The organism is Motiliproteus sp. SC1-56 (assembly GCF_017309075.1).
Lineage (GTDB): Bacteria > Pseudomonadota > Gammaproteobacteria > Pseudomonadales > Balneatricaceae > Motiliproteus.
The window spans coordinates 167,631-280,288 of sequence record NZ_JAEMGS010000003.1; the positions used below are offsets into that span (position 1 = coordinate 167,631).

Annotated in this window: 110 protein-coding genes (1 of these 110 only partly in view); 42 read left to right on the forward strand and 68 right to left on the reverse strand. The window is 62.4% G+C overall.

What is annotated here, in order from left to right; translation table 11 throughout:
* Positions 1-41: 41 nt before the first annotated feature.
* From JGZ97_RS04435 to JGZ97_RS04470, 8 genes are all read right to left on the reverse strand, one after another.
* Entirely contained in the window at positions 42-1,043 is a 1,002-nt protein-coding gene (locus JGZ97_RS04435) for a formate dehydrogenase subunit gamma (protein ID WP_207061401.1), read from the reverse strand.
* Positions 1,044-1,123: 80 nt separating this feature from the next.
* The gene (fdh3B, locus tag JGZ97_RS04440) at positions 1,124-1,723 is read right to left on the reverse strand and encodes a formate dehydrogenase FDH3 subunit beta (protein WP_207061402.1); all 600 of its coding nucleotides are present in this window, start codon (positions 1,721-1,723) and stop codon (positions 1,124-1,126) included.
* Positions 1,724-1,744: 21 nt separating this feature from the next.
* Entirely contained in the window at positions 1,745-4,624 is a 2,880-nt protein-coding gene (locus JGZ97_RS04445; protein WP_207061403.1) for a formate dehydrogenase subunit alpha, read from the reverse strand.
* Between the two features lie 54 nt (positions 4,625-4,678).
* Positions 4,679-4,879 (reverse strand): twin-arginine translocation signal domain-containing protein, encoded by a 201-nt coding sequence (locus JGZ97_RS04450; protein WP_207061404.1) that lies wholly within the window; start codon positions 4,877-4,879, stop codon positions 4,679-4,681.
* 38 nt (positions 4,880-4,917) lie between these two features.
* Positions 4,918-5,526 (reverse strand): molecular chaperone, encoded by a 609-nt coding sequence (locus JGZ97_RS04455; RefSeq protein WP_242521535.1) that lies wholly within the window; start codon positions 5,524-5,526, stop codon positions 4,918-4,920.
* Entirely contained in the window at positions 5,523-7,226 is a 1,704-nt protein-coding gene (locus tag JGZ97_RS04460) for a 4Fe-4S binding protein (RefSeq protein ID WP_207061405.1), read from the reverse strand. The genes JGZ97_RS04455 and JGZ97_RS04460 overlap by 4 nt, the downstream gene beginning before the upstream one ends.
* Positions 7,227-7,452: 226 nt before the next feature.
* A complete protein-coding gene (locus JGZ97_RS04465) occupies positions 7,453-8,004 on the reverse strand; it encodes a DUF3306 domain-containing protein (RefSeq protein ID WP_207061406.1) in 552 nt (183 codons plus the stop codon).
* A complete protein-coding gene (locus JGZ97_RS04470) occupies positions 7,997-8,524 on the reverse strand; it encodes a DUF3305 domain-containing protein (RefSeq protein WP_207061407.1) in 528 nt (175 codons plus the stop codon). The genes JGZ97_RS04465 and JGZ97_RS04470 overlap by 8 nt, the downstream gene beginning before the upstream one ends.
* Before the next feature lie 317 nt (positions 8,525-8,841).
* Here JGZ97_RS04470 and JGZ97_RS04475 point away from each other — a divergent pair, with 317 nt between their 5' ends.
* The 3 genes from JGZ97_RS04475 to JGZ97_RS04485 all read left to right on the forward strand — a co-directional run bounded on the left by JGZ97_RS04475 (position 8,842) and on the right by JGZ97_RS04485 (position 11,703).
* Positions 8,842-9,711, forward strand: a complete 870-nt coding sequence (locus JGZ97_RS04475; protein ID WP_207061408.1) for a formate dehydrogenase accessory sulfurtransferase FdhD — start codon at positions 8,842-8,844, stop codon at positions 9,709-9,711.
* Positions 9,712-9,713: 2 nt separating this feature from the next.
* Positions 9,714-10,625, forward strand: coding sequence for a helix-turn-helix transcriptional regulator (locus JGZ97_RS04480; RefSeq protein WP_207061409.1), 912 nt, complete (start codon positions 9,714-9,716; stop codon positions 10,623-10,625).
* Positions 10,626-10,854: 229 nt separating this feature from the next.
* Positions 10,855-11,703: an alpha/beta fold hydrolase gene (locus JGZ97_RS04485; RefSeq protein ID WP_207061410.1), complete on the forward strand. Its 849-nt coding sequence runs from the start codon at positions 10,855-10,857 to the stop codon at positions 11,701-11,703.
* A gap of 149 nt (positions 11,704-11,852) precedes the next feature.
* On the opposite strand, the gene JGZ97_RS04490 is transcribed toward JGZ97_RS04485, so the two are convergent.
* From JGZ97_RS04490 to ectA, 4 genes are all read right to left on the reverse strand, one after another.
* Complete coding sequence (locus JGZ97_RS04490) at positions 11,853-13,295, reverse strand: aspartate kinase (protein ID WP_207061411.1); 1,443 nt, start codon at positions 13,293-13,295, stop codon at positions 11,853-11,855.
* Positions 13,296-13,627: 332 nt separating this feature from the next.
* Entirely contained in the window at positions 13,628-14,032 is a 405-nt protein-coding gene (locus JGZ97_RS04495; RefSeq protein ID WP_207061412.1) for an ectoine synthase, read from the reverse strand.
* Positions 14,033-14,116: 84 nt separating this feature from the next.
* Entirely contained in the window at positions 14,117-15,415 is a 1,299-nt protein-coding gene (ectB, locus tag JGZ97_RS04500) for a diaminobutyrate--2-oxoglutarate transaminase (protein ID WP_207061413.1), read from the reverse strand.
* A gap of 75 nt (positions 15,416-15,490) precedes the next feature.
* On the reverse strand, positions 15,491-15,979 hold the full coding sequence (gene ectA, locus JGZ97_RS04505; RefSeq protein WP_207061414.1) for a diaminobutyrate acetyltransferase: 489 nt from the start codon (positions 15,977-15,979) through the stop codon (positions 15,491-15,493).
* A 223-nt stretch (positions 15,980-16,202) separates the two neighbouring features.
* Between ectA and JGZ97_RS04510 the strand changes: the two genes are divergently transcribed.
* The 3 genes from JGZ97_RS04510 (at position 16,203) to JGZ97_RS04520 (ending at position 20,364) form a co-directional block, all read left to right on the forward strand.
* Complete coding sequence (locus JGZ97_RS04510; RefSeq protein ID WP_207061415.1) at positions 16,203-16,661, forward strand: chemotaxis protein CheW; 459 nt, start codon at positions 16,203-16,205, stop codon at positions 16,659-16,661.
* Between the two features lie 197 nt (positions 16,662-16,858).
* The gene (gene lon / locus JGZ97_RS04515; protein WP_207061416.1) at positions 16,859-19,273 is read left to right on the forward strand and encodes an endopeptidase La; all 2,415 of its coding nucleotides are present in this window, start codon (positions 16,859-16,861) and stop codon (positions 19,271-19,273) included.
* A 77-nt stretch (positions 19,274-19,350) separates the two neighbouring features.
* On the forward strand, positions 19,351-20,364 hold the full coding sequence (locus JGZ97_RS04520) for a class I fructose-bisphosphate aldolase (protein ID WP_207061417.1): 1,014 nt from the start codon (positions 19,351-19,353) through the stop codon (positions 20,362-20,364).
* A 3-nt stretch (positions 20,365-20,367) separates the two neighbouring features.
* Here the strand turns inward: JGZ97_RS04520 and JGZ97_RS04525 are convergent, their stop codons facing one another.
* The gene (locus tag JGZ97_RS04525; protein WP_207061418.1) at positions 20,368-21,018 is read right to left on the reverse strand and encodes a hypothetical protein; all 651 of its coding nucleotides are present in this window, start codon (positions 21,016-21,018) and stop codon (positions 20,368-20,370) included.
* A gap of 233 nt (positions 21,019-21,251) precedes the next feature.
* On the opposite strand from JGZ97_RS04525, the gene JGZ97_RS04530 reads away from it, so the two are divergent.
* Positions 21,252-21,488 (forward strand): thioredoxin family protein, encoded by a 237-nt coding sequence (locus tag JGZ97_RS04530; protein ID WP_207061419.1) that lies wholly within the window; start codon positions 21,252-21,254, stop codon positions 21,486-21,488.
* Positions 21,489-21,505: 17 nt separating this feature from the next.
* Here the strand turns inward: JGZ97_RS04530 and JGZ97_RS04535 are convergent, their stop codons facing one another.
* From JGZ97_RS04535 to JGZ97_RS04565, 7 genes are all read right to left on the reverse strand, one after another.
* Positions 21,506-21,904, reverse strand: a complete 399-nt coding sequence (locus JGZ97_RS04535; RefSeq protein WP_370584001.1) for a YajD family HNH nuclease — start codon at positions 21,902-21,904, stop codon at positions 21,506-21,508.
* A complete protein-coding gene (locus JGZ97_RS04540) occupies positions 21,891-22,082 on the reverse strand; it encodes a hypothetical protein (protein ID WP_207061421.1) in 192 nt (63 codons plus the stop codon). Before JGZ97_RS04540 ends, JGZ97_RS04535 begins: the two co-directional genes overlap by 14 nt.
* Before the next feature lie 66 nt (positions 22,083-22,148).
* Positions 22,149-23,042 (reverse strand): agmatinase, encoded by an 894-nt coding sequence (speB, locus tag JGZ97_RS04545; protein ID WP_207061422.1) that lies wholly within the window; start codon positions 23,040-23,042, stop codon positions 22,149-22,151.
* Positions 23,043-23,056: 14 nt separating this feature from the next.
* On the reverse strand, positions 23,057-24,241 hold the full coding sequence (nspC, locus tag JGZ97_RS04550; RefSeq protein WP_242521538.1) for a carboxynorspermidine decarboxylase: 1,185 nt from the start codon (positions 24,239-24,241) through the stop codon (positions 23,057-23,059).
* 60 nt (positions 24,242-24,301) lie between these two features.
* On the reverse strand, positions 24,302-25,501 hold the full coding sequence (locus JGZ97_RS04555) for a saccharopine dehydrogenase family protein (protein ID WP_207061423.1): 1,200 nt from the start codon (positions 25,499-25,501) through the stop codon (positions 24,302-24,304).
* 74 nt (positions 25,502-25,575) lie between these two features.
* Positions 25,576-27,492 (reverse strand): biosynthetic arginine decarboxylase, encoded by a 1,917-nt coding sequence (gene speA / locus JGZ97_RS04560; protein ID WP_207061424.1) that lies wholly within the window; start codon positions 27,490-27,492, stop codon positions 25,576-25,578.
* 201 nt (positions 27,493-27,693) lie between these two features.
* The gene (locus tag JGZ97_RS04565) at positions 27,694-28,218 is read right to left on the reverse strand and encodes an SPOR domain-containing protein (protein WP_207061425.1); all 525 of its coding nucleotides are present in this window, start codon (positions 28,216-28,218) and stop codon (positions 27,694-27,696) included.
* A 568-nt stretch (positions 28,219-28,786) separates the two neighbouring features.
* On the opposite strand from JGZ97_RS04565, the gene JGZ97_RS04570 reads away from it, so the two are divergent.
* Positions 28,787-30,379, forward strand: a complete 1,593-nt coding sequence (locus JGZ97_RS04570; RefSeq protein WP_207061426.1) for an arylsulfatase — start codon at positions 28,787-28,789, stop codon at positions 30,377-30,379.
* A gap of 255 nt (positions 30,380-30,634) precedes the next feature.
* Positions 30,635-31,591, forward strand: coding sequence for a cytochrome c (locus tag JGZ97_RS04575; protein ID WP_207061427.1), 957 nt, complete (start codon positions 30,635-30,637; stop codon positions 31,589-31,591).
* Between the two features lie 248 nt (positions 31,592-31,839).
* On the opposite strand, the gene guaA is transcribed toward JGZ97_RS04575, so the two are convergent.
* From guaA to trmJ, 12 genes are all read right to left on the reverse strand, one after another.
* Entirely contained in the window at positions 31,840-33,417 is a 1,578-nt protein-coding gene (gene guaA / locus JGZ97_RS04580) for a glutamine-hydrolyzing GMP synthase (RefSeq protein ID WP_207061428.1), read from the reverse strand.
* Between the two features lie 201 nt (positions 33,418-33,618).
* Positions 33,619-35,088, reverse strand: coding sequence for an IMP dehydrogenase (gene guaB / locus JGZ97_RS04585; RefSeq protein ID WP_207061429.1), 1,470 nt, complete (start codon positions 35,086-35,088; stop codon positions 33,619-33,621).
* 170 nt (positions 35,089-35,258) lie between these two features.
* Positions 35,259-35,459: a Fe-S cluster assembly protein IscX gene (gene iscX / locus JGZ97_RS04590; RefSeq protein WP_207061430.1), complete on the reverse strand. Its 201-nt coding sequence runs from the start codon at positions 35,457-35,459 to the stop codon at positions 35,259-35,261.
* 10 nt (positions 35,460-35,469) lie between these two features.
* Entirely contained in the window at positions 35,470-35,808 is a 339-nt protein-coding gene (fdx, locus tag JGZ97_RS04595) for an ISC system 2Fe-2S type ferredoxin (protein ID WP_207061431.1), read from the reverse strand.
* A 9-nt stretch (positions 35,809-35,817) separates the two neighbouring features.
* Complete coding sequence (gene hscA / locus JGZ97_RS04600; protein WP_207061432.1) at positions 35,818-37,680, reverse strand: Fe-S protein assembly chaperone HscA; 1,863 nt, start codon at positions 37,678-37,680, stop codon at positions 35,818-35,820.
* 6 nt (positions 37,681-37,686) lie between these two features.
* Positions 37,687-38,217 (reverse strand): co-chaperone HscB, encoded by a 531-nt coding sequence (gene hscB, locus JGZ97_RS04605; RefSeq protein ID WP_207061433.1) that lies wholly within the window; start codon positions 38,215-38,217, stop codon positions 37,687-37,689.
* Between the two features lie 7 nt (positions 38,218-38,224).
* Entirely contained in the window at positions 38,225-38,548 is a 324-nt protein-coding gene (iscA, locus tag JGZ97_RS04610) for an iron-sulfur cluster assembly protein IscA (RefSeq protein WP_207061434.1), read from the reverse strand.
* A 62-nt stretch (positions 38,549-38,610) separates the two neighbouring features.
* Positions 38,611-38,991, reverse strand: a complete 381-nt coding sequence (iscU, locus tag JGZ97_RS04615) for a Fe-S cluster assembly scaffold IscU (protein WP_207061435.1) — start codon at positions 38,989-38,991, stop codon at positions 38,611-38,613.
* A 20-nt stretch (positions 38,992-39,011) separates the two neighbouring features.
* The gene (locus JGZ97_RS04620) at positions 39,012-40,226 is read right to left on the reverse strand and encodes an IscS subfamily cysteine desulfurase (RefSeq protein ID WP_207061436.1); all 1,215 of its coding nucleotides are present in this window, start codon (positions 40,224-40,226) and stop codon (positions 39,012-39,014) included.
* A 28-nt stretch (positions 40,227-40,254) separates the two neighbouring features.
* Positions 40,255-40,734, reverse strand: coding sequence for a Fe-S cluster assembly transcriptional regulator IscR (gene iscR, locus JGZ97_RS04625; protein WP_207061437.1), 480 nt, complete (start codon positions 40,732-40,734; stop codon positions 40,255-40,257).
* A 181-nt stretch (positions 40,735-40,915) separates the two neighbouring features.
* Positions 40,916-41,743: a serine O-acetyltransferase gene (gene cysE, locus JGZ97_RS04630; RefSeq protein WP_207061438.1), complete on the reverse strand. Its 828-nt coding sequence runs from the start codon at positions 41,741-41,743 to the stop codon at positions 40,916-40,918.
* A 6-nt stretch (positions 41,744-41,749) separates the two neighbouring features.
* A complete protein-coding gene (trmJ, locus tag JGZ97_RS04635) occupies positions 41,750-42,496 on the reverse strand; it encodes a tRNA (cytosine(32)/uridine(32)-2'-O)-methyltransferase TrmJ (protein WP_207061439.1) in 747 nt (248 codons plus the stop codon).
* 154 nt (positions 42,497-42,650) lie between these two features.
* Between trmJ and JGZ97_RS04640 the strand changes: the two genes are divergently transcribed.
* Positions 42,651-43,451: an inositol monophosphatase family protein gene (locus tag JGZ97_RS04640; RefSeq protein WP_207061440.1), complete on the forward strand. Its 801-nt coding sequence runs from the start codon at positions 42,651-42,653 to the stop codon at positions 43,449-43,451.
* Between the two features lie 135 nt (positions 43,452-43,586).
* Here the strand turns inward: JGZ97_RS04640 and JGZ97_RS04645 are convergent, their stop codons facing one another.
* Positions 43,587-44,537 (reverse strand): AEC family transporter, encoded by a 951-nt coding sequence (locus tag JGZ97_RS04645; RefSeq protein WP_207061441.1) that lies wholly within the window; start codon positions 44,535-44,537, stop codon positions 43,587-43,589.
* Positions 44,538-44,827: 290 nt separating this feature from the next.
* Here JGZ97_RS04645 and pap point away from each other — a divergent pair, with 290 nt between their 5' ends.
* The 6 genes from pap (at position 44,828) to JGZ97_RS04675 (ending at position 53,670) form a co-directional block, all read left to right on the forward strand.
* Positions 44,828-46,453, forward strand: a complete 1,626-nt coding sequence (gene pap, locus JGZ97_RS04650) for a polyphosphate:AMP phosphotransferase (protein ID WP_207061442.1) — start codon at positions 44,828-44,830, stop codon at positions 46,451-46,453.
* 105 nt (positions 46,454-46,558) lie between these two features.
* A complete protein-coding gene (locus JGZ97_RS04655; protein ID WP_207061443.1) occupies positions 46,559-47,404 on the forward strand; it encodes an N-formylglutamate amidohydrolase in 846 nt (281 codons plus the stop codon).
* A gap of 20 nt (positions 47,405-47,424) precedes the next feature.
* Positions 47,425-48,552 carry a carboxylate-amine ligase gene (locus JGZ97_RS04660; RefSeq protein WP_207061444.1) on the forward strand — a complete coding sequence of 376 codons (1,128 nt, stop codon included), beginning with the start codon at positions 47,425-47,427 and terminating at the stop codon, positions 48,550-48,552.
* Between the two features lie 229 nt (positions 48,553-48,781).
* Positions 48,782-50,704: a PrkA family serine protein kinase gene (locus JGZ97_RS04665; RefSeq protein WP_207061445.1), complete on the forward strand. Its 1,923-nt coding sequence runs from the start codon at positions 48,782-48,784 to the stop codon at positions 50,702-50,704.
* Positions 50,705-50,739: 35 nt separating this feature from the next.
* Complete coding sequence (locus tag JGZ97_RS04670; RefSeq protein WP_207061446.1) at positions 50,740-52,023, forward strand: YeaH/YhbH family protein; 1,284 nt, start codon at positions 50,740-50,742, stop codon at positions 52,021-52,023.
* Between the two features lie 126 nt (positions 52,024-52,149).
* On the forward strand, positions 52,150-53,670 hold the full coding sequence (locus JGZ97_RS04675; RefSeq protein ID WP_207061447.1) for a SpoVR family protein: 1,521 nt from the start codon (positions 52,150-52,152) through the stop codon (positions 53,668-53,670).
* A 101-nt stretch (positions 53,671-53,771) separates the two neighbouring features.
* Here the strand turns inward: JGZ97_RS04675 and JGZ97_RS04680 are convergent, their stop codons facing one another.
* Both JGZ97_RS04680 and JGZ97_RS04685 read right to left on the reverse strand, forming a co-directional pair.
* Positions 53,772-54,041, reverse strand: coding sequence for a DUF6482 family protein (locus JGZ97_RS04680; RefSeq protein ID WP_207061448.1), 270 nt, complete (start codon positions 54,039-54,041; stop codon positions 53,772-53,774).
* A gap of 71 nt (positions 54,042-54,112) precedes the next feature.
* Entirely contained in the window at positions 54,113-54,814 is a 702-nt protein-coding gene (locus JGZ97_RS04685) for a tRNA/rRNA methyltransferase (protein WP_207061449.1), read from the reverse strand.
* Positions 54,815-54,994: 180 nt separating this feature from the next.
* Between JGZ97_RS04685 and coxB the strand changes: the two genes are divergently transcribed.
* From coxB to JGZ97_RS04705, 4 genes are read left to right on the forward strand one after another with little or no spacing between them, the layout of a single operon-like run.
* The gene (gene coxB / locus JGZ97_RS04690; RefSeq protein WP_207061450.1) at positions 54,995-56,116 is read left to right on the forward strand and encodes a cytochrome c oxidase subunit II; all 1,122 of its coding nucleotides are present in this window, start codon (positions 54,995-54,997) and stop codon (positions 56,114-56,116) included.
* Positions 56,117-56,119: 3 nt separating this feature from the next.
* Positions 56,120-57,706 carry a cytochrome c oxidase subunit I gene (gene ctaD / locus JGZ97_RS04695; protein ID WP_207061451.1) on the forward strand — a complete coding sequence of 529 codons (1,587 nt, stop codon included), beginning with the start codon at positions 56,120-56,122 and terminating at the stop codon, positions 57,704-57,706.
* A gap of 3 nt (positions 57,707-57,709) precedes the next feature.
* Positions 57,710-58,249 carry a cytochrome c oxidase assembly protein gene (locus JGZ97_RS04700; protein WP_207061452.1) on the forward strand — a complete coding sequence of 180 codons (540 nt, stop codon included), beginning with the start codon at positions 57,710-57,712 and terminating at the stop codon, positions 58,247-58,249.
* Complete coding sequence (locus JGZ97_RS04705) at positions 58,246-59,127, forward strand: cytochrome c oxidase subunit 3 (protein WP_207061453.1); 882 nt, start codon at positions 58,246-58,248, stop codon at positions 59,125-59,127. The genes JGZ97_RS04700 and JGZ97_RS04705 overlap by 4 nt, the downstream gene beginning before the upstream one ends.
* On the opposite strand, the gene JGZ97_RS04710 is transcribed toward JGZ97_RS04705, so the two are convergent.
* On the reverse strand, positions 59,124-59,336 hold the full coding sequence (locus tag JGZ97_RS04710) for a DUF2909 family protein (RefSeq protein ID WP_207061454.1): 213 nt from the start codon (positions 59,334-59,336) through the stop codon (positions 59,124-59,126). The two genes, JGZ97_RS04705 and JGZ97_RS04710, sit on opposite strands and share 4 nt — an antisense overlap.
* Between JGZ97_RS04710 and JGZ97_RS04715 the strand changes: the two genes are divergently transcribed.
* The 3 genes from JGZ97_RS04715 (at position 59,335) to rarD (ending at position 61,549) form a co-directional block, all read left to right on the forward strand.
* Complete coding sequence (locus tag JGZ97_RS04715) at positions 59,335-60,066, forward strand: SURF1 family protein (protein ID WP_207061455.1); 732 nt, start codon at positions 59,335-59,337, stop codon at positions 60,064-60,066. The two genes, JGZ97_RS04710 and JGZ97_RS04715, sit on opposite strands and share 2 nt — an antisense overlap.
* Positions 60,053-60,568 carry a hypothetical protein gene (locus JGZ97_RS04720; protein WP_207061456.1) on the forward strand — a complete coding sequence of 172 codons (516 nt, stop codon included), beginning with the start codon at positions 60,053-60,055 and terminating at the stop codon, positions 60,566-60,568. Before JGZ97_RS04715 ends, JGZ97_RS04720 begins: the two co-directional genes overlap by 14 nt.
* 87 nt (positions 60,569-60,655) lie before the next feature.
* Positions 60,656-61,549, forward strand: coding sequence for an EamA family transporter RarD (gene rarD, locus JGZ97_RS04725; RefSeq protein ID WP_242521539.1), 894 nt, complete (start codon positions 60,656-60,658; stop codon positions 61,547-61,549).
* On the opposite strand, the gene JGZ97_RS04730 is transcribed toward rarD, so the two are convergent.
* Together JGZ97_RS04730 and JGZ97_RS04735 are read right to left on the reverse strand one after the other, a co-directional pair.
* Entirely contained in the window at positions 61,546-61,806 is a 261-nt protein-coding gene (locus JGZ97_RS04730) for a hypothetical protein (protein ID WP_207061457.1), read from the reverse strand. The two genes, rarD and JGZ97_RS04730, sit on opposite strands and share 4 nt — an antisense overlap.
* 102 nt (positions 61,807-61,908) lie before the next feature.
* The gene (locus JGZ97_RS04735; RefSeq protein WP_207061458.1) at positions 61,909-62,817 is read right to left on the reverse strand and encodes a DMT family transporter; all 909 of its coding nucleotides are present in this window, start codon (positions 62,815-62,817) and stop codon (positions 61,909-61,911) included.
* Between the two features lie 91 nt (positions 62,818-62,908).
* Between JGZ97_RS04735 and JGZ97_RS04740 the strand changes: the two genes are divergently transcribed.
* The 5 genes from JGZ97_RS04740 to JGZ97_RS04760 all read left to right on the forward strand — a co-directional run bounded on the left by JGZ97_RS04740 (position 62,909) and on the right by JGZ97_RS04760 (position 65,983).
* Positions 62,909-63,148 (forward strand): hypothetical protein, encoded by a 240-nt coding sequence (locus tag JGZ97_RS04740; RefSeq protein WP_207061459.1) that lies wholly within the window; start codon positions 62,909-62,911, stop codon positions 63,146-63,148.
* 60 nt (positions 63,149-63,208) lie between these two features.
* A complete protein-coding gene (locus tag JGZ97_RS04745) occupies positions 63,209-64,222 on the forward strand; it encodes a hypothetical protein (RefSeq protein ID WP_242521540.1) in 1,014 nt (337 codons plus the stop codon).
* Positions 64,223-64,351: 129 nt separating this feature from the next.
* Positions 64,352-64,885, forward strand: a complete 534-nt coding sequence (locus JGZ97_RS04750; RefSeq protein ID WP_207061460.1) for a DUF2058 domain-containing protein — start codon at positions 64,352-64,354, stop codon at positions 64,883-64,885.
* A 13-nt stretch (positions 64,886-64,898) separates the two neighbouring features.
* Positions 64,899-65,222 (forward strand): DUF3301 domain-containing protein, encoded by a 324-nt coding sequence (locus JGZ97_RS04755; RefSeq protein WP_207061461.1) that lies wholly within the window; start codon positions 64,899-64,901, stop codon positions 65,220-65,222.
* A 245-nt stretch (positions 65,223-65,467) separates the two neighbouring features.
* Positions 65,468-65,983 carry a GNAT family N-acetyltransferase gene (locus JGZ97_RS04760; protein WP_207061462.1) on the forward strand — a complete coding sequence of 172 codons (516 nt, stop codon included), beginning with the start codon at positions 65,468-65,470 and terminating at the stop codon, positions 65,981-65,983.
* Positions 65,984-66,067: 84 nt separating this feature from the next.
* On the opposite strand, the gene JGZ97_RS04765 is transcribed toward JGZ97_RS04760, so the two are convergent.
* Entirely contained in the window at positions 66,068-66,547 is a 480-nt protein-coding gene (locus JGZ97_RS04765) for a peptidylprolyl isomerase (RefSeq protein ID WP_207061463.1), read from the reverse strand.
* A 107-nt stretch (positions 66,548-66,654) separates the two neighbouring features.
* Positions 66,655-67,158 carry a DUF3750 domain-containing protein gene (locus JGZ97_RS04770; RefSeq protein ID WP_370584003.1) on the reverse strand — a complete coding sequence of 168 codons (504 nt, stop codon included), beginning with the start codon at positions 67,156-67,158 and terminating at the stop codon, positions 66,655-66,657.
* 117 nt (positions 67,159-67,275) lie between these two features.
* On the opposite strand from JGZ97_RS04770, the gene JGZ97_RS04775 reads away from it, so the two are divergent.
* Positions 67,276-67,935 (forward strand): protein-L-isoaspartate(D-aspartate) O-methyltransferase, encoded by a 660-nt coding sequence (locus JGZ97_RS04775; protein ID WP_370584004.1) that lies wholly within the window; start codon positions 67,276-67,278, stop codon positions 67,933-67,935.
* A 73-nt stretch (positions 67,936-68,008) separates the two neighbouring features.
* Positions 68,009-68,899 carry an alpha/beta fold hydrolase gene (locus tag JGZ97_RS04780; protein WP_207061465.1) on the forward strand — a complete coding sequence of 297 codons (891 nt, stop codon included), beginning with the start codon at positions 68,009-68,011 and terminating at the stop codon, positions 68,897-68,899.
* A gap of 84 nt (positions 68,900-68,983) precedes the next feature.
* Here JGZ97_RS04780 and JGZ97_RS04785 read toward each other — a convergent pair whose 3' ends face one another.
* Complete coding sequence (locus tag JGZ97_RS04785) at positions 68,984-69,565, reverse strand: DUF4136 domain-containing protein (protein ID WP_207061466.1); 582 nt, start codon at positions 69,563-69,565, stop codon at positions 68,984-68,986.
* Between the two features lie 296 nt (positions 69,566-69,861).
* Here JGZ97_RS04785 and JGZ97_RS04790 point away from each other — a divergent pair, with 296 nt between their 5' ends.
* Both JGZ97_RS04790 and JGZ97_RS04795 read left to right on the forward strand, forming a co-directional pair.
* Positions 69,862-71,067: an alginate export family protein gene (locus tag JGZ97_RS04790; RefSeq protein WP_207061467.1), complete on the forward strand. Its 1,206-nt coding sequence runs from the start codon at positions 69,862-69,864 to the stop codon at positions 71,065-71,067.
* Between the two features lie 393 nt (positions 71,068-71,460).
* Positions 71,461-72,657 carry a GGDEF domain-containing protein gene (locus tag JGZ97_RS04795; protein WP_207061468.1) on the forward strand — a complete coding sequence of 399 codons (1,197 nt, stop codon included), beginning with the start codon at positions 71,461-71,463 and terminating at the stop codon, positions 72,655-72,657.
* A gap of 27 nt (positions 72,658-72,684) precedes the next feature.
* Here JGZ97_RS04795 and JGZ97_RS04800 read toward each other — a convergent pair whose 3' ends face one another.
* Positions 72,685-73,284 carry a DNA-J related domain-containing protein gene (locus JGZ97_RS04800; RefSeq protein ID WP_207061469.1) on the reverse strand — a complete coding sequence of 200 codons (600 nt, stop codon included), beginning with the start codon at positions 73,282-73,284 and terminating at the stop codon, positions 72,685-72,687.
* Positions 73,285-73,467: 183 nt separating this feature from the next.
* On the opposite strand from JGZ97_RS04800, the gene JGZ97_RS04805 reads away from it, so the two are divergent.
* Both JGZ97_RS04805 and JGZ97_RS04810 read left to right on the forward strand, forming a co-directional pair.
* Positions 73,468-73,626, forward strand: a complete 159-nt coding sequence (locus JGZ97_RS04805; protein WP_207061470.1) for a YqaE/Pmp3 family membrane protein — start codon at positions 73,468-73,470, stop codon at positions 73,624-73,626.
* 34 nt (positions 73,627-73,660) lie between these two features.
* Positions 73,661-74,131 (forward strand): DUF4112 domain-containing protein, encoded by a 471-nt coding sequence (locus JGZ97_RS04810; protein ID WP_207061471.1) that lies wholly within the window; start codon positions 73,661-73,663, stop codon positions 74,129-74,131.
* Positions 74,132-74,157: 26 nt separating this feature from the next.
* On the opposite strand, the gene gap is transcribed toward JGZ97_RS04810, so the two are convergent.
* From gap to JGZ97_RS04840, 6 genes are all read right to left on the reverse strand, one after another.
* On the reverse strand, positions 74,158-75,159 hold the full coding sequence (gene gap, locus JGZ97_RS04815) for a type I glyceraldehyde-3-phosphate dehydrogenase (RefSeq protein ID WP_207061472.1): 1,002 nt from the start codon (positions 75,157-75,159) through the stop codon (positions 74,158-74,160).
* A gap of 106 nt (positions 75,160-75,265) precedes the next feature.
* Positions 75,266-75,553, reverse strand: a complete 288-nt coding sequence (locus tag JGZ97_RS04820; protein WP_207061473.1) for a hypothetical protein — start codon at positions 75,551-75,553, stop codon at positions 75,266-75,268.
* Positions 75,554-75,681: 128 nt separating this feature from the next.
* Positions 75,682-76,047, reverse strand: coding sequence for a phasin family protein (locus tag JGZ97_RS04825; protein ID WP_207061474.1), 366 nt, complete (start codon positions 76,045-76,047; stop codon positions 75,682-75,684).
* A 150-nt stretch (positions 76,048-76,197) separates the two neighbouring features.
* A complete protein-coding gene (locus JGZ97_RS04830) occupies positions 76,198-76,560 on the reverse strand; it encodes a phasin family protein (protein WP_207061475.1) in 363 nt (120 codons plus the stop codon).
* Between the two features lie 189 nt (positions 76,561-76,749).
* Complete coding sequence (locus JGZ97_RS04835) at positions 76,750-77,610, reverse strand: radical SAM protein (RefSeq protein ID WP_207061476.1); 861 nt, start codon at positions 77,608-77,610, stop codon at positions 76,750-76,752.
* A gap of 3 nt (positions 77,611-77,613) precedes the next feature.
* Positions 77,614-78,369 (reverse strand): pyridoxine 5'-phosphate synthase, encoded by a 756-nt coding sequence (locus JGZ97_RS04840; RefSeq protein WP_207061477.1) that lies wholly within the window; start codon positions 78,367-78,369, stop codon positions 77,614-77,616.
* A 219-nt stretch (positions 78,370-78,588) separates the two neighbouring features.
* On the opposite strand from JGZ97_RS04840, the gene JGZ97_RS04845 reads away from it, so the two are divergent.
* Positions 78,589-79,755 carry an isovaleryl-CoA dehydrogenase gene (locus JGZ97_RS04845; protein WP_207061478.1) on the forward strand — a complete coding sequence of 389 codons (1,167 nt, stop codon included), beginning with the start codon at positions 78,589-78,591 and terminating at the stop codon, positions 79,753-79,755.
* A gap of 71 nt (positions 79,756-79,826) precedes the next feature.
* On the opposite strand, the gene pyk is transcribed toward JGZ97_RS04845, so the two are convergent.
* From pyk to JGZ97_RS04865, 4 genes are all read right to left on the reverse strand, one after another.
* Positions 79,827-81,260, reverse strand: coding sequence for a pyruvate kinase (pyk, locus tag JGZ97_RS04850; protein ID WP_207061479.1), 1,434 nt, complete (start codon positions 81,258-81,260; stop codon positions 79,827-79,829).
* 151 nt (positions 81,261-81,411) lie between these two features.
* Complete coding sequence (locus JGZ97_RS04855; protein WP_207061480.1) at positions 81,412-82,449, reverse strand: adenylate/guanylate cyclase domain-containing protein; 1,038 nt, start codon at positions 82,447-82,449, stop codon at positions 81,412-81,414.
* Positions 82,450-82,457: 8 nt separating this feature from the next.
* Positions 82,458-82,820, reverse strand: a complete 363-nt coding sequence (locus JGZ97_RS04860; protein WP_207061481.1) for a group 1 truncated hemoglobin — start codon at positions 82,818-82,820, stop codon at positions 82,458-82,460.
* Between the two features lie 203 nt (positions 82,821-83,023).
* On the reverse strand, positions 83,024-83,581 hold the full coding sequence (locus tag JGZ97_RS04865; RefSeq protein ID WP_207061482.1) for a TetR/AcrR family transcriptional regulator: 558 nt from the start codon (positions 83,579-83,581) through the stop codon (positions 83,024-83,026).
* 160 nt (positions 83,582-83,741) lie between these two features.
* On the opposite strand from JGZ97_RS04865, the gene JGZ97_RS04870 reads away from it, so the two are divergent.
* Together JGZ97_RS04870 and JGZ97_RS04875 are read left to right on the forward strand one after the other, a co-directional pair.
* Positions 83,742-85,688 carry an acetoacetate--CoA ligase gene (locus JGZ97_RS04870; protein ID WP_207061483.1) on the forward strand — a complete coding sequence of 649 codons (1,947 nt, stop codon included), beginning with the start codon at positions 83,742-83,744 and terminating at the stop codon, positions 85,686-85,688.
* Positions 85,689-85,692: 4 nt separating this feature from the next.
* Positions 85,693-86,337 (forward strand): response regulator transcription factor, encoded by a 645-nt coding sequence (locus JGZ97_RS04875; RefSeq protein ID WP_207061484.1) that lies wholly within the window; start codon positions 85,693-85,695, stop codon positions 86,335-86,337.
* Here JGZ97_RS04875 and JGZ97_RS04880 read toward each other — a convergent pair.
* The 7 genes from JGZ97_RS04880 to JGZ97_RS04910 form a co-directional block, all read right to left on the reverse strand.
* Positions 86,334-86,807, reverse strand: a complete 474-nt coding sequence (locus tag JGZ97_RS04880; protein ID WP_207061485.1) for a thioesterase family protein — start codon at positions 86,805-86,807, stop codon at positions 86,334-86,336. The genes JGZ97_RS04875 and JGZ97_RS04880 overlap by 4 nt on opposite strands.
* A 214-nt stretch (positions 86,808-87,021) precedes the next feature.
* The gene (locus JGZ97_RS04885; protein WP_207061486.1) at positions 87,022-87,894 is read right to left on the reverse strand and encodes a DUF3014 domain-containing protein; all 873 of its coding nucleotides are present in this window, start codon (positions 87,892-87,894) and stop codon (positions 87,022-87,024) included.
* A 131-nt stretch (positions 87,895-88,025) separates the two neighbouring features.
* The gene (locus tag JGZ97_RS04890; RefSeq protein WP_207061487.1) at positions 88,026-88,874 is read right to left on the reverse strand and encodes a pirin family protein; all 849 of its coding nucleotides are present in this window, start codon (positions 88,872-88,874) and stop codon (positions 88,026-88,028) included.
* 94 nt (positions 88,875-88,968) lie between these two features.
* On the reverse strand, positions 88,969-90,816 hold the full coding sequence (locus JGZ97_RS04895) for a protein kinase (protein ID WP_207061488.1): 1,848 nt from the start codon (positions 90,814-90,816) through the stop codon (positions 88,969-88,971).
* A 54-nt stretch (positions 90,817-90,870) separates the two neighbouring features.
* Positions 90,871-92,475, reverse strand: a complete 1,605-nt coding sequence (locus JGZ97_RS04900) for a dihydrolipoyllysine-residue acetyltransferase (protein ID WP_242521542.1) — start codon at positions 92,473-92,475, stop codon at positions 90,871-90,873.
* 12 nt (positions 92,476-92,487) lie between these two features.
* Positions 92,488-93,465, reverse strand: coding sequence for an alpha-ketoacid dehydrogenase subunit beta (locus tag JGZ97_RS04905; protein ID WP_207061489.1), 978 nt, complete (start codon positions 93,463-93,465; stop codon positions 92,488-92,490).
* Positions 93,458-94,642, reverse strand: coding sequence for a thiamine pyrophosphate-dependent dehydrogenase E1 component subunit alpha (locus JGZ97_RS04910; protein ID WP_207061490.1), 1,185 nt, complete (start codon positions 94,640-94,642; stop codon positions 93,458-93,460). Before JGZ97_RS04910 ends, JGZ97_RS04905 begins: the two co-directional genes overlap by 8 nt.
* 320 nt (positions 94,643-94,962) lie before the next feature.
* Here JGZ97_RS04910 and ppx point away from each other — a divergent pair, with 320 nt between their 5' ends.
* A complete protein-coding gene (gene ppx, locus JGZ97_RS04915) occupies positions 94,963-96,471 on the forward strand; it encodes an exopolyphosphatase (RefSeq protein WP_207061491.1) in 1,509 nt (502 codons plus the stop codon).
* Positions 96,472-96,572: 101 nt separating this feature from the next.
* Here the strand turns inward: ppx and JGZ97_RS04920 are convergent, their stop codons facing one another.
* The 5 genes from JGZ97_RS04920 to JGZ97_RS04940 form a co-directional block, all read right to left on the reverse strand.
* The gene (locus tag JGZ97_RS04920; protein WP_207061492.1) at positions 96,573-97,181 is read right to left on the reverse strand and encodes a GNAT family N-acetyltransferase; all 609 of its coding nucleotides are present in this window, start codon (positions 97,179-97,181) and stop codon (positions 96,573-96,575) included.
* Positions 97,182-97,574: 393 nt separating this feature from the next.
* Entirely contained in the window at positions 97,575-98,927 is a 1,353-nt protein-coding gene (locus JGZ97_RS04925) for a sigma 54-interacting transcriptional regulator (protein WP_207061493.1), read from the reverse strand.
* Complete coding sequence (locus JGZ97_RS04930) at positions 98,920-99,492, reverse strand: hypothetical protein (RefSeq protein WP_207061494.1); 573 nt, start codon at positions 99,490-99,492, stop codon at positions 98,920-98,922. Before JGZ97_RS04930 ends, JGZ97_RS04925 begins: the two co-directional genes overlap by 8 nt.
* On the reverse strand, positions 99,489-100,916 hold the full coding sequence (locus JGZ97_RS04935; protein ID WP_207061495.1) for a cell wall metabolism sensor histidine kinase WalK: 1,428 nt from the start codon (positions 100,914-100,916) through the stop codon (positions 99,489-99,491). The genes JGZ97_RS04930 and JGZ97_RS04935 overlap by 4 nt, the downstream gene beginning before the upstream one ends.
* Before the next feature lie 92 nt (positions 100,917-101,008).
* Positions 101,009-101,500, reverse strand: coding sequence for a class I SAM-dependent methyltransferase (locus JGZ97_RS04940; protein ID WP_207061496.1), 492 nt, complete (start codon positions 101,498-101,500; stop codon positions 101,009-101,011).
* Between the two features lie 213 nt (positions 101,501-101,713).
* Here JGZ97_RS04940 and yidD point away from each other — a divergent pair, with 213 nt between their 5' ends.
* Positions 101,714-102,001, forward strand: a complete 288-nt coding sequence (yidD, locus tag JGZ97_RS04945; RefSeq protein WP_207061497.1) for a membrane protein insertion efficiency factor YidD — start codon at positions 101,714-101,716, stop codon at positions 101,999-102,001.
* Positions 102,002-102,047: 46 nt separating this feature from the next.
* Positions 102,048-104,249, forward strand: a complete 2,202-nt coding sequence (locus JGZ97_RS04950) for a sodium:solute symporter family protein (protein WP_207061498.1) — start codon at positions 102,048-102,050, stop codon at positions 104,247-104,249.
* Between the two features lie 26 nt (positions 104,250-104,275).
* Here JGZ97_RS04950 and JGZ97_RS04955 read toward each other — a convergent pair whose 3' ends face one another.
* Together JGZ97_RS04955 and JGZ97_RS04960 are read right to left on the reverse strand one after the other, a co-directional pair.
* The gene (locus JGZ97_RS04955) at positions 104,276-104,518 is read right to left on the reverse strand and encodes a CDGSH iron-sulfur domain-containing protein (RefSeq protein WP_207061499.1); all 243 of its coding nucleotides are present in this window, start codon (positions 104,516-104,518) and stop codon (positions 104,276-104,278) included.
* A 225-nt stretch (positions 104,519-104,743) separates the two neighbouring features.
* Positions 104,744-105,457, reverse strand: coding sequence for a M48 family metallopeptidase (locus JGZ97_RS04960; protein WP_207061500.1), 714 nt, complete (start codon positions 105,455-105,457; stop codon positions 104,744-104,746).
* 145 nt (positions 105,458-105,602) lie between these two features.
* On the opposite strand from JGZ97_RS04960, the gene cysK reads away from it, so the two are divergent.
* Both cysK and JGZ97_RS04970 read left to right on the forward strand, forming a co-directional pair.
* On the forward strand, positions 105,603-106,571 hold the full coding sequence (gene cysK / locus JGZ97_RS04965; RefSeq protein WP_207061501.1) for a cysteine synthase A: 969 nt from the start codon (positions 105,603-105,605) through the stop codon (positions 106,569-106,571).
* A 151-nt stretch (positions 106,572-106,722) separates the two neighbouring features.
* Complete coding sequence (locus JGZ97_RS04970) at positions 106,723-108,636, forward strand: bifunctional diguanylate cyclase/phosphodiesterase (protein ID WP_207061502.1); 1,914 nt, start codon at positions 106,723-106,725, stop codon at positions 108,634-108,636.
* A gap of 411 nt (positions 108,637-109,047) precedes the next feature.
* Here the strand turns inward: JGZ97_RS04970 and aceF are convergent, their stop codons facing one another.
* Positions 109,048-110,943, reverse strand: coding sequence for a dihydrolipoyllysine-residue acetyltransferase (aceF, locus tag JGZ97_RS04975; RefSeq protein WP_207061503.1), 1,896 nt, complete (start codon positions 110,941-110,943; stop codon positions 109,048-109,050).
* A 43-nt stretch (positions 110,944-110,986) separates the two neighbouring features.
* Positions 110,987-112,658, reverse strand: the 3' portion of a protein-coding gene (gene aceE / locus JGZ97_RS04980; protein WP_207061504.1) for a pyruvate dehydrogenase (acetyl-transferring), homodimeric type. It continues 1,007 nt past the right edge of the window; the window shows 1,672 of its 2,679 coding nt (coding positions 1,008-2,679); the start codon falls outside the window, past its right edge; its stop codon occupies positions 110,987-110,989.

Genomic DNA, 112,658 nt, shown 5'->3' on the forward strand with positions numbered 1-112,658 from the left:
CCGATGCCGGCGCCGCACGCGGGCAGCGCCAACCCAACCGCTTATTTCTGCCCGGCCTGCTTGGCTTTCACTTCCTCGTACCAGAGTTCGTGATGCTGCTTGGCCCAGCTCTCGTCCACCTGGCCGGTCACCATCCCCTCCAGCGCACCTTCCACCGCCACGGTGCCCATGTAGGCATGCCCAAAGGCGCCGCAGATCAGTGCGAGGGAACCGATGGCGTGCACCAGGTTGGCAAGCTGCAAGTCCTCGCGCAGCCCCAGGTAGGCGGGAAAATCCAACGCCAGGCCCGAAGCCGACACCGCCAGTCCCCCGAGCGCGAGGAACCAGAACCAGAGCTTCTCGCCGCCGTTACTATAGCCGGCTTTAGGATGCTCACGGGTGAACAGACCGCCCCCCGACACCAGCCATTTCAGGTCGACGAGGGTGAACCTGTTACGAAGGGCCCACTTGAGCACCATCAGCAGCAGGCAAACCAAGAACAGAGGGCCCAGGTAGTTATGGACCAGTTTTCCCCCCTGCATCCAGGTGGCGAAGACCGTCTCGCCCATCACGTCGGGCAGAAAATGGCGCCCGTATAAAATACTGAGACCGGTCACCGCCAGCACGATAAACATGCCGGCAACCGACCAGTGCAACCAGCGGTCCAGCCGTTTCCAGCGTTCCAGCGTACGCCCGGTGCGCGGTTCACGCAGCCGGCTGCGCCCCAGCAACAGGAACGCGCTGGCCAGCACCAGCAGGGTCAGGCTCAGCGCCCAGGCGCCCGACGGCTTGACCTTGTCGTTGCGGACCTGGCGCCAGCCTTCGCCGCTCCTGTTGATCAGGACCCCTGCCTCGAGGTCTTTGACCGTACTGTACCCGGACACGCCCTGGGTGACGTCCCGCCAGTAGTCGGCGCCCTGGTAACCGTTACCGTCGGCAGAGGGTTCGTTCCCCGCCTGAGCACCGGACACCATCAGCATCAGCCCGACCAGCAGCACGGCCAGGGCCTGGCCCACGGCAGCCACGACCCCACCGTGGCCTTTCTTATTACTTATTCTCATCATCGCTACCACTTGTTGGGTACCGCCCCTCGGGGCGGCCGCGGTGAAGGGCCCCGACGGGGCCCCTGAAAAGCAAAAACCGGTTAGTTTTTGCGTCCCGCCGCGTTGTACGCCAAGTTCTGCCCCCAGGCGCCCTTGTTAGAGCCCCGGGCTACAATACGCTCGCGGTAGATGTCGGATACCTCGTTGGCATCCCCCGCCAGCAGCGCCTTGGTAGAGCACATCTCGGCACACAACGGCAATTTACCCTCGGCGATGCGGTTGGCGCCGTACTTGGCGCGCTCCTCCGCGGAGTGGTCCTCCTCGGGGCCACCGGCGCAGAAGGTGCACTTGTCCATCTTGCCGCGCTGACCAAAGGCGCCCTCCTGCGGGAACTGCGGTGCGCCGAACGGGCAGGCGAACAGGCAGTAGCCGCAGCCGATGCAGGTGTCCTTATCGTGCAGGACAATTCCTTCGTCGGTCTGGTAGAAGCAATCCACCGGGCAAACGGCCATGCAAGGCGCGTCGGTACAGTGCATGCAGGCGACCGAGATGCTCACCTCGTTGGGCTCGCCATCGTTAATGGTCACGACGCGGCGGCGATTGACACCCCACTCCACCTCGTTCTCGTTTTTACAGGCCGTGACGCAGCCGTTGCACTCGATGCAGCGCTCGGAGTCACAGAGAAACTTCATTCTGGCCATGGTTATTTATCCTCTATCCGATTAAGCCACGCTGATTTTGCACATGGAGGCCTTGCTCTCCTGCATCTGGGTCACGGAGTCATAGCCATAGGTCATCACCGTATTGGCCGACTCGCCCAGAATGTAGGGGTCAGAGCCTTCGGGGTATTTGCCACGCAGGTCTTCACCCTGGAAGACACCGGCGAAGTGGAACGGCAGGAACGCCACGCCCGGCTGCACCCGTCGGGTCACCATCGCCTTGACGCGAATCTTGCCGCCTTCGGGGGTATGCACCCAGACATCGGCGCCGTCACGCACGCCGTTGTTGTTGGCGTCCACCGGGTTGAGCTCCACGAACATCTCCTGCTGCAGTTCAGCCAGCCAGGGGTTTGAACGGGTCTCGTCGCCGCCGCCTTCATACTCCACCAGACGCCCGGAGGTGAGCACGATGGGGTACTCCTTGGAGAAGTCCTGCTCCTGAATAGAAGCGTACTGGGTCGGCAGCCGGTAATGGGACTTGCGATCCTCGTAGGTGGGGTAATCGGGCACCAGGTCACGGCGTGTGGTGTAGAGGGGCTCACGGTGCAGGGGCACGCGGTCGGGGAAGGTCCAGACAATGGCCCGCGCCTTGGCGTTGCCGAAGGGGGCACAGCCATGCTTGATCGCAACCCGCTGAATACCGCCCGAAAGGTCGGTCTTCCAGTTCTTGCCTTCAGCCGCCTGCTTCTCTTCGGCCGTCAGGTCGTCCCACCAGCCGAGCTTTTTAAGCAACTGATCGCTGAACTCGGGATGCCCGTCCTTGAGCTCATTGCCCTCCGGATAGGAACCCTCGGCCAGCAGTGACTTGCCCTCGAACTCTACCCCAAAGCGGGCGCGGAAATTGAGCCCCCCCTCGGCGACCGGCTTGCTGGGATCGTAGAGGATATGGGTACCGGGGTGCTTCATCTCCGGGGTTCCCCAGCACGGCCAGGGCAAACCGTAGGTGTCCCCGTTGGCAGGCCCCCCCTCGGCTTTAAGACTGGTGTAGTCGAAGGTATGCCAGTTCTGCTGGTGCAGCTTCATCCGCTCGGGGCTCTGGCCGGTATAACCGATGGTCCACATGCCCTTGTTAAACTCGCGGGTGATGTCTTCGATCAGCGGCTCGTCGTTGTTGACCTGGATGTGCTTGGTCAGCTCGTTGGCAAAGCCCAGCTTGGTCGCCAGCTTGTACATGATGGTGTGATCAGGCAGCGATTCGAACAGGGGCTCGATCACCTTGTCACGCCACTGCAGGGAACGGTTGGAAGCGGTCACCGAGCCGTAGGTCTCGAACTGGGTGGTCGCCGGCAGCAGGTACATGCCGTCCTTGCGATCCGGCAGTACCGCCGTTGCGGTGGGATAGGGGTCGATGATGACCACCATATCGAGCTTTTCCATCGCCTTCTTCTGGTCCTGACCGCGGGTCTGGGAGTTGGGGGCATGTCCCCAGAAGACCATGGCGCGCAGGTTGTCTTTCTGGGCGATATTGGCCTTGTCCTCCAGCACCCCGTCGACCCAGCGCGAAACCGGGATCCCGTTGGTGTTCATCGGCTTGAGCGGCTTGCCTTTGGATTGCTCGTAGCTGCCCTGGTCGAAGCGCGCCGCGATCCAGTCGTAGTCCAGATCCCAGACCCGGCTCCAGTGCTTCCAGGCGCCGCCGGAGAGGCCGTAGTAGCCCGGCAGTGAGTGGGACAGAACGCAGAAATCGGTGGCGCCCTGTACGTTGTCGTGACCACGGAAGATATTGGCGCCGCCGCCGCTCTTGCCGATGTTGCCCAGCGCCAGCATCAACGCGCAGTAGGCGCGGGTGTTGTTGTTGCCGGTGGTGTGCTGGGTTCCCCCCATGCACCAGACCACGGTGCCGGGCTTGTTAGTGGCCAGGGTCTTGGCCGCGGTGAACATCTGCTCTTCGCTGAGGCCGGTGACCCGCTCGACTTCGGCCGGGTTCCACTTCTTGACCTCTTCTCTGACCTCATCCATGCCGAAGACGCGCTGGTTGATGTACTCCTGGTCTTCCCAGCCGTTCTCAAACACGTGCCAGAGCAGACCCCAGACCATCGCCACGTCGCTGCCGGGACGCAGGGGCAGGTGCTGGTCAGCCTTGGCGGCGGTACGGGAGAAGCGCGGGTCGGCCACGATCAGCTTCGCCTTATTGCGCTCCTTGGCATAAAGAATGTGCTGCATCGACACCGGGTGCGCTTCGGCGGGGTTAGAGCCGATCAGGATCGCCGCCTTGGTATTGTGGATGTCGTTGAAGCTGTTGGTCATCGCCCCGTAGCCCCAGGTGTTGGCAACACCCGCGACGGTGGTGGAGTGACAGATACGCGCCTGGTGGTCGACGTTGTTGGTCCCCCAGAGGGCGGCAAACTTGCGGAACAGGTAGGCCTGCTCGTTGTTGTACTTGGCCGAGCCCAGCCAGTAGACCGAATCGGGGCCCGACTCCTCGCGGATCTTGAGCATGCCGTCGCCGATCTCGTTGATGGCGTCGTCCCAGCTCATCTTCTGCCACTTGCCGTCCACCAGCTTCATGGGGTATTTCAGCCGCCGCTCGCCATGGCCGTGCTCACGCAGGGCTGCGCCCTTGGCACAGTGGGCACCGCGGTTGAAGGGGTGGTCAAAAGCCGGCTCCTGTCCGGTCCAGACGCCATTTTGCACTTCGGCGTAAACCCCGCAGCCCACTGAACAGTGGGTGCAGATGGTGCGCTTGACGTCGGTCTTGGCGCCGGTGGTGGCGACGTTTTTCGCCTTGGCCTTGCGTATCATCGGGGGCGCCAGGAAGGTGCTGGCGGCAATGCCGCCCGCTGCGATACCGCTGTTCCCCAGGAAGCTGCGCCGGCTTAGCCCGGTCTTGGGCTGGGCGCCACCGTTCTCCTCGGTGGTGGTCTGCTTGGGAGTCAGTTTCATGATTGGTCCTCACCTACTCCAGGTTATTCTTTGATCTGTGCGAGCATGCCGGGATCAGATCCGGGCACTCTGGTAATACGCCCGCACATGGTCGGTTTCCCGATACCCCTTGGTTTCGACCTTGGTGTCAGGCCCCTCTGATTCAGTCTGCGCCGCCACCTCACCGCTGGCGGCGATAACCGCCGCCGCGCCGCCTGCGGCGCCCAGCGTTTTTATGAAGGTGCGTCGGCCTTGATCGGCTTTCTGGTTCTTCATCCCCATCTCCTATGCCCTCTTCTATCTTTTCATTCGCTTCAGTCATTAAGCAGAAGCGTTTCCTGTGCAGCAAAAAGCTCCCCGAAGCGGCCGACCGCGCTGTAAAAATGCGCCGCCGATGCCGCCTGCAGGTCGGTAAAAAACTGTTGTGTCCACCCTTGCAGGTGCTGTTTGAAAAAGCCTGCCGCCGCCGCGCTCTCGCCGCTTTCCACCAGCAGCGCCATCACCTGGCAAAGAGCCCCCACGTGGTCCTCCGGCTCCTTGACCGCTGGATCGCGTTCAATGCCCAGGGCCGCCAGGTCTTGGCGCAGCGCTACCAAAGGCTTTTCCATCAAGAATCCGGTCAGGTACCAGGAGCCGAACGGCACCAACTCCCCCCGCCCGATCCCGATAAACAGGTTCTGATACTCCTCGGCCACCTGAGCCTCTTCAGCGCGTTGCGCCGCAAGCTGCAGCACGCTCCAGGCCTCGTGCATGGGGGTATCGCACTGTTCGTCCAACTCCACCTGCTGCAGCCAGTTGAGCAGGTCGGCGCTGGGTGCCTGCGCCAGGAGAGACCCCAGCAGGGCATAGGCGTCGGCGCGGAAGCGGGTTACGTGGTCCAGGCTGGGGGGCGGCGTCGTCGTCATGGTCAACATCTCGTTCATTGCTCGGCCTCCTGCGCGGTTTTTGCGGCAACACCGCCGCGGGCGTAATCGAATAGGTCGCCCCCGGGATCGGCCTGCATCATATCCACCACGCGACAGTCAGCACACATTTTCAACCGCCTGAGCCCTGCCTCGTCGAACATGCTGTGACCGGCCAGCTTTTCAAGCACCCGCTCGATCGCGCTGGCCGTGGCGAAGGGTTTATCGCAACGAATGCAGCAGAAGGGCTGCTCTTCCTTAAGAACCTGAGGCGCTCGACTACGGGAAGCGTCAAACAGGTAACGCGGCTGCAGCTGCAGTACCTGTTCCGGGCAAGCCTGCACACACAGGCCGCACTGCACACAGTCGGCTTCGGTAAAGCTGAGGCGCGGCTGATCGCCATAGCTTTTCAGCGCGGCGGTCGGGCAGATGCCGGCGCAAGCGCCGCACAGGGTACAGCCGCTTTGGTCCAGCAGCACTCCGCCGAATGGAGCCCCGGCAGGTAATGCCAGCGGGGCGGGAACCACCTGGGCCTGCTGTTGCAGATGCTCGAGCGCTGCCAGCACCTGGCTGCGTTTATCTCCCTTTGCGTCCAGCTGCGCCATCGGTGCCAACGAAGTGCGCTTCGGCGCCTCACTTGGCACCCACTGCTCCAGGCTGTCGATCAGACGCACCGGCGTTGACAATCCGAGAGCCTCCACCAGGGCATTGGCCAGCCCCGATTGCTCCTCGAGGGTGGCGCGAATACTGGCGGGCACCGAGGCCGGGGTCAGCAGCGCCACTTCTCCGACACCCAGCGCCAGCGCCGACAGCCAGACCTCAAGGCCGGCGCTGCCCGCTTCCTCCACCTCGAGCGGCAGCCAGTGCCCCGCCAGGGAACCCAGGACCGCCGCCACCTGCTCGCGCCCCTGGGCCGCATCATGGATCAGCAAACAGGGATCGACCCCGCCCGCCGCGCGGTACTGTTCAATCAACCCCTGCAGGCGCTCCAGCAGCAACTGCGGCTGCGGGTAGCCATAACGGATGGCCCCGGTGGGACAGGCGGTGGCGCAACCGCCGGCACCGTGGCACAGGTGATTGTCGACCTCAATCCGACCGTCCCGGCTGCGGATCGCATCGGCAGGGCACAGGTCCAGGCAGCGGGTACAACCGGTCAGTTCGCTGCCGCTGTGGGCACACAGGTCAGTCTGTACCTGGAAGTAGCGCGGCTTCTCAAAGCCCCCCTTGAGCGCCGGGATCTCTGCCAGCGCTGTCTGGTAAGCCGCTTCACTCTCAGGGGCGAAATAGCCGGCGGGCTTGAGAATCATCGGCAGCGCAGGCGTGGCGCCTAGGTCCAGCACCGTATCGAAGTAATCGCTGTCAAAGGCGAGCCTGGCCAAAGGCGCAACCTGTTCTTTTACCTGCACCTGTACCTGAAAGCGCCCCAGGTAGCCTTCGATGTTCAGCAAAGGGAGCCGATACAGGTCCAGCTCAGGCACCAGTTCGGCCGCGGCCTCCATCTCCGGGAGCAGGGTTTCGGGCATTGCCTCGGTAATCAGCCCGACTTTCTCACGAACCGAATCCAGGCTGGCGCACGCCAAACGCACCCGGTGTTCCGGCCCCATGACCAAAAGACGGCCGGCAGATTGAAAGGAAACTGAGGGCGCAGCCAGGTTCAGCGCCGGGCTGACACGGGACAGGGCCAGGCTTCGCGCCCGCTGATTGGTCACGGCTTGAGACAAACTTGTGTCGGTTTTAGAGGTTGCGGTATCGATCGGTTTATCCTCCCGGCAGCGCTTGCACGGCCGCACCGGGGCAAGTCACTTGCTCCGGGTTATCCAGCAATCACTGCACCAAACTTCAATGAAATAAAAACACTCATAAGGCAAAGGGATACAAAGCCCAGGCGCCTCGATTCAGCCAATGGCGCCAAAATGACCCACACGCCACCAAGGTCTTAGGTCATTGTTAACCATCGGCTTCTCCCAGCTCATCGTCCTCGGGATCGGGCGAAAGGGCGGTCTGCGGTTGCGCTGCCCGGGAGGCCTGCCCATCGTTCTCGTTATCCGGCTCCTCGTCGGCCAGCGCGTTTTGAAAGTCCTGCTTCTGACGCTCCAGCCACTGCTTCATCTGGTAGGTCACGGTGTCTCCCAGTGGCTCGAACTGGGTGAAGTCGTCGTCATACTCGTTAAGACCGTCCCGGAGATTGAATTCGGGCAGATGGAAGAGCTTTTTCAGCGCCTTACGGCGCAGCCCCTCAGAAACCCCCTGGGACAGAAAGCCGCTGAAGTCGGAATCCTGATCCAGGGCTTCAAGATCCGGCATGTCCTCATCGGTCAACACTTTGACCGATGAGGCGACCGGCTCGACGCCGACTTCAGAAACAGCGCCCTCCCCGGGAACAGCGTCAACCCGGGCCTGCTCCGGCGTAGATGGCTCCTGCACCTCTTCGGGCAGGGGCTCGCCACGCTTCAGCCGCGACCAACGACCGATAAAGCCCACATCGCTTGGTTTATCCATCGGCGCCCACTCCGGCGTCCTCGCGACGCCTGGCATGGTGACGACGCTTGCTCTTGCCCACCGCCAGTTCGGGCTCCCCGTGGCGGGCAATAAAGGCCTCGATCCAGCACTGCACCGCCGCAGGCATCGAAATCGAAAACACATCTTCTTCGCCACCATCCATGTAGGACGCCGCATCATCCTGGCAGGCGGTGACCAAGTAAGGCTCCATCACCCCCTCGTCTTCGCTGCAGATCACGAACAAGCGGGGATCCCCCGAGCTGAGGTTGAAGCGGTAAGCCGCCCGCTCATCCCGGAACAGCTCCAGGGCGAGGCCTCGCCAGCGGTACTCACAGCCCTCATCCGCAAGCGGCGTCTGCTCGACGCTTAAGCACGCCTGCGCACTGCCACGATCACTCTCGCAACCGACCAATGACCACTGGTCGGCCTCCCAACGTCCTCGGCTGACGCGCTTGCGGCGCAGGGTTACCTGGACCGGCCAGTATCGGACCTCCTCCTGCTGCTCTGTTTCTTGCTGCACTTTCAGTGACCTCCGCAAAAATCCACCCTCTGATAACGCAATTTGTGTTCCAACCCGCTAAATCACGGCGCGCTTGCGGTTTAGCAGCCGTTACCCGGAACACACCTGGCAGGCGCGATGGGACTGCCGGGCAACATGCGGACAAAAGGTCCCGCCCGCTCACCGGCAACGGTTCATTTTGTCCCTTCCAGGGCAGGGGGCTTTCACAGGGTCGGGCTTCAGGGGCAGGCATGGAACTTGCTGAGCCGAACATCACCGTATGCGAACTGCGGCCGGGGCCATTCAACTGGCCCGACCAGCCTTCAAAGGAGACGCTCATGAATGCGCAACCACCCCGCCCCCTGCTGAGTCAGGCGGGGCTTGAGAACATTCACCGGGTCGAGGCCTTCGATGAGCAAGGGGCGCGCCAGGAGGTTTTCATTGCCGGCGAGTCTCCCCTGACCATCTACCTGGACAAACGGGAGGTGGTGACTCTGATGACCCTGGGGGTGCGCCCCGAATTGCTGACGCTGGGGTATCTTCACAATCAAGGCTTTATCGAGCGCATCGACCAAGTCCGCAGCATTCAGGTGGACTGGGAAGTGGAGGCGGTGGCGGTAGTGACCGAAAACGGCGTCTCGGGGCTGGATGAGAAGCTGGCCCACCGCACAGTCACCACCGGCTGCGGACAGGGAACGGTGTTTGGCGGGCTGATGGAGAAGATCGAAGCGACCACGCTTACGCCGCAACCGGTTCCCCAGAGCCAGATCTACGGCCTGCTTGAAAACCTGCGCCTTGAAAACGAGGTCTACAAGCGCGCCGGCGGCGTTCACGGCTGCGCGCTCTGCGAAGGCACCCGGGTACTGAGCTTTGTTGAGGACGTGGGACGCCACAACGCCGTCGACACGTTGGCCGGCGAAATGCTGCTTGAGGGCTGGTCAGGGGCCGACAAGGTGTTCTACACCACCGGCCGTCTGACCTCGGAGATGGTGATCAAGGTGGCGCAGATGGGCATCTCCACCTTGATCTCCCGCTCCGGGGTGACCCGCATGGGCATGGCGGTTGCAAGCCAGGTCGGCATCACCCTCATCGGCCGGGCCAAGGGGCGGCATTTTCTGGTCTTCAACGGCCATGACCAGGTACGCTACGACCAGGTCCCGGCGCCCATGGCCAAATCGCAAAAACAGTCGCAGCCACAGAGAGCCTGAGCATGGAAGCCGATCTGGTTCAGCCCCACCCCCGCTTTATGAACATTCGTCAGGTCGCCGAGTACCTGCACCTGAACGAAAAGAAAGTCTACACCCTGGCCAGCGAAGGCCAGATTCCGGCCACCAAGGTGACCGGAAAGTGGCTCTTTCCCCGCGACCTAGTTGACCAGTGGCTGCTGGAGTCGAGCCATGGCGGCGTCATGAGTGACCGCCTGATCATTGCCGGCAGCGACGACCCGCTGCTGCACCGGGCCATCAGCCAAGTCGCTAAAACCATGCAGACCCGGGCACTGGTAAGCTATACCTCCACCGGCACCCGCCTGGGACTTTCCCTGCTGGCGCGGCAGCGCGCCGATGTCTGCGCCCTGCACTGGGGCCCCTGCGAAGAGAGCCATTTCCGCCACCCCGCCCTGCTCAGCCGCCACCGCCAGCACCGCAAGTGGGTGCTGGTTCACGCCTTCAAGCGGGACCAGGGCATCATCCTGAGCCCCGGCTCCCGCCTCAGGTACGACAGCGTCCCCAAGGTCCTGCAGGGAGACCTGCGCTGGAGCCTGCGCCAGGACGGGGCCGGCGCCATGCGTTTCCTGGAGGAGACCCTGGGACACTGCGGTTACCGAATCGAGCAATTGAACCAGGTGGAACAGGGGCTGACCGAACGGGAAGTCGCCTCTCAGGTCGCCATGGGGCTGGCCGACGCCGGTCCCGGGGCACGCAGCACCGCCAGAGAGTTCGGGCTCGAGTTCGTCTCCATGGGCTGGGAAAGCTTTGATCTGGCCCTCTACCGCGGCGTCTTCTTCCGCCACCTTTTCCGCGAACTGATGCAACAGCTCGACAGCGGCGACTGCCGCAACCAGGCCGAGCGCCTCGGGGGCTACGACTTCAGCGAAACCGGCAAAGTGGTTTGGTCCTCCTGACCCAGCGCCTTCCGCGCCCGCTGGATATTCTTCCCCCGGTCGATATTCACTGCCGGCGCTGAACACGCGCCTTTGCCTCCATGACCTCACCAGCGTCGGCCGTTGATTTTCTCTTCGCGGTTACGCAAGATAGGCAGAACATACGCTACCGTATTCAAACCATTATCAGGTCATCACCACGCCCGTGGAAGCGTGTTTGTCCACCAACCCGTCACGAAGAGGCCCGCCTATGCCGCCCCCTGACGACGCCACTGTCCGCACCCGGGATATGTATATTGAACATCCCCATGGACGCCTGTTTGCCCGAATCTGGGAGCCCCGGGAGACGCCCGCTGCCGCGACCAGGGCGCCCATCATCCTGTTCCACGATTCGCTGGGCTGCGTCGCGCTGTGGCGCTCCTTTCCGGCCCGGCTCAGCACCGCCACCGGGCGCCGGGTGGTTGCCTATGACCGGCTGGGGTTCGGACGCTCGGATGCCCGCGAAGACAAGCCGACGCTGGACTTTGTCGCCGACGAGGCCAGGACCTACTTTCCGGCAGTTTTAGAGCAGCTTGGGGGCGGGCCTTTTATCGCCCTTGGCCACAGTGTCGGGGGCGGAATGGCGATCCACTGCGCAGCGGCCTATGCCGACCAGTGTCTGGCGCTGATCACCGAAGCGGCCCAGGTGTTTGCCGAGGATCTGACCCTTGAGAGCATTGCCGCGGCCAAGGTCCAGTTCCGTGAGCCCGGCCAGGTTGAACGGCTCCAGCGCTACCACGGGGACAAGGCCCAATGGGTGTTGGACGCCTGGACCGATACCTGGCTGCACCCGGAGTTCCGCCACTGGACGCTGACGCCGGTACTACCCAGGGTTCGTTGCCCGGTGCTGGCCATTCACGGCGCTCACGACGAGTACGGTTCGCGCCGCCACCCCGAGATGATCGCTGAGCTCAGCGCGGGGCCGTCACGCTGCGAGATACTCCCCGGGACCTACCACGTCCCTCACCGCGAAGATGAAGCAGCCATCGCCTCCCGGGTCTGCGAATTTATTGACTCGATCAACGCAAGGCCGCTCGAAAACCGGCTCGCCGTACCCTGAATCCAAGCCCGCCCCGCGCCCCGGAGCGTGGCTGCGAGATAAAGACCTAGGAGACTGAGGGGAAGTGCTCGGGGGCGATGCCGGAGGAAGGGAAAGAGGAAGGAGAAGACAGAGAAACGACCGGGGCCTTAACGGCCCCGGTCCGGGTTTCAGGAGGCCAGGCAGATGGCCTCACCGTGATCGTGCACTTCCACCAGGTGGCTGTGCAGGGCCTTGATGGCCGTGTCGTAGTCCTCTTCGTTGACCACAAACTGCATATCGACCTGGCGCATGGACTGATGCATGGCCATCACACTCACCTTATGCTCAGCCAGTGCCTGCACCGTCTTAGCCAGAAGGCCCGATATCTTCATATCGCTGCCAATCGCCGAGACGATCGCCACCTTCTGCTGGTTGACTTCCGACTCCTCGAACAGCTCCTCAAGGGCGCCGCGAATCCGCTTCACCGTTTTCAGGCTGGTCGCCAGGTAATGAGTAATGGTGTTGGCGTTGATATCCTTTGAGACGATGTGGCCGCTGAAACGGCGGATCACCGCCAGGATCTCGGTATCGTACTTGTTGATGTTGCCCGCCATGTTCTGATCGAACACTTCGATGGCGTAGACCCCCTTGCACCCGGCGATGATCTCCGCACAGGGGGTGTCGCTGACATAATCTCCGGTGATCAGGGTACCGGCATGCTCGGGCTCAAAGGTGTTCTTGACCCGCAGGGGGATATCGCTCTGACGCAGGCCCTTGGCGGCCCGGGGGTGAATGGCCTCCATCCCGAGGTTGGCCAACTGGTCGGCCACGTCGTAGTTGGTACGGCCGATCGGCACCGCATTCGCCTCACCCACCAGCCGCGGATCGGCGCTGCTGAGGTGAAACTCCTTGTGGATCACCGCTTCGCGGGCGCCGGTCAGCACCGCGATGCGGCTGAAGGTCATTTCGCTGTAACCACGATCGAAGGTCCCCATCAGTCCCTCTTCGCTGTGGGCGTAGCCGGTGGCGATGGGCAGCTCGGAGCCCAAATCCAGCCCGTGGAAGGCCTCGCGGATGCGCTGATCAAGGGGGATATGGCGTTCGGATTTCCAGCCGGTCAGGTCCACGAAGCGGGCGTTTACCCCGTCGCGTTGCAGCAGCCGCGCGGTATTCCAGGCACTGTGCGCCTCACCGATGCTGGCCAGCATTTCGCGTACCGTTTCCAGGTGGTCGTCCAGGGAGAAGTGGCCGTGAAGGCAAAGGCTGTGCAGGTCATCCAGACACTGACGGGCGCTTTCCAGGCGCTCGCCGATGAAACGGTCAGCCTCTTTCCGCAGGTTTTCCTCCGGAAAGAGGGTGGCGTTTATCTCCAGCAGCTGTTTCTGCAAAGCTTCCAGGGCCTCGCGCCAGCTTTCGTCCTGGATACTGCCTGAAAACAGGCCGAAGACACCGGGCTGGCCGCTCTTCTTGTGCTCAAGCAACTTGTCGGTCACGCCACCGTACGCGGATACGACAAAAATACGGTTGTAGAGGCTGTCGCCCTCGGCGGGCTTGAGAACAATGTTGTCTCTGACCGCGGCATAATCGCTCATCGACGTGCCGCCAATCTTCTCTACACTGTGGGTACTCACGAATTCATTCTCCTTAGCTTGCAGCACACAAGGCGCAACCGGTGTTACAGCGCTGCCCCCGTCCTGATGTGCCCAGGCGGTGGGCAAAGCCTCTCCTCCGCGGTTGCTTAAGGCACACGGCCGTGCCCTGGTGCTCGGTAATACGTTGACGCGATGAGGAGGCTGACCCTGCTATTGCAGCTCGGGCCACCCTGTCGTCGCTCTGTTCCCTGTGCCTGCCCGGTGCTGGCGAAAAAGAACGCCCCCTGCGCCGGACCTGTTCACTCGAGTGTCTCTTCGTATCGCATATGGCCTGGCGCGAGAAGCTTCCCCCGGCGCCGGGCCGCGGACGGTTAGCCGCCGATGCTCTCAGCTTCCAGCTCGTAAGCGCCGTCCTTGTTATGAACCTCTTTACCGTGCAACGGCGGGTTGAACACGCAAGCCATGGTCATCTCTTTGGTGGCCCGCAGCATGTGCTTGTCATGCTTGTCCAGGATGTAGATGGTACCGGGGCTAATGGGATACTTTTTACCGTCAGCCAGGGTCTCCACTTCCCCTTCGCCGGAGATGCAGTAAACCGATTCCAGGTGATTCTGGTAATGCAGCATAAAGTCGGCGCCAGCGTAGATCGTGGTGATATGGAAGCTGAAGCCCATCTCGTCGTTGCGAAGCAGCAGGCGGGTGCTTTCCCAGTTGCCGTCCGGGGAGACGATGCGACGACCTTCTTTAGCTGCTTCGGCGAGGGTTCTTACGATCATGAAAATATCCTTTCAGTAAAACGTGTAAAGCGTGGTTTACGGAGCCGGCAGAACCGGCCCCGCCTTGGGTCGCGAGGCCTCGGATCAGGAAGCCTGGTCGAAGTAGATCTTCTCTTCCGGAATGGAGTCTTCCTTGGCGCAGACCTCCTTGATCGCCTGCTCAACGATGTCCAGGCCGCGCTTGAGGTTCTCGTCGCTGATCACCAGCGGGCACAGGAACTTGACCACCTGGTCGTCGGCACCGCTGGTCTCGATGATCAGCTGCTGGGCAAAGGCCTTGCGGGTAATCTGTGCAGCCAGGTCGCCGTTGACGCAGTTGATGCCCTGGAACATGCCGCGACCGCGGGTGGTGAAGTTGCCCTCACCGTACTGTTCCACAATGCTCTCCAGGCGCTTGGAGACGTACTCGCCCTTGCGCTTGATCTCCTTGGAGAACGCATCGTCACTCCAGAACGCGTCGATGGCGGCCTTGGCGGTAACGAAGGCGAAGTTGTTGCCGCGGAAGGTGCCGTTGTGCTCGCCGGGCTTCCACTGGTCCAGCTCGGGCCTGATCAGCACCACCGCGAACGGAAGGCCGTAGCCGCTCAGAGACTTGGACAGGGTGACGATATCGGGGTAGATGCCAGCCTCTTCAAAACTGAAGTAAGTTCCGGTGCGCCCGCAGCCGGCCTGAATGTCATCGACGATCAGCAGCACATCGTGCTTCTTGCAGACCTTGTCGAGGTTGCGCAGCCACTCGAGGCTTGCAGCATTGATGCCGCCCTCGCCCTGCACGGTCTCGACGATGACCGCCGCCGGCAGGTCGACGCCGCTGCTGGAATCAGACAGCACCTTGTCCAGGTACTCGGTGGTATCGATGCCGTCTCCCAGGTAGCCATCGTAGGGCATGCGGGTGGTGCCGCTCAGGCTGACGCCGGCTACGCCGCGGTGATGCGAGTTACCGGTGGCCGCCAGGGCACCCAGGCTGACACCGTGAAAGCCGTTGGTGAAGGTGATGATGTTCTCCCGGCCCTTGACGTTCCGGGCCAGCTTCATCGCCGCTTCCACGGCGTTGGTGCCGGTGGGGCCGGTAAACTGCATCACATACTCAAGACCACGGGGCTTGAGTATTTTCTCGTTGAAGGCCTCGAGGAACTCACCCTTGGCCTTAGTGTGCAGATCCAGGCCATGGGTGATGCCGTCCGAGTGAATGTATTCCAGCAGCTTCTCTTTGAAGACCGGGTGATTGTGCCCGTAGTTCAGGGTCCCGGCGCCAGCCAGAAAATCGAGGTACTCGGTGCCCTCTTCGTCGTACAGGTACTCTCCTTGGGCGCGGTTGAAAATGCGGGGAAAGCTACGCGCATAACACTGAACTTCGGATTCGATCTCGTCAAAGATTTTCATTGATAGTTTCTCCTGTATTCCTCACGGGGAATACGCAATGCATTGAAAGGGGAAAAGGGTTAGACGGTCGGCAGATCAGAAGGGGCCGATCCGCAAAAGCATTTCCGAGTCATGCTCGCCGCCGAAGTGCCGGTCGCGATCAAACTGGATCGTCTTCTGAGTGGGTGCGCCCCGCCGTTCGGCGAAACGGGTAAAAAGTGCCCAGGATGCCTGGTTGGCTTCGGTGATTGTGGTTTCCATGTAAGCCACCTGCCGACACGCCGGGCGCTCCAGAAGGTGGGCCAGCATCCGGGTCGCCAGCCCCTCGCCGCGGGCCTTGTCGCCCACCGCCACCTGCCAGATAAAAAGGGTATCGGGGCGCTCCGGGATCAGGTATCCCGAGATGGAGCCCACCAGCTCACCGTCCAGCATGGCCACCACCGAGGTACCGGCGAAGTGGCTGCACTGCAGCAGGTTGCAGTACATCGAGTTGGTGTCCAGCGGCGGACAGTTCGCCACCAGTTTATGCACCGAAAAGCCCTGCGTGGCCTCAGGCCGGCAAAGCTCGATTGTCTGAGAACTCAAGCTGTCATCCTCTTGTCAATTTGAGTATCCATCCAGCAAAACCATTACAGCTCAAATATAAAGCCTACCCAAAGTCCGGTTATACAAAGGCATCAACCCCAGATAGAACGGTCACTAAGGTTGGCTTGAACGGTATCGGCTTGAAATTGCTTAGATGTCTAATCAATTGTACACTAAACATTCTTTTTGTCCACACTCAGGAGCCTCAGGAGACCAGGACGCAGTGCACAGCGCCGCCGCAGCAGAACGATGGATCAGTTTCAACGTAGGAAGGGAGACCTACGCCCAGCCGATTTCAGCGGTCAAGGAAGTGATCCCCTACACCGAGACGGTGCCGGTGCCCGGCGCCCCTTCCTGCGTCGACGGCATCCTCAATGTTCGCGGCGAAGTGATCACCGTGCTCTGCGGGGCCGCCCTCTTCAGCCCTGAGGACCGTGGCCCCGAGGCAAACTGGCGCATCGTTATCCTGGATACAGCTCACGGCCATGTCGGGGTCAGCGTGGATGCCGTCAGCGAGATCGTGAATCTGGAGCGGGAGCAGATCCAGCCCGTCGAGCACGGCCAGAATCAGGAGCTGGTGGTCGGCACCGCGCCCCACGGCGACCAATTACTGGTCCTGGTCGATCTGCATGGATACTGCGAGCGGGCCGGCGCTGAAAAGTCAGGCGTCGCCGCCGGCTGATACGCATCATCCGATCCTTCGGCCCCTAACCTTTTCTCTCTGCCCGGCCGCCGGGCGTACCGTGCCCGCACGGGCTTTGCCTTGGCCGTGATCCTTCCCGGCTGAACCTGTCCAAGCTGAACTATAGTGGTAGCGAACGACGGGGCCGATGCGTGCCGGCCCAGACTGAAGGCATTGCAACGACAGGTACCAGGCCCATGGGCCAGCACACCGACCAGGACCCCGCGCAGGATCCAGACCTCATTACCGTGGCGGAAGGAGAACGGAGCACCGGCCTGATGCTCCCCGACCGGGACCTGCCCTCACGCCTCTATTTACTTCCCATTACCAACCGCCCCTTCTTTCCCGGCCAGGTCCATCCCCTGGCGGTCTCCCGAACCCCTTGGCAGGAGACGCTGACGTGGGTGTCCAACACCCCTCACCAGACCCTGGGGCTCATCTACGTAGGGCCCAAGGATTTAAGCCAGCTGACCCGCGATGACTTCCCCTCCATCGGCTGCGCGGCGAAGATCCATCGGCCCAGTGAGCACGGGGAGCAACTTCAGTTCGTCGCCCAGGGGGTGAAACGGTTTCGCATCCGCCGCTGGCTGTCCACCGAGCCGCCCTTCCTGGTCGAGGTGGATTACCCCGAGCGGGAGGACACCCGAACCCCCGAGATCAAGGCCTACACCCAAGCGCTGATCCACGCCATCAAGGCGCTCCTGCCCCACAACCCGCTCTACGGCGAGGAACTCAAGTACTACCTGGACCGCTACAGTCCACATGATCCCGGCCCCCTGGCGGACTTCGGCGCCAACATCACCTCTGCCGAAGGGCCCGAACTGCAGGAGGTGCTCGCGACCCTGCCGGTGCTAAAACGGATGGAACGCAGCCTGCTGCTGTTGCGCAAAGAAGAAGAGATGCTGCGACTGCAGAGCGAAATCCGCCAGCAGGTGGATGAAAAGATGAGCCACCAGCAGCGCGAGTTCTTCCTGCGCGAGCAGCTGAAAATCATCCAGCGGGAGCTGGGCATCTCCAAGGACGACCGCACCGCCGACGCGGAGCTGTTCCGCGACCGCCTGGCGCAGCTGGACCCGCCGCCGGCGGTGTTGCAGCGTATCGAGCAAGAGCTGCAGAAACTATCCATCCTGGAAACGGGCTCGCCGGAGTACGGGGTCAGTCGCAACTATCTCGACTGGATCACCTCGATCCCCTGGGGCGTGCTGGGCAAAGACCGGCTGGACCTGGTCTACGCCCGGGAGGTGCTGGACCGGGATCACGCCGGGCTCGAGGATGTGAAAGAGCGCATCCTTGAGTTCCTGGCCCTGGGGGTCTGGCGGGGCGAGGTCTCAGGCTCCATCCTGCTGCTGGTGGGGCCTCCGGGGGTCGGCAAAACCTCGATTGGCCGCTCCGTGGCCGAAGCCCTTGACCGCCCCCTCTACCGCTTCAGCCTGGGCGGCATGCGCGACGAGGCCGAGATCAAGGGCCACCGGCGCACCTACATCGGTGCCATGCCGGGCAAGCTGGTCCAGGCCCTGCGGGAGGTTGAGGTGGCCAACCCCGTCATCATGCTCGATGAGATCGACAAGCTGGGAGCCTCCTTCCAGGGCGATCCTGCCTCCGCCCTGCTGGAAGTACTGGATCCGGAGCAGAACAGCGAATTTCTCGATCACTTTCTCGATGTCCGCCTGGACCTCTCCAAGGTTTTGTTTATCTGCACCGCCAACCAGTTGGACAGTATTCCCAGCGCGCTGCTGGACCGAATGGAGGCCGTGCGTCTGGCCGGCTACCTCAGCGACGAGAAAGTGGCTATCGCCCAACAGCACCTCTGGCCCCGGCTGCTCAAGCGCGCCCGGGTCAAAGGCGCTCAACTGCAGATCACCAAGCCCGCCCTGCGCCAGCTCATCGACGGCTACGCCCGGGAAGCCGGTGTCCGCCACCTGGAAAAGCTGCTGCAGAAACTGGTGCGCAAGGGCGTGGTGCAACTGCTCGAGGACCCCGACCTTCGGCTCCGTATCGGCGCCCGCAAACTCGAGAGCTACCTGGGCCCACCCTACTACCGGCGTAAACCGGCGCTCAGCGGGGTCGGCATCGTCACCGGCATGGCCTGGACTGCCCTCGGCGGCACCACCCTTGCCGTCGAAGCCACGGAAGTCCATCGCCTCAACCGGGGCCTGAAGCTGACCGGCAGACTGGGAGAGGTCATGCGGGAATCCGCGGCGATCGCCTACAGCTACATGAGCGCCCACGCCGCCCGCTTCGGCGGCGACCCTGCTGTACTGGAGAAGGGCTGGATACACCTGCATGTCCCGGAGGGCGCCACCCCCAAGGACGGCCCCAGCGCCGGCATCACGCTGGCGACCGCCCTGCTCTCCCTGGCCCGGCGCGAGCCCATTCGCCGCCCCCTGGCCATGACCGGAGAACTGACCCTGACCGGCCGCGTACTGTCGGTGGGCGGCATCCGGGAAAAGGTGGTGGCGGCCAAGCGCAACCGGATCGGTGAGCTGGTGCTTCCCGAGGACAACAGGCGCGACTTCGAGGAGCTTCCAGAGCACGTCCGGGAAGGGCTGCAGGTGCACTTCGTCAGCCGCTTCCGGCAGCTACCCGGTATCGTTTTTGACCCGACGGAGTAAGGCGTGGGCTATGGATGAGCCGTGGCCTATGCAATAGGTTGTTATTCAAGGAACCGCGAGAGAAAGGGAGTCTGACCATGCGCACCAGCCAAGCGATGCAAGACTGTATTCAGGACCTGGTGGATGATACGCGGGGCATTCTGGCCGCGGACGAAAGCAGCGGCACCATCGCCAAACGGTTCGCCGACATTCAGGTGGAGTCCACCGAGGAAAACCGCCGCGGCTATCGCGACGCCCTCTTGTCCGCTTCCGGGCTCGGCGAATACATCAGCGGCGTCATCCTGTTTGAAGAGACCCTGGGCCAACACAACGCCGAGGGCGCCCCCCTGCCGGAGGTCGCCTGGAAACAGGGCATCGTGCCGGGCATCAAGGTCGACAAGGGGCTCGGGGATCTGCCGGGAGCGCCCGGAGATCGGATCACCTTCGGCCTGGACGGGCTGGCCGAGCGCCTGGAGGGCTACAAGGCGCAGGGGGCGCGCTTTGCCAAATGGCGGGAGGTGTATCCCATCACCGCCCACAACCCCACCGCCCTGGGGCTGAGCGCCAACGCCGAAATGCTGGCCCGCTACGCTGCCCAGTGCCAGGCGCTGGGAGTGGTGCCGATCGTCGAGCCCGAGGTGCTGATGGACGGTGACCACCACCTGGCGCGCTGCGCCGAAGTCACCGAGGCGGTCTTGCAGAGCGTGTTCGCTGCCCTGCGCCAGCACGGCGTGGTCCTTGAGTTGATGCTGCTCAAACCCAACATGGTGCTGCCCGGAAAGAGCTGCCCGGTGCAGGCCGGGGCCGAAGAGGTGGCCGAGCAGACCCTGCGGGTGCTGCGCCGAAGCGTACCGGCGGCGGTACCCAGCATCAACTTTCTCTCAGGCGGCATGGGGCCGGAGGAGGCAACGCTCAACCTCAACGCCCTCAACCAACAGCCGGCTCCCTGGCAGCTCAGCCTCTCCTACGGCCGGGCCCTGCAGCAGCCGGCCCTGCATGCTTGGCGCGGACAGCCCGAGAACGTCGACGCCTGCCAGCAGGCGTTGTTGAAGCGCGCCCGACTCAACAGCCTAGCGCGACAAGGCAAGTACCGTCCCGAGCTTGAGGAATGAAGATCAGCCCTTCTCTTTAAAGCTGACCGGCCGGCCCAGACTGTCTTTGCCGCGGGCCTGCCAGGTCCCGTCTTCGACTGTCCACACGCCCTCAACCCACAGACGACCGCCGCAATAGCGCGTCCACTGTCCCTCTGTGGGCGCCTCGCCCCGACTCCGCCAATAGCCTTGACAGCCTTCTCCCAGGCCGCCCTCAAGCACCATCCAGCTCTGCGGGCTGCCCCTGAATGGACGACTCCAGAGGCGGGCGCTGCCGAGTTCGGTCCCCGCCCAGCGCAGGGAAACCGGACGTTCACTGTTTTCCCGGTTGCGTTTAATGGTTGCCGCCACGTCCTTTTTGATGGCGGTAAAGGCGCCCTTGCAGCCCCGGGTCGAGCCGGAGAGTGCTTGAATCAGCTCGCCGCCGGCGCCGCTTTCGCTCATTTTACCCCGCAGCACCAGGTCGCCACTCATGGCATGCTCGCCCGGCCGGCTGAAAGCGTCCCCGAGGGGCTGGCGCAGCAGGAGGTTGCCCTGGGCGTCGACGCGGCCCCCGTCAGGTCCGCGGCGCAGGGTTCCCACGCGCCCCGCATTAACAAACAGCAGCTCGAAGGTTTTGCGCGGCCGGCAATTAAACCCCGCCTGGTAGCGTTCGGTGATCCCGCTGAAAGCCACCAGGTTCCGTCATAGCGGCCGGTAAGGTCAGGCTCGCCCGGCTTGACATAGTTTCCCGCACACCCGGCCAACCCGACACAAGCCGCCAAAACGACACTACGAATCATGAAAAATCCTTTTTTATCATATGTTTTCCGGAGCATACCGGCGCTAAGAAGAGGCTCAAGGGGGTATCGACCAAAGCCGCAGGGCCTATACTTTAAGCACTGCAACCCAAACCGGGAGGTCCGGCCATGCATGTTCAGCTTCTGGTGACCAAAACCGACTTCAACCTGCCCAACCTGGAGCAGGAGATGCAGGACCTGGGAATCGACTACGAAGTGGCTTTTGTGGAGGAGAACCCGGAAGTGGTGCGGGCCTATAACATTCGTCACTCGCCCAATATCCTGGTGGACGGCGAGCTGGCCTTTCAGCGCCAGCCCTCCGAGCGTGAGCTGAAAGCGTACTTCAGGACGCTCCAAGCCCATTAGAATAGGGGGCTACCGGACTAAGGCTTGTCCTTGTCCAAACCCTCGCCATCCAACAGCGCCTTGAGGTCGGCGAAAGGGCGACTGGTGGCCGGCGCCGGGCCCTGGCCCCCATGGTTGTCGCCGCTGTAGCGGGCGGTATCCTCGTAGCGACTGTGCTCGTTATCGTGACAGTACAGGCACAGCAGCTCCCAGTTGCTGCCATCGGCGGGGTTGTTGTCGTGGTTGTGGTCGCGGTGGTGGACCGTCAGCTCGCTGAGGTTGAGCCGATTGAATTCCCGCCCGCAACGCCCGCAGATCCAAGGGTAGAGTTTAAGCGCCCGGGCCCGGTAGCCGGCTTCCCGGTCATTGCGGGCGCTCACCGCGGCCTCGGTAATGCGCTTGAGTCGGGCCGGGTCCGGCCGCTTAGGAGCAGTCACGCTGTCTCTCCTGTGCCCGGGGCTCATTGAGCCGGCGGTAGCATTCGGCGATCACGGCCCGGGCGCCCCGTTCCATCTCGCCTTTATACCGTACCGCCGCCACGACCCCGTGGGCCTTGACCTTATCGAGCAGCACAATCTGGCGATCCAGTAGCCGCCGAAATTCCCGATCGTTCAATCCCCTTACTCCTGGCAGTACCGCGTTTTTGCTGAGCGTAACAGATATGACCGCTCCTGCCCCGGGTTAACGGTTGCGCTGCACGATCCCCATCAGCTTGTAAACCAGCAGGGCGGCGCTGAAGTCATACGCGTGAAAGCCAGTCATCGGGGCATGCTCCATCACATCAAAGCCGATGATCTTGCGTTGGCGCGCCACCGACTCGAACAGGGAGAGGGTCTGGTACCAGCCCAACCCCCCCGGGACAGGGGTGCCTGTGGAGGGAAACACGCTGGGATCCAGGCCGTCCACATCGACGGTGAAAAACACCTGCTCCGGAAAGTCATCGGGCAGCTCAAGCGCGTTGACGTTGCCCGGCACCAGGTCATCGGCGTCGCGATAATGGATCTGGCCCTGGTGTTGCGCCCGGATCTGCGCCTCTTCGTGACAGTAGGCCCGAATGCCCAGCTGATACAGCGGCACGCCGCGGTCGACGATGCGTTTCATGACGCTGGCATGACTCAGCGGGTTTCCCTGGTAAGCTTCCCGCAGGTCGGCGTGGGCGTCGATCTGAACCACGCCAAAATCGCGGATCCCGGCGGCGCGCAGCCCCTCAATCACCCCATAGGTGACGGTATGCTCGCCCCCCAGGGCGACGGGCATGGCCCCGGCCTCGACGGCGCGGCGCGTTGCGGCGGCGATATTGTCAATCACTTGCTGCCCCGGGCCGTCCACGACCACCGGCGGCTGGGTATGGATACCCAGTTCCGCGGGCGTGCTCTTACCGTCCCAGGTTTCCAACTGCCAGGAGGCCTTGAGTATCGCCCGCGGCGCATCTCCGGTGCCGCCGCCGTAAGAGACGCTCTCCTCGTAGGGGACCGGAATCACGTGAAAGGCCGCCTCGTTGGGGGCCGCCTGTTGAATCTCCGAGCCCAGGAATACCGGGTACTCCGGGGCTGCCCATTGATCAAATTCGTCCATATGCTCCGCTCCGGCTATGACAGCCGCTGCTTGAAATCGTCGTAGCCAAACTGCTTTACCACCCTGAGCGCATCGGTCTCGGAGTTCCAGAGCGCGATGGCGGGCAGGCCGATACCGTTGAAGGTGGTGGTCTTGACCATGGTGTAGTGAGCCATGTCATCAAAGACCAGCCGCTGACCGGGCTCCAGGGGCGCATCAAAGCTGTAGTCACCGATCACATCCCCGGCCAGGCAGGTCATGCCACCCAGCCGGTAGGTATACGGCTTCTCCCCCGCCTCGCCGGCGCCGAGCACGTCCGCCCGGTAGGGCATCTCCAGGGTATCGGGCATGTGACAGGTGGCGGAGGTATCCAGGATGGCCTGCTCTCGGTCGGTGCGCGTCACGTCGAGCACCTCGGCCACCAGCACGCCGGTGTGAATCGCCACCGCCTCGCCCGGCTCAAGGTAGACCTGCACATCGTACTTAGCGCTGAATTCGCGAATGCGGGCGACCAGCCCTTCAACGTCGTAGTCCGGGTGGCTGATCCAGTGGCCGCCGCCGAAGTTGACCCACTCCAGCTTCGCCAGCAAGTCGCCGAATTTCGCCTCCACCACATCCAGCGTGCGCGCCAGGGGCGCGAACTGGTGCTCACAGAGGGTATGAAAGTGCAGGCCGCTGATCCCCTCCAGACTCTCAGCTTCGAACTGGCCAAGAGGGATACCAAGTCGCGAGCCCGGGGCGCAGGGGTCGTAGATTGCGACCTCGCCTTCGGAGTGCTCGGGATTGATCCGCAGCCCGAAGGAAAGCTCCGGCCGCGCCGCCTTGGCCGCTTGCAGCAACGGCTGGAACCGGCGCCACTGGCTGAAGGAGTTGAACACCACGTGGTGGGCGATCTTCAGAATCTCTTCCAGATCCGCCTGGGAGTAGGCCGCGGAAAAAACGTGGACCTCTTTCCCCTCGTCACCGCCGTAGTAGTCGTGCCCCAGGCGCGCCTCGTGCAGCCCGCTGGCGCAGGTGCCCGACAGGTAGCGCGCGGTTAACGGGCCCAGCGCCCAGCAGGAGAAAGCCTTGAGCGCCGCCAGCACCTTGGCGCCGCTCTCCTGCTGAACGCGGTTGAGAATCTTCAGGTTCTGCTCCACAGCGTGCTCGTCTACCACGTAACAGGGGGAGGGAACGCGTCGGGGGTCAAATCGCTCGAAACTGTGACACTTGATGGACAATGCCAGGGTCCTCTAAACAAAGAAGCCCCTCCCCCGCCGGGGAGGGGCGTAACTGCATCGTCAGGGCAGCAGGTCGAAGTCAGGCTCTTCGATCACCTTCCAGGGCAGGCCGTAACGGTTGAGGTCCTCCATGAAGGGATCCGGGTCCATCTGTTCCATGTTCCAGACACCGGGCTGCATCCACTTGCCTTCGAGCATCATCTTGGCGCCGATCATGGCGGGCACGCCCGTGGTGTAGGAGATGGCCTGGGACTTGACCTCCTGGTAGCAGGCCTGGTGGTCGCAGACGTTATAGACGTAGACCGTCTTCTCCTTGCCGTCCTTGAGTCCCTTGACCACGCAGCCGATGCAGGTCTTGCCCTTGGTGCGCGGCCCCAGGCTGGCCGGATCCGGCAGCAGCGCCTTGAGGAACTGGATCGGCACGATCTGCTGGCCCTGGAACTCCACCGGCTCGATGCCGGTCATGCCGACGTTGCCCAGCACCTCCAGGTGCTTGAGGTAACTGTCGCCGAAACTCATCCAGAACTGCGCCTTCTTCAGGGTTGGGAAGTGCTTGGTCAGCGACTCCAGCTCCTCGTGGTACATGCGGTAGATGTTGTAGGTGCCCACGCCGTCCGGACAGGTAAAGGACTGCTTCAGGGACATGGCCGGGGTGGCGACAAATTCACCGTTCTCCCAGTGACGGCACTCTGCGGTCACCTCACGGATATTGATTTCCGGGTTGAAGTTAGTGGCAAAGGGGTAACCGTGATCGCCGCCGTTGACGTCGATGATGTCCAGGGTATGGATCTCGTCGAAGTAGTGCTTGGCGATGTAGGTGGTGAACACGTTGGTGGCGCCGGGATCAAAGCCCGAACCCAGCAGCGCCATCAGCCCTGCCTGCTTGAACTTCTCCTGGTAGGCCCACTGCCACTTGTACTCGAACTTGGCGGTATCCTCGGGTTCGTAGTTGGCGGTGTCCAGGTAGTGCACCCCGGTCTCCAGGCACGCATCCATGATGGTCAGGTCCTGGTACGGCAGGGCCACGTTGATCACCAGATCCGGCTTGAACCGGTTGATCAGGGCGACCAGCTCGGGCACGTTGTCGGCGTCCACCTGGGCGGTCTCGATGGGCCGGTCCAGCTGGGCGGCGATGGCCTTGCACTTGGCCTCGGTACGGCTGGCCAAGACGATCTCGGAAAACACCTCGGGCAACTGGGCGCACTTGTGGGTGACCACGCCGCTGACCCCACCGGCCCCGATGATCAGGACTTTAGACATGTCGATTTTTCTCCACCCCCCCGCGGGGGAAATACGTCAATACAGAAACCGGGCCCGCCTACCGGGCCGACTCATCAATGCTCGTAGTAGGTGTAGCCGTGCAGGCTGGCATAAAAGCTCTGCACCACTTCGCGCCGCTCCGCGGCGCTGATTTTCCCGGCCCGCACCGCCTGCTCTGCGGTGGAGCGGAATTTCTCCAGCAGGGACTGGGGCGAGTACTCCACGTAGCTGAGCACGTCGGCGATGCTGTCCCCGTCCAGCTCCTTCATCACATCGAAACTGCCGTCTGGGTTGATACGCACACTGGCCACCGCGGTGTCCCCCAGCAGGTTGTGAAGATCCCCCAGGGTCTCCTGGTAGGCCCCCACCAGGAAGACGCCGATAATGTAATCTTCGTTCTCCCGCAGCGGGTGCAGCGGCAACGTGTTGCGCACCTCGTGGGTATCGATGAAGCGGTCGATTTTGCCGTCGCAATCGCAGGTAATGTCCGCCAGGATCGCTTCCCGGGTCGGCTCCTCGCCGTGCCGGTGAATCGGCATCACCGGAAACACCTGGTCGATCGCCCAGATGTCCGGCAGGGACTGAAAGACGCTGAAGTTGCCGTAGTAGATATCCGCCAGGTACTCGCGCAGCCCTTCAAGCTCCACCGGCATCCGCTCTTCCTGCTCGGCCTGGGCGGCGATCCGCTGCATCGCCTCCAGGAAGAGGTTTTCCGAGAGAGAGCGATCGCGCAGGTTGATCTGCCCCCGCTTGAACAGCTCGCCGATCTCGTCCCGGTAATAGATGGCGTCGTTATAACACTCCTGCAGGTTGTTGGGGGTAATGCCCTCCAGCACCTCCTTGAGGTTATGAATCAGGTCGTGGGTCTGATCGGGAAGCGCCTCGGGCAACTCTGCCGGCTCGAAGTGGGTCACATCGAGAATGTTGAACAGCAGAATCGACGAATAGGCGACAGTGGCCCGCCCGGACTCGGTAACCACCGTGGGATGCGGGATTTCATGCACGTCCAGGGTACTCATCACCACTTCGATGATGTCGGCGCAGTATTCCCCCAGGCTGTAGTTTTTGGAATGCTCCTGGTTGATGCTGGCGCCGGTGTAATCCACCGCCAGACCACCGCCGAGATCCAGGTAGCCCATGGCGGCGCCCTCTTTCACCAGGTCGACGTAGTAACGGCACGCCTCCATCACCCCGTTGCGGATATCCCGAATGTTGGGAATCTGGGAGCCCAGGTGGTAATGCAGCAGCTGCAGGCAGTCGAGCATGTCGTTGCTCTTCAGGGTATCGAGTACGGCCACCAGCTGGTTGGTGGTGAGTCCGAAGATACTGCGATCGCCGCTGGTCTTGTTCCACAGCCCGCTGACCTTGGAGCTGAGTTTGACCCGCACCCCGATCATGGGGCGAATCCCCAGCGTCTGGCTGCGCTCGATCAGAATCGGCAGTTCCGTAGGGGTCTCGATCACGAAGACACACCGGTAGCCCAGGCGCTGCGCACGCAGCCCCAGGTCGATAAACTCCTCGTCCTTGTAGCCGTTGCAGATAATCAGCCGCCCGTCGGGCTTGAGGGTGGAAAGTGCGATGATCAGCTCTGCCTTGCTCCCCGCCTCCAGTCCGTGCCGATAACGGGCGCCGAACTGGGCCACCTCCTCCACCACCTGCGCCTGCTGATTGACCTTGATGGGAAATACGCCCCGGTATTCACCCTGGTACCCCAGCGACTCGATGGCGCTATTAAAGGCTTCGTTCAGTCGAACGATCTGGGCATCCAGCAGGTTTTCGATACGCAGGATCGCCGGCAGCGGCAGCCCACGCTGGCGAATGCCCGAGACGATCTCCATCAGGGATACGGTGATATCGCCCTCGGCGCCCGGTGCACTCACCGTCACCTCGCCATCGGCGTTGAGGGAAAAGTAACCCGCCCCCCACTCCTTGATGCCGTAGAGGTCGGCTGACTGTTCTGGGGACCAGGGGTCTAACAGCTGGTTATTCAAGGCGGCATGCCTCCGGGGAAAGTAACAAACAGGCTTCTACCGGCGACCTGCATGGCGCCGGTCGCCGGATGATTCAGGGAAATTTACCATCTGCCGGGCGGCAGAAAAAACAGCGCGCAAATCTCTCACATTTAAGGGCTCGACGATAGCTCTTTTTTGCTACGTTGAGCCAGTCTAGCAGCCTTTGCGCAAACGGCTAGTTCAGTACTTAACCTGCCGACGGCGAATGGACTCAATACTGCGCACCCAGGGCTTTTCACTCAGCTGATAACGGGACATCAACTCCGCCGCCGCCGCCTTGGCGGTGGCCGTGGAGGAAAACTCGCCGGCGACCAAAAGCTGCCAGAGCTTGCCCTTGTCCTTGATATAGAGGGTACGGCTGCCAGGAATCTTCAGCTGATCGCTGGCCTTTTCCAGGCAGGCCATGGACTGGCAGGCATAGAGCTGCAGTGTATAGCGCGGGACGCCCTCGCCCAGCTGTTCTCCCGCCAGCGACGGCACCGCGTCCAGTCCGGGACTCGACGGGGTCGGCGCCGGGGCGTCGATAAACTTCACCTCGGAGAGATACCGCTCGGAGCGGAAGACCTCCATCCTCCCTTCACGCCAGGCCGCACAGAGCCAGACCTCGCCGTCCGCACGACAGGAAACCAAGCTGGCCACTTCCACGGCCATCGCCGGTGTCACCGTGCCCAGCAGGATCCAAAAACCCAACACCCGTTTAAACATCGTCTGCTTCTCTTACGCCTAAGCTACTGAAATTGCAGAGTATATGATCAGCACCCAAGTTTCAAAAGCGCTTAAAACCGCCCTCATGAAAACTCTCGGTTCCGTCGCGTTTTCGCCCCTCCCCAGGCCCCTCCCCAGGCCTCACCCCAACCACACACACCGCTTCCGCCCACCGCTCCCGCACAGCGCCCCACACACCTCTGAGCGCTCAAACGGATAGCTATCCATCCACTAACGCGGTGTGCATCATTGTGGGCCAAAACACCCGGGCTTTGCGCCAACCTACTGTAACAAGCGCCCCCTTAGCTTGTATTGACTACACTTTTATGACCCGCCGCCCGCGCATTCCGGCGCCTATCACGGAGTCACCTAGCCTGGACCAGGCCAAACTTGGCTGAGCTAGACAAAGCGCTCCTGCTGTCTACGCCGGGCACCGGTGGGCAACAGCCACGAAACCGCGCCCAGGAGCCCTTGGCGTCCTGATACGCGTTTTCACATTGACTCGTCGCCGTTGCCCCGCGTTCGCTCAGGTCAACGGGTCGGGCCATCTTCAGGAGGAAGAGAGCCAATGAGCACGATCTGTAAACGCATCGCGAGCGGATTCATCGCCTGCCTTTTCGCCGTTCTAGGCAACATGGCCGCTGCGCAGGAAAGCAAACCCAATATCCTGGTGATCTGGGGCGACGATATCGGGTGGTCAAACCTCAGTGCCTACGAGGGCGGGGTGATGGGATACCGGACCCCCAACATCGATCGCATCGGTAACGAGGGCGCCATCTTCAGCGACCACTACGCGCAGCCCAGCTGCACCGCGGGCAGGGCCGCCTTCGTGACCGGCCAGTACCCCATCCGCTCCGGCATGACCACCGTGGGACAGCCCGGCGACGCGCTCGGCCTGATGGCCGAATCGCCGTCTATCGCGGAAGTGATGAAAGACATGGGATACCGTACCGGCCAGTTCGGCAAGAACCACCTTGGCGACCGCAACTCGCACCTGCCGACGGTACACGGCTTCGATGAGTTCTTCGGTAACCTCTACCACCTCAACACCCAGGAAGAAGCAGAACAACGGGACTACCAGAACTTCGGTGAGGCCTACGCAGGCAGCCTGGAGGAGTACGAGTCCAAGTTCGGCACCCGCGGCGTTCTGCACTGCTTTGCCACCGACAAGTCCGATTCCACCGAGGACCCGCGCTTCGGCAAAGTCGGCCGTCAAAAATGCACAGACACGGGCCCCCTGACCCAGGAGCGGATGAAAAACTTCGACGGCGAGGAGATGATTCCCAAGGCCATCGACTTCATGACCCGGGCCAAGGACGAGGGCGAGCCCTTCTTCGTCTGGGTGAACACTAGCCGCATGCATCTCTATACCCGCATCGGCGACGAATGGCTTAAGGCCGTTGAAAACTACACCAGCGAGTCCGACTATTACGGCGCCGGCATGCTGCAACACGACCGTGACGTGGGCGGAATTCTCGACTGGCTGGAACAGAACGGTTTGGCGGAAAACACCATCGTGGTCTATTCCACCGACAACGGCCCGGAGCACTCCTCCTGGCCCCATGGCGGCACAACCCCGTTCCGCGGAGAGAAGATGACCACCTACGAGGGTGGTGTGCGCGTCCCCATGATGGTCCGCTGGCCTGAGAAGATCCCGGCCGGGCAGCATTTGAACGGCATCCAGGGCCACCAGGACGTGTTCACCACCCTCGCCGCCGCCGCCGGTGAGCCCGACGTGGCCGCCAAGATGATGAAGGAGAAAAAGCAGTACATCGACGGGGTCAACAACCTCGAGTACTGGATGGGCCAATCGGATCACTCCAACCGCAACCACATCTTCCACTACTACGAGAGCAAGCTGACGGCGATCCGCATGGGGCCCTGGAAGTTCCACTTCTCAACCAAGGAAGACTACTACGCCAACGTCATTCCGCGCACCGTGCCCCTGGTGTTCAACATCCGCATGGACCCCTACGAGAGCTATGATTCGCCCGACGCCTACGGACACCTGATGCAGAAGGTCTCCTGGCTGATCCAGCCGATGGGTGAACTGATGGGGGCGCACCTCAAGTCGCTCGCCGATTACCCGCCGGTCCAGGGTGGCAAGAGCTTCGACATGTCCAACGTGGTGGACCAGTTCATCAACAAGGCAGTGCAGTAACCCACGGATGCTCCGCCTGCCGGGCGGGCGCACACAAGCGAACCTTTCAGCAGTCCAAAAAACGGCCACCCCAGGGTGGCCGTTTTCGCTATCTTTCGGCACCCCGATTTTGGTGCGCTTCCCGTCTCTACTGCCCCACCTGCCGAGCCGAGCCCTTTCGTCATAATCCGGCTTGTCGCTCGAACTCGCCTACAATTGCCGTGTACGCCCGGTCTTGGCGTTGACTCCCAAACTAGACAAGAAGGGGGAATTGCGATGAGAAGGAAAATTCAGTCGTTGTTCTATGTAGGCATTTTTGCCCTATCAGGGGCGCTGTTTGGCCCTGCAGCACTGGCCGCTGGTCATGAAGACCAAAAACACGCCCAGGAAAACGAGGGTAAGCGCCTCTATAACTCCTATTGTTTTCTCTGCCACGGAACCTCAGGCCGTAGCGGTGGCGTTCTCGCCAACAAGCTGGAGATTTCCGACGCGGTAGCCAATTTGGCGCAGGCCAAATATGGCGATATGGAAAATGCCAAGCTGGAGGAGATCATCGCCGGCTACGATCGCCCCGACTCACTGATGCCTAAATGGGGTACAGTGCTGAGCAAGAACGAGATCAAGAGTATCGCGACCTACGTTAAGTCGCTCTACCCGCGTTATGCACTGATCAACGGCAAGCGGGTCTACTCCGCCAGTTGTTCCGGCTGTCACGGCGCGGATGGCACCGGCGGTGGTCCGCTGGCGGCCACCCTCAAGGTGAGCGACCGCGTGCCTGACCTGACCGCAGAGAAGTACAAAAAAATGGACGTCTCGGCTCTCTCCCATGCGATTGTTGAATACAGCGCCAAGGAGGATACGCTACCCAAGTGGAGCGCGGTCCTGACCGAGGATCAGCTCACCAATGTGTCCTCCTTTATCCAGCAGTTCGGCGTCACCGAGTTGTATGTTTACGGGGATCCGGAGCGGGGGAAGGAGATTTTCCGCCTCAACTGCGTTGCCTGTCACGGGCAGCAGGGCAAGGGTGACGGTATTTTGGCTGAGCTGATGAATGTGGAGATGGTGGACTACACCAGCAAGTCTCAGTTGGATATCTCCGACGAGGGGCTTATCCATATTATTTCAATGGGGGCCGGCCAATACATGCCGCGCTGGATGGGTGAGTTGAACGCCGACCAGATCCGCGATGTAGCGGCCTATGTGCGGACGCTCTATCAACCACCAAAAATGTAGGACACCGGCACCCGACTGCGCACTCCGGTAGCCGCCTGCCAAAGGTTGGGAAAAGCCCTCCCGCGAGCGGGAGGGCATAGACACGCCTGACGGCTGAGCTAGGAACACCAAACCTATACTCTTTTTTTCAACAACTTACGCGTTCGGAATTTTAAAGTGTTGAAACGGTTGTTTGGATTGATGGTGCTCGGCTAGCAAGGCAACTTTACCCAGAGCGGATCCGCTGCCTGCCGGGTTTCGAGAACACCTCACTCCCACTCGATGGTCGCCGGCGGCTTGCTGGAAACATCGTAGGTCACCCGGGAGATGCCGGCGATCTCGTTGATGATGCGGCTGGAAACCGCCTCCAGAAGCTCGTAGGGCAGGTGCGCCCAGCGGGCGGTCATGAAGTCGACTGTCTCCACCGCCCGCAGGCTGACCACGTATTCGTAGCGGCGGCCATCCCCAACCACGCCCACGGACTTGACCGGCAGGAAGACCACGAACGCCTGGCTGGTCTTGTGGTACCAACCGGCCCGGTGCAGTTCCTCGATAAAGATGGCATCCGCCTCCCGCAGAATGTCGGCGTACTCTTTCTTGACCTCGCCGAGAATCCGCACCCCCAGACCCGGGCCCGGGAACGGGTGGCGGTAGACCATGTCGTAGGGCAGGCCCAGCTCGAGGCCGATCTTGCGTACTTCATCCTTGAACAGCTCACGCAGCGGCTCCACCAGCTCCAGGGCCATATCGTCCGGCAGGCCGCCGACGTTGTGGTGGGACTTGATCACGTGCGCCTTGCCAGTTTTCGCCGCCGCCGACTCGATCACATCGGGGTAGATGGTGCCCTGGGCCAGCCACTTGACGTTGTCGAGCTTGGCCGCCTCGGCGTCAAAGACATCGATAAAGGTGTTGCCGATGATCTTGCGCTTGGCCTCGGGGTCGGTGACCCCTGCCAGTTTACTGAGAAACAGCTCTTCGGCATCGACCCGGATCACCTTAACGCCCATGTTCTTGGCGAACATGTCCATCACCTGATCACCCTCGTGCTTGCGCAGCAGACCGTTGTCCACGAAGACACAGGTGAGCTGGTCGCCGATCGCCTTGTGCAGCAGGGCCGCTACCACGGAGGAGTCGACACCGCCGGAAAGGCCCAGCAGCACGTGATCGTCGCCCACCTGGGCGCGGACCTGCTCGATGGCGTCCTGGGCGATATTGCTCGGCGTCCAGAGGGGTTCGCAGCCGCAAATATCATGCACGAAGCGGCTCAAAATACGCTGCCCCTGCTTAGTGTGGGTCACCTCGGGGTGGAACTGGACCCCGTAAAAGCGCTTCTGCTCGTTGCACATCCCAGCAATGGGCGCGCTCTCGGTTGCCGCCATCAAGTGGAAGCCCGGGGGCATGCTCACCACCTTGTCGCCGTGACTCATCCAGACGTCCAGCAACAGCACCCCGTTATTGGCCACGTGATCCTCGATGCCCTCGAGCAGCGAGCTGCTGCCCTCGATCCGCACCTGCGCGTAACCGAACTCGCGCAGGTCGGAGGACTCCACCTCGCCGCCCATCTGTTCAGCCATGGTCTGCATGCCGTAGCAAATACCCAGCACCGGCACCCCCAGCTCAAAGACCACCTGGGGCGCCCGCGGGGTGTCGCTGCCGGTCACCGACTCCGGGCCACCGGCGAGGATAATTCCCTTGGGATCAAAGGCGCGCACCTCCTCCTCGGTCATGTCGAAGGCGCGGATCTCGCAGTAGACGCCGCACTCGCGGACGCGTCGGGCGATCAACTGGGTGTACTGTGAACCGAAGTCCAGGATCAAAATTCGCTGTGCATGAATGTCTTTTGACACGGTTTAACTCCGTTACTCAATCTGCGAGCCCCGCGGGGGCACCTCGCCCGTTAGCCGCTTCTCCCGGTCGGGAGCAACGTCCTGTTCCTGTTGGCGGCCCTCCGACTGGGACGGGCCCTGATCAAGAGGCGAAAACAGCCCCCTCTGAAACTAAAAAGGGGCTGCCTGCGACAGCCCCGTCTTGCGCTCTGTGCTTCCGGCTCAACCGACCCGGTAGTTAGGCGCCTCTTTGGTGATGGTCACGTCATGGACATGACTCTCGGTGATCCCGGCGCCGGTGATCCGCACAAACTTGGGTTTGGTACGCATCTCTTCAACATCCCGGCTGCCGGTGTAGCCCATGCTTGAGCGCAAGCCGCCCATCAGCTGATGCACCACGGAGGCCATGGGGCCCTTGCAGGCAACCCGACCCTCGATACCCTCGGGAACCAGCTTCTCAGCGCCAGCATCGGCATCCTGGAAATAGCGGTCCGAGGAGCCCTGGGCCTGCGCCATGGCGCCGATGGACCCCATGCCCCGGTAGGCCTTGTAGGCCCGGCCCTGGTACAGTTCAACCTCACCGGGAGCTTCGTCGGTACCGGCCAGCATGCTGCCGACCATCACCGCACTGGCCCCGGCCGCCACGGCCTTGGCCAGGTCGCCGCTGAAGCGGATACCGCCGTCGGCGATGAGGGGGACGCCGCGGTCCTTGAGCGCCGCGGCCACATCCGCCACCGCGCTGACCTGGGGAACACCGATCCCAGCAATGATACGGGTGGTGCAGATGGAGCCGGGGCCGATGCCCACCTTGACGCCGTCGGCACCGGCATCGGCCAGCGCCGTTGCCGCCTCGGCAGTAGCGATATTGCCACCGATCACCTGCACCTCGGGATAGGTCTCCTTGACCCAGCGCACCCGGTCGATCACCCCCTTGGAGTGGCCGTGGGCGGTATCGACAATGATCACATCTACGCCGGCCGCCACCAGCGCCGCGACCCGGTCCGGCGTCTCTGCGCCGGTGCCTACCGCCGCGCCGACGATCAGGCGCCCTTCGCTGTCCTTGGCGGCGTAGGGGTAGGCCTTGGCCTTGTTCATGTCCTTGACGGTCATCATGCCCTTGAGCTTGAAGGCCTCGTCAACCACCAGAATCTTTTCAATGCGGTGCTTGCGCAGCAGGTTGCGGACCTTGTCCGGGTCAACACCTTCCTGCACTGTCACCAAGCGGTCCTTGGGGGTCATGATGGTGTCAACGGTGGCGTCCAGGTGACGCTCGAAGCGCATATCGCGGCTGGTGACGATCCCCACCAGTTCACCGTTGTCCACCACCGGGAACCCGGAAAAGCCATGTTTCTCGGCCAGTTCGTGCAGCTCACCGACGGTCAGGGTGGAGGCGCAGGTCACCGGGTCCTTGACGATACCGCTTTCGTAACGCTTGACCTTGATCACTTCCCGCGCCTGCTCGGCCACGGTCATGTTCTTGTGAATGATGCCAATACCGCCTTCCTGGGCCATGGCGATCGCCAGCCGAGCCTCGGTGACGGTGTCCATGGCCGCCGAGACCAGGGGGATGTTCAGTTCGATATTCTTGGTCAGCCGGGTCTTGAGGCTGACGTCCTTGGGCAGGACGTCGGAGTACCCGGGAACCAGCAGAACATCGTCAAAGGTGAGGGCTTCTTGGGCAACGCGCAGCATGTTGGTAAACCTTCAGTGCGGCAAAGAAAAAAGGATGCATTATATATCGGGGAAACACCCCGAACAAGCACCGAAAATGCGCCTTTTGACGGGGGCCGCCTACCCGCGCCAAAAGCAAAGAAGCGCTGCCAGGGCAGCGCTTCTGCAACAGAAAGAGATCCCGGCCCGGCTCAGTCCAGCTCGTCGATCCAGTTCATCTGAATAGCCTCGAGCACCCGCTCGCCGCAATGCTTGGGATCATCGTCAAAGTCGTCCAGGCCCAGCACCCAGTCCCGCAGGTCGGTAAAACGAAGGGCGCGGGGATCCACCTCGGGGTAGCGTTCCACCAGCTCGATGGCAATCTCCTGGGTATCCGTCCACTTCAGTCCCATGGCGAACTCCTCAGTGCCCTTCAGACACTTGGTTAAGGGTGTACTTGGGAATCTCGATCACCAGGTCTTCATCACCGACCTGGGCCTGGCAGCTGAGACGCGACTCGGGCTCCAGCCCCCAGGCCTTGTCCAGCATGTCCTCTTCCAGCTCGTCGGCCTCTCCCAGCGAATCAAAACCCTCCCTCACCACCACATGGCAGGTGGTACAAGCACAGGACTTCTCACAGGCGTGTTCGATTTCAATCCCTTCGGCCAGCGCGGCGTCACAGATAGTCACCCCCGGCTCGGCATCGATCACCTTACCTTCGGGGCAGAGCTCTTCGTGGGGCAGAAAAATCAGTTGCGGCATCGTATTTCCTCAAATCTCGTCCACAGTATGACCCGACAGGGCCCGACGGATGCCGTCATCCATGCGGCGAGCGGCGAACTCATCACTGGCGGCGCTCAGCACCTCGACCCCTTTGGCGATGGCCTCGTGATCGCTCCCGCGGCGAACCTGCTTGAGCTGCTCGATACCCTGGCGCAAAACCGCCAGATCCTGCGAGGCCAGCAGGCGTTCTCCGTCCGCATCCAGGGCGCTTTCCAGGGCCTCTATCAGCCGGTCCGCCTCCACCTGCTGCTCGCGCAGGGTACGCGCCTGCTGGTCGCCCTGGGCGTTGGAGAAGGAGTCCCGGATCATGCGGGCGATATCACCGTCGCTGAGGCCATAAGAGGGTTTAACCTCGATCGCGCTCTCCACACCGCTGGCGAGCTCGCGGGCGCTGACGCTCAGCAGGCCGTCCGCGTCCACCTGGAAGGTAATGCGGATCTTGGCGGCACCCGCCGCCATGGGGGGAATGCCCTTGAGGGTGAAACGGGCCAGCGAGCGACAATCCTCCACCAGCTCCCGCTCCCCCTGAAGCACGTGCACTACCAAGCCGGTCTGACCGTCTTTGTAGGTGGTAAACTCCTGGGCCCGGGCCACCGGGATCGGCGTGTTCCGCTCGATCACCTTCTCGACCAGCCCGCCCATGGTCTCCAAACCCAGAGACAGCGGGATCACGTCCAGCAGCAGCATATCGCTGTCGGGCTTGTTACCGGCCAGCACATCAGCCTGAATCGCCGCCCCGATCGCCACCACCCGGTCGGGGTCGATGTCGATGTGGGGTGCGCGGCCGAAGAACTCGCCAACCCGCTGGCGCACCAGCGGCACCCGTGTTGAGCCGCCGACCATGACCACCTCGCGCACCTCGCCAGCGTCCACCGAGGCGTCCTTGAGGGCGCGCCGGCAGGCGCGAAGGGTCTTCTTGACCAACGGCTCGATCAGCTCGTCAAATCGGGCGCGGGTCAGCTCACCCACCCAGCTCTGTCCCGCCAGGGTCACGGCGACATCGGCCCGCTCAGCCTCGCTCAACGCCTCCTTGGCGCGACGGGCGGCGTTCAGCAGCACGCGATCCTCACCACTGGCGAGGTTACTGACCCCCATCTGCGCCAGCACCCACTCGGCGATGGCATGGTCCAGGTCATCGCCGCCCAGGGCACTGTCGCCCCCGGTGGCCAGCACTTCGAAGACACCGCGATTCAGGCGCAGGATAGAGATATCGAAGGTGCCGCCCCCCAGGTCATAGACGGCGAACACCCCCTCGGCTTCCCGGTCAAGACCGTAGGCCACGGCGGCGGCAGTGGGCTCGTTGAGCAGCCGCAGCACGTTGATTCCGGCCAGGCGCGCGGCATCCTTGGTTGCCTGGCGCTGAGCCTCGTCGAAATAGGCCGGTACGGTAATCACCGCGCCCACCAGCTCACCTCCGAGGGTTTCGGCGCCGCGGGCGGCCAGCTGTTTAAGTATTTCCGCGGAAACCTCCACCGGGCTCTTTTCGCCGGCATCGGTCACCAGGTAGGGCATGCCTTCAGCCCCGTCGGCAAAGCGGTAGGGAAGCTGCTCCCCCAGCGCACGCACATCGCCGCCCCCCCGCCCCATCAGGCGCTTTACCGACACAATGGTGTTGGCCGGGTCTTCGGACGCCTTCTCACGCGCCGCGAGCCCCACCTCGGGGACGTCGCCGGCCCGATAGCGCACCACCGAGGGCAACAGGTGACACCCCTCGGCATCGGGCAAGGTACGGGCCTCGCCACTGCGCACGGCAGCCACCAGGGAGTTGGTAGTGCCCAGGTCGATTCCTACCGCCAGCTTGTGTTCATGGGGCTTGGCGCTTTGGCCGGGTTCGGCAATCTGAAGTAACATCTAAGGTCAGTCGTCCATCAATTGATCTTCCAGGCGTTCGATTTCCTGGTGCATTTTGTCGAGAAACTGCATCTTGCGCACGCTGTCCGCGGCCCCGTCCAAGGCGCCCTGCTCCAGGCGCTCTTTAAACTCCCGCACCAGCTGATCCCAGTCGGCCTTCACCCGTCGCTCCAAGGAGGCCAAGGCATCCTCTGGGTCGACGGCGGCGCGGACCGCCTCCAGCCCTTCACGCAACTCCATCTGCTCCATGAGAAAAGAAGGATCCATGGCGCGGCTGGACTCCGGGCCCAGCTCCACACCCTGCAGGTGCAGCAGGTAGACGGCGCGCTTAAGCGGAGATTTGAGGGTGGCCAACGCATCGTTGAGGTGCGCGGTGCGCTGCACCGCCTGCAACTGTTCGGCTTCCCCGGCATGGGCAAAGCGGTCCGGGTGCACCTCACGCTGCAGCGCCCGGTAACGGTTGCTCAGGCGCTCGAGGTCAACGTCAAACCCCGGCGTCAGGTCGAAGAGCGAGAAGTAATCCTGAGCGGTGTCCATGGGGCGATCAGACGCTGAAGCTTTCACCGCAGCCGCATTCGCTGCGTGCGTTGGGGTTATTGAACTTGAAGCCCTCGTTGAGCCCTTCCTTTACGAAATCCAGCTCGGTGCCGTCCAGGTAGACCAGACTCTTGGGATCGATGATCACCTTGACCCCGTCCATTTCGTAAACCTTGTCCTCGGGCGCGACTTCATCGGCGAATTCCAGCACGTAGCCCATTCCCGAACACCCGGTGGTGCGCACCGCCAGACGAATACCGGCGCCCTTGCCCCGATTTTCCAGGAACTTGCTGACATGCCGCACGGCCGCCTCTGTCATGGTGATAGCCATATCTAACCCTTACTCGGTAGAGCGCGCCCGTGGTGGGCGCGCCTGTTGTTGCTCTGCCTGTGTCAGCCCTGCTTCTTTCGGTAATCTTCGATCGCAGCCTTGATGGCGTCTTCGGCCAGCACCGAGCAGTGGATTTTCACCGGCGGCAGTGCCAGCTCCTCTGAAATCTGGGTGTTTTTCAGGGCGGACGCTTCATCCAGCGTCATTCCCTTGACCCACTCCGTTACCAGCGAACTGGAGGCGATCGCCGAGCCGCAGCCGTAGGTCTTGAACTTGGCGTCTTCGATCACACCCTCGTCACTGACCTTGATCTGCAGGCGCATCACGTCGCCGCAGGCGGGGGCGCCGACCATACCGGTGCCCACATGGCTGTCGCCCTCATCCATCTTACCGACGTTACGCGGATTTTCGTAATGGTCGAGTACTTCTTCACTGTATGCCATGATATTTTCCTCCGTGCGCCCTAGTGGTGGGCCCACTCAACTTTGTCCAGATCCACGCCGTCCTTGTACATATCCCACAGGGGCGAGAGTTCCCGCAGCTTACCTACGGCGTTTTGAATCTTGTCGATCACAAAATCGATCTCTTCCTCGGTGGTAAAGCGGCCGATGCTAAAGCGGATCGAGCTGTGCGCCAGCTCGTCGTTCATCCCCAGGGCCCGCAGCACGTAGGAGGGCTCCAGGCTCGCCGAGGTGCAGGCGGAGCCGGAAGAGACAGCCAGGTCCTTGAGCGACATCAGCAGGGATTCGCCTTCCACGAAGTTGAAACTGATATTGATGTTGCCGGCCACCCGCTGATCCAGATCGCCGTTGACGTAAACCTCTTCCATGGACTTGACGCCGTCCCAGAGGCGGTTGCGCAAGGCAAGGATACGCTTGTTCTCTTCATGCATCTCCGCCTTGGCAATGGCGAAAGCCTCGCCCATGCCGACAATCTGGTGGGTAGGCAGGGTGCCCGAACGCATGCCGCGCTCATGGCCGCCACCGTGGGTCTGCGCCTCGATCCGCACCCGCGGCTTACGCCGTACGTAGAGCGCACCGATGCCCTTAGGGCCGTAAATCTTGTGGGCGGAGAAGGACATCAGGTCGACCTTGAAGCGCTCCAGGTCGATATTGAGCTTGCCCGCGCTCTGGGCTGCATCGACGTGGAACAGCACCTTGTTGGCACGGGTGATCTCGCCGATCGCCTCAATGTCATTGATGGTGCCGATCTCGTTGTTCACGTGCATGATCGAGACGAGGATGGTGTCTTCACGCAGCGCCGACTTCACCAATTCAGGGGTGATCAGGCCATTGGACTCAGGCTCCAGGTAGGTCACCTCGAAACCTTCCCGCTCCAGCTGCCGGCAGGTGTCCAGCACCGCCTTATGCTCGATCTTGGAGGTCACGATGTGCTTGCCCTTCTTGCTGTAGAAGTGCGCCACCCCTTTGATCGCCAGGTTGTCAGACTCGGTGGCGCCGCTGGTCCAGACGATCTCGCGAGGGTCACAGTTCACCAGGTCGGCGACCTGACGGCGGGCGTTCTCTACTGCCTCCTCGGCTTTCCAGCCGAACAGGTGGGAGCGCGACGCCGGGTTGCCGAAGTTGCCCTCCATGGTCAGGCACTGGGCCATCTTCTCTGCCACCCGCGGATCAACCGGGGTTGTCGCTGAATAATCCAGATAAATCGGCAACTTCATCTCTTTTCTCCGCTTAGTCCCAAGACGCTCAACCGACCGCCTCGATGGACTCCATCTGTATGGTGTTCAAGTGGGCACGATCCTGACGCTGGGAGACCTCCTGCACATCTTTCCGGGCCACCAGGTCCGCCAGGCTGATCTTGCTGAGAAAGCTGTGAATCTGCTCGCTCAGGTCGCACCACAGGTAATGGGTCAGACAGGCTTCGCCGTCGAGACAATCACCGGCGCTGTTACAGCCCGTGGCATCCACCGATTCGTTGACAGCGTCAATAACCTCGACCACGAAAATGCTCTCTTTCGCGCGGCTAAGCTGGTAACCGCCGCCCGGCCCTCGGACGCTCTTGACCAGACTGTTACGCCGCAGTTTGGCAAACAGCTGCTCCAGATAAGAGAGAGAAATCTTCTGGCGCGCCGAGATATCGGCCAGACTGATGGGGCCTCGCCCTTCGTGCAATGCCAAGTCCAGCATTGCGGTGACAGCGTAACGCCCTTTGGTTGTTAAGCGCATCGTTCGATTCCACGTGTTGGTTCAGGGTGGCGGTATTATGCGATACCCGACAAAAACAGTCAACTATATGCCATAGTGTTTTTGTCGGAATTGTGCGTGAAGATCCGGGAAGGAAGAAGAACCAACGGCAGGGGCGAAAAATATAACAAAGCCCCTGCAAGAAACCAACCGTTACGGTCGGTCAGCCACCTTTCCTTAGCCCTTCCTCCGTATCGTCCGAGCTACCCTCTGCCGTCAGCGGCCGCTCCTCCTCCACCGCGACGAAATCCTCGGGGTTCAGTTCCGGCAAGCGTTCGGCGCAGTAATCCGACCCCATCTCTGCCATGGCCTTGCACATACCGTCAATGCGGGTATCCACCTCGTGCATATGGTCCAGTAGCGTCCGGATCGCGTGGGCCACCGGGTCCGGCAGTTCGCTGGTCACACCGTAGGCATCAAAACCGATTTTCTCCGCCATTTCCTGACGCTGCTGTTCCTTATAAGAGTCCTCGCTGGAGGTGCGTTTCACGATGCGACCCGGAATGCCGACCACGGTCGCGCCCTCGGGCACTTCCTTGGTCACCACGGCATTAGAGCCGATGCGGGCGTTGCGCCCCACCGTGAAGGGTCCGAGAATCTTGGCCCCGGCCCCCACCACCACGCCATCGCTGAGGGTGGGGTGGCGCTTGCCCTTTTGCCAGGTGGTCCCGCCGAGCGTGACGCCGTGGTAAAGGGTGACGTCATCACCGATTTCCGCGGTTTCACCGATCACCACCCCCATGCCGTGATCGATAAAAAAACGCCGCCCGATGCGCGCGCCGGGATGGATTTCGATACCCGTGAGCCAGCGCGACAGGGTGGAGATGGTCCGAGCCAGCCACTTGAAGCCCGCTCCCCAGATACGGTGGGCCAGGCGGTGCAACAGAAGCGCGTGCAGCCCCGGGTAGTTGGTCAACACCTCGAAAGCGTTGCGGGCGGCCGGGTCGCGGTCAAATACGGAGCCGATGTCTTCACGTAAGCGATCAAACATGCCGGTTCAGTCCTGTGGCTGGGTAAGTTTTTCGGTGGCGCTCAAAATCCCCCGAAGAATGTTCGTCTCCACCCGGTCGGGGTGGCTGCGCAGGTAAAGGCGGCGCAGCCGGGTCATCAGCTGACGTGGATTGTCCGGATCCAGAAAATCAATGGCCACCAGGGTGCGTTCCAGGTGCTCAAACAACCGCTGCAACTCCTCCGCCGAGGCCAGCTCGATATCCCATTCGGTTCCCCAGCGGTTATCCGGCGCGGCGCCTTTCTCCTGCCCCAGCACCGCCATGCGCAGCTCGTAGCACAGCACCTGCACCGCCGCAGCCAGGTTGAGGGAGCTGAACTCGGGGTCGGCGGGAATATGCACGTGCTTGTGGCAGCGGTGCAACTCCTCGTTGGTCAGGCCCCGGTCCTCACGCCCGAACACCAGCGCCACCTCGAGCTGCTCGCGTCCGGACAACCACTCGCTGGCCAGTTCCCGAGGGTCCAGTACCGGCCAGGGGATGTGGCGGCCGCGGGCGCTGGCACCGACCACGTAGTTACAGCCCTCCAGCGCCTCATCCAGGGTCGGCACCACCTGCGCCCGCTCCAGTATTTCGGTCGCGCCCGAGGCCCGCGCCGTGGCTTTCTCATCGGGAAAGGCCTTGGGATCCACCAGCACCAGACGGGAGAACCCCATGTTCTTCATCGCCCGCGCAACCCCCCCGATATTGCCGGGGTGAGACGTATTGACCAGCACGATGCGCACGCGCTCAAACATTCAAAGGCCCTCTACATTGGAAAACCGGCAATTCTACCAGATCTGCCGGGAATCGGGCAGGAGACGGGAACGAGCAAAAGCTTAGGAGGCCCTCTTTAACTTTGGTATACTGCCCGTTTGACCTCCACCCAGCAGATACAGCGACAATCCATCCATGCAACCCACCCTAAATATCGCCCTCAGGGCCGCCCGCATCGCCGGCGAACAGATCGTCCGCGCCATTGAACGCCTGGATATCATCAAGTCCGAACAACAGGACGTCCACGAATTTCTGATCGACGCCGCTGTCAGCGCCGAGAAAACGGCCGCCTACAACATCCACAAGGCCAACCCCCAACACCGGGTCAACGGCCGCCACGGCGGCCCGATCAAAGGCCAGGACGAAGAAGGCAACATCGAGTGGCTGGTCGACCCCATCGATGGCATCGCCAACTTCCGGCACGGGCTGCCCAATTTCGCCCTGACCCTGGTGTGCCAGCAGAAGGGACGCGCCGAGCACGTGGTGGTGCTCAACCCGGTCACCGGTGAAGAGTTTACCGCCAGTCGCGGACGAGGGGCCCAGCTCAATGGCAAGCGCATTCGCGTCAGTCCCGCCAAGAGCCTGAAGGACACCCTGATCGCCAGCAACTTTCTCAGCCAGCAGGGCGAACGCCCGGAGCTGCAGAGCCAGCTCGAAATGCTCAAGCACATCAGCCTCAACAACGCCCGTCAGCAGGATATCGGCAGCCCCGCGCTGGCGCTGGCCTACCTCGCTGCCGGTCGTTATGACGGCGCGATCATGCAGGGCCTGGACCGCTGGCAGCTGGATCCGGGGATGCTGCTGATCCAGGAGTCGGGCGGTCTGATGGGCGATCTCAAGGGAGGCACCCAGATTCAGCAGAGCGGCGACCTCGCCGCCGGCAACCCCAAGCTGTTCAAGCAGCTGCTGCAGGTCATTCACCCCGCCCTGCGCTAAGCCCGCTTGGGATCAAGCCATTCACTCCCAGATGAATGGCCAATAAAGAACCCCGCTTTTCGGGGTTCTTTGGTTTGGGGCGCTGCCGGCAACGCTCCCAGTTCGGGGTCCCGGGAGGGCCGGGGCTTGCTCCTGTCAGGTGAGTCCCGCGGCCTTCAACAGGGTAATGGCGGCGCTGGTAAAAAACAGCGAGCCGACCGTGGTGATGACGATAATATTGGCTGCCAGCGCGGCGTTGCCCCCCATCGCCCGGACCATGACGTAACTGGCGGCAGCGGTGGGCGCGCAGGCCATCAGCAGCAGCACGCCAAGCTCGAGTCCGCGCAGGCCGACCAGGATACCGGCCAGGGTCAGCGTGACCGGAAGCAGCAGCAGCTTAAAGCCCGACGCAAGCAGCGCGTTGCCCAGGTTATGGCGCAGCGCACCGAAATTCAGACTGGCACCGGTGCACAGCAACGCCAGCGGCAGCGTCATCTGGGCGAAGTATTCGCCGCTGCGAATCAGCAGCGGCGGCAGTTCGATCTGGTACCAGCTCACCGGCAACGCCAGCATAATTCCGACAATCAGCGGATTGCCGGCGATCCCCTTCAACGTGCCGGTCAGCCCGGCATCGCGGTTGAGCCAGCGGCTCAGGGTGACCACCGACAGCACGTTGAAGAGGATCGTCACCAGCGCCAGGTACAGCGACGCAGCCACCAACCCGTCGTTGCCGTAGGCGTTGACGCAATAGGCCAGTCCGATAATTCCCATGTTGGAGCGGAACCCGCCCTGGACCACGACGCCGCGCTCCTCCGCCGGAAACACCCAGCGCCGGCTCACCGCTTCCAAAACCACGAACATCAGCAGGGTCCCGCCCAAACCGATACCAAGCATCTGCGCACTGGCGGCCTGGTCGATACTGGTCTGGCTGATGCTGATAAAGAGTAACGACGGGAGGGTGATGTTGAACACCAGCTTGGAGCCGATATCGACAAAGTTGTCGTTGATCAACCCGGTACGGCTCAGGATAAAGCCGAGGGACAGCAGCACCAGGATCGGGCCGGTAACACTGAACGAGTAAACAAGGGTGCTGAGAAAGCTTTCCATCACGGGTCTCGGTTGGATGTGAGGCGATGCAGTCTAGCGAGATCGGTGATCAGTGGATAGGTTTGCCCTTTCAAGATAGCGAGCGGGCGCTGGCGCTCTCCACACCCGCCACAGCTTGCCCTGCTTTTTTAACAGCCGCCCTCAAAATTGAGGCATTCATGGCCCCGCATTGGCCTCAGCGGCACAGCCCCCCTAGTCTAAAGAGACAAGGCCAGTACAACCCAACAAATGAGCCCAGAAGAATGCCGCCAGCCGGCACCCGGGCGACGCGCTGAAACAGGAGTGGGCAGATGTTCGAAACCGCCGAGCTGGGCCGCACCCTGGCCCCCGATGAGTACAAACAGCGGGTTCCGCGCCTGCGCGAAGAGCTGCTCGCGGCTCAGCGCGAACTGCGGGCCGCCCGCCGGTTCCCGGTCATCGTCCTCTTTGCCGGCGTCGACGGCGCCGGCAAGGGGGAGATCTGCAACCTGCTCAACGAGTGGACCGACCCCCGCTGGCTGGTCACCAACGCCTACGGGCCGCCCAGCCAGGAGGAGCGCGAGCGCCCCACCTACTGGCGCTACTGGCGGGACCTGCCGCCCAAGGGGCAGATCGGCCTGTTCCTCAGCGCCTGGTATTCCCGCCCCATCCTGGCGCGGGTCTACGGCGAAACCGGGCTGGCCCAGTTCGACGAGGAGCTGAACCGCATCATGAACATGGAGCAGGCGCTGGCCGACGACGGCGCGCTGATCCTGAAATTCTGGCTGCACCTGGATAAGCAATCACAACAGACCCGCTTTAAAACCCTGGAGCAGGACCCACTCAACAGCTGGCAGGTCACCGACAGAGACTGGAAGCACTGGCGCCTCTACGACGCCTTCATCGCCACCGCCGAACACTGCATTCGCCGCACCAGCACCGGAGACGCGCCCTGGAGCCTGATCGAGGGCACCGATATTCGCTACAGCGCCACTGCCGTGGCCACCCGCATTCGCGACGCCATCGTCCGTCACCTGCAAACCTTCGAGCGGCGAAAAACGGACCTCGCCGCCCCTCCCCTCCCGGCGAAAAAGGGTACCTCCGGCAACAACGGCGAGAACGGAAAAGCCCTGCGCAAGCGGGCCCGCAAGGTGGACCGCCCCGACTTTCCCACGGTGCTCTCTGCCTTGGACAGCAACTTGAGACTCGACAAGGAGCGTTATCGGAACGACCTCAAGCGTCTGCACAAGGAGGTTAATCAACTCTACCGCGAGGCCGAGCGCCAGGGGATCGCCAGCGTCCTGGTCTTCGAGGGCTGGGACGCGGCCGGCAAGGGGGGGGCCATTCGCCGCCTCACCCGCGCCCTGGAGGCCCGCTTATACAAGGTCATTCCCATCGCCGCCCCCACCGACGAGGAGCGGGCCCACCACTACCTGTGGCGCTTCTGGCGTCACCTGCCGCGCGCCGGCCACCTGTCGATCTTCGATCGGAGCTGGTACGGGCGAGTGCTGGTTGAGCGCGTCGAAGGTTTCAGCCGTCAAAGCGACTGGATGCGCGCCTACCATGAGATCAACGATTTCGAGGAGCAGCTGGTGGAGCGGGGCCTCATCCTGGTGAAATACTGGCTGGATATCACCCCCGAGGAGCAACTGGCCCGTTTCGACGCCCGGGCCGAGACCCCCCACAAGCGCTGGAAGCTCACCGACGAAGACTGGCGCAACCGGGAGAAGTGGGCCGATTACGAGCGCGCCGTGCACGATATGGTCGAGCGCACCAGCTCCCACGTCGCCCCCTGGACCCTGGTGGAAGCCAACAACAAGCGTTACGCCCGAATCAAGGTGCTGGAGACCTTTCGCGACCAGCTCAAAGCGCGCCTCGACCAACAGCAGTCCGCCCCGCGAGCAGCGCTGGCGAGCGCCGAGGCGGAGACCGCCACTGCCCCAACCGATTCGGACTAAGCTTTCTAGGGCAGGCTGTTTGGGATCCGGCCTGCCAGCGACAGCCTGATTCAAACATCGACTCACGCTACTCGTACCACTCATCCAACTTAGGGGAGCCCAGCAATGGACACTACGAACCCCCGACCCAAGCAGGCGGGCTCACTGCTCTCTCCAGACGATCCACGTGCCTTTACCCTGATCAACCCCACCGCCGTCGCGCCGCTGCTGCTGGTGTGTGACCATGCCTCCAACTACATTCCGCCCCACCTCAACCACCTGGGGCTGCCCCCCAGCCTGCGTGAAGACCATATCGCCTGGGACCGCGGCGCCGCCGACCTGGTGCAGCTGCTTTCGGACCGGCTCGAATGCCGGGCGGTACTGGCCAACTACTCGCGCCTGTTGATCGACGTCAACCGGGACCCGAAGCTAAACGAACCCTCGCTGATTCCCGAGGTGAGCGACAACCACCCCATTCCCGGCAACCAGGGACTCACACCCGAGGAGCGACGGCAACGGGTGCTGCGGATATCCGACCCCTACCACCACGAGATCGAGCGCCAGCTACTGGCCCTGGGGGCATTTGTCAAAGCCCCGATGATCTTCTCCATTCACACCTTCACCCCGGCCATGCGCGGCGGCCAGCCGCGCCCCTGGCACGCCGGCATGCTCTGGAACCAGGACCCGCGCATCGCCAAACCACTGATGGCCCACCTGCGTCGCCACGAGCATCTGATGATCGGCGATAACGAGCCCTACTCGGGGCGCGAATTCGCCTACACCATCGACCGCCACGGCCATGCCCAGGGACTCCCCAACTGCGCCATCGAGATCCGCCAGGACCTGCTGGAGAGCCACGAGGCCTGCCTCTGGTGGGCCGACAAACTGAGCGACGGCCTGCAGGAAATAATGAAACACGCCGATGTCTTCCAGGTTCGCTTCTATCCCGACCAGACCGAGCAGGCGGTCTGAGCGGGGTGGCGGCGGCGTCCATGGGCGATAGCAACTTTACCCTGGGTATCGAGGAGGAGTACCTGCTGGTTAACCGGGCCTCGCGGCAGCTCGCTGCCGATCCCCCCGAGGCCCTGTTCAAGGCCTGCGCCAAGGCCCTGCCCAACATGGTGACCCACGAGTTCCTCCGCGCCCAGATCGAGGTGGGCACCAAGGTCTGCCACAGCGTGCAGGAAGCGCGGGAGAACCTGGCCCACCTGCGCACCACCCTGGCCGAAATCGCCGACGGTTACGGACTGGCAATCATCGCCGCCTCCAGCCACCCCTCCGCATTCTGGATCGAGCAGCAGCACACTCAGGCCGAGCGCTACGACAACCTGGCCGAGGACCTGCAAGGCGTGGTGCGCCGACTGCTGACCTGCGGCATGCACGTGCATGTCGGTATCGCCGACAACGACCTGCGCATCGACCTGATGAATCAGGTGGTTTACTTCCTGCCTCACTTGCTGGCCCTGAGCACCTCCTCCCCGTTCTGGGGCGGTGACGACACCGGGCTCAAGTCCTACCGGCTCTCCGTGTTCAACGAGCTGCCGCGCACCGGGCTGCCGGACACCTTCCACAGCTACGCCGAGTACCAGCGGCACGTGGATGTACTGGTCCGCACGGGGTTGATCAAGGACGCCTCCATGCTCTGGTGGGACGTGCGCCCCTCCAATCACTTCCCGACCCTGGAGATGCGGATCACCGACGTCTGCACCCGGCTGGACGACGCCATCTGCATCGCGGCGCTCTATCTGAGCACCCTGAAAATGCTCTACCAGCTGCGCCAGGACAACCAGCGCTGGCGCCAGTACTCCCCCATGCTGATCCAGGAGAACCGCTGGCGGGCCCAGCGCTACGGCATCGACGAGGGCATGATCGACTTCGGAGAGAGTAAAAAAGAAGCCTACAAGGAGCTGCTGGAGGAGTGGCTGACCCTGCTTACCGGGTCGGCCCGCGAGCTGGGCTGCCTCAAGGAGATACGACACGCCCGCCGGATTCTGCGCCGCGGCACCAGCGCCGACGCCCAGCGACGGGTTTACCGCCAGGCCCAGTCGCGCTCGGGCTCCCACGACGAGGGGATGCGCAAAGTGGTGGACTGGCTGATGAAAGAGACCCTGCGCGTGTAGCCCCCCCCCCCGCTGTAAAAACATTGTAAAACCGAAAAAGCCAGCAACCATCGGCCCCCGAGCGCTGTCCAACCCATATAAGGGGCGTTTATCCCGCTATAAGTTGCGGATTTGCCTGAAAAAAGCCAACTACAATAAAAAGGTGGCGCGACCAGGCCCGGGAGACGCCAGGTCGGAAATGGAGCTTTCCAATCAGCCCCGGCCTTATGAGCTTTAAAGGTGATTGATTATGAATATATTCAGCAACTATCAGAATCGATACGAAGCGACTCAGGAGGAGGAACTGAGTCTCCAGGAGTATCTGGAGCTCTGCAAGCAAGACCCGAGTGTCTATGCCAGCGCCGCTGAGCGGATGCTGGCCGCGATTGGCGAACCCGAACTGGTGGACACCGCCCGCGACCCCAGGATGAGCCGTATCTTTTCTAATAAGCTGATCAAGCGCTACCCCTCCTTCAAGGAGTTCTACGGCATGGAGGAGTGCATCGAGCAGATCGTCTCCTACTTCAGGCACGCCGCCCAGGGACTGGAGGAGAAAAAACAGATCCTGTACCTGCTGGGGCCTGTGGGCGGCGGTAAATCCTCCCTGGCCGAACGGCTCAAGGAGCTGATGGAGCGGATTCCCTTTTATGCCATCAAGGGCTCGCCGGTCAACGAATCACCCCTGGGGCTGTTCAACCCGGAGGAGGACGCCACCATCCTGCAGGAGGAGTACGGCATTCCCCGCCGCTACCTCAGCGGCGTCATGTCCCCCTGGGCGGTCAAACGCCTGCACGAGTTCAAGGGCGACATCAGCAAGTTCCGGGTGGTGAAGCTGTACCCCTCGATCCTGGACCAGATTGCCGTGGCCAAAACCGAGCCCGGCGACGAAAACAACCAGGACATCTCCTCCCTGGTGGGTAAGGTGGATATCCGCATGCTGGAGGATTTCGCCCAGCACGACCCCGACGCCTACAGCTTCTCCGGGGGACTGTGCAAAGCCAACCAGGGTATCCTGGAATTCGTGGAGATGTTCAAGGCGCCCATCAAGGTGCTACACCCGCTGCTGACCGCTACCCAGGAAGGTAACTACAACAGCACCGAGGGAATGGGCTCGATCCCCTTCGAGGGGGTGATACTGGCCCACTCCAACGAGTCGGAATGGCAGACCTTCAAGAACAACAAGACCAACGAAGCCTTCATCGACCGGGTCTACATCGTCAAGGTGCCCTACTGCACCCGGGTTTCCGAGGAGATCCGGATCTACGAGAAGCTGCTGGAGCACAGCTCCCTGAACGAGTCCCCCTGCGCCCCGGACACCCTCAAGATGCTGGCCCAGTTTACCGTGCTGTCGCGGATGAAAGAGCCGGAAAACTCCAGCCTCTACTCCAAGATGCGGGTTTACGACGGCGAGAACCTGAAGGACACCGATCCCAAGGCCAAGTCGATCCAGGAGTACAAGGACAACGCTGGGGTCAACGAGGGGATGGACGGCCTCTCCACCCGCTTCGCCTTCAAGATCCTCTCCAAGGTGTTCAACTTCGACCCCTCGGAGGTGGCCGCCAACCCGGTGCACCTGCTCTACGTGCTCGAGAAGGAGGTGGAGCAGCAGCAGTTCCCACAGGAGCTGCAGGACAAGTACATCCGCTTTATCAAGGAGTTCCTGGCGCCCAAGTATATCGAGTTCCTGGGTAAGGAGATCCAGACCGCGTACCTGGAGTCCTACTCCGAATACGGCCAGAACATTTTCGATCGCTACGTGACCTACGCCGACTTCTGGATCCAGGACCAGGAATACCGTGACCCCGAGACCGGCGATATTCTGGACCGCACCGCCATCAACGAAGAGCTGGAGAAGATCGAGAAGCCGGCGGGGATCAGTAACCCCAAGGACTTCCGCCACGAGATCGTCAACTTCGTACTGCGGGCCCGGGCCAACAACAACGGCAAGAACCCCTCGTGGCTCAGCTACGAGAAGATGCGCTCGGTGATCGAGAAGAAGATGTTCTCCAACACCGAGGACCTGTTGCCGGTGATCTCGTTCAACGCCAAGGCCTCCTCCGAAGACAAGAACAAGCACGAGGAGTTCGTCAAGCGGATGATCGAACGCGGTTACACTGAAAAGCAGGTACGCCTGCTCTCAGAGTGGTACATACGCGTACGTAAGTCCCAGTAAGCGAAGGTCCCGATAAGCGACTCAGGAGTTACCCGATGAGCTATATCATCGACCGACGCCTCAACGGCAAGAACAAGAGTTCGGTGAACCGGCAGCGGTTTCTGCGCCGTTACCGCAACCACATCAAAAAGGCGGTATCGGACGCGGTCAAGCAGCGCAGCATCACCGACCTTGAGAGCGGCTCGGAAATCACCATTCCCAGCCGCGACCTCTCCGAGCCTGTGTTTCACCACGGGCCCGGCGGGGTGAATACCCGGGTCTTTCCCGGCAACAAGGAGTTTGTGCCCGGCGACGAGATCCAGCGACCCCGGGGGGGCGGCGCCGGCGGCGGTGGCGGCAAGGCCAGCAACAGCGGCGAGGGCGAGGACGAGTTTGTCTTCCAGATCGATCGCGACGAGTTCCTGGAGTTTCTCTTCGAGGACCTCGAGCTGCCCCACATGGTCAAGAAACAGCTCGCCGACAGCAGCGACTACAAGACGGTGCAGGCGGGCTTTACCAACCAGGGCAACCCCGAACGGCTCAATATCGTGCGCTCCCTGCGCGGCGCCCATGCCCGGCGCATCGCCCTCTCGGGCAGCAGCCGGCGCCAGATCAAGGCCTTGGAACGGGAAAAGGCGGAGCTGCTCGAGCAGCCCGCCGACGACGCCCGGGACATCCGCCTGGCCGATATCGACGAGGAGCTGGAGCTGTTGCGGGCCAAGGTCAGCCGCATGCCCTTCCTGGACACCTTTGACCTCAAGTTCAACAACCTGATCAAGACTCCGGTGCCCAGCTCCAAGGCGGTCATGTTCTGTGTGATGGACGTCTCGGGATCCATGACCCAGAGCATCAAGGACATGGCCAAGCGCTTTTTCCTGCTGCTATACATGTTCCTCAAACGCGCCTACAAGCGCATCGACGTGGTGTTTATCCGCCACCACACCCAGGCCAAGGAGGTCGACGAGGAGGAGTTTTTCTACTCCCGGGAGACCGGCGGCACCATCGTTTCCAGCGCCATCGCCCTGACCGCCGAGGTTATCGAGGCGCGCTACCCCCCGGGGGACTGGAACATCTACGTGGCCCAGGCCTCCGATGGCGACAACTGGGATGGCGATTCCGACGCCTGCCGGGACCTACTGCTGGAGCGGATCATGCCCAAGGTGCAGTACTTTTCCTACGTGGAGATCACCACCGGAGAGCACCAGAACCTCTGGTTCGAATACGAACGGGTGCGTGAAGCCTTTCCGGATGTGTTCGCCATGGAGAAGATCGAAACCGTCGGGGATATCTACCCCGTGTTCCGCGAACTCTTCTCCCGCCGCGAACAACGGACGGGGTAGTGCACTGAAGATGACCGCGACCCTTTACCTGGCGCTGTCACCTGGCTGTTCCCCCGCGGTACGGCCGGGGTCCTGGGGAGGGGTTCTCCCCCGGGCGAGGCGCCCGCTTCATACCCAGGAGGTACGATGAATCAACCGATCTCCACAGGCTCGGAGTGGACCTTCGAGCTTCTGGAAGCTTACGATCAAGCCATCGCCAAGGAGGCGGAAAGGTTCAAACTCGACACCTATCCCAACCAGATCGAGGTGATCACCTCCGAGCAGATGATGGATGCCTATTCCTCGGTGGGCATGCCCCTCAACTACCACCACTGGTCCTTCGGCAAGCAGTTCGTCAATACGCAACAGAATTACCGGCGCGGCCACATGGGCCTGGCCTACGAGATCGTCATCAACTCCTCGCCGAGCATCGCCTACCTGATGGAGGAGAACACCATGACCATGCAGGCGCTGGTCATCGCCCACGCCTGTTACGGCCACAACTCCTTTTTCAAGGGCAACTACCTGTTCCGCACCTGGACCAACGCCAGCGCCATCATCGACTACCTGCTCTTCGCCAAGCACTACATCGCCGAATGCGAAGAGCGCTACGGTATCGACGAAGTGGAGAAGCTGCTGGACTCCTGCCACGCGCTGATGAATTACGGCGTCAACCGCTACAAGCGACCACACCCGATCTCCGCCGAGGAAGAGCGTAAGCGGCAGAAAAAGCGCAGCGAAATCCTGCAGCAGCAGGTCAACGCCCTCTGGGACACCATTCCCAAGAAGCATGCAGATGAGGACGAGACCCGTCCCAAGTACCCCCGCTACCCCAAGGAGCCGGAGGAGAACATCCTCTACTTCATGGAGAAAAATGCCCCCCTGCTGGAGCCTTGGCAACGGGAAGTGATCCGCATCGTGCGAAAAATCGCCCAGTACTTCTATCCCCAGAAACAGACCCAGGTGATGAACGAGGGCTGGGCTTCGTTCTGGCACTACACCCTGTTACACGCCCTCTACGAGAAAAACCTGGTCACCGACGGGTTCATGATGGAGTTCCTCCACTCCCACTCCAGCGTCATCTACCAGCCCCCCTACGACAGCCCCTACTACAGCGGCATCAATCCCTATACCCTGGGCTACAACATGTACCAGGACATCAAGCGCATCTGCGAAAACCCCACCGACGAGGACCGGGAGTGGTTTCCGGAGATCGCCGGGGCCGACTGGCTGGATACGCTCCACGAAGCGATGCGCAACTACAAGGACGAGAGCTTTATTCAGCAGTTCCTGTCACCAAGGCTAATGCGCGAGCTGCACCTGTTCACCGTTCTGGATGATGAGAAACGCAGCAACCTGGTGGTCTCGGCGATTCACGACGAGAGCGGCTACCGGGAAGTGCGGCGCAACCTGGCCGAGCAGTACAACCTGGGTACCCGCGAGCCCAACATTCAGGTCTACAGCGTCAACGTACGCGGAGACCGCTCACTGACCCTGCGCCACTTCCAGCACAATGACCGCCCCCTTGGGGAAAGCACCGAGGAGATGTTGCGCCACGTGCACAGGCTTTGGGGGTTTGATGTGCGCCTGGAGTCGGTCAAGGGAGATGAGGTAGTGAAGACTTTCCACTGCCCGCCCCGACCAGAAAGCCCGGGAATTGCTCACTAGCCCCTCGTTCATACAGCCCGCCTGAAAATTGGCCATAAACGCCGGGGCTGCGGTAGAAACAGGCACCCACGACCGGCGCCCTCGGGGCGCCGGTCGCCGGCTCAGGACTCCATCCCCGGTTCTCCCACCATCTCCTCGTAGGCATGGGACGGCTGCAGCCTGACCGGGGTATTTTTCAGAAACTCGAACTGCTGCTTGGCTTCTCGGTAACTGTGAAAGCACAGGGGCTCGGCGGAGTCCCGCCGTTCAATGGTGTAGCCCGTGCCGTGAATCACCGCCTCGGCGGTATAAATATCCCCCTCGTTGGAGAGAATATTGATCGCCGAAACCCGTCCCTGCTGAGCCTCTTCGGTAAAATCGCTGTATTTCATGGGCCGCCTCCTGGCCTGCCAAATGGATAGGCATGCGCCAAGGCCGATAGAGCCTTTACCTCGGCGGCCCATTAGACCCCGTTGTTGTCCCGCAGTTTCCTTTCCAGGGCCGTACAGAGCGCGTGCAGGTAATGAATATCCTCAGCCTCCATCCTCACCAGCCGCGCCTGAACCCAGCCCCGCAGGTTGCTCTGCGCAGGCTGTTCCAGCAGATCCATCAGCGCCTCCACCCGCCCCTTGAGCGCCTGCAGTTGTCCCGCCGGATTCTTAGCCGGCTTTGACGCCGCCGCCCCGGGACTCAGCCCGGACAAGCAATAGGCGTAGAGCATCACCGCCTGTGCCAAGTTGAGCGAGGGGTAGCTGACCGCCAGGGGAATCGAGGTAAGCAGATCGCAGCGGTCGAGCTCGGCATTGGACAGGCCTCGGTCCTCGCGGCCGAACAGCAACGCCACCCGCCCTGCCGTAGCGGCCTTTTCTCGCAGCAGCTCAGCAAGCGCCTCCGGCGGGTGGAGCTGACGCAGCCGCCCCCGGGGTTTGGCGCTGGTGCCGATCACCAGGTCCCGGTCCGCCAGGGCCGCTTCCAGGGTCGGAAAGGTCTCGATATTATCCAGCAGATCCGCGGATCCGTGGGCCAGCCAGCGCGCCTCCGGGGCCTGCTGGACCGCGCTGTTGACGACCCGCGGCGGACCAAACCCCATGGTCTTCAGGGCGCGGCAGGCGGCACCGGCATTCTCCGGTACCTGGGGTTCGAAAAGAATAAAACTCAAGTCCATGGTGCGTTACGCGCTCACCGTCATCGTTACGGGGAAGCGCACTATAGCACGCACCGTCGTGATACCGACCTGCACAACCTGAGCCTTCATCTATACTTGGCCTTAACTGACCAGAGCAGTAGGTCTTAAGTGCAGTCCAAACTTCCCGGGGCGAAAGCCCCACCGAGAAGGGGATGTGGGATGAAGCCAGTTCATGGCGGGCTGTTATTTTTGGCGGCAGGGGCCAGCCCGCCCCTGCTCGCCGCCTGGGAGGTCAACCTGCCCATCGGGGTGACCGCGATCAGCCGCTCGGTTCACGACCTGCATATGCTGATCTTCTGGGTCTGCGTGGCCATTGGGGTGGTCCTGTTTGGCATCATGGGCTGGGCCCTGGTCAGGCACCGCAAATCCAAGGGCTTCAAACCACACAAGTTTCACGAACACCCGGGGCTGGAAGTACTCTGGACCCTGATCCCCGCCGCCATCCTGGTGTTTATGGCCATCCCCTCCGCCGCCACCCTGATCGAGATGTACGACCGCGACGAAGGCGATTTGACCGTACGCATCACCGGCTACCAGTGGAAGTGGCGCTACACCTACCTTGACGAAGAGATCGACTTCTTCAGCAACCTCAGCACCCCCCAGAACCAGATCAACAACCTGACGGAGAAGGGCGACAACTACCTGCTGGAGGTGGACCGTCCGCTGGTGATTCCAGCCGGCAAGAAAGTCCGCTTTCTGCTCACCGCCAATGACGTGATCCACTCCTGGTGGGTGCCCGCCCTGGCGGTGAAGAAGGACGCCATTCCCGGCTTTATCAACGAAGCCTGGACCCGGGTGGACGAACCGGGAATCTACCGCGGCCAGTGCACGGAGCTTTGCGGCCGCCTGCACGGTTTCATGCCGGTGGTGGTAGAGGTCAAACCCGAGGCCGAGTACCAGCAGTGGGTGGCCGCGACCCGCGCCGAGGCTGAAGCCGCCAAGAGCGCCGCCCAGGCCAAAGACTGGACCCTGGCCGAGCTGATGGCGCGGGGCGAAACCGTCTACCAGCAAAGCTGCAGCGCCTGCCACCAGGCCGGGGGCGAAGGGGTACCCAACGTCTTCCCCGCCCTCAAGGGCAGCGCGGTGGTCACCGGCCCGATCGCGGAGCACATCGAGGTTGTCGCGTTCGGCAAGACCAACACCGCCATGCAGGCTTTTGCCGACCAGCTCGGCGCAGTGGATCTGGCGGCGGTCATCACCTATGAGCGCAACGCCTGGGGTAACGACAGCGGCGACCGGGTGACCCCGGCGCAGATCAACCAGGCCTTGGGTAAGGAGTAAATCATGACCACCGCCACCACTGCCGAGGGTTCCCAAGCGGCGCACCACGGACCGGCACCGGGGCTAAGCCGCTGGCTGTTCACCACCAACCACAAGGACATCGGCACCCTCTACCTGGTGTTCAGTCTAAGCCTGTTCATGGTGGGCGGGGTCATGGCCCTGCTGATCCGGGCCGAGCTGTTTCAGCCGGGACTGCAGCTGGTGCAGCCGGAGTTCTTCAACCAGATGACCACCATGCACGGACTGATCATGGTGTTCGGCGCAGTCATGCCCGCCTTCGTGGGCCTGGCCAACTGGCAGGTTCCGCTGATGATCGGCGCCCCCGACATGGCGCTGCCGCGGCTCAACAACTGGAGTTTCTGGATCCTGCCCTTCGCCTTCGCCCTGATGATCTCCACCCTGTTCATGGAGGGCGGGGCACCCAACTTCGGCTGGACCTTCTACGCCCCCCTCTCCACCACCTACGCGCCCCCCAGCGTCACCTACTTTATCTTCGCGGTGCACATGATGGGGATCAGCTCCATCATGGGGGCGATCAACATCATCGCCACCATTCTCAACATGCGGGCACCGGGAATGACCCTGATGAAAATGCCCCTGTTCGTCTGGAACTGGCTGATCACGGCCTTCCTGCTGATCGCGGTGATGCCGGTGCTGGCCGGAGTGGTCACCATGATGCTCCTGGATGTGCATTTCGGCACCAGCTTCTTCAACGCCGCCGGCGGCGGCGACCCGGTGCTGTTCCAGCACATCTTCTGGTTCTTCGGTCACCCCGAGGTCTACATCATGATCCTGCCGGCCTTCGGCATCATCTCCCAGATCATTCCCACCTTCGCCCGCAAGCGGGTGTTCGGCTACGCCTCCATGGTCTACGCCACCGCCGCCATCGCCGTGCTCTCCTTTATCGTCTGGGCCCACCACATGTTCACCGTGGGCCTGCCGCTGGTCGGTGAACTGTTCTTCATGTTCACCACCATGCTGATAGCCGTCCCCACGGGGGTGAAGATATTCAACTGGGTCGCCACCCTCTTTCGCGGCTCCATGACCTTCGAGACCCCCATGCTCTTTGCCCTGGCCTTCGTGGTGCTGTTCACCATCGGCGGTTTCTCCGGGCTGATGCTGGCGATTGCACCGGCCGACTTCCAGTACCACGACACCTATTTCGTGGTGGCCCACTTTCACTACGTGCTGGTTCCCGGGGCGATCTTCTCGATTATCGCCGCCACCTACTACTGGCTGCCCAAGTGGACCGGGCGGATGTACAACGAAACCATGGGCAAGGTGCACTTCTGGCTCTCCTTTATCGGCGTCAACCTGACCTTTTTCCCCATGCACTTTATCGGCCTGGCCGGCATGCCCCGGCGAATTCCCGACTACGCCCTGCAGTTTGCCGATTTCAACATGGTCGCCAGCCTCGGCGCCTTCTTGTTCGGCTTCTCCCAGCTGCTGCTGATTTACAACATCGTCCGCTGCGTGCGCGACGGCCGCGGCGCCCCGGCCCGCCCCTGGGACGGGGCCGAGGGGCTGGAGTGGGAACTGCCTTCCCCGGCCCCCTACCACACTCACCAGACCCCGCCGCGGGTGGACTGAGTCGTGGCCGGGGCCCAGAACCGCCGGCTGATTACCGGGCTTGTGGCCGGCTCCGTGGCCATGTTCGGGTTCGGCTTCGCCCTGGTCCCGCTCTATGACGTTTTCTGTCGCATCACCGGTCTCAACGGCAAGGTTGAGCAGGGCCGGGAGCGGGTCGAGTTCATTGATGCCGGGCGTACGGTCAAGGTGCAGCTAATCTCCTCGGGCAGCCCCGGGCTGCGGGCCTCCCTGCGCCCCGAAGTTCCCACTTTTCAGCTCCACCCGGGGCAGCTGCAGGAGACCGCGTTTGTAGTTCACAACCGCTCCGAAGAGGACCGAGTGATCCGGGCGGTGCCCAGCGTGGCGCCGGCCGAGGCAGTCGAATTTCTGAACAAAATCCAGTGCTTCTGCTTCGAGGAGCAGGCCGTCGCGGCGGGAGAAGAGCGCCGCATGCCGCTGGCGTTCACCGTTTCACCGCGGCTTCCCGAGCACCTGCACACCCTGACCCTGTCCTACACCCTGTACGACATTACCCCCTCAAAAGAGACGGGAGCGGCGCTATGACCACCCAGACCTATTACGTGCCCAGCGACAGCCGCTGGCCGATTATTGCCTCCCTGGCCCTCTTCCTGATGGCGTTCGGAGCCGGCAGCCTGATCAACGGACTGGGCCGGGAGGGCACCAGTCCCGGGCTTTACCTGCTGCTGGCCGGCGCGCTGGTGATGGTGGTGGTGCTGTTCGGGTGGTTCGCCCATGTGGTGAGCGAGAGCCGGCTGGGACTCTACAGCGCGCAGATGGACCGTTCCTTTCGCTGGGGCATGGGCTGGTTCATCTTTTCGGAGGTCATGTTCTTCGCCGCCTTCTTCGGCGCCCTGTTCTATGTCCGTGTTTTGGCCGTGCCCTGGCTGGGCGGTGAAGGAGAAAAAGGGATCAGCAACCAGCTCTGGCAGGGCTTCGAAGCCCACTGGCCGCTCCTGTCGCCGCCCGACAGCGCGCAGTTTCCAGGTCCCCGCGCGGTCATCAGCCCGTGGCAGATCCCCCTGGTCAACACCCTGCTGCTGATCAGCTCCAGCTTTACCGCCACCCTGGGCCTCGGTGCCCTGCAGGAGGCGCGGCGCAGCCGCGCGGCGGCATGGCTAGGCATCACCATCGCCCTGGGGCTGGTGTTTCTCTCCCTGCAGCTCTACGAGTACCACGAGGCCTATACAAAGCTGGGACTCACCCTCCACGCGGGCATCTACGGCGCCACCTTCTTCATACTCACAGGATTCCATGGCCTGCATGTCACCCTGGGCACCCTGATGCTGATCATCGTCACCCTGCGGCTGCTCAAGGGCCACTTTGACGCCCAGAACCACTTCGGCTTGGAAGCGGTGATCTGGTACTGGCACTTTGTGGATGTGGTCTGGGTGGGGCTGTTTCTGTTCGTTTACATCCTTTAAACGCCTGCCAGCCAGGGCGCCCGGTAGGCCAACTGACCGCTGAGAAGCCCAATGATGACCAGCGCCACCAGCAGGGCGCAGAAAAGAACCCGCAGCATCAGAGAGCGGTAGAGCGAACGGCCGCCACCCCGCAACATGAAAACGAGACCGCCGCCCAAGGAGACAAGGGCGGCGGCAAAAAGCAACAACAGTAGGACGGTGAAGGACATGGCCGAGCACCTTAACGGGTCAGTTTTCAGTAAAGCCCAAGGCCGGTCGCTCTACAAGTTGACGCCCCTGCTCCTGGCGGCGCTGTTCATCCCCCTCTGCCTGTTTCTGGCCGGGTGGCAGTGGCAGAAAGCCGAGCGCAAAAGCGCCCTTGGCAAAGCGCCCACGCACTATCTGCAAACACTCCCGCCTTCTCCCCTGCCCCTGGAAGGCGCTTACCGGCTCATGGGCACCCCCCATCAGAAGTGGTCGCTGCTACTGGATAACCGCACCCGGGACGGGCGGGCGGGTTACGAGGTCCTTGTTCCCTTCACCACCGCGCAAGGCCCCGCGCTGCTGATCAATCTGGGCTGGGTGGCCGCACCGGCCATCCGCGATCACCTGCCCCAACTGCCGACGCTGCCGACCGCTGCACAGCTCCAGGGGCGCCTGTTGCCCCTTCCGACCCCGCCGACCCTGGGTTCACCCCGATGGAGTCCCGGCTGGCCCAAGCGGGTACAGACGCTGGACATCGAGGCCCTGCGTCTGGAGACCGGACTTGACCTTCTGCCACGGCAACTGCGCCTCGACAGGTCCCTTGCCCCGGGCTTTGACACCCGCTGGCCGCCTCCACGCATGACCCCGGCGCGGCACCAGGGATATGCCCTGCAGTGGGCACTGCTGGCCTTGGCATTAACAATAATGAGTGTTTATTACGCGATGACCTTGAGGCACAACCATGAGCGCCGTTAAACGCCATCTACCCCTACTTGCGATCCTGCTTTTTTCGGCGGGGCCGCTGATGCTGGCCTGGTCCCTGGTCAGCAGTCACTGGTGGCTGCCGCAAGACACCAGTAATCGCGGCGAACTGGCCCCGCCAGGGCGACAGCTGAGCGCGTGGCAGTTGCACCAGCCCGATGGCCAGCCCTTCGAGCCGGACGGCCGCTGGCAACTGCTGCTGTGGCAACCGGAGGGCTGTGCCTCAGGATGTCAGAACTGGCTGGACCGCCTGGACCGGGTTCAACGTGCCCTGGGCCGAGAGCGCCACCGCGTGGCCTACCAACTGATCCTGCCCCAACCCGAGCCCCAGCTAAACAGCCTGCAACCGGGGGCCGGGGCGTCCCTTCCTTCCCAGCCGCAAGTCTATCTGAGCGACCCCCTTGGCAACCTGGTGCTGCACTACCCGCTAAAGAGCGATCCCCGGGCCATCCTTAAAGACCTCAAAAAGCTGCTGCGCGCCTCCCGCATCGGTTAACGCAAGCGACGGTCGGGCGATTAAGCGCTTTTACCTCGTGACCCGAGGCGTTACCCTTGTCCACTTTTTCAGCAGGTGGTCATCACATTGAACGCGCGCACACAGGGGTTACTGCTGGGGTTCACTGCCTACGGCATGTGGGGTTTTTTCCCGCTGTTCTTCAAACTGATCGCCACGGTAGACGCCGACCAGGTGCTGCTTCAGCGGGTGGTCTGGTCCTGCCTCTTCGTCGCCGCCCTGCTGGGTTTATCCGGTCGCTGGCAGGGCGTTCGCGACGTCCTTAAAGACCGTAGCTGCCTGGGCTGGCTAGTGGTTTCCGCGCTGCTGATCTCGACCAACTGGCTGGTCTTTATCTGGGCCGTGGCCCAACAGCAGGTTCTCTCCACCAGCCTCGGGTATTTCCTGACCCCACTGATCAGCGTGCTGCTGGCCCGACTCTTTCTCGGCGAGCGCCTCTCCGCTTACGCCCTGGTCGCGGTTTCACTGGCCCTGCTGGCCGTGGTTTGGCAGATCCTCGCCGTGGGGCGCCTGCCCTGGATCTCCCTGGCCCTGGCCCTGTCATTTGGCATTTATGGTCTGGTACGCAAACGAGCGCCGGTGGACACCCTCAGCGGGCTTTTTATTGAAACCATGCTGATGCTACCCCTGGCCCTGCTCTACTGGGGCTGGCTGGCGGGAAACGGTCTGAGCCAGTTTACTCAACAGGGTGTGGGCACCACCGCCCTGTTGATAGGGTCGGGGGTCATCACCGCCCTGCCCCTGCTCGCCTTCGCGGCCGCGGCCAAGCGGCTCACCCTGACGGCGGTGGGCTTTATGATGTACATCAATCCGAGCCTGCAGTTCGTCACCGCGGTCTGGTTGTTCGGGGAACCGCTACATAGCCACCAGCTGGTGGCCTTCGGGTTGATCTGGATTGCTCTGGGGGTGTTTACCGCCGGTGCCTGGCGAGCCACCCGGCACCGGACGTTGGCTGCGGACTAGCGCAGGCCCGAGGTGGAGGCGGACAGGGGCGCCCGCCCGTTAAGACCGGCCACCTGGCTCAGCGGCCCGCGCCAGGAGGCAATTTCGGCGCGCAGTTTTTCCTGGTCCTCGCGCTCTTCGGCAAGTGAAAGATAACGCTGTTCAATTTCGCGGTAACGACTGGCAATCTCCTCCGGCGACATGACATGCACTTCGGCCCGCCAGAGCAGGAACTTAATATCAAAGGCCAGCCGGTCAGATAGGCGTGAATAACCCATGCCCAAGCTCCTTTTGTGTTCATACCCCTTCCTTAGACTGGAGTATGGTCAGAGCCCGGCCACAACGACATTGGATAAATTCCTATTTTTTGAACACTTCACTCAGGTATTGACCTCGCTCACGGGAACCGGCTCGCGCCGGCGCAGTTGCTGGAGCAGCAGCCCCGTCAGAATCAGCCCCAGCCCCCACAGGGTCGAGGGCAAAATCGGCTCACCCAGCAGAAAGTAGATAAACACCAGGGAGAGGAAGGGCGAGATAAAAATCAGGTTGGAAATCCGGGCGGTACTCTCGGTATAACGCATGGCATTGAGCCAGAGCACGAAGCTCAGCCCCATCTCAAAGACACCCACGTAAACCGCCCCGGGAAGGCCGGCCAGGCTCAAACCGCTAAACTCCCCCTGCCAAAAACAATAAAGCGCCACCAGCGGCACCCCGAAACTGAAATTAAGAAACAGCCCCTGCACCGGGTCGCGCTGGTCGCGGGCATTGAGTATCCAGTACAGAGCCCAGAGCACCGTGCTGGCCAGGGCAAGCGCCACCCCCTGGCCGTTGGCGAACTCCAGCGTCAGCAACTCGCCGCGGGTGGAGATCACCAGCACCCCCAGGTAACAGACCAGCGCCGCGGCCAGCTCCTGCAGCCGCAAACGATGGCCGAGCAGCGGCACCGCCAGCAGCGCCATGGTCAGCGCCCAGGTGTAATTGATGGCCTGGGCTTCCTGAGCCGGCAACAGCGCATAGGCCTGGAACAGCACTAAGTAGTATGCACAGGGGTTGATGGCGCCGAACACGAGAGACGCGAGACAGTCCGAACGGGACACGCTCAGCACCCGCACCAGCTCCCCTTTTAACGCCAGCATCCCCCCCAGCAACAGCCAGGAAACCAGGGCAGCGAAAAACAGCAGCTGGGCCGGGCTCAGGTGCGCCAGGCTCAGCTTGAAGGCGGTGGCAACCGTGGACCAGCAGAGAACGGCTGCTAATCCAAACAGATAGGCTTTACTTTGACGGCTCATGGCGTTTAGCTTTGGGGCAGTGGGCTTTCCGGCACGGTAAATAAGTTTGACGCGCCCGGCAAGCTGTAAAGAAGCCTTCAAAGACCCCGCTATGAAAATTCAGCTAACCAACCTGCCCCGGGAGATTGATGCTGCGGCCATTGCCGAGCTGTTTCCCGATCCCGCCCTTATTCGCATCACCCGGTTTGACCGCGACGGCGATCCCGACTCGGTCACCGTCTGGGTCGAAGTGGAAACCAGCCGCCTGCACGCCCAACTCCTGGCACAAAAAATCGCCGCCATTCCCCGCTTCGAACGGCGCATCGGCGCCTATGTGCCGCTGTTCGGCTAGCGCCACGGCCGGGTTGACGCCCCCCTTGCAGCCCCACACCACCGCATTCAACACAAAGAGATGAATCGTTTAAAACCGTTTTTCAGGGAACTGGGCCAGGAGGTTTTCACCGTTTCCGTGACCCTGTTCCGGCTGATGATTCCGGTCATCATCGTGGTCAAGATCCTGGAAGAGCTGGGCGGCGTCGAGCTGCTGGCCCGGCTGCTCGGCCCGGTGATGGCGCTGGTGGGGTTGCCCGACAGCCTGGGCCTGGTGTGGGCGGCAACGCTGGTCACTAATATCTACGCGGGCATGCTGATCTTCTTCACCCAGTCCGACCCCGCCTCCTTGAGCGTGGCCCAGGTAACCGTCCTGGGAGGCCTGATGCTGATGGCCCACGGTCTGCCAGTGGAAGCGCGCATCGCCCAGAAAGCCGGGGTCAGGCTGCGTGCGACGCTCCTGCTGCGGATCGGTGGCGGCCTGCTGTTCGCCTGGTTGCTACACCGGATTTACGGGCTGGGAGGCTGGCTGGAGCAACCCAATACCTTGCTCTGGCAGCCGGCGCCGGTGGATCCCAGCCTCGCGGGCTGGGCCCGCGCTCAGCTCGAGAGCCTGTTGATGATCCAGGTCGTCATCATCGTCCTGCTCAGTGCACTCAAGCTGCTGCGCCTGTTGGGCGTCGAGCGGCTCATGCAGTGGCTGCTGCAGCCCCTGTTGCGGGTGCTGGGCATCGGACCCCAGGCAACCATGCTCACCATCATCGGTATCACCCTGGGGCTCTCCTTCGGCGGCGGCCTGCTGATCAAGGAGGCACAGGCCGGCCATATTCGTGCGCGGGACGTCTTCTGCGCCATGGCACTGCTGGGGCTGTGTCACAGCCTGATCGAAGACACCCTGCTAATCCTGTTGCTGGGCGCCCACATCTCCGGGGTGTTATGGCTGCGCCTGGGGTACTCCCTGCTGCTGGTGGCGCTGCTAAGCCGCTGGATCGACAGGCGCTCACCGGCCTTCAAGGCGCGCCACCTCCTCTATCCGCCGCCGGCCAGCTCCTCGGCAACCCATCCAACGCGTCCGCGTCGGCATGCCGGGGATTGAACGCGCGGCTTTTTACCGGCCGCGGGTTGCCGTTTCCCCCGGGCGGGCTGACGCACGCCCCCGCGCCCGCTATCATTGGCCTGCCATCGCGGCTATTCAGCGCCAAACAAACACCGAGGAGTCCGATCCATGAGTCTGCAGGATCAACTGATGAAGGCGGGGCTGGTCGATAAGAAAAAGCTCCAGAACGCCAAGAAGGAAAAGCACAAAAACCGCAAGCAGCAGGGCAAAAAGCCGGGCCAGGATGAAGCCGAGGCGCTTCTGCGCAGCCAGCAGGCGAAGGCCGAAAAGGCCGAGCGGGACCGGGCGCTGAACCGGGAAAAGCAGGCCCTGGCCGAACGCAACGCCATTGCCGCCCAGGTTCGCCAGTTGATCGAGAGCAACCGCCTGCGCGACAGCGACGGTGAAACCGCCTACAACTTCAGCGACGGGCGCCAGATCAAGCGAATCTACATCAAGGACGAGCTGGTTACCCCCCTCAGCCGGGGCCAGCTGGCGATCGTACGCTTTGGCGAAGGCTATGCTCTGGTGCCGGCCAAGGTGGCAGAAAAGATCAGCCAGCGGGACAGCCAGAGCGTGGTGGTGCTGAACGAGCCGGAGGTTGCCCCGGACGAAGACGATCCTTACGCCGAGTACCAAATTCCCGACGATCTGATGTGGTAACCGGAGCCTGCCCATGACCCTGGCCCCGACCGACCTGCTCTGGCTGTTGTTCGCCTTCGTGTTGCTGCAGTACTGGTGGAGCGCCAAGGGGGTCAAGGAGCTCGCCTACCAGGCCTGCCGCCGCTATTGCCGGGAGCTGGATCTGCAGCTGCTGGACGATACCCTGGTGCTGCGCGGTCTCTGGCTCAAGCGCGATCCCGGGGGCCGGCTGCGCTTCTGGCGCTCTTACCTGTTTGAGTTTTCCTCCACCGGGGACGAGCGTTACCGGGGCCGGGTGATCCTGCTGGGGCGGCGGATCGAGGGCATCCAGCTGGAGCCGCACAGAATGGGGCCTTGATGCCCCATTCCCCCTGAAGCGCCGGATTACGTCACGGCCCCTGGCCCCTTTTCTGCCGGCCTCCGCCTTCCCCCGCGCCTAACCAAAGTCCCATGGGCAGCGCCAAGCGCCAGGTTCATAATGACCCGAACCCTAGAGCGCCAGATAGTAACGATGCCTAGCCCACCCCCCTTTTTCTTTTTCTTTGTCTTTGTCTTAGCCGCCCCCTGCCGGTTGCCCCGTGCCTGCTTTAACAGGGGCTGCCCATGCTGACCATTCGCCCCCTGGGCCAAAAAGACGCGCCCCTGCTGCAGCAACTGCGCCTAGCCAACGTGCGCCATGATCCCCACTGTTTCTGCACCAGCGCCGCCGAAGTGCAGCGTCAACCCCTGCTCGACTTCGAGCAGTTGATCGAGCGCTTCGCCCGGCTGCACGACGGCTGCCTCTGGGGCGCCTTTGGCCCCGGTGGGCAGTTGCTGGGCAGCCTGGCCCTGGAACGGCTGTACGGCGACTACCTCCGTCACAAGGCGCGGATATGGGGGTTGATGGTGGACCCCGGGCAACGGCGTAGGGCTGTCGCCAGCCAGCTCTGCCAACGGGCGATCCGCGAGGCGCAGGCCATGGACGGGGTGGAAAAGCTGGTGCTGGAGCTGACTGGGGAGGCGGTCGCGGCCATGCACCTCTACCGGGGCCTGGGATTTCGCATCGAAGGAGTGGAGCCGCTCTCGCTGAAGCAGCAGAACCGCTACCTGGACGAGATCCAGATGGGACTCTACCTCTAAGTCAGGCAGAACCGGCGCGCATTCAAGAAGGGAGACGAAAGGTACAGCAAGGGGCGGCATAACCGCCGCCCCGGGGCTACGCCCTTAGTGGTTACAGCCCGCGCTGTGCACGTGACCGTGCGCCAGCTCGTCTTCTGAGGCTTCCCGGACGTCGGCCACTTCCACCTCGAAATTGAGGTTCTGACCTGCCAGGGGATGGTTACCGTCAACGGTGACCTGATCGCCTTCCACTTTGGTGACGACCACAGAAAGCTGGCCGTTGGCGGTGCTGGCCTGAAAACGCATGCCCTCGGCAATCTCCTCGACGCCGGTGAAGGCTTCCTTTGAAACCGTCTGCACCAGGTCCGGGTGCACCGGTCCGTAACCCTCTTCGGGGGCCACGGTCACGCTCAGCTTATCCCCGGTGACCTTGCCGGTCAGGGCCGACTCCAGGCCGGGAATGATATTGCTGGCGCCGTGCAGGTAGGTTAACGGCTCACCCCCGCTGGACGAGTCGATCACCTCCCCCTGATCATCGGTGAGGGTATAGTGAATACTCGCTACTTTTTTGTCGGCAATCTGCATGAAAGCTCCGCGTTGGTTGATGAGTGTGTGCGCAGGATAACGGCTTCGCCGCCCGGATGGTACCTTGACGCGCGAATCCATTGATCTGACTGCTCCCGGGGACGGCCTCAGTCCACCCAGCCCTGCCCAATGGCTTTGAGCGGCAGTTCCAGCCCCAGCTCGGGCACCTGCTGGCCGATCCAGGCCGGGAAGGTATTGCTGTTGGGGCCCGGCCAGACCCGGTACTCATGGGCCCAGGGGTAGCTGCGTGCCGCGACGTCGATCGCCTCCACCAGTTCCCCGGCAGCCGCTCCACGTCGCTCCAGAAGCAGTTGCGGCCGCTCCCCAAACCAGTACCGGTCCGGGTGATCCTGCTCGATGCGCAACACCGGCAACCCGGCGCGCTGACGCCAGCCCACCACTTCATACACGGTGTAGCGCGGGGCGTTGCGGGCCTTGGTGGCGATCCAGGTGTGGATCGCAAACCAGCCGCGCCAGCCCCAGGCCGGGGCGCCATAGACCTGCACGACGGGTTCAGGAGTGGAAGCTGGATCCGGGGCGATGCCGGCGGGCTGGCGACTGGCGGTACGCCAGCTCCCCTGCGAACAGCCGACGAGCAGGGCGAGGATCACAATACCCGCCCCGAGGCGATAAATTGATCTGCTGTGCGTGGCGCCTGGACTCTGCATTGCTGACTCCGACACCCGTGCCGGTCTCAAGTTCCCCCGGCCCTGACTACACTGAAAAGCGTGGAGAATCGTCACTGCCGACAAATGCTCGAGGAGATCGCCAGCGAGGTCCGCGAAACCGCGCACCTGATCGGCCGGGCGCGGCTCAGCGATGCGGTGATGGAGGCCATGGCCCAGGTTCCCCGGGAGGCCTTTGTCAGTCCCGACCTGAGGAGGGAAGCCTACGCCAACTACCCCCTGCCCATCGACCACGGGCAGACCATCTCGCAGCCCTACATGGTGGCCCTGATGACAGACCTGCTGGAGCCGCGGCCGCAGCACCGGGTACTGGAGGTGGGTACGGGCTGCGGTTACCAGTCGGCGGTTCTCTCTCTGCTGGTTGAGCGGGTGGTGAGCCTAGAGGTAATCAAGGCGCTGGCCACTTCCGCACGGGCGCGGCTGGCGCGGCTTGGCTACGGCAATGTCGAGGTTATCCACGCCGACGGGGGCGGCGGCTGGCCCGAGCTGGCCCCCTACGACGGCATTATCGTCACCGCCGCCCCGACGGAAATCCCTCCGGCGCTCATCGAACAGCTGGCGGACGACGGGCGATTGGTGATTCCGGTTGGCGGGCAATACAGCACCCAGCAACTGCTGCGGGTCACCAAGGGGGGCGACGGCACGGTAAAGGTCGACACGCTGCTGCCGGTACGCTTTGTGCCACTGACCGGGGACGCCTGACCCGGAGCGACGAAGGTTGCCCGAACGAGAACCGGTCGCTAAGATGCGCCCCTTGTTGTTGAGGTCTCTTTTTATGCTCGATTCGACGCGCAATAGCACCAACCGTCAGCAGATCTTCGCCGACCTGGGGCTGTTGCCCTTCCTGGAGAAGCGCGAGACGGTGCAGATCGGCAATCTGCCGCTGCACTACGAACTCTATCCCCACGCCAGTGACGCCCCGACGCTGCTGTTCATTCCCGGCATCGGTACCTACAGCGAGCTCTACTGCGAGTTGCTGGCACGGCTGAGCGACCAGGGCTTCAACGTGGTGGGCGTGGACCTTCGCGGCCACGGCTACTCCGGCGGCCCCCGCGGGCGTTACCGGGTTGAGCAGGTGATCGCGGATCTGCAGCAGGTGATGAACCACCTGGAAGCCCGTTTCAGCGGCCCCTTCGGGCTCTTCGGCTGCTCGCTGGGCGCGCGCCTCGGGCTGGCCCTGGCCGAGGTCGATCCGCGCATTCGAGCGCTGCTCTGTCATACCCTCTTTCTGGCGGAGATGCCGCCGGACATGTGGCACAGCCTGGGCTGGTCCTGGCTCTCGCTGAGCGGCGTGTTTATGCCGGATTTTAAAGTCAGCTTTCGCAGTTTTGTCGATGTCGAGGACATGCTGGCCACCAACCCCATGGGCCGCTACGCCAGCACCGACCCGCTGCTGGTCTGGGATTACCCCCTGAGCACCCTGCGTAGCGTCTACTCCTACCCCAGCGGCATCCTAAAAAGTCCGCTGGAGATTCCCAGCGCCATCATGATCGGCGACCGGGACGACGTGATCCGGGTGGAGTATGCCCGTGATCTGGCCGCCAGAAGCGCCCAGCCCTTCGACCTGCTGGAAATCGAAAACGCCGGCCACATGCTTCCCTTCGAACACCTGGAGGCGACCCTGGAAACCAGCAGCGACTGGTTTGCCCGAGCCCTGGGCCGGTAACCGCGTCGGCGTAAGTGCGGGGATACCCTTCGCCCCGCTCCCTCCCCGTCCTCGCTCGGCCTTCTTCTTTAACTCAATTACCGGTTAGTTGGGGAATTTAGAGATCGCCTCAGCGGCAATTTTTTCGATCATCCCCGCCGTATCCTGCTCATCGACCACGGTCTGGACTTTCGCCTGCCAGACCAGCTCTTTGGACTTAGCATCGAGAAAGTCGACCACCAGGGTGCCCTCTTTATATTCGATGGTCTGAGTTTCCACCGTCCGGGTGCTGCTATCCGGAACCCGGTTGTTCCAGCGCCGGTCGTAGTCACGTGAGCGGGGATCGGAATAGTAGGCATAACGCCCCCGGTCGCCCCAGTAGTCGCTGGTTTCAACCATGCGCTGGGTCGAGCGATCCTGTGAGCTGCCATAGAAACTGATCAGAAAGTCCGGGTTACTGCTGGACTTACTCACCCCCTTGGCTTGCAATTCGCGCTCAACCGCAAACTTGAACTGTTTGATTAGCAGCGCTTTCTCTTCCGATAGCTGCGACTCTTTTTCTGGCAACCAGTCGTAGGTTCGGTAGCTGCTCAGGTCGACAGTCGGGTCAGACTGGGTATTGACCGACATCGGCTGACAAGCAGCCAGTAACAGCCAAGAGCCCAATACCATTAGATAGCTACGCATAACAGCATCCCTCTATTATTTATCCGTTGGTTGAAATCTAGTTCAAGCCAGCGCGTTTGCAGCCAACAGCCTGAAACTTTAAAAAAGTCACTCAATCAAGGGAATTTTGCGGACATGTCGACTCGCCTCATCGCATCGACAGCGCCTTTTCAGCGACCGGTATCGGGCCGGTTATGGGCTATCTTTAATCTGGTCACTTTTTCTTAAAACGCAGTCAGGATAGGGGTGATGTTGTAGCCAGTTTCCGGCGTGCTTTTCCTCCTGCTTTACCCGTCTTTACCCAGGAGGAGCCCATCATGCGCACCCTCAAAGTTCCCGCCTCCTTGCCACTTTCCATCGCCAGTTGCGCCCTGTTATCCCTCACCCTGTCCCCGCCAACACTGGCCGAAGACTTCGGCCAGGCGATGCGCGACAGCAAGTTAAACCTGATGCTGCGCTACCGGTTTGAAACCGTCGACCAGGACGGTTTCAGCAAAGATGCCGACGCGTCGACCTTGAAGACCCGTGTTTCGCTGACCACCGGCCGGTTTTACAACGTCAGCGCCACGGTGGAGATCGACGATGTCACGACGATCGGCCCCGACGATTACAACGACGGCTCCGGCTTCGGTAAAACCGAATACCCGGTGGTGGCCGACCCGGAGGGAACCGATTTCAACCAGCTCAGCCTGAGTTATCACAGCGACGGCTTTACCGGCACCCTCGGCCGGCAGCGCATCAACCTCAATGACCAACGTTTTTTGGGAGGTGCAGCCTGGCGACAGAACGAGCAGACCTACGAAGGGTTGCGGCTAAAAATCTCGCCAAGGCAGAAACTGGAGCTGGACCTTACCTACTTTGACCGGGTCAACCGCTTCTTCGGACCGGACAGCACCCGCAACAGTTTCAATGGCGACTTCTTCGCCCTCAACGCGGCCTACAAGTACGACGAACAGCACCGGGTCGCCGCCTACCTGTACGATCTGGATTTCGACAAGGCCGTGAGCTCATCCAGCACGTCTTACGGTTTCATCTACGACGGTCAGTACGACAATTTTGGCATCAAGGCGGCGCTCGCCCTGCAGGAAGACCGCGGCGACAACCCCGACAACTACCGAGCCGAATACGTGATGCTCGAAGCCGCCACCCGGGCGGGGCCCGTAGGGCTGGCCGCCGGCTACGAGCAGCTTGGCAGCGACAACGGCGTGAGTTTCCAGACACCGCTGGGCACCCTGCACAAGTGGCAGGGCTTTGCCGACAAGTTCCTAACCACCCCGGCAGACGGGATCAAAGATCTGTATTTCAAGGTCAGTGGCGACGCCCTGGGGGTCAAACTGGCGGCCATTTACCATGAATTCTCGGCGGAAAGGGGCAGCAGCGACTACGGCTCGGAGCTCGACCTGGTCGCCAGTTACGTCTTTAACGAGTGGTTCAGCGGCACCCTGAAATACGCCGATTACAACGCCGATGACTTTGCCACCGATACTGAAAAGTTCTGGGCCATGGTGACGTTCCAGTTCTAGGCCGGTTCGCCCCCTACGCGAGGGCCGACGACCGGTTAAGTTGAACATCGCCGCAAACCAGGGGTCGTCGGCGGGTGCGGAGGCTAGGAGACGGTGGATCTGTCTCAAGGGTGAGGCAGTAACAGGGGGGCCAGATACGAGAAGGGCGCCAAGCATCCTGCCAGCGCCCCTCCGTGTCCTTCTCTGGTGAGCAGTGGGTAAGCTATAAATCCCTCATAGCGGCTAGATCCCTCTATTACCCCGTGCTCGCGAGCCATTATGCCCAGCCCCCCGAGGGGCAGATATAGGAAAAATTCCTAAATTTCTTCATCCTACGAAGGCTTGCCTAGGCCGCAAGCCTTGCCAGCCAGTTTCTGTCTCCATAAGCTATGCCAAACTCATAAGGAGACTCCGGTGACCGAGCTGTTTCGGCCCCTAAACGCCCTGCTTTTCCCCCTGGCGCTGACGCTGCTCAGCTTGGCGCTGCTGCCCGGGCTTCCGCCCTTGCCTGCGCCCTGGCCCCAGGCCCTGCCCTGGCTGCCTCTTTTTCTCGGCGTCCCCATGTTGCTACTGGCCTGGCACTTCAACAACAGCCGCGCTCTGCTGGCCTGCCTGTTAGCGCTGCTAGGCTACACGCTGGCGCTTCAGCCTTCACTGTCGACGCCGCTGCTGAAGACGCTGGTCCTGCTGTTGCTGCCGCTCAATCTGCTCCTGATCAGCATCTACCGGGAGCGCGGTATCCTGAGCCCTCCCGGGCTGCTCCGTTTTGCCCTGGTGCTTGCCCAGGGCGGGCTGGTGCTCTGGGCGAGCAACACCCCGCCCCCTTGGCTACACCATTGGCTGTACCCCCAGTGGGGCGAGAGAATCGTCGCTTGGAGCGGCTTGCCCGCCCCGGTGCTGGCCACCCTGGCCCTGGGTGCCCTGATCCTGCTGGTGCGGGCCTGGCGGTCGCCGGGCGGTCTGCATGGTTACCTGCTGGCCACCCTGGTACTCAGCGCATGGCCCTTGGCGAATGGGCTTGAGGGGCGGGAAAACCACCTGCTGATCAGCCTCACGTTGGCCCTATGGCTGCTGGCGCTCCTTAAACGCAGCCACGAGATGGCCTACATTGACGAGCTCACTGGCTTGCCCGGGCGCCGGGCTCTAGAGGAAGCGCGGCTCAGGCTCGGGCGCAAGCACAGCGTGGCCATGCTCGATGTCGACCATTTCAAAGCGTTCAACGACCGCTACGGGCACGATGTCGGCGACCAGGTGCTCAAACTGGTCGCCTCCCGCCTGGCGCGGGTCCGTCCCGGCAAGGCCTATCGCTACGGGGGCGAAGAGTTCTGCATTCTGTTTCCCCGGCGCCGCGCCCGGGACGTGCTGGAGCCGCTGGAGCGGGTGCGCCAGTCCGTGGCCGACGCAGAGCTTCAACTTCGTGGCCCCGACCGCCCCAGAAAAAGCCGCGATGGCAAGAAGCAGCGTGGGCAAAGGCAAGGCGCGCGACGCACGGTATCGGTAACCATCAGCATCGGCGTCGCCGAGGCCCGCCCCCGCCAGGACAGCGTCAAGCAGGCGGACCAGGCGCTCTACCGGGCGAAGAAACAGGGCCGCAACCGGGTCTGTTTATAACCCGACGCCGCGAGCTTTTCGGAGCTATCAAGCCCGCTGGCACTTCAGGATTTCGTAGGCCTGCCGGATTCGGGAGAAGGCCACAGGATCCCCGCCCCGGTCGGGGTGCAGGCGGGCGGCCAGGCGGCGGTACGCCTGCTGGATCTCGCGCCAGGACGCCCCCGTTGACAGGGACAGGGTTTGCAGCGCAACCTCACGCTGCGCCTGTCCCTGGGGGAAGCGTTGCCAGAACCCCCGCAACAACTGGCGTACCTCGTCACCGCTGGTCTCAAGCCAGTGCTCCATGTCGAGGTAATAATCACGCAGGGCGCCTTGGCTGGCATCGGCATCCAAAGCCTGCACGGTGACCGCCGGGAGCGGTCGCAACCGTATCGAGAGCGGACACACCTGCAATTGGAATCCGTCCTCGAGCAGCGATTGCTGCAGGCGGTAGAGGGCGTTCATCACCAGGAAGTGGGTGCGAAACAGTGCCAGATCCGGATCCGCAGTGGCAGCTGGCAACGGAGCCCCCTTGTCCTTGAGGGACTGAATTAATTCGTACTCGGTGATCCCCTCCGGCGTCTCTAGAATAAGCGGCAGAATCAGCGCGGTCAGGGGGTTTTCGATCAATGGAGTGGAAGCAGGCATCAGCCTATCCTAAAAACCCGGCCCAGCGGGGGTCAACTCGCGGGCAACAAACAGCAGCCAGTCCAGCCCTGAGCTAGTCTTAAACTCGAAGATTCAGGCTACAAACAGCGGGCACATCGATCCTCTGCCAGGGGCGCGCCGGCTGCTTTGATCCGCTCGGGAACCCAAGGCAAGGAGCCCGCTATGGACCTCATCCGCATTCTCATCGCCATTCTCCTGCCGCCGCTCGGCGTGTTCTTACAGGAAGGTATTGGCAAGCACTTCTGGATCAATATTCTGCTGACGCTGCTGGGCTATCTTCCCGGCATCATTCATGCTGTGTGGATCATTGCCAAGCGCTAAGCACTCCGCCGCGAGCCCGGGATGAAACAGGTCAATGGATAACCCGCAGAACCAACACACCCGACGGCGGCTGCGCCACTTGGCGTGGCTTCTCGACAGCTCCATCCGCCTGCCCGGCGGTTTTCGAATTGGCCTTGACGGGCTCATCGGCCTCGTTCCGGGAATCGGCGATTTGCTGACGGCGGGCCTCTCCTCCTACATCATCGCCGAGGCCGCGCGGATGGGCGTTCCCAAAAGCGTACTGGCGCGCATGGGATTCAACGTGCTGCTGGAAGTGGTGGTCGGCGCCATTCCTCTGTTTGGGGATCTGTTCGACTTCGTCTTTAAAGCCAACGAACGCAACCTGAGGCTGATCGAAGGCCATCAACTTTCCCCCAGGCGTACCCGCAACCAGAGCCGCTGGCTGATGGCCGGCGTCATCGCCGGCGCGGTGGCGTTACTGGCGCTGCTGTTCTACCTGATCATCAGCCTGTTTGATTGGGTGCTCACCCGGCTGGCGGGCTGACCCCCTGACCATCGGCAGGCGCAAATTCAGGAAGCCGCCATCCACGCCAGCGCCGTATCCAGCATACGGTTGGAAAAGGCCCACTCGTTGTCGTACCAGGCCATCACCTTGAGCAGCCGCCCCTGGACGCGGGTCTGGCGGGCATCGAAGACCGCGGAATCCGCGACGTGGTTGTAGTCGATCGAGACCAGCTCCTGGTCGTTGTAACGCAGCACCGGGGATGCCGCCGCCGCGGCTTTCATGGCCTGATTGACCGCTTCCACCGTGACCGGCTCGCGCATCACCAGACTCAGGTCCACGAGAGAGACGTTAGCCGTGGGCACCCGCACCGCCATGCCGTCCAGCCGTCCGTCCAGCTCGGGCAAGACCAGTCCCAGTGCAGCGGCAGCGCCGGTCTTGGTCGGGATCATCGACTGGGTGGCCGAACGGGCTCGGTAGAGATCCTTGTTGTAGACGTCGGTCAGGGCCTGGTCGTTGGTGTAGGCGTGAATGGTGGTCATCAGTCCACTTTCGATACCAAACTCACGATGCAGCACCTGGGCCACGGGGGCCAGACAATTGGTGGTGCAGGAGGCGTTGGAGACGATCCGGTGTTCGGCGCGCAGGCTCTGGTGGTTGACCCCGTAGACCACCGTGGCGTCGACGTCCTTGGCGGGCGCCGAGATCAGCACCCGCGGCGCGCCGGCATCGAGGTGAGCCTGGGCTTTCTGCCGGTCGGTGAAGCGGCCGGTGCACTCAAACACCAGGTCCACCCCCAGCTCCCCCCAGGGAAGTTTGGCGGGATCGGCCTCGGACAACGTCCGTACCCGGTCGTTGCCGATACGGATGCCGTCCCCGGCCTCCTCCACCTCCTGGCCGAAGCGGCCGTGAATACTGTCGTATTTGAGCAGGTGGGCGTTGATATGGGCATCGCCCATGTCGTTGATCGCCACTACCTCCAGGCGATCCCGGTAGCAGGCTTCGTAAAGCGCCCTAAGCGTATGGCGGCCAATCCGGCCGAAACCATTGATTCCGACTCTGATACTCATGGCTCTCTCCCCGGCAGCTGAGACGGCACGATCAAATCGTGTGCTTACAGACACCTATACCCGGGCCGGGCGCAAATTGCCAGCCCGATGCGTTCACCAGCGGATGTCAGCGGGAAGGGACGGAGTAGGATTTGAAACGGTTGAGGTTGCGGCCTTCGGTGTTGCGACGGCTGCGTTCGCGCTGGGCTTCCTGGAAGCGCCGGTTATGCTCAGAGATGAAGGCCTCGTAACGGCTATCACTCTTGGCATTGCCGGTAACGGTGGAGCTGGTGTTGGGTCGCGAGGGAACGTAGATCTCGGCGTCCGGCGCACACTGGATGGTGCTGAACTCCGGCACTTTCTGCAGGTCCTGGCATTTCCAGATGGTGCCGGCGACGCTCAGGCCCGGAGCCAAGCAGGTAGTCAAAATGAGAAGTTGAATATAACGCAAGGGACCGTACGGAGTTGCTGAATACGCCTGCATTATAAAAAAGAAAACCCCCGTCGACCATAGCCGACGGGGGTCGCTCAGCACAGCGCCGATTAGGCGGCTTTGCCGGTAGCCTTCTTAACAGCCTCTTCCATTTCGGAAGTGGTCTGCTTGGCGGACTCTTCAACGACCGCAACGAAAGCCTCTTTGGCCTGGCTGATGGCGGCAACGCTCTTCTCGGCGCTGTCGGTCATCTTGGCTTCCAGGCTCTTGTAGTACTTAACCTGCAGGTCCAGAGCCGCTTTGGGGTCCTTGACCTGGGACAGGGCCTTGAACTGCTCCAGGCTCAGGTTGACCAGTTCGGTCAGGGACTCTTTCTGCACGGCAGCCAGGGTCTCCATCACCTTCTTGTTGGTCTCAGCCAGATCCAGGACGGGCTGCATACGGCTCTTCATATCTTCAAACATTTTCTCGTACATAGTCTCACCTAAATTTGATTTTTTGCGGCGCAGTAACAACTGCTGCCAACTCTAGTGATACAAAAAAGCGGTGTCAACAGATTTCTTCCGCACCGCACAAAGACGCGGTCAAGCCAATCTCCGGCACTCGCTTAAACCTGGGCAGCGACCTTACTTGGTGCTGGTGGCTTTCTTGACCGCAGCCTGAATTTCCTCGGAAGTCTGCTCGCTGGCCTCCTGCAAAGCGGCCAGGAATGCCTCACGGGACTCGTTGATTGCCGCGATGCTTTTCTCGGCGGTGTCGGTCATCTTGGCCTCAAGCGCCTTGTAGAACTGCACCTGCAGGTCCATCGCCGCTTTCGGATCCTTGGCTTCAGTCAAGGCCTTGAACTGCTCCAGACTGGCGTTGACCACCTCGGTCATGGAGTCCTTCTGCACGTTCGCCAGGGTTTCCATGGCCTTCTTGTTCGACTCCGCCAGCGCCAGCAGGGGCTGCATGCGGGCTTTCATATCGTCAAATGCATTCTTGTACATAGTCGTTCACCTCTGCTCTTTGTGCGCTGCACCATTTATTGACGATTTGACTATAGCGGTGGAAAAAAAAAGAGTCAAACATTTTTTGTGCGGCGCACAAAAACTTAAGGGTACGCCCCGGCGACGCATCAAAGGGAAAGGCAGTAAGAGAGACGCGGTGAGATGATTAGCCGGAAAAACGGCTTTCAATCACGCTTCGGCGCCCTGCTCGTAGAACAGCTCCACGGGCGGCACCAAGCGCTTGCGCAGCTCGGCGGCAAGACGGTCCATTTCGTCATCGTCCCAGGGCCGCGCCGCGGCTTCGGCGGGCTGGCGGGCAAGGGTGTAGGCCTGGATTTTTCTGATTGTCACCCCCGACTCGCTCAACCGTTCCACCAGTTGCACATAGGGGGTATACCGCTCCAGGGAAAACGCCTCGTCCTGCCAGCGGAAAAAGCAGGACTGGAGTACGACCGGGTAACGCTGCCCGAAGCGGGTCAGCGTGTCGATCAGCCGCTCAAACCGCAAGCGAGTGCGGTTGATCCGTTTCAGGGAAGCCGCGTCCCAGTAATCCAGCTTGAACCAGACTTCACCGCCCGCCTGATGGAACGCCTTCCAGCGGGCCTCAAGGTCGCCCCGCTCCAGGCCGCTGCCGTTGGTGAACAGAACCAGTTTCACCTCTGGCGCAAGCCGGTACTCGCGCTTCAGTGCCAGCAGCAGGTCCAGCACCTGCGGCAGGGTTTTCACAGTGGTGGGCTCCCCGTCGCCGGCCAGGGCGATATCCTGCAGGCGATAACCGCGGTAATCGCCCTCGGCCAGGGCGTCGAGCCAGTGGCGCAGCTCGGCTTCCAGCTGCGCCAGATCCGGAGCAAGGAGGAGGGCCTCCCCGGCGCGGTCCACCTGGCAGTAGACGCAGTCGAAGTTACAGCGCTTGTCCGGGTTCAGGTTAATTCCCAGCGAGAGCCCTCCCGAGCGACGTGAGACCACGGGATAGACCAGACGGCCGTACTCGCTCAGACGACTGTGCTGATCGTAGCCGAGCTGGATATCAGGTGTGGAGTTCAGGGTCATACCTCAGGCTTCGATCCCCGCCTTGACCAGGATTGCCTTGTAGCTGGCAACGGCTTCACCCAGCCCCATCATCAGGGCATCCGCCACCAGGGCATGACCGATGGAGACCTCGGCCAACCCGGGAATCGTGGCCATCATCGCCAGGTTGTCCAGGTTCAGGTCATGGCCGGCGTTGACTCCCAAACCCAGACACTGGGCCTTTTCCGCCGCCCGCGCGTAACGCTGGAAAACCGTCTCCTGCTGGTCCGTGCCGAAGGCCTGGGCGTAATCCTCGGTATAGAGCTCGACCCGGTCGGCCCCCAGGGCAGCGGCCAGATCCAGGTCCGGCGAGTCGGCGTCCATAAACAGGCTGACCCGAATGCTGCGTGCCTTGAGCTCGTCGATAATGGGCTTGAGGCGGGTGCCGTCCCGCTGCAGGTCCCAGCCGTGGTCGGAGGTGAGCTGGTCCTGTGCGTCAGGCACCAGGGTGCACTGGGCCGGGCGCACCTTACGCACCAGTTCCAGAAAGCCGGGGTAATCACCCAGCGCGCCCTCGAACGGGTTGCCCTCGATGTTGAGCTCAACCTCACCCAGCATTGCCGCCAGCTCATAGACATCCGTCGGCCGGATGTGCCGCAGGTCCGGACGCGGGTGTACCGTGATACCGTCCGCGCCGTGGGCCAGGGCGACCTGGGCCGCCTGGGTAACGCTCGGAATACCGGAGAGACGGGAGTTACGCAGCAGGGCAATTTTGTTCAGGTTGACGCTAAGGGCGGTCATGACGCGGACGGTCTCCTTGAGGCTGTGAGGATAGTTTTATTGTAGGGACTTTGCGCCGGAGGATCATCTATCAAACGACAGTTTTTAACCACGGCCAGCCGCTGCCGGAATGATTAACATACGCATGCGTATTGACAGCCCAAAAGCAGCCCCATACGATAGCGTATAGTTGTAACCAAGACGCCCACCGTCCGCCATAACGATAAATAGGAAGAGACCATGATCACGAGTTACAAAGCCTTTAACTTCGGCCTGGGTGAAACCCTGGATATGCTGCGCGAGCAGGTCAACAGCTTCGCGGCGAGCGAAATCGCCCCCCGCGCCGAGGAGATCGATCAGAAGAACGAATTTCCCAACGAGCTGTGGCGCAAGTTCGGCGACATGGGGCTGCTGGGTGTGACCGTCAAGGAAGAGTACGGCGGCGTGGACATGGGCTACGTGGCGCACGTCATCGCCATGCAGGAGATCAGCCGCGCCTCGGCCTCAGTGGCTCTCTCCTACGGTGCGCACTCCAACCTGTGCGTCAACCAGATCCATCGCAATGGCAATGAAGAGCAGAAGCAGAAATACCTGCCCAAGCTGGTCAGTGGCGAACACATCGGCGCCCTGGCAATGTCCGAGCCCAACGCTGGCTCCGACGTGGTCAGCATGAAGCTCACCGCCCGTGACAACGGCGACCACTACCTGCTCAACGGCAACAAAATGTGGATCACTAACGGTCCCGACGCCCACGTCTACGTCATCTACGCCAAGACCGATACCAGCAAGGGCCCCCATGGCATCACCGCTTTTATCGTCGAGCGTGACGCCCCGGGCTTCTCCCGCGCCCAGAAGCTGGACAAGCTGGGTATGCGCGGCTCCAACACCTGTGAACTGGTGTTCGAAGACTGCGTGGTGCCCAAGGAGAACATCCTCGGGGAGCTTAACGGCGGCGTGAAGGTGCTGATGAGCGGCCTCGACTACGAACGCTTGGTCCTCTCCGGCGGCCCCCTCGGTATCATGGACGCCTGCATGGACGTGGTGGTGCCCTACATCCGCGAGCGCAAGCAGTTCAACAAGGCGATCGGCGAATTCCAGCTGGTCCAGGGCAAGGTTGCCGACATGTACACTCAGATGAACGCCGCCAAGTCCTACGTCTATGCGGTGGCCCAGGCCTGCGACCGGCGCGAGACCACCCGCAAGGATGCTGCCGGCGCCATCCTCTACTCGGCCGAGCTCGCTACCAAGATGGCGCTGGACGCCATCCAGCTGCTGGGCGGTAACGGCTACATCAACGAGTTCCCCACCGGTCGCCTGCTGCGCGATGCCAAGCTCTACGAGATCGGCGCCGGCACCTCGGAGATTCGCCGCATGCTGATCGGCCGCGAGCTCTTCAACGAGAACTGAGGCAGCACACCCGCAACAGAAAAGGGCAGCCAATGGGCTGCCCTTTTTTATCGGATCCGGGTCAGGCGCGATCAGACTTTCAACACTTTGCAGCTGTTGGTTCCGCCCACCGACTGGTAGTCGTCACCGTGGGTCAGCACAACCAGGTCCCCCTCTTGCAGGTACCCCCGCTGCGCCAGCTCACTCAGCGCCCGCCGGGCCACGGCGGCGATATCGCCCTCACTGTAATCGAACGGTACCGGGTAAACCCCGCGGTAAAGCGCGGTGCGACTGAGGGTGGCCTGATGGCACGAGAGGGAAAAAATCGGCAACCCGGAACTGATGCGGGAGAGCAGCAAGGGGGTGGTGCCGGACTCGGTCAGGGCCACGATCGCCTTGACCCCGCGCAGGTGGTTGGCCGCGTACATGGCGGCCATGGCCACCGTTTCGTTGATGTCGGTAAACTCCTGTTCCAGGCGGTGATGGGAGACATTGATGCTGGGGTGCTTCTCGGCCCCCTGACAGACCTTCGCCATCGCTTCCACCGTCTCCACCGGGTAATCACCGGCGGCGGTCTCGCCGGAGAGCATGACCGCATCGGTGCCATCCAGCACGGCATTGGCCACATCCATCACCTCGGCCCGAGTCGGCAGCGGGCTGCTGACCATGGACTCCATCATCTGGGTGGCGGTAATCACCACCCGGTTGAGCTGACGGGCACGGCGGATCAGACGCTTCTGCACCCCCATCAACTCGGCGTCACCGATCTCCACCCCCAGATCCCCCCGAGCCACCATGACCGCATCGGAGGCGAGAATGATCTCGTCGATGGCCGCGTTGCTGGCTACAGTTTCAGCCCGCTCCACCTTGGCCACCAGCCGCGCGTCGAGCCCGGCCTTGACGGCCAGCTCACGGGCCTGGGCCATGTCCGCGCCGCTGCGGGGAAAGGAGATCGCCAGGTAGTCGACGCCAATGGCGGCGGCGGTCTGAATATCCGCCCGGTCCTTATCGGTGAGCGCAGGGGCCGAGAGCCCCCCGCCCAGCTTGTTGATGCCCTTGTTGTTGGAGAGCAGGCCGCCCACGGTCACCCGGGTCCGGACTTGAGCGCCTTCGATGGCGGTGACCTCCAACTGCACGCGACCGTCATCGAGCAGCAGCAGGTCTCCCGGGCTCAAATCCCGGGCCAGCTGGGGGTAGTCCAACCCCACCCGCTGGACATCCCCCTGTCCGGGGCCGAGTTCCCCATCCAGGGTGAAGGTAGCGCCGACTTCCAGGCTGACCGGCCCTTGTGCAAAGGTGGAGATTCGAATCTTCGGCCCCTGCAGGTCACCCAGAATCGCCACCTGGATACCGAGGCGCTCGGCGATCGTCCTCACCTCGCGGGCACGACGGATATGGTCCTCGGTACTCCCGTGGGAAAAGTTCAGCCGGACAGTATTGGCCCCGGCGGCAAGAATGCCCTCCAGGTTTTTATTACGATCGGTGGCAGGGCCGAGGGTGGTGACGATTTTTGTGCGACGGTACATGCTTGACGGTTCCTACTTGCTCAAGAGGGCGTAACAGCGCCCAATGAAAGGGCGACGCGTGGTCATTCTTGTGGAAGGAAACGATCAGGTCCAGATATTTTACCGATAAACGATGCTGCAAGTGCCATCCGAGGGGCTAAAACGCGGGGGACTAAAAGTGCTGCCGCCGCTCCTCCTCGAGAAAATAGAGGGTCTGGCTACCGAAGCCCTTAACCTCCACCTCGCCCCGTTCGGTACAGAGGAACTCGTCCTTGATCAGGGCATAGGTGGTTTCGTTGAGAGTGATCCGCATGGGTTCTGAGAGACTCTCCATGCGCGCAGCAAGGTTAACCCCTGGGCCGAACAGGTCGTACACGTATTTCTGGATGCCCACCAGTGAGCCGATCACGGTGCCGGTGTTGATGCCTATCCGCGCGCGCCACTGGGTGGTATGGGCGGCGTTACGCTTCTCTAAATAGCGCCGCATCCGCAGCGCCACCTTGGCGATATTGGCGGTGTCCTCCCCTGTCTCCTCGGGAACCCCCGATACCGCCAGGTAAGCGTCACCGATGGTGCGGATGCGCTCGCAGCCGAACATGTCGGCGATGCGGTCAAAGGCCGAGAAGATGTCGTTGAGCTCGGACACCAGGGCGCTGGCATCCTGGGAGATGGTCATGTCGGTAAAGCGGGCAAAATCCAGCATCAGGATCGCGGCGCGGTCAAAGCGCTGGGGGGTGGTGGTGCCGAAATCCTTCAGCTCCTCGTACACCTGCTTGGGCATGATATTCAGCAGCAGGCGCTCAACCCGGTCCTTCTCCTTTTCCAACGCCTTGGCGTTCTTCTCCGCCATGCGGGAGTAGGAGTCGAGCATGTACTGGGTCTCCTTCTCCTTGGAGATGTCCCGCGCCTCCACCAACACCAGTCCAGTGTCGGGCATTGGTTTCAGCTCCAGACGCACCGGCAGCGGCCGCCCCCTGACCTGGGCCTCGGCTTCAAAACGGAAGTGTCCGCGAGCCGCCAGGCGCTGACGCGCTTTGTCCCCATCCAGCGCCGCCATCCGCCCGCCAAGAGAATCATCTTCCTCAGCGGGGGGAAACCAGTCAAAAAAGCGGGCGTTTTCGTAGTGCAGGCGCCAGTCTTCGGGGTCCACCACAGCGACGCCCAGACCAAGCCCCTGGAGCAGCTGAGCGGTATCCACGGACTCGCTCATCAAATACCTCAGGGCTGTCGCACGATGTAACGCCGCCGGCCGGCAACGTCGTTGATGATCATGGAGATATCCCCCTCTTCCAGGGCGAAGTCCTCCAGGGTAAATTTCAGCAGCCCAACCGCCTCGTCAAAATGTTCGCCCCGGATGCCCAGCCGGGCATGGGCCCGCTCCAGGGCCTCGTTGGAGAAACTCGCCGGGCCTCCCATGATGGAAGCGATGAACTTGGTCTGGTGATCGACCAGCCGGCGCATGTCCATGCCCTCGAAGTAAGGACTGAGACTGTCGGAATCAAGAACCTCCTCGTAGAAGGCCGACACGATGCGGCTGACGGTCGCGAAACCGCCGTACTTTTCGAACAGGCTCTGGGACACCGTCACCTCCGCTTGGCGGCTGGAACGCGGGCACACTCCCCTGACTATAGTCGAGGCCCCTGAGGGCCACAAACCGCGGGTCGGGTGGCTCCTAGAGCAGCAGCCATTGCACCAGCTTAACCCCACCTACCACCAGGAGCAGACACAGCAGGCAGGCCAGAAGCACCTTGGCCAGCAGCTTGGGTTTTTCCGTTGCCATCGACTTAGGACGCCTCGGGCACCAACAAGGCGGCGCAGAGCCCCTTGATCTGCGTTTCGTTGGGCGATACGCCCCCGGTGTGAAGCAGGCTCTGTCCGAAGATGTAGCTGTAAAACAGAAACGCGCGGGCGTAGGCCTGGTCCGCATCCAGTCCGAGCTGCTCAAACAGGGCTGCCACCGACGACAGGCGGGCGTCGTCAACCTCGCGCACCGCAGCCGCCGCATCGACGTCGGTGCGAGCCCAGTCCCGTACCGCCAGCTCAATGGCGCTGCCCCTCGGGTTAGAAGGGCCGGTATAAAGGTCAAGCAGAAAGCGAAGGGTCTCGTAGGCGGACTGGTTGGTGGTGGTCTGCTCGGCGATGGTGCGAATACGCCCGTCCCGCCAATTCTCCAGAAGCCGTGCCAGAAGATCGCCACGGTTCTTGAAATGCCAGTAGAAGCCGCCCTTGGTGACCTTCAATCGCTTAGCCAGCACCTCCACCTTGACGCTGTCCACGCCCCCCTCTGCCAGCGCCGAGAAGGCTTCGTTGATCCAGCTATCCTGCTTGAGTTTGACGTTCATAAAGGCGGTTCCTACAAACATACGGAGGCGTATTGACAGCCGCGCGACCTGCCCATACGATAGCGTATATAACGATAAAGACAAGCCTGCGGGCGGCTGAACGCGCGCATCATAAAGACCCCGCTGCAGCCCGACAAGCCGAGCAAAAGAGGATCGTGTAATGGAACAGCCACTCTGGCGCCCCTCCCCCGAGCGGATCGAACGGGCCAACCTGAGCCACTTCATTCGCCAGCTCAACCGGGACGAAAACCTTGAACTCGCGGGTTATCACGCACTTTACGACTGGAGCGTGGCCAACAGCGAGACCTTCTGGTCGCGCCTCTGGGATTACGGTGCCATCCGTGGTCACAAAGGCAGTACCGTGCTGGCGGACGGTGACAAGATGCCGGGTGCCCGCTGGTTCCCCGAGGCCCGACTCAACTTTGCCGAAAATCTGCTGCGCCGCCGGGATGATAAGCCGGCCCTGATCTTTCGCAGCGAGGACGAACGCCGCGTGGAGCTGAGTTACCACCAGCTCTACGCCCGCACTGCGCGCCTGGCCAGCGCCCTGCGCCAGGCCGGTATTCAGAAAGGGGACCGGGTGGCCGGTTTCATGCCCAACGTCGCCGATACCGTAGTCGCGATGCTAGCCACCACCAGCCTGGGCGCGATCTGGAGCTCCTGCTCCCCGGATTTCGGGATCAACGGGGTGGTGGACCGTTTCGGCCAGATCGAACCGCGCATCCTCTTCACCACCGACGGCTACCTGTACAACGGCAAGCGCCTCAACTCCCTGGAAAAGATCGCCGGCATCAGCGACCGCCTGGACTCCGTCGAGCGGATCATCGTGGTCCCCTTCTTTGACGCGGCCCCCGACCTCTCCGCCCTGCCCCAGGCCCAGATGCTGGCCGACTTCGAGGATCCCGAGGCCAGGGAGATCGACTTCGAGCCGGTGCCCTTCGACCACCCCCTTTACGTCATGTACTCCTCGGGCACCACCGGGGTGCCCAAGTGCATTGTGCACAGTGTCGGCGGCACCCTGATCCAGCATATCAAAGAGCACCGCCTGCACACGGACCTGGGTCCCGAGGACGTGCTGTTCTATTACACCACCTGCGGCTGGATGATGTGGAACTGGCTGGTGAGCGGCCTCGCCGTGGAAGCCACCCTGGTGCTCTACGACGGCTCCCCCTTCGCCCCCGGCCCCGAGGTGCTCTGGGACATCGCCGAGCAGGAGCGGATCAGCGTGTTCGGCACCAGCGCCAAATACATCGCCGCCCTGGAGAAGGCCGGCTGCAAGCCCGGCCAGAGCCACGATCTGAGCGCGCTGCGGGCCGTACTTTCCACCGGTTCTCCCCTGGCCCACGAGAGCTTTGACTACGTCTACCGGGACATCAAGCAGGATCTGCTGCTGGCCTCGATCTCGGGCGGCACCGACATCGTCTCCTGCTTCGCCCTGGGTTGCCCGATTCTTCCCGTCTACCGTGGCGAATTGCAGTGCCGCGGGCTGGGCATGGCGGTGGAGATCTACGATGACAACGGCGCGCCGGTACGGGAGGAGAAGGGCGAGCTGGTCTGTACCCGCCCCTTCCCCTCCATGCCCATCTATTTCTGGGACGACCCCGACCAGAGCAAGTACCGCAGCGCCTATTTCGACACCTTCGACAATATCTGGGCCCACGGCGATTACGGCGAGATCACCGCCCACGGCGGATTGATTATCCACGGCCGTTCCGATGCGGTGCTCAATCCCGGCGGGGTGCGCATCGGCACCGCCGAGATCTATCGTCAGGTAGAGAAGATCGAGGAGGTGCTGGAAAGTATTGCCGTCGGCCAGGAATGGAACAACGACGTACGGGTGGTGCTGTTTGTCGTCCTGCGCAAAGGCCTGACCCTGAACGACGCGCTGATCGATCGCATTCGCAGTACGATTCGCGCCAATACCACGCCGCGCCATGTGCCGGCGAAAGTGATCCAGGTGGCGGACATCCCGCGCACCATCAGCGGCAAGATCGTTGAACTGGCCGTGCGCCGGGTCATTCACGGCGAGACGGTGAAAAACAAGGATGCCCTGGCCAACCCCGAGGCGCTGGAGCTCTTTCGAAACCTGGCGCAGTTACGCGACTGATACCATGGATACCCTGACCCGTATCCTGGTAGCGGACCCCTCACCCCTGTTTCGGCTTGGGGTCCGCCTGGCCCTGGCCCGCGTCGACCAGCCGCTGGTCATCGAGGAAGCCGACCGCCTCGTCCACCAATGCGCTCACCTGAAAAGCGCACCAGAGGGGCGCCGGCCGCTACACAGCTTCGACCTGATAATTCTGGCGCAAGACCTGCCGGGGCTGGCGTCCCGGCAGCAGCTGCGGGCGTTGAAACCACCGGTGCTGCTGATGACCCCGAGCGGAAAGGCAGCGCTGCAATCGCAAAGTCCGTGGCCTGCGGTTGCCGGACACCTGCCCAAGAACATTGGGCTTGACCAGCTGAACCGCTGCGTGACCCGGTTGCTCAGTGGCCTGGGTTGCGACTGTCACATCCAACGGGAGGCGCCTGCCGGCGAACGGGCAGCGCTACGGAACCTGTCCAGTAAGCAACAACGGGTACTGGAGCTGGTTCGCGAAGGGATGAGTAACAAACAGATCGCCGCTCACCTGCACCTCTCGGAGAGCGCGGTCAAGCACCACATCACCCGCATCTACCGGGTACTGGACTTCAAGAGCCCCAACCGCACCCTGCTGGCACTGCAGAGCGTGCCAGACCGGGTCCGTGCCTCGGCTTAGAACGCCAGTACCCGCCCCGCCCCCTCGGGCATAGACAGGCTGCGGTGCTGGCGGGCGATCTCTTCAATCTGGCGGCCAACACGCGGAGGGAAGGGAGCACTGCGCCGGCTTTCAAGATCTACGTGCACCAGCAACACCTCGTTGGTCGCCGCCAGAAACCCTTCGCGCTGGTGGAACATCTGGTGGAAGAGACGCAGTTTCTTGTGGTCGGATTGCAGCAGTTGGGTGGTGACATCCAGCGATGCACCCGCCTCAAGCTCCCGCTTGTAGGTCACGTTCATGTCTACCACGAAGGCGGAATGGCGGGTCTCCCGGGCATAGTCGGGCCCCATGTGAATATTTTCAAGGAAGGCGTCGGTGGCCTGATCGAAGGCCAGCACGTAGTAGGCCACGTTCATATGGCCGTTGTAATCGATCCACTCGGGCTTTACCCGAGTTTGAAAGTCGCAGAAAGGAACGCGGGCGTCCATGGTCAGAAGCCTCCCTTGTTTTTGTTATTAGGAGTCGGCTTTCAGACTAGCTTTTCGCCCTGTTAAAAACCAGCGTTTTGTGCAGGTGCAAATTAGAGGAAAACGAAAAAAATCACGTAAAAATGATCAATAATCAACAAAAACAGCCGATTAACCCATTTATTTCATTCAGACCAAATTCTCTTTTTCGCATACGCACAAATACCGGCGGATCTCATCCATGCTCCAGCCGAGCCAGCTCAGTGCGCAACTGTGTAAGCTGCTCAAGCACTTGCCGCGCGTTGGCCGGCCCCAGTCTCAGCATCTGCTTGTGGACGCCGGACAGCGCCTCCAGCTCAGGGTCGGCATACTGGTAAACCGCCGAGGCGTTGGGCTCCAGGGCGATGGGCCCCTCCCTGACCGGACTTTCGAGCAGGTGATCCAGGGCTTGCAAAAAACGCTGGTGAAACGACTTTCGCGGAAAGCCAAGCTCGGCATATGCCCGCTGCATCAATGGATAGTAACGCAGGTAGAGATCCCGTAAGTCGGACACCTCGAGCTTGGAGAAAAGCGCGATGTAAGGGGTGTAACGGCCATAGTTGTAGCCGTCGAGCCAGAACTGGTCATCCTGCTCCAGGGCCCGGAACGCATTGGGGATGGGCCGCAGCAGGCTGTGCTTGCGGGGAAAATCGCCGTTGGCCATGTTGTCCACGGTAACCACGAACTTGCGCACCAGCTCTTCGTCGATCAGCCAGTCAGCCAGGGCCGTGGCCGGCGCCAAGTCGACCAGGGCCCGGCGCACCTGCGGATCACTTTCATTGAGCTTGGGCAGGTCCGCGTCAAAAGGAACCCTGACCGAACGGCTGCTGCCCGCCGCACTGCTGCGCTCTCCTTCCGTCACCAGCACCCGGCGAGAAGCGGGCTTAAGGGTCATCAGATCTTCAGGGTCAGGCTCAGCGGTTTCCGGCGCTTCGGTCGGGACCGCCACGGCGGGCGCCGGCCTATCCCGGAACTCTTCTTTCAAAAACGACTGGGGATCTTTGCCCAGAATGAGAAAGCCCACCCCGACCAGCAACGCCAGCGCACTGATGAACACCAGAACCGGCATCAGTCCGCGCCCCCGTTGAGCCTTCCCTGAAAACTCTGTGCAGCCTCGCATGCGTTTCCCCGCCCTGTTGCAACGCCTTTGCAGCTAACATAAAGCAGGCTTACGCGCCGGGCAACCCGGTATCCTGTCAGTCAGCGTTGAACCAGGGTGCCATTCTGATAATCGCGCAGGGCCTGCTCTATCTCGGCCCCGGTATTCATTACGAAAGGGCCGTACTGGGCCACCGGCTCGTTCAGCGGCCGCGCCGATAGCAGCAAGGCGCCGGCGCCCTCGCCGGCGGCGATCAGCCCCAGCTCGCTCCCCTCTCCCAGCACCGCCAGCTCCCCTGCCGGCAGCCGCTCCCCGGCCACCTCCAGGCTGCCTCGATAACAGTAGAGCAGCGAGTGATGGCCCGGCTCCAGGGGGTGCACCAGGGAGGCCCCGGGCGGAAAACGCAGATCCACGAACAGCGGGTCAACGAAGATATCCCCGACGGCACCGGCCACGCCCAGGGAATTCCCGGCAATGACCCGGCGCACCACCCCCTGTGCGTCCTCGACTTCCGGAATATCCGCAGCGGCCAGCCCCCGGTATCGGGGCGCGCAGAGTTTTTGCGCCGCCGGCAGGTTGATCCACAACTGAAAGCCCCACAGACTCCCCTCCCGCGGTCGCGGCATTTCCGAGTGAATCACACCACGGCCAGCGGTCATCCACTGTGCGCCACCGGGCTCCACCAGGCCGTGATTACCCAGGTGGTCCCGGTGCTCCATCTCGCCTTCCAACTGGTAGGAGACCGTCTCAAATCCCCGGTGGGGGTGGTCAGGAAAACCGGCAATGTAATCCCCCGGCTGATCCGACTTGAGCTCGTCCAGCATCAGGAAGGGGTCGAACCGGCGCAACTGCGAGTTACCCAGCACCCGCCGCAGGCGCACGCCCGCGCCGTCCGGCGTCTCCTGGCCCCGTACTCGGTGAATAATGGCAACCTGTTGGCATGCACTCATGGAACACCTCCTAGTCAACGAGCAGACAGCTTAGCTCTCACTCAAACGAATCCAAAGCGCAAAAATCCGCGCATTATATTCGAAAAAATAGACGCTAAGCGCTGGCTTCCCATTGCGCCAGGGCCGCCTTCGGGTTGCGGGGGTAATACTTCTCCGGCAGGCGGTCGATGTGGGAAAAGAAGCGGGTGTCCTTGTAGGGCATCTTCATAAAGCCGGATACGCCGAGCCCCCTGATTTCCGGTACCGAGTCGATGATCCGGCTCAGCAGATCGCGGAACTCCCCTTCACGCGCCGGGTCCAGCAGGCGGTAGTAACTGTGAATTTTCAGGTGGCAGGGCAGGCTTTCGAAGATAATCAGCCCGGTGTGATGAATGCCGTTGAGACGTTCGAGATGCCCCATGATGGACGCCGGCAGCTCGAGAAACTCCTCCGGGTCACGCCCGTCCTCGAAATAGGAGTGCACCCGGGTCTCATCCTCCAGCTCCGGCGCGGCGGAGACCTCGTAGGGAAGCCCGGTGCCCGCCTCGGGCAGGAACGGTTGATCGGCATCGGCGCGGCTGACGTGCAGGGTATTGCGGGCATTGAACAGACAGCTTTTGAACACGCCCTGTCGATAGATGGCCCGCGCCAGGTGAACCAGGTTGTTGACCGAGGCCACGAAGGCATCGCGCAGGCGCTCATCGTGCAGGTTGAGGCAGCTGTCGATATAGACCCCGTTGGCCTCCCAGCGCACGGCCAGCCCCCCCACCACCGGGTACTTGCCCAAACGACTCACCGCGGCCAAAAAGGCCTTCTCGGTCTCCCCCATCCCCTGCATAAAATTCTTGTAGTAGCGGTCGAACTGCACATCATCGACCGCCAACGACTCTACATTCCCGCCTTCCTCGCGCAGGAACGACTTGCGCGAACTGTACACCACGGTATCGATCTCCTGCGCCTTGGGGTTCACCCAGACCGGGATCAGGTGAGCCGGCGCCGGCGCCGGCAAGTCCACCATCAGGGCCCGTGCAATCGAGGACATCTGGTGCACGAAGTAATCCCCGGCCTCGCTTCTGACCTGGGGGTCACCGTCGAGCATGCCCTCCAGGGTTCGCGCCAGTGCCAGGGGCAGGCCGAGGGCGGTGGGCGGAATGGCGCGGTGACCAAAACGACAGGACTGGCCCGAGGCCAGGGCGTAGAGCGTCGCCGCGGCCCCCTGCTCGTCAAAGCGCGGCGAAGACATGGTGCCGCTCATCTGCTCGGGACCGATAAAGTAGACATCCCCCAACCGGGCATTGCTGTTCTGCAGGTCGCCGGACATCAGGTCCATCACGTTGCTGGCCACGTGTTGCTGGTTTTCATCGAGCTGGGCGAACACCGAGGAGCCCCAGTCGATCAAGGAGATTTCCTCGTGCTCGGGATCAAAGACAATATTCGAGGGTTTGATATCCCCGTGCACCAGTGGCCGACATGACTTGACCGCGGGCCCCCGCAAGGCCTTCAGCAGGTCGGCCAGCTGCTCGGCGATTCTCACCACCAGCCGCGGGCTCAGCGGGCCCCGTTGCAGGGAGAGCTGCTCCAGGTCGATGCCCCGCGCCCGCTCCATGACCATGATCGCCTGGCGGCCGATACGCTGAAACTCGATCAACGCCGGCACCCGCGAGTGGCTGACCTGGTCCAGCATGAAGGCCTCTTCCTCGAGCCGGTCCTGGACGTGCTGGGGCAGGGTGATCCGCGAGAACTTGAACACGTACGCGTGGCCGGCAGCATTGAGGCCGCCGAAGACAAAGCCGTAGGCGCCCTTGCCGATCAACTCGATATTACGGTAACCCAGCTGCTCCAGCTGCTCCTGACACAGGCGCACCCAGTTCTTCAGCTTGGCCGCATCCTGGTGACTGAGCAGGTAGATGGACTGCTCTTCGGGAATGTAGAACTGTTGCAGGTCGGGCTTGGCGTGGTTCATAGCGCAGCGCAATAAAACGCAATAAAAAGGGGAGCCTCGGCTCCCCATCTTAACCTAGGACAGATCCAGCAGCATCGCCGCCGGGTCTTCCAGGTAGGACTGCCAGAGCAGGCTGAAACGGGCGATGGTGCCACCGTCGATAATGCGGTGGTCCCCCGACCAGCTGATGTTCATGATCGAACGGGCCTCCACATCGCCGGCTTCATTGAAGCGCGGCAAGCGCTGAGTCTTGCCCAGGGCCACGATCGCCACTTCCGGCGGGTTGACCACCGGCACCGCGTAGGTTCCGCCCAGCGCGCCGATGTTGGAGATGCTGATGGTGCCCCCCTGCAGGTCCGCGGGGTTAACCCGGCCGCTGCGGGCCGCCTCGGTGAGGCGGGTCACCTCCTGGGCGATCTCCAGGATGCTAAGGGTTTCCACCTTCTTGATGTTGGGCACGATCAGCCCCTGCTTGGAGTCCACCGCCATGCCGATATTGCAGTGCGGCTGGTAGTGGATTTCGGTGCAGTCAGCATTGACCCGGCTGTTGAGGATCGGGAACTCCTGAATCGCCAGGGCCAGCGCCTTCATGATAAAGGGCATCAGGGTCAGGCGAATGCCCCGCTGCTCAGCCTTGAGCTTGAGTTCGCCGCGCAGGCCCAGCAGCGCGCTCACGTCCACCTCGTCACCGTAGGTGAAGTGGGGAATGGTGGCGTGGGAGAGGCTCATCTGCTTGACCATGGCGGCCTTGATGCCGCGGATCTTCTCCACCCGCACTTCGCCTGCAGGCGCGACGGCCGGCTTGGCAGCGGCGGCCTGATCAGGCTCGGCGGCGGCGCCACCACCCTGCTCGACGAAACGCAGGATATCTTCCTTCAACACCCGACCGTTCTTGCCGCTGCCCGGCACCTGGCCGATGTCCAGGTCATGCTCGCGGGCGATGCGGCGCACCGCGGGGCTGGCCAGGGCCTTGCCCGGGCGTGCGCTCGCTGTTGCCGCCGGTTCCGTCACGGCGCTCGGGGCGAACGCCGGTTGAGCCGCGTCCGCCTGAGCGGCAGCCGGGGCGACGGGGACTTCCCCGCCCTCCGGCACCAAGGCAAAAAGAGGGGCATGGACCTTGGCGGTCTCCCCCTGCTGGTAATAGAGCTTGCTGACGGTACCGGCCTTATGGGCGGGAATCTGCACCAGGGCCTTGTCGGTCATGACATCGACCACTGGCTGGTCCTCCTCGATCCGCTCGCCCTCGGCCACCAGCCACTCCACCACCTCGCACTCGACAATGCCTTCGCCGATGTCGGGCAGTATGAAGTCTTCGGCCTGACCGCCGGTGGCGGTAGCAGGTGCAGGTGCGGCACGCTCTAACGTGTTCTCTGCTGCACTCACCGCCGCACTTGGCGTTGCAGCCGCGGCGGTCCCGGGCTCATTGGCCGCCGCCTCTTCGCCCTCCATCTCCACCGCAAACAGCGGGGCGTGCACCTTGGCGGTGTCCCCCTGCTGGTAGTAGAGCTTGGTCACCCGCCCGCCGTGGGGCGCGGGGATCTGTACCAGGGCCTTGTCGGTCATGACATCGGCCACGGGCTGGTCCTCCTCGATGCGGTCCCCCTCCTGGATCAACCACTCGACCAGCTCGCACTCGACGATGCCCTCGCCGATATCCGGCAAAATAAAATCTTTAATCATCGCCTCGACCCTCTAAAAATTAACGCTACGCTTGATGGCTTCGTAGATCTTCAGGTGATCCGGCAGGTACTCCTTTTCCAGCGCCAGCGGGTAAGGGGTATCCAGCCCGGCCACCCGGGCGATGGGCGATTCCAGGTGAAGGAAGCAGTGTTCCTGGATGGTGGCGGCGATCTCGCCGGCAAAGCCGCCGGTCAGCGGCGCTTCGTGGCTGATCAGCAGGCGCCCGGTCTTGCGCACCGACGCGGCCACGGTCTCCCGGTCCCAGGGCAGGATGGTACGCAGGTCGATCAGCTCGCAGGAGATACCCTCTTTCTCGGCCAGCTCAGCCGCCTTTTCCAGGTACTCCATCTGAGCGCCCCAGGCCAGCAGGGTGATGTCGGAACCCTCCTTGACCACTTCGGCCTTGCCCAGCGGCAGCTCGTAGTCGCCCTCGGGCACATCCCCCACCGAGGCACGGTAGATGCGCTTGGGCTCAAAGAAGATCACCGGATTGGCGTCGCGAATGGACGCCAGCAGCAGTCCCTTGGCCTGGTGGGGATTACGCGGAACCACCACCTTCAGCCCCGGGGTCTGGGCGAAGTAAGCCTCCGGCGACTGGGAGTGGTAGTGGCCGCCGGCGATACCGCCGCCGTAAGGGGTGCGGATGGTAAGGCCGCCCACGTCGAAGAGGTTGCCCGAACGGTAGCGGAACTTGGCCGACTCGTTGACGATCTGGTCAAAGGCGGGAAAGATGTAATCGGCGAACTGGATCTCCGCCACCGGCACCGAGCCCTGCGAGGCCAAGCCGTTGGCAAAGCCGATGATGCCCTGCTCCACCAAGGGCGTATTGAAGCAACGGGCGCGCCCGTACTTCTCCTGCAGGTGGCTGGTGGCGCGGAACACGCCGCCGAAAACGCCGACGTCCTCGCCGAAGCAGACCACCTTCTCGTTCTCCGCCATGGCGATATCCAGGGCGTTGTTGATCGCTTGCAGAAGGTTCATCTTAGCCATTGTTCATCCTCCCTGATGTCGCGGGATACGCCTCAGGGTAGAGACGGACATGGGCCTTGAGCCCTTCGAGCTGCTCCTTGAGGTGGGCAGGCGGGGTATCGTAAACGTCGGTGATCATCTCTTCGATCACCGGCGCCGGACGCTTTTCAGCCTCTTTCATGGTGGCGAGCACTTCCCGGCGGTCGGCTTCAAACAGGGCCGCGTCCTCGTCGTCGCTCCACCAATTCTTGGCCTGCAGCCAGTGTTTCATCCGCAGCAGGGGATCTTTGTTGCGCCACTTTTCCTCCTCCTTCTTGCTGCGGTAGCCCGAGGGGTCATCGGAGGACGAGTGGGCTGCCAGGCGGTAGCTCATCGCCTCCACCAGCACCGGCTCGTTCTGCTCCACGGCAATACAGCGGGCCTCGGTCATGGCCGAGTAAACCGCCAGGATGTCGTTGCCGTCGACGCGGATGGTGTGCATACCGTAACCCAGCGCCCGGGGGGCGATGCCGTCCCCGGCGAACTGCTCGCTGGCCGGGGTAGAGATGGCGTACCCGTTGTTGCGGCAGAGGAAAATGGTGGGCGTCTTCAGCACCGAGGCCATGTTCAGGGCGGCGTGAAAATCCCCCTCGGAGGCCGCGCCCTCACCGAAAACGGCAACGGTGCACTTCTTATCGCCGGCCAGCTTCTGGCCGTAGGCGTAGCCGGTCGCTTGGGGAATCTGGGTGGCCAGGGGCGAGGAGATGGTCATGTAATGGAGCTTGGCGGACCCGTAGTGGATCGGCATCTGGCGCCCCTTGCCGTAGTCCAGCTCGTTGCTGAACAACTGGTTCATGAATTCGTCGAGGGTGAAGCCGCGATAAACCAGGGCACCCTGCTCCCGGTACTGGGCCATGATCATGTCTTCGTCGTCCAGCGCGGCGGCAAAGCCCACGGTGGTGGCCTCTTCCCCGGTGGACTGCATGTAGAAACTCAGGCGCCCCTGACGCTGGGCGGCGAGCATGCGCTCGTCGAGCACCCGGGTACGCACCATGGCGCGGTAGATTCGGAGGGCGGTGTCTTTATCCAGATCAGGCAGGGTCGCACCCTTGTAGGTCGTGCCGTCCTGCTTGAGAACCTTGTAGGTCGGAATCTGGAGCTCGTCACCACGGATAAACTGGGGCGCATGGACCGCCCGCTCTTTGGTATCCGTACTCATAGCATCCTCATTATTTTTTTGTGGATGTGTCGGAGCCGATTCCTCGTGAGAACCGCTCGCATAAATATAGTATTTGCCCGGTAAGGCGATGACAGTTGTAAACTACTTTTACGTTAACGTAAAGTATATTCAACACATGGCGGTCGTTTTTTCATCAGCCCACCCTCCCCGACGCCCGCCCCTCACCACCGCTTTTATGCCGTCCTGGAAAAGCAAAAAGCGGAGCACGGCTGCGCCGCGATCAAAGGCGACCACAGGTGTCCAGGCGGCAGATTCCCCCCGCTCTGGTACACTTTGGGCAATACCCCTGAGACCCGCCTATGTCCGACGCCCCCCCACCTCCATCCCCCACCGCACAGCCGCACTACGCGGCCATCGACCTGGGTTCCAACAGTTTTCACCTGGTCATCGCCCGCGAGGTTCACGGCGAATTGCAACGGCTGGACCGGATCGGGGAGCGGGTACAGTTGGCCGCGGGGCTCGACGAGGAGCACTTCCTCGATGCGCCCGCCCGCGAGCGGGGCTTGGCCTGCCTCGAGCGCTTTGCCCAGCGCCTGGCCGGGATTCCCCGAGAGCAGATCCGCGCGGTTGCCACCAACACTCTGCGCGCTGCCCGCAACCGCCGGACCTTTATTCAGGCCGCCGAAGCCGTGCTCAAGATTCCCCTGGAGGTCATTTCCGGTCGCGAGGAGGCGCGCCTCATTTATCTCGGCGTCGCCCACAGCTTCGCCGATGACGGTGCTCAGCGCCTGGTGGTCGATATCGGCGGTGGCAGCACCGAGCTGATCATCGGCCAGCGCTTCTCCCCTCTTGAGTTGGAAAGCCTGCACATGGGCTGCGTCTCCTACACCCAGCGCTTCTTCGGAGATGGCAAGCTGAGCGAAAAGCAGTTTAGAAAAGCGGTGAACGGCGCCCATCGTGAGCTGCTGAACATCAAGAAACACTACCGGCGCCTGGGCTGGAGTGATGCGGTGGGCGCATCGGGGACGGTAAAGGCGCTGCATCGCCTCGCCGCAAAAGACACGGACGGACAGCTCACTCTGGAAGGGCTGGATGCACTGCGCCAGAAACTACTGGCCTTCTCCTCCGTGACGGCCATCGATCTCGACGGCATCAAACCCGCCCGCAGCGCCTTGCTGCCCGGTGGCCTGGCCATCCTCACCGCCATTTTCGAGGCCCTGGAGATCGACAGCATGCGCTTCTCCGAGGGCGCCCTGCGCGAAGGGGTACTCTACGACCTGCAGGGCCGGCATCACCACGAGGACGTCCGCGAGCGCACGATCGAGGCGTTAATGCAACGCTACCATGTCGACCAGGAACAGGCCGCCGCCGTGGAAGCAACCGCGCTGCACCTTTTGACGATGACCCCCTTCGATCGCGAGCCCAACCGGCAGCTGCTGTCTTGGGCGGCGAGGTTACACGAAGCAGGCCTGGCCATCTCCCACAGCCAGTTTCACAAGCACGGCGCCTACCTGATTGAACACAGCGATATGATGGGGTTCGGTTGCCGCGAGCAGGAACACCTGGCGTTTTTGTTGCGCTACCACCGTCGCAAACTGAATGACCAGGGGCTGGCGGCGCTCGCACCCGCCCACGTACCGCACCTGAAGGCGCTCTGTACCCTGTTACGCCTGTCGGTGGTGGTCCACCGCAGCCGCCTTGACACGCCCCCTCCAGCCCTTCAGCTACGCTGGCGGGGCGACGCTTGCCCGCAACTGCGCCTGCGGTTTGCCAAGGGATGGCTCGAACAACACCCGCTAACCCTGGGGGACCTGGAGCAGGAGCAGTTTTACCTGAGCGCCTGGGGCATACAACTGGAGTTCGACTAAGCCAGCCCCCCCACGGGGTGCCGTCAGCACCCACCAATCACGGTCGCTATCAAGCCACTGGATTAAACAGCCGAATGAGGCCGCTGAATTTAGCAACTTGATTAAGCAACTTGGGGCAGCGCGCTGGGCAGAAGTTGTGGGACGGGTCGCAAATCTGCGACAGACTCGCCCAGTTTGATCACCGAAAGCAGGTGAGGCAGGCCAACAAAGCCCTGTTCGGCCGGGATCTCCACCTGTTCCATAATCTGATAACCGAAGCCATGCAGGGAGAGTACCCGCTTGTAGAGCCGCGCCCGGCTCTTATCGGCAACGTTGAAGGCGTAGTCAAAACCCTGCTCGGCGGCAAATTCTGCGCTGGCCTGTATGACCTGCTTGACGGTATCGAGGTTGCGGTACTCCGGTAACAGGGCCAGACGGGTCAGCTGACAGTAGCTGCCGGGGCTCTTGCGCAGCTGGGGAAAGAGCGCGGGGATATCCACCCCCTCGTGCTGAAGCGGCGTACCGGCCCGTGAACGCCCAGCCGACAGGCGGATGCCGCCGATCACCCGGTCGCCGTCAAGGGCCACCAGGATGACCCCGTCGCGATCGAACTGGTCCTCGCCCCCGTTAAAGGCCGCCAGCCCCAGGTCCTCGCGGAAACAGGCTTCGCGGATCTGGTAATACACTTCTAGCCACTTCGGATCTTCCGTTATTGCAAATTGAATAGCCACGATCGCTCCCCTTCTAAATCTGCCTGAGTCCTGCCCGTCGGCTGGCGCGGTACTGGTCCTTCGCAGCGGCGGGCTCAGAAAAAACAACTTCAAGCCCTATAGCGAGATCCATGCCAAAATTTAGGGAAGCTTCCAAATCAGCGCGTTATGAACAGCTGTTGTTTTATGTCAGTTTTTTATTAATAAATTCCATAGGTTATCTGTATGCACAAACAGACACCAAATCCTGCGGATTTATAAATTACTGAAAAAAAAGAAAAAGCAGTGTCACCAAAAAGAGACACCCTGGGCATGAGAAAAACAAGAGGCTCAATCCCGGTGTACGGAGTGCGATAGGCCTGAAGCCAGACGGGGGGGTTGGCGCTCCAAGCCCTGTTGGCAAACTACGACAGTTTATTCCTGGGGCTTGAACTCATCGGCCCGCAGGTCATGACGCTGCAGCAGCTTGTAGAAATCCGTGCGGTTGCGCCGTGCCATTCGCGCCGCTTTAGAGACGTTCCCCTCGGTCAGGCGCAATACCTTGACCAGGTAATCACGCTCGAACTGCCGACGGGCCTCGTTGAACGAAGGCAGGACCCCGGCGTCTTCGGAAAGCGCCTGGCGCACCAGGCCGACCGACACCACCCGCCCCGAAGAGAGTGCCACGGCGTGATGCACCAAGTTCTCCAGCTGGCGGACATTGCCGGGCCAAGGTGCGCCCACCAGCAGCTCCATGGCCTCGGGCGAAAACCGCTTCGGTTCCTGGCCGCTCTCCTCGGCCATCTGCTGCAGAAAGTGGTTGGCCAGCAGTGGAATATCCTCGACCCGCTCGGCCAGCGAGGGCACCCGCAGGTTGACCACGTTCAGTCGGTAAAACAGGTCCTGGCGGAACAACCCGTCGGCCATGTCCTTCTCAAGATCGCGATGGGTCGCCGAGAGAATGCGCACGTCCACCGGGTAACTGCGGGTGCTGCCCACCGGACGCACCTGTCGGTCCTGCAGTACCCGCAGCAGTTTGACCTGAAGCGCCAGCGGCATGTCTCCGATCTCGTCCAGAAACAGGGTGCCTCCATCCGCTGCCCGGAACAGCCCCAGGTGCTCGTTAACCGCGCCGGTAAAGGCGCCCCGCACGTGACCGAACAGCTCCGACTCCAGCAGAGGCTCGGGCAGCGCACTGCAGTTAAGCGGCACGAAGGGCTGGTCGGCGCGGGCGCTGGCGCGGTGAATGGCCTGGGCCAAGAGCTCCTTACCACAGCCGCTCTGACCGGTAATCAGGACGCTGACCCCGGCCCCGGCGACCTGCTGCGCGGTCGCCAGCAGGCGGTTCATCGTCTCGCTGTGGCTGTGAATGTGGGCACGCCACTGGTCCCCAACGGCTAAGCTGTCACGGGCACCGCCGGTAGCCAGCGCCCGCTCGATCTGGTTGCGCAGCTCCTGTTTGTCCACCGGCTTGGTTAAAAAGCCGAAGACCCCTTTCTGGGTCGCCGCCACCGCATCCGGGATGGAGCCCTGGGCTGTGATGATGATCACCGGTAGCCCGGGATAGGCCTGCTGGATATGCTCGAACAACTCGATGCCGTCCATCCCTTCCATACGCAGGTCGCTGATCACCAGGTCCACGGGCTGCTTTTGCAGCACCGCCAGGGCCGCCGCGCCGCTGGTGGCGGTTTCGACCGCGTAGCCCTCGGCTTCCAGGCGCAACACCAGCAACCGCATGAGGCTGGGGTCATCATCCACCAGCATTAGCCGGGCCTGCTCTTTACTCATTCTTTAAAGGTCCGTTGGCGGCTTCGGCGCCGCGCTCTTTGCGATCGTCCAAACGGCGCTCCAGGTTGGTCAGGGCGCGAATTTTCTCTTCCAGGGCATCCCGCTCAGCCCGGGTCGACTTCAACTGCTCACCCAGGTTAGTCCGCTGTTGCAGGGCGTTGATCAACGCCTGGTTATGGGTCAGCAGCATCTGCAGCAGGGGGCGCACCCCCGGCGGATGTTCCTGCTCCAGCAACTCACGCAACAGATCCCGGGCGCCGATCCAGCCCCGCCGATCGTCCTGCTGCTGATGCAAAAGGGCCTGGTGAAAAACCAGCAAGGGCTCGGTACCGGGCTCCAACGGAACCATCAACGCCCGGGCCTGGGCCGGCTCCATCAGCAGGGACTGCTCCAGGACCGCCAGCCAGGCCAGGACCTCCGGCGGCGGCTCGCCGTCCGCGGGCAGTAGAATCTCCACCGCCGGGGGCGGCGGCGCAGGCGGAGGCACCTGCTCTGTCGGCAACGGCAAGGGACGCAGGGGACAACCTGCCAACCAGATACAACTGAGAACGAGCATCCACCTCATGCGGGTTCCACCCTTGGTAGCGTCAAACGAAAACAGACATCCCAGGCAGGATCGTCGATGACGGCCAGTGTCCCTCCCTGGGCTTCCACACATTCGCGGGCCACGCTCAAGCCGATGCCGGAGCCCTTCAAGGCCCCGCCCCGCCGCGCCCGACCCTGGTAAAACGGCTCAAAAACCCGGGTTCGCTCCTCGTCGGCGAGCGCCTGCCCGGTATTGCCCACGTCAATTTGCAGCCTGTCGGCACGGGCGCGCCAACGCACCCCCAGCTTGCCGCCCGATTCGGCGTAATTGACCGCGTTGGAAAAGAGGTTGTCCAGCGCCGTTTTCAACTTACCGGCATCCACCGGCCAGCGTTCCGGCCCCCCTTCAAACGAAACCTCCAACTGGCGGCGCTCGATCAGTACACGATAAGGATCCATCAGCCGGGTCAGCCAGGGGGGAAGCTCGATTTCCTCGGTCTCGAGCGGCGGCTGGTGCAGTACCTGATTGTAGTCCAACAGGTTTTCAATCAGCCGTTGCAGCTCCCAGCTGTTGTTCTGGACGATGGATACGATCTCGCGCTGGGCCGGTCTGAGCTCCCCCACCACCTCCTCATCCAGCAGGTCCGCGCCTTCGCGCAGGCTCGCCAGCGGAGTTTTCAGTTCGTGGGACATATGCCGCAGAAACTGCCGTTTCTGCTCTTCGAGTTGATTCAACTGGCCCCGCAGCCACTCCAGTTGCTCTCCCAGAAGCCGCATCTCCAAGGGGCCGCGAACCTGGATTGGACGGTCCCTGCGCCCCTTGCCCAACGCTTTGACCTCCCGCTCCAGGGCGCGGATCGGCGCGTTGATCCAGTAGGTAAAGAACAGTGCGCTGACCAGGGTCACCAGCGCCAGCAACGCAATCAGGCTGATCAAGGACTCCTTGAGACTCAGCGCCTCGGCCTGCTGATCCTGTAAGTGAGCATCCACAAACTTCTGCACAGCCTGGCGCAGGCGCTGATCCAGCAGGCTCAGCCGGTCGAACCCGGAGAGCAGCCGGGCGCTGTCGGGATCCTCGGCGCTCAGCTGGGGAATCTCCTCCATCAGCACCCGGATCTCCCACTCCAGCGATCCCAGGGTGGTCTGTTCGTTGCCTTCCAGCAACGTCGCCAGCCGTTCCAGGCGCGCCATGGCGGCCTCGGCACCCTCTTCAAACAGCTCCAGCAGGCGGGCATCCCCCAGCGTCACGTACTGGCGTGCCCGGCGCTCGATATCCAGCAGGTCGGCACCCAACTGCTCGCTATGACGGGTCAAGGCGACCAGCTCCCGGGAGAGGCGCTCACCATGGCTCGCCTGCTGATCAAGGGTCTGCAAGGTGACGAAAATCGCCGCGCACAAGGGCGCCATGACAATAAAAAAGCCCAGCAGCACCAACTGCAGAATGGATCGGGGTCGCCAGGGCATGAGTCAGCCAAACATCCGTTTAAAAAACTGAAGGAACGCCATTTTACTGCGCCCCCTGGGCGAGCTCAACGCGCCTCCGCCTACTTCGGCCTTCATCCGAGGTAGCGCCTGATGTAGTAGCGCCCCTCTGGGACACCGGCCGGCAGCGGCACCACTTCACTTGCCGGCAACGGTATCGGCTGGTCACTCACCAGCAACGCCCCCGGGCGCATCAAGGCCGGCAACTGGTCGGCCACAAACGCGGCCAGTGCACCGGTGGTCTCGCGATCACCGCTACCGATGTCGGCGTGAACCAGGATCGCCTTCCCCCCCAGGGTTTCCGCTGCGCCCGGCAGCGTCGCGTACAGATCGCCAAACAGCAGGTGGTCCCGGTCAGGCAGGGAGTCGGGGTGGGCCGCCAGTTGGCGCTCAAAAACATAGATCTCACGATCCGGCAGCCGCGCGCGGAGGTGATCATACGTGCGACCGTTACCCAGCCCGAGTTCCAGTACCAGTCCCTCTCTCCCCGCGCTGGCCCCGGCCGCCCAATCCAGGCACAGGCGCTGAGCCTGCAGCCTTCGGATCGCCGATTCCAGTCGCGTCATGGGTTCTCCCTGGAGCCATATCAGTCCGTTTTAAATCCCTGATTATTAGCCTAATCGAAAAAAACCATTCCTTCCCCTCCGCGCATTGAACTCAGACCGGCGGGAAAGCGCCCCGGTAAGGCGATATAATGGCCCCTCAGCCATCTTTTAACTGACGCAGAAATTTCACCGCCGATACGCCTTAGGCGTATTCCGTGCCCAGGAGCTCCGATCATGGCGAACCCGGCTCAACGCGCGCTCAAGGGGCTGATCCGCGGCTACCAGCTGCTGGTCAGTCCGGTATTGGGCAGCAACTGCCGTTTTTACCCGACCTGCTCGGCCTATGCCCTCCAGGCGATCGAGGAGCATGGCGCCTGGCGCGGTCTGTACCTGGGCCTCAGGCGTTTGCTGCGCTGCCACCCCTTCCACCCCGGCGGCATCGATCTGGTGCCGCCAAGCGGTCAACAGCCCCCTGAAAAAGACTGCTGCGGGGCACCACCCTCCCCGTTTGACCGGCGCTGACGCTCTGGCTATAAAGGAAGCACAAGCCGCTCAGGAATAAGCCTCCATGTTCAGCACCCTCACCGTCGTCATCGTGATCGGCTTTTACATGGCGCTTCTGTTCGCGGTTGCCCAGGTAGTGGAAAAGCGCTCCCGCACCAAAGCATCGGGCAACCGCTCCGTGCCCCCCCTGGTCTACGCGCTGGCGATCACCGTGTACTGCACCTCCTGGACGTTCTATGGCAGCGTCGGTTTCGCGGCCGAGTCGGGCCTGCTGTTCCTGGCCATCTACGTCGGTTCCATCCTGGCCATTCTCACCTGGTGGCGAACCCTGCGCCGCATGGTCCGGGTCAAGGAGAGCTACCACATCAGCAGCATCGCCGACTTCATCTCCGCCCGCTACAGCCGCTCGCAGTGGGTCGCGGCCCTGGTAACGCTGATCGCCCTGTTCGGAATCGTTCCCTATATCGCCCTGCAACTGAAGGCGATCATCGCCACGCTCGGCGCCATCTCCAGCCCCCTGGGCGGGGACGACAGCTGGAGTTCGACCGGTGCGCTGGTGACGGCAGTGATGATCCTCTTTACCGTCATGTTCGGCGCCCGCCACCTCGACCCCACAGAGCGGCACCACGGGATGATGGCGGTCCTGGCGGTCCAGAGCCTGGTCAAGCTCGCCGCCTTCATGGCGGTAGGGATTTTCGTCACCTACGGTCTCTTTGACGGCTTCGAGGATATTTTTCAGCGCATTCACTACGCCGGACTCACCCACCTGTTCAGCACCCGCGTCGAGCAGGGCACCCCCTTCGTGCAGTGGGCCACCCTGATGATCCTGGGCGCCGCCTCGATCCAGTGCCTGCCGCGTCAGTTCCACGTAGCGGTCGTCGAGAACTCGCGGGAAACCGATATCCGCAAAGCCATGTGGGTGGTGCCTCTCTACCTGCTGTTGATCAACCTGTTCGTGATTCCCATCGCCGCCGGCGGCCTGCTGCTGGGATTCGGCCAGGGGGAGGCCGAGTCCTTCGTCCTGCGCCTGCCCCAGTACGGCCAACAGCCGATCCTGGCGATGGTCGCCTTTATCGGTGGTTTCTCCGCCGCCACGGGGATGGTGATCATCAGCGCCATGGCGCTCTCAACCATGGCCACCAATCACCTGCTGGTGCCGTTCATCGAACGGTTCAACCTCTTTGCCCCCCTGCGCCATTACCTGCTGCAATGCCGCTGGGTGATGATCGCCCTGCTGCTGTGCAGTGGCTACTGGTTCGCCTGGCAGTTCAGCGATTCCTACATGCTGCCGGCCATGGGCATGATCTCCTTCGTCGCCGTGTTCCAGTTTGTTCCCTCCATGTTCGCCGGCCTGTTCTGGCGCGGGGGCAACAAGGCCGGCGCTATCGCGGGACTGCTCGCCGGCTTCATGACCTGGCTTTACACCCTGGTGCTGCCCACCTTTATCGCCCAGGACGGGTTCCAGCCCCTTCTGCTCAGTGACGGCCCCTGGGGCATCAGTTGGCTGCGCCCCCAGGCGCTGTTCGGTCTTGAAAACCTGTCCCCGGTCAGTCACAGCGTTTTCTGGTCGCTGCTGTTCAACGCCGGCTTCTATGCCCTCGGCTCGATGCTGTACCGCCCCAGCAAACTGGAGCGAACCCAGCGTTCTGAGTTCATGGCCACCCTCGAATCGGGCGCCAAGGTCCACAAGGGGCGCCCCACCGGGCTTGAGGCGTACATCAACTTTCCCCGCAAGAAGCGCGAGGCCGTGACCCTGCTCGCCGAGTACTTGAACACCGACAAAGCGGAAGTAGAGGTCGAGCGCATCGCCGCCGACCTGCAGGTGGAGCACAAGAAGGACCTCACCATCATCGAACTGGTGGAGTTTCACCGCATGTTGGAAAACGTGCTGGCCGGTTCCATCGGCGCCGCCAGCGCCCACCACGTCATTGAGAGCAGCATTCGCTACAGTGAGCGGGAGACCCGGGACCTCAAGGCAATCTACAGCCATATCATGACCGAGCTGCACGGCCAGCAGCGCACCCGCCACAACGAAGAGCCAGCCGAAGCCGAGCACCGCTACACGTTTATCGAAGACCTGCAACAGAAGCTGGACGACCGCAACCAGCAGATTGAAAAGCACCAACAGCAGCTGGACCGCCTAGAAGCCCGGCTGGAGAAGAGCGACCAGAAACTCTTTGACCAGCGCCTGGTCAACCAGAAGCTGACCCAGGAGATCCAGCACCTTCGCAAACAGCTCGAGGAATCCGTCAAGGAAGCCCACTGAGCGTTCGCGCCGAGGAAATAGCCGCGCTAGTCCTCCAAGTCATGGTGGCTGCCGTCACAGAATGGCGGACTGGCGGTCTGCTTGCACTGGCACAAGACCATGCTTTCGCGTTCGCTCACCTCAAAGCGCAAAGGCGTGAACTCCCCTCCCTTGTGAGAGCCGTCGCAGAACGGCTGGTTCCGGGACTGACCGCAGGTACAGAAGTAGTACTGCCCCGGCTCCAGGACCACTTCCACAGGACCTCGAAAAGCAACTTTGGGGGTTGTCATAGCCTGTCTCCACTCTCTGACCGTCGCCCTCCAGTGTAGCACCGCCCCTCAGCGCTTCGTTCGCACGGTCTCAAGCGAAGAACGAAGAACGCAGCCCGGGCTGTCACGATGCCGTCACGAAGAAGCGCTAAGGTGGCTGAAAAAGCAAGGAGACTACGATGATCAGATTGATCGGCAGACTGTTAAAACGCAGGCGTCATCGCCGCACCGATTGGCCTATGCCTGCTAGCGGGCGGAACCAGTTTGGCTACCCGGTAACGGGAGCTGCGCCTCGATCAGGCGTTGAAGGTTCTGGATTCGCTCCTCACCCGAGGGGTGAGTAGAAAAGAAGGGCAGCCGCCGGTCCGATACCTGCGCCAGTCGGCGCTGAAAGCGCAGCGCACCGCGCGGATCAAAGCCCGCCCGGGTCATCAGCGCCAGCCCCACCCGGTCCGCCGCCCGCTCGTCATCGCGGCTGTAACCGGCCTCCATCATGGCATAACCGGCCTCCACCACCAGACCACCCAGGGGAATAATGAAGTCCACCAACGTACCCAGCACTTCCGCGGTGCTGTCCCGTTCGGCGCGGCGCTGATGGTGGACCTGTCGCAGGTGGCCTTCGCTCAGGTGAGCCAGCTCATGAGCCAGGACAAAGGCCAGGGCATCGCGGTCGTAGCCGATCAAATCCAGCAGGCCTGCGTTGAGGACCACCAGGGGGCCTGCGGCTTGCTGGGAGACAAAGGCATTGGGCACGGGCGTCGCACCGATGCGAAACGCACATGCCTGGCCACTCTCCTGCCGCAGCCGAGCGAAAATGCGCTGGGTCTGCAGCACCAGGTCGCCGGGAATAACCACCCGCTGCCCCTCCCAGCTGACCAAGCCACTACGGGGCCATTCCCGGGAGCCCGAACCGGCGCAGCCTGTCAACACCACAGAAGCCAGCAACACCGAAGTCAGCAACAGCCATCCCGCCGTGCTCGGCAGATGCCGCATATGTCTATAACCCACCAAAATAACTATATTTCGTAATAACATAGGTGGGGCACCCGGTATATGGAATATACTCTCTGACTACTCTTGAGAGACCGGAAATAAGGAAGCCGTTATGAGCAACATCTACGCTGACAACTCCCTCACCATCGGGAAAACCCCGCTGGTCAAGCTCAACCATATCACTGACGCCAACATCTGGGTAAAGCTGGAAAGCCGCAACCCGGCCAACTCGGTAAAGTGCCGGATTGGCGCCAGCATGATCTGGGCGGCGGAAAAGGATGGGCGCCTGAAGCCGGGAATGACCATCGTAGAGCCCACCAGCGGTAACACCGGTATCGCCCTCTGCTTCGTGGCGGCCGCCCGTGGCTACAAAATGATTCTCACCATGCCCGCGACCATGAGCCTTGAGCGGCGTAAGGTGATGAAAGCCCTGGGGGCCGACATCGTACTCACCGAGGGCCCCAAGGGCATGAAGGGGGCCATCGAAAAAGCCACCGAGATCGTCGCCAAGGACCCGGCCAACCACTTTATGCCCCAGCAGTTCGAGAACCCCGCCAACCCGGCCATTCACGAACAGACCACCGGGCCGGAGATCTGGGAGGACACCGACGGTGCCATCGATGTCCTGGTGGCGGGCGTGGGGACCGGCGGCACCATTTCCGGGGTTTCGCGCTACATCAAAAAAACCCAGGGCAAGGCGATCACCTCCGTGGCGGTGGAGCCCAGCGCCTCGCCGGTGATCACCCAGCACCGCAACGGCGAAGAGCTGCAGCCCTCTCCCCACAAGATCCAGGGCATCGGCGCCGGTTTTATTCCCGCCAACCTCGACCTGGAGATGGTTGACCAGGTGGAACAGGTCAGCAACGAAGAAGCCATCGAGACGGCCCAGCGGCTGATGAAGGAAGAGGGTATTCTCGCCGGCATCTCCTGCGGTGCCGCGCTGGCCGCCGCCCTGCGGGTCGCCGAGCAGCCGGCCCACAAGGGCAAGAATATCGTGGTGGTGCTGCCCGATTCAGGGGAACGTTACCTGTCCACAGCCCTGTTCGAGGGGGTGTTTTCCGAGAACGAGAGCGTTCAATAACTGGCGGCGGCCTCCTCCAGGGGCCGCTTCCCCCAACCCCCTGATGTGGAGGGAAAGTGACCCACATCAAGCTTTTTGCAGCCTGCTTCGGATAGACTCGATCTATTCTCAGTACTAAATGCACGCCTCTCCACAAGCAGAGCACCCATAAATGACCGGCTTTCCCTTAAAAATCGCCGCTATCTACGCCGTTTTCTCCCTTCTCTGGATCACCGGCTCCGACCAGGTGGTGGCCATGCTCTTTCCCGAGAGCGAAACCACCCTGCAGACATACAAAGGCTGGTTCTTCGTCATCTTCACCAGCGCCATGCTCTATTTGCTGCTGCGCCAGGAATACCGCCGCCACCAGCGCGCCGAGGAGACGCTGGACAAGCAGCAGGCGGCCCTCGACCGCCTGGATCAGGCGGTCAGCCAGAGCCCCGTCACCGTGCTGGTCGCCGATCTGGAGGGTCGCATCGAGTACGTGAATGACGCATTCGAATCGATGAGCGGTTACAGCCGCGAAGAAGCCCTCGGCAAAACCCCCGCCATCTTCCAGTCCGGAAAGACCCCGCAGAGCGTCTACGAAGAACTCTGGAGCACCCTGCGCAGCGGCCAACTCTGGGAAGGCGAGCTGTTAAACCAGCGCAAGGACGGCCAGTCCTACTGGGTCCACGCGCGCATCTCTCCGGTGCGCAACAAGGCCGGCGAAATCAGCCACTTCCTGGCCATCGAAGAAGACATTACCCTGCGCAAGGCGCAGGAAAACCAGATCATTCACCAAGCCAATTACGACAGCCTCACCGAACTCCCCAACCGCTTCCTGGCCATGGACCGCATGAGCCAGTCGATCAACACCGCTATCCGCAACGAGCAGACCGTGGTGCTGATGTTCATCGACCTGGATGACTTCAAACGCATCAACGACACCCTGGGGCACGACGTGGGCGATCAGCTGATCACCCTGGCCGCCTCCCGGGTGCGGGACACCGTGCGCCAGACCGACACCGTCGCCCGTTACGGCGGTGACGAGTTCCTGGTCATTCTCACCGACCTGGACGAACCCGACGACGCCACCCGGGTGGCGGAAAAAGTGCTGAACACCCTCGCCAGCCCCTTCCATATCGAGGGGCGGGAGCTGAGCCTCACCGCCAGCATCGGCATGTCGGTATTCCCCGAGGACGGGCAGGACCCTTACGAACTCCTGCGCAACGCCGACGCCGCCATGTTCGGCGCCAAGGATGAAGGCGGCGGGACCTACGAATTCTACTCAGCAGCCATCAACGAAGCGGCGATGGAGCGCATGGAGGTCGAACAGAAGCTTCGCCACGCTCTCGCCAATCAGGAGCTCAGCCTCAACTACCACCCGCTGGTAGACGTGAGGAGCGGCAAGATCGGCGGCGCAGAAGTGCTGCTGCGCTGGAACAACCCCGAGCTGGGCCGGGTGCCGCCCGACCGTTTCATTCCCCTGGCCGAAGCCACGGGCCTGATCATTCCTATTGGCGAGTGGGTGATTCACACCGCCTGCGCCCAGCTGCGCGCCTGGCAAGACCAGGGACTGGATGAGTTCCGCCTCTCGATCAACGTCTCCCCGCGCCAGTTCCGCGACATCGGTTTGCTGCCGGCCATCGAACGCGCCCTGGCGGAAAACGGCCTGTCGGGCAGCCAGCTGGAACTGGAGGTCACCGAGGGGCTCTTGGTCCGCAACCAGGCGGAAACCCGCAAGATACTCACCAAGTTGCGTGCCCTGGGCATCCAGATAGCGCTTGACGATTTCGGCACCGGCTACTCTTCCCTGAGCTACCTGAAGAGCTTCCCCTTCGACTCACTGAAGATCGACCGCTCCTTTATCAACGACCTGCTGGAGCAACCCCAGGACCAGGCCCTGGTCAACGCCACCGTCACCATGGCCATGGGACTTGGGCTGAAGACCGTCGGCGAGGGGGTGGAGACCGAAGGTCAGCTGGCGTACCTGCGAGACCAGGGGGTCCATGCGGTGCAGGGATTCTTCTTTACCCCGCCCCTGCCAGCCGATGAGTTTGAGCGGTTCTTCAACGAGTACCAGACCCGGGCCGCCAACGGCTAGCCCGCCCCGAACACGCGCGCCCGGCCCTGCCGGGCTCGGCGCTCTGCCCTTCTCTTCCCTTCCCTTCCCAGGGTGCAGCCTCCAGCGCCATTGACCTCGCCCCACCTTCAGCCCCCGCATTCCCACCGGACGCGCGACGGCCGCAGCCGTGGAGCTGTCGTTCATGACGACGCTGTTTATTACTTAATGCCGCAGCGGATGATCACGGCAGCAACCTAAGGGGAGACCAGGCCGACAACGCGGTGCTAGCGCGCGAAACCAAGGGCCGAACGGCTTTAGCGGGGCGGACAGTTCGGCTGCTTGGAACGCCCCGGTGAGAGCGCAACCAACAACGGGCACAGCCGCAGACGGGCAGAAACAAAAAAGCCCCCGCCAGTGGCGGAGGCTTTTTATCAAACGGGGAGAATCCGTTTAGAGGATCAGGCGACGGACGTCGCTCAACAAGCTACCGAGGGTGGTCATAAAGCGACCGGCGTCGGCGCCGTTGATGGCCCGGTGATCGTAAGACAAAGCCAGAGGCAGCATGTTGCGGGGCACGAACTCGGAGCCGTTCCAGCGCGGCTTGATATCGGCCCGCGAGACCCCCAGGATCGCCACTTCCGGCGCCGGCACGATGGGCGTAAAGCCGGTGCCGCCGATGCCGCCGAGGCTTGAGATGGTGAAGCAGGCGCCCTGCATCTGCGCCGGCTTGAGCTTACGCTCCTTGGCCAGCTTGCCGAGCTCGGCGGTCTCCTGGGCCAACTGGTAGATCGACTTCTGATCCACATCCCGCACCACCGGCACCATCAGGCCCGCCGGGGTATCCATGGCCACCCCGATGTGCACGTACTTCTTATGCACGATGTGCTCGCCATCGGCGTGCAGGGAGACGTTGAAGTTGGGGTGGGCCCGCAGGGCCGCCGCCGCCGCCTTCAGCAGGAAGGGGAGCGGCGTGACCTTGACCCCCGCCTTCTCGGCATCGGCCTTGATCTCCTTTCGGAACTTCTCCAGCTCGGTGATATCCACGTCATCGAACTGGGTGACGTGAGGCACATTGAGCCAGCAACGGGTCATGTTGGCGGCGGTGACCTTCTTAATCTTGCTCATTTTCTCCAGCTCGATCTCGCCGAACTGGGAGAAATCCACCTCGGGGATGGCCGGAATGCCGCTACCGGCGGCAGGCGCCGCGCCAGCGGCAGGCGCATTATCACGCTCCGTCAGCGCCTGCTTGACGTAGGCCTGCACATCCTCTTTCAGGATGCGCGACTTGGGGCCGGAACCGGTGACCCGGGTGAGGTCGACCCCGAACTCCCGCGCCAGGGCGCGCACCGCGGGACCGGCGTGAACCTGCTTGTTGCTCTTTTCGAGCTGCGCCAGGTCTGCCTTGGGGGTCGGCGCCGCGGACTTCGCTGCTGCCGCAGCCGGGGCGGCTTCAGGTGCCGGCGCAGCGGCGGCTGAAGGTGCTGCGGATGCCACGGGCGCTTCGCCACCCGCCACTTCCAGCTCCAGAATCAGGTCCCCTTCGGAGACGGTGTCGCCTTCCTTGATCTTGAGGGCCTTGACCACGCCGCCCTTGGGCGCAGGCACCTCCATGGACGCCTTGTCGGTCTCCAGCACGATCAGGGAGTCACCCTCGCCGATTTCATCGCCTTCCTTGACGCAGACTTCGATCACATCCACGTTCTCATGGCCACCGATATCGGGTACCAGGACCGGCTCGACACCGCCGCTCGCGGCCGCTGCAGGAGCGGGAGCAGCCGGTGCCGCCGCCTCAGCGGCCTGCGCGGGGGCGGGCTCCGCGGCGCCGGCAACCGCCAGCTCAAGGATGGCATCGCCCTCGCTGACCGTATCGCCTTCCTTGATCTTGAGCGCCTTGATCACGCCGCCCTGGGGGGCCGGCACTTCCATGGAGGCCTTGTCAGTCTCCAGGACGATGAGCGAATCCCCCTCGGCCACCTCATCGCCTTCCTTGACGCAGACTTCAATAACGTCCACGTCTGTGTGGCCGCCGATATCCGGCACCACCACGGTCTCGCTGCCGCCGCTGGCAGGCGCTGCGGCCGGGGCTGGCGCTTCGGCCGCGGCGCCGCCACCGACTTTAAGCTCAACGATGGCGGTGCCCTCGGAGCAGGAATCGCCCTCGTTGATCAGCACCGTCTCGACCACGCCGCCCTCGGGCGCCGGCACTTCCATGGAGGCCTTGTCGGTCTCCAACACGATCAGCGAATCGCCCTCGGCGACCGCGTCGCCGGGCTTGACGCACACCTCGATAACGTCAACGTCTTCGTGGCCACCGATGTCGGGTACATTAATCGTTTTTACTGTCACGGTTGTTGTCCTCTAGTCTCTCGTCAGTTCCATCGATGCCCGCTCACAGGGTGACGGGGTTGGGCTTTTCCGGATCGATATTGAACTTCTTGATCGCCTTGGTGACCTCCGAAGGCTTGATGGTGCCCTCATCGGCCAGCGCCTTGAGCGCGGCAACCACGACGTAGTAACGATTCACTTCAAAGAACTCACGCAGTTTGGCGCGGCTATCGCTGCGGCCGAACCCGTCGGTACCCAGGACCCGGTAGGTTGCCGGCACGAACTCGCGAATCTGGTCGGCGTAGGCCTTCATGTAGTCGGTGGCGGCGATGACCGGCCCCTTGCGATCGGCCAGGCACTGCTCCACGTAGGAGACGCGCGCCTCCTCCTCGGGGTGCAACATGTTCCAGCGAGAGCAATCCAGCGCTTCGCGGCGCAGCTCGTTGAAGCTGGTCATGCTCCAGACGTCAGCCTCGACGCTGTAATCGCTGCGCAGGATTTCCGCGGCCGCCAGCACCTCGCGCAGGATGGTGCCACCACCCATCAGCTGAACCCGCTTCTTGACGCTCTGCTTGCCCTCTTCCAACAGGTACATGCCCTTGATGATGCCCTCTTCGGCACCGGCCGGCAGGGCGGGATGCGGGTAGTTCTCGTTCATGATGGTGAGGTAGTAGAACTTGTTCTCCTTGTCCTGGAACATGCGCTTGAGGCCGTCCTGGATGATCACCGCCAGCTCGTAGCCGTAGGTGGCGTCGTAGGAGACACAGTTGGGGATCATCGCCGCCAGCAGGTGGCTGTGGCCATCCTCGTGCTGCAGACCCTCACCGTTAAGGGTGGTGCGTCCGGCGGTGGCCCCAACCAGGAACCCCCGCGCCTGAATGTCACCGGCCGCCCAGGCCAGGTCCATGGTGCGCTGCAGACCGAACATGGAGTAGGTGATGTAGAACGGAATCAGCGGGCAATTGTTGTTGCTGTAGGAGGTCGCCGCAGCGATCCAGGCAGACATGGAGCCGGATTCGTTGATCCCCTCCTCCAGAATCTGGCCAGTCTTGGACTCCTTGTACCACATGATCTGGTCGCGATCGTGAGGCACGTAGTTCTGCCCCTCGGAGGTGTAGATACCCAGCTGGCGGAACATTCCCTCCATGCCGAAGGTCCGCGCCTCGTCCGGCACGATCGGCACGATGCGCTCGCCAATGTGCTTGTCCTTGGCCAGGGTGGAGAGGGTGCGCACGAAGGACATGGTGGTGGAGAGTTCACGCTTGCCGCTCTCCTTGAGCTGACCGCTCAGGTCCTCCAGCGAGGGTACCTGCAGGGCCTCGAAATCATCACGTCGCTTGGGATAAAGCCCGCCGAGCTTCTCCCGCCGTCCCAGCATGTACTTGAGCTCCGGGCTGTCGGGTGCCGGCCGGTAGTAAGGGACGGTTTTCAACTGGTCATCATTGAGAGGGATGTTGAAGCGGTCGCGGAAGTCGATCAGGTCGTCCATCGCCACCTTCTTCATGGAGTGGGTGTCGTTCTTGGCCTCGCCGGACTTGCCGGTACCGTAACCCTTGACGGTCTGGGCCAGGATGACGGTGGGCTGGCCCTTGTGGTTGGCCGCCGCCTGGTAAGCCGCGAACACCTTGTAGGGATCGTGGCCACCGCGGTTCAAATTCATAATGTCCTCGTCGGACATGTCCTTGACCATCTCCAGCAGCTCGGGGTACTTGCCGAAGAAGTGCTCGCGGGTGTAG

What these genes read in the sequence shown, in the direction of transcription:
- JGZ97_RS04435 (WP_207061401.1), bottom strand. Translation starts at nt 1,043, where the DNA reads ATGATGAGAATAAGTAATAAGAAAGGCCACGGTGGGGTCGTGGCTGCC.
- fdh3B (WP_207061402.1), bottom strand. Translation starts at nt 1,723, where the DNA reads ATGGCCAGAATGAAGTTTCTCTGTGACTCCGAGCGCTGCATCGAGTGC.
- JGZ97_RS04445 (WP_207061403.1), bottom strand. Translation starts at nt 4,624, where the DNA reads ATGAAACTGACTCCCAAGCAGACCACCACCGAGGAGAACGGTGGCGCC.
- JGZ97_RS04450 (WP_207061404.1), bottom strand. Translation starts at nt 4,879, where the DNA reads ATGAAGAACCAGAAAGCCGATCAAGGCCGACGCACCTTCATAAAAACG.
- JGZ97_RS04455 (WP_242521535.1), bottom strand. Translation starts at nt 5,526, where the DNA reads ATGAACGAGATGTTGACCATGACGACGACGCCGCCCCCCAGCCTGGAC.
- JGZ97_RS04465 (WP_207061406.1), bottom strand. Translation starts at nt 8,004, where the DNA reads ATGGATAAACCAAGCGATGTGGGCTTTATCGGTCGTTGGTCGCGGCTG.
- JGZ97_RS04475 (WP_207061408.1), top strand. Translation starts at nt 8,842, where the DNA reads ATGAATGCGCAACCACCCCGCCCCCTGCTGAGTCAGGCGGGGCTTGAG.
- JGZ97_RS04480 (WP_207061409.1), top strand. Translation starts at nt 9,714, where the DNA reads ATGGAAGCCGATCTGGTTCAGCCCCACCCCCGCTTTATGAACATTCGT.
- JGZ97_RS04485 (WP_207061410.1), top strand. Translation starts at nt 10,855, where the DNA reads ATGCCGCCCCCTGACGACGCCACTGTCCGCACCCGGGATATGTATATT.
- JGZ97_RS04495 (WP_207061412.1), bottom strand. Translation starts at nt 14,032, where the DNA reads ATGATCGTAAGAACCCTCGCCGAAGCAGCTAAAGAAGGTCGTCGCATC.
- ectB (WP_207061413.1), bottom strand. Translation starts at nt 15,415, where the DNA reads ATGAAAATCTTTGACGAGATCGAATCCGAAGTTCAGTGTTATGCGCGT.
- lon (WP_207061416.1), top strand. Translation starts at nt 16,859, where the DNA reads ATGGGCCAGCACACCGACCAGGACCCCGCGCAGGATCCAGACCTCATT.
- JGZ97_RS04520 (WP_207061417.1), top strand. Translation starts at nt 19,351, where the DNA reads ATGCGCACCAGCCAAGCGATGCAAGACTGTATTCAGGACCTGGTGGAT.
- JGZ97_RS04530 (WP_207061419.1), top strand. Translation starts at nt 21,252, where the DNA reads ATGCATGTTCAGCTTCTGGTGACCAAAACCGACTTCAACCTGCCCAAC.
- speB (WP_207061422.1), bottom strand. Translation starts at nt 23,042, where the DNA reads ATGGACGAATTTGATCAATGGGCAGCCCCGGAGTACCCGGTATTCCTG.
- JGZ97_RS04555 (WP_207061423.1), bottom strand. Translation starts at nt 25,501, where the DNA reads ATGTCTAAAGTCCTGATCATCGGGGCCGGTGGGGTCAGCGGCGTGGTC.
- JGZ97_RS04565 (WP_207061425.1), bottom strand. Translation starts at nt 28,218, where the DNA reads ATGTTTAAACGGGTGTTGGGTTTTTGGATCCTGCTGGGCACGGTGACA.
- JGZ97_RS04570 (WP_207061426.1), top strand. Translation starts at nt 28,787, where the DNA reads ATGAGCACGATCTGTAAACGCATCGCGAGCGGATTCATCGCCTGCCTT.
- JGZ97_RS04575 (WP_207061427.1), top strand. Translation starts at nt 30,635, where the DNA reads ATGAGAAGGAAAATTCAGTCGTTGTTCTATGTAGGCATTTTTGCCCTA.
- guaB (WP_207061429.1), bottom strand. Translation starts at nt 35,088, where the DNA reads ATGCTGCGCGTTGCCCAAGAAGCCCTCACCTTTGACGATGTTCTGCTG.
- iscX (WP_207061430.1), bottom strand. Translation starts at nt 35,459, where the DNA reads ATGGGACTGAAGTGGACGGATACCCAGGAGATTGCCATCGAGCTGGTG.
- fdx (WP_207061431.1), bottom strand. Translation starts at nt 35,808, where the DNA reads ATGCCGCAACTGATTTTTCTGCCCCACGAAGAGCTCTGCCCCGAAGGT.
- hscA (WP_207061432.1), bottom strand. Translation starts at nt 37,680, where the DNA reads ATGTTACTTCAGATTGCCGAACCCGGCCAAAGCGCCAAGCCCCATGAA.
- hscB (WP_207061433.1), bottom strand. Translation starts at nt 38,217, where the DNA reads ATGGACACCGCTCAGGATTACTTCTCGCTCTTCGACCTGACGCCGGGG.
- iscA (WP_207061434.1), bottom strand. Translation starts at nt 38,548, where the DNA reads ATGGCTATCACCATGACAGAGGCGGCCGTGCGGCATGTCAGCAAGTTC.
- iscU (WP_207061435.1), bottom strand. Translation starts at nt 38,991, where the DNA reads ATGGCATACAGTGAAGAAGTACTCGACCATTACGAAAATCCGCGTAAC.
- JGZ97_RS04620 (WP_207061436.1), bottom strand. Translation starts at nt 40,226, where the DNA reads ATGAAGTTGCCGATTTATCTGGATTATTCAGCGACAACCCCGGTTGAT.
- iscR (WP_207061437.1), bottom strand. Translation starts at nt 40,734, where the DNA reads ATGCGCTTAACAACCAAAGGGCGTTACGCTGTCACCGCAATGCTGGAC.
- cysE (WP_207061438.1), bottom strand. Translation starts at nt 41,743, where the DNA reads ATGTTTGATCGCTTACGTGAAGACATCGGCTCCGTATTTGACCGCGAC.
- trmJ (WP_207061439.1), bottom strand. Translation starts at nt 42,496, where the DNA reads ATGTTTGAGCGCGTGCGCATCGTGCTGGTCAATACGTCTCACCCCGGC.
- JGZ97_RS04640 (WP_207061440.1), top strand. Translation starts at nt 42,651, where the DNA reads ATGCAACCCACCCTAAATATCGCCCTCAGGGCCGCCCGCATCGCCGGC.
- JGZ97_RS04645 (WP_207061441.1), bottom strand. Translation starts at nt 44,537, where the DNA reads ATGGAAAGCTTTCTCAGCACCCTTGTTTACTCGTTCAGTGTTACCGGC.
- pap (WP_207061442.1), top strand. Translation starts at nt 44,828, where the DNA reads ATGTTCGAAACCGCCGAGCTGGGCCGCACCCTGGCCCCCGATGAGTAC.
- JGZ97_RS04655 (WP_207061443.1), top strand. Translation starts at nt 46,559, where the DNA reads ATGGACACTACGAACCCCCGACCCAAGCAGGCGGGCTCACTGCTCTCT.
- JGZ97_RS04660 (WP_207061444.1), top strand. Translation starts at nt 47,425, where the DNA reads ATGGGCGATAGCAACTTTACCCTGGGTATCGAGGAGGAGTACCTGCTG.
- JGZ97_RS04665 (WP_207061445.1), top strand. Translation starts at nt 48,782, where the DNA reads ATGAATATATTCAGCAACTATCAGAATCGATACGAAGCGACTCAGGAG.
- JGZ97_RS04670 (WP_207061446.1), top strand. Translation starts at nt 50,740, where the DNA reads ATGAGCTATATCATCGACCGACGCCTCAACGGCAAGAACAAGAGTTCG.
- JGZ97_RS04675 (WP_207061447.1), top strand. Translation starts at nt 52,150, where the DNA reads ATGAATCAACCGATCTCCACAGGCTCGGAGTGGACCTTCGAGCTTCTG.
- JGZ97_RS04680 (WP_207061448.1), bottom strand. Translation starts at nt 54,041, where the DNA reads ATGAAATACAGCGATTTTACCGAAGAGGCTCAGCAGGGACGGGTTTCG.
- JGZ97_RS04685 (WP_207061449.1), bottom strand. Translation starts at nt 54,814, where the DNA reads ATGGACTTGAGTTTTATTCTTTTCGAACCCCAGGTACCGGAGAATGCC.
- coxB (WP_207061450.1), top strand. Translation starts at nt 54,995, where the DNA reads ATGAAGCCAGTTCATGGCGGGCTGTTATTTTTGGCGGCAGGGGCCAGC.
- ctaD (WP_207061451.1), top strand. Translation starts at nt 56,120, where the DNA reads ATGACCACCGCCACCACTGCCGAGGGTTCCCAAGCGGCGCACCACGGA.
- JGZ97_RS04705 (WP_207061453.1), top strand. Translation starts at nt 58,246, where the DNA reads ATGACCACCCAGACCTATTACGTGCCCAGCGACAGCCGCTGGCCGATT.
- JGZ97_RS04715 (WP_207061455.1), top strand. Translation starts at nt 59,335, where the DNA reads ATGGCCGAGCACCTTAACGGGTCAGTTTTCAGTAAAGCCCAAGGCCGG.
- JGZ97_RS04710 (WP_207061454.1), bottom strand. Translation starts at nt 59,336, where the DNA reads ATGTCCTTCACCGTCCTACTGTTGTTGCTTTTTGCCGCCGCCCTTGTC.
- JGZ97_RS04720 (WP_207061456.1), top strand. Translation starts at nt 60,053, where the DNA reads ATGAGCGCCGTTAAACGCCATCTACCCCTACTTGCGATCCTGCTTTTT.
- JGZ97_RS04730 (WP_207061457.1), bottom strand. Translation starts at nt 61,806, where the DNA reads ATGGGTTATTCACGCCTATCTGACCGGCTGGCCTTTGATATTAAGTTC.
- JGZ97_RS04735 (WP_207061458.1), bottom strand. Translation starts at nt 62,817, where the DNA reads ATGAGCCGTCAAAGTAAAGCCTATCTGTTTGGATTAGCAGCCGTTCTC.
- JGZ97_RS04740 (WP_207061459.1), top strand. Translation starts at nt 62,909, where the DNA reads ATGAAAATTCAGCTAACCAACCTGCCCCGGGAGATTGATGCTGCGGCC.
- JGZ97_RS04745 (WP_242521540.1), top strand. Translation starts at nt 63,209, where the DNA reads ATGAATCGTTTAAAACCGTTTTTCAGGGAACTGGGCCAGGAGGTTTTC.
- JGZ97_RS04750 (WP_207061460.1), top strand. Translation starts at nt 64,352, where the DNA reads ATGAGTCTGCAGGATCAACTGATGAAGGCGGGGCTGGTCGATAAGAAA.
- JGZ97_RS04755 (WP_207061461.1), top strand. Translation starts at nt 64,899, where the DNA reads ATGACCCTGGCCCCGACCGACCTGCTCTGGCTGTTGTTCGCCTTCGTG.
- JGZ97_RS04760 (WP_207061462.1), top strand. Translation starts at nt 65,468, where the DNA reads ATGCTGACCATTCGCCCCCTGGGCCAAAAAGACGCGCCCCTGCTGCAG.
- JGZ97_RS04765 (WP_207061463.1), bottom strand. Translation starts at nt 66,547, where the DNA reads ATGCAGATTGCCGACAAAAAAGTAGCGAGTATTCACTATACCCTCACC.
- JGZ97_RS04780 (WP_207061465.1), top strand. Translation starts at nt 68,009, where the DNA reads ATGCTCGATTCGACGCGCAATAGCACCAACCGTCAGCAGATCTTCGCC.
- JGZ97_RS04785 (WP_207061466.1), bottom strand. Translation starts at nt 69,565, where the DNA reads ATGCGTAGCTATCTAATGGTATTGGGCTCTTGGCTGTTACTGGCTGCT.
- JGZ97_RS04790 (WP_207061467.1), top strand. Translation starts at nt 69,862, where the DNA reads ATGCGCACCCTCAAAGTTCCCGCCTCCTTGCCACTTTCCATCGCCAGT.
- JGZ97_RS04800 (WP_207061469.1), bottom strand. Translation starts at nt 73,284, where the DNA reads ATGCCTGCTTCCACTCCATTGATCGAAAACCCCCTGACCGCGCTGATT.
- JGZ97_RS04805 (WP_207061470.1), top strand. Translation starts at nt 73,468, where the DNA reads ATGGACCTCATCCGCATTCTCATCGCCATTCTCCTGCCGCCGCTCGGC.
- JGZ97_RS04810 (WP_207061471.1), top strand. Translation starts at nt 73,661, where the DNA reads ATGGATAACCCGCAGAACCAACACACCCGACGGCGGCTGCGCCACTTG.
- gap (WP_207061472.1), bottom strand. Translation starts at nt 75,159, where the DNA reads ATGAGTATCAGAGTCGGAATCAATGGTTTCGGCCGGATTGGCCGCCAT.
- JGZ97_RS04825 (WP_207061474.1), bottom strand. Translation starts at nt 76,047, where the DNA reads ATGTACGAGAAAATGTTTGAAGATATGAAGAGCCGTATGCAGCCCGTC.
- JGZ97_RS04830 (WP_207061475.1), bottom strand. Translation starts at nt 76,560, where the DNA reads ATGTACAAGAATGCATTTGACGATATGAAAGCCCGCATGCAGCCCCTG.
- JGZ97_RS04835 (WP_207061476.1), bottom strand. Translation starts at nt 77,610, where the DNA reads ATGACCCTGAACTCCACACCTGATATCCAGCTCGGCTACGATCAGCAC.
- JGZ97_RS04840 (WP_207061477.1), bottom strand. Translation starts at nt 78,369, where the DNA reads ATGACCGCCCTTAGCGTCAACCTGAACAAAATTGCCCTGCTGCGTAAC.
- JGZ97_RS04845 (WP_207061478.1), top strand. Translation starts at nt 78,589, where the DNA reads ATGATCACGAGTTACAAAGCCTTTAACTTCGGCCTGGGTGAAACCCTG.
- pyk (WP_207061479.1), bottom strand. Translation starts at nt 81,260, where the DNA reads ATGTACCGTCGCACAAAAATCGTCACCACCCTCGGCCCTGCCACCGAT.
- JGZ97_RS04855 (WP_207061480.1), bottom strand. Translation starts at nt 82,449, where the DNA reads ATGAGCGAGTCCGTGGATACCGCTCAGCTGCTCCAGGGGCTTGGTCTG.
- JGZ97_RS04865 (WP_207061482.1), bottom strand. Translation starts at nt 83,581, where the DNA reads ATGAACGTCAAACTCAAGCAGGATAGCTGGATCAACGAAGCCTTCTCG.
- JGZ97_RS04870 (WP_207061483.1), top strand. Translation starts at nt 83,742, where the DNA reads ATGGAACAGCCACTCTGGCGCCCCTCCCCCGAGCGGATCGAACGGGCC.
- JGZ97_RS04875 (WP_207061484.1), top strand. Translation starts at nt 85,693, where the DNA reads ATGGATACCCTGACCCGTATCCTGGTAGCGGACCCCTCACCCCTGTTT.
- JGZ97_RS04880 (WP_207061485.1), bottom strand. Translation starts at nt 86,807, where the DNA reads ATGGACGCCCGCGTTCCTTTCTGCGACTTTCAAACTCGGGTAAAGCCC.
- JGZ97_RS04885 (WP_207061486.1), bottom strand. Translation starts at nt 87,894, where the DNA reads ATGCCGGTTCTGGTGTTCATCAGTGCGCTGGCGTTGCTGGTCGGGGTG.
- JGZ97_RS04890 (WP_207061487.1), bottom strand. Translation starts at nt 88,874, where the DNA reads ATGAGTGCATGCCAACAGGTTGCCATTATTCACCGAGTACGGGGCCAG.
- JGZ97_RS04895 (WP_207061488.1), bottom strand. Translation starts at nt 90,816, where the DNA reads ATGAACCACGCCAAGCCCGACCTGCAACAGTTCTACATTCCCGAAGAG.
- JGZ97_RS04900 (WP_242521542.1), bottom strand. Translation starts at nt 92,475, where the DNA reads ATGATTAAAGATTTTATTTTGCCGGATATCGGCGAGGGCATCGTCGAG.
- JGZ97_RS04905 (WP_207061489.1), bottom strand. Translation starts at nt 93,465, where the DNA reads ATGGCTAAGATGAACCTTCTGCAAGCGATCAACAACGCCCTGGATATC.
- JGZ97_RS04910 (WP_207061490.1), bottom strand. Translation starts at nt 94,642, where the DNA reads ATGAGTACGGATACCAAAGAGCGGGCGGTCCATGCGCCCCAGTTTATC.
- ppx (WP_207061491.1), top strand. Translation starts at nt 94,963, where the DNA reads ATGTCCGACGCCCCCCCACCTCCATCCCCCACCGCACAGCCGCACTAC.
- JGZ97_RS04925 (WP_207061493.1), bottom strand. Translation starts at nt 98,927, where the DNA reads ATGAGTAAAGAGCAGGCCCGGCTAATGCTGGTGGATGATGACCCCAGC.
- JGZ97_RS04930 (WP_207061494.1), bottom strand. Translation starts at nt 99,492, where the DNA reads ATGAGGTGGATGCTCGTTCTCAGTTGTATCTGGTTGGCAGGTTGTCCC.
- JGZ97_RS04935 (WP_207061495.1), bottom strand. Translation starts at nt 100,916, where the DNA reads ATGCCCTGGCGACCCCGATCCATTCTGCAGTTGGTGCTGCTGGGCTTT.
- JGZ97_RS04940 (WP_207061496.1), bottom strand. Translation starts at nt 101,500, where the DNA reads ATGACGCGACTGGAATCGGCGATCCGAAGGCTGCAGGCTCAGCGCCTG.
- yidD (WP_207061497.1), top strand. Translation starts at nt 101,714, where the DNA reads ATGGCGAACCCGGCTCAACGCGCGCTCAAGGGGCTGATCCGCGGCTAC.
- JGZ97_RS04950 (WP_207061498.1), top strand. Translation starts at nt 102,048, where the DNA reads ATGTTCAGCACCCTCACCGTCGTCATCGTGATCGGCTTTTACATGGCG.
- JGZ97_RS04955 (WP_207061499.1), bottom strand. Translation starts at nt 104,518, where the DNA reads ATGACAACCCCCAAAGTTGCTTTTCGAGGTCCTGTGGAAGTGGTCCTG.
- cysK (WP_207061501.1), top strand. Translation starts at nt 105,603, where the DNA reads ATGAGCAACATCTACGCTGACAACTCCCTCACCATCGGGAAAACCCCG.
- JGZ97_RS04970 (WP_207061502.1), top strand. Translation starts at nt 106,723, where the DNA reads ATGACCGGCTTTCCCTTAAAAATCGCCGCTATCTACGCCGTTTTCTCC.